The organism is Ammoniphilus sp. CFH 90114 (genome assembly GCF_004123195.1).
Classification (GTDB): domain Bacteria; phylum Bacillota; class Bacilli; order Aneurinibacillales; family RAOX-1; genus YIM-78166.
Genome location: NZ_SDLI01000011.1, coordinates 1 through 115343, shown reverse-complemented (window position 1 = coordinate 115343; position 115343 = coordinate 1). Strand labels below are relative to the sequence as shown.

General features: G+C 45.0%; 107 protein-coding genes, 2 pseudogenes and 2 riboswitches (1 of these 111 running past the window's edge). Of the genes and pseudogenes, 81 read left to right on the top strand and 28 right to left on the bottom strand.

Annotated features, from left to right (window positions below; all coding sequences use genetic code 11):
* From EIZ39_RS20935 to EIZ39_RS20925, 3 genes are all read right to left on the bottom strand, one after another.
* Window positions 1-1633 carry the 5' end (the start) of a trifunctional glycoside hydrolase family 18/polysaccharide deacetylase/glycosyltransferase family 2 protein gene (locus EIZ39_RS20935; protein WP_129202505.1) on the bottom strand. Its footprint begins 1850 nt before the window's first position, so 1633 of the gene's 3483 nt are visible here — the first part of the coding sequence; the start codon lies at window positions 1631-1633; its stop codon lies off the left edge, out of view.
* A 128-nt stretch (window positions 1634-1761) separates the two neighbouring features.
* The gene (locus EIZ39_RS20930) at window positions 1762-3597 is read right to left on the bottom strand and encodes a helix-turn-helix domain-containing protein (protein WP_129202503.1); all 1836 of its coding nucleotides are present in this window, start codon (window positions 3595-3597) and stop codon (window positions 1762-1764) included.
* A 46-nt stretch (window positions 3598-3643) separates the two neighbouring features.
* Window positions 3644-4852 carry a M20 family metallopeptidase gene (locus EIZ39_RS20925; RefSeq protein ID WP_129202501.1) on the bottom strand — a complete coding sequence of 403 codons (1209 nt, stop codon included), beginning with the start codon at window positions 4850-4852 and terminating at the stop codon, window positions 3644-3646.
* A gap of 269 nt (window positions 4853-5121) precedes the next feature.
* Here EIZ39_RS20925 and EIZ39_RS20920 point away from each other — a divergent pair, with 269 nt between their 5' ends.
* Window positions 5122-6681: an AbgT family transporter gene (locus EIZ39_RS20920; protein WP_129202499.1), complete on the top strand. Its 1560-nt coding sequence runs from the start codon at window positions 5122-5124 to the stop codon at window positions 6679-6681.
* Window positions 6682-6751: 70 nt separating this feature from the next.
* On the top strand, window positions 6752-8044 hold the full coding sequence (locus EIZ39_RS20915) for a Zn-dependent hydrolase (RefSeq protein WP_129202497.1): 1293 nt from the start codon (window positions 6752-6754) through the stop codon (window positions 8042-8044).
* Window positions 8045-8157: 113 nt separating this feature from the next.
* Here the strand turns inward: EIZ39_RS20915 and EIZ39_RS20910 are convergent, their stop codons facing one another.
* Window positions 8158-9105 (bottom strand): nuclease-related domain-containing protein, encoded by a 948-nt coding sequence (locus EIZ39_RS20910; RefSeq protein WP_129202495.1) that lies wholly within the window; start codon window positions 9103-9105, stop codon window positions 8158-8160.
* A 181-nt stretch (window positions 9106-9286) separates the two neighbouring features.
* Here EIZ39_RS20910 and EIZ39_RS20905 point away from each other — a divergent pair, with 181 nt between their 5' ends.
* The 7 genes from EIZ39_RS20905 to EIZ39_RS20875 all read left to right on the top strand — a co-directional run bounded on the left by EIZ39_RS20905 (window position 9287) and on the right by EIZ39_RS20875 (window position 17743).
* Window positions 9287-10522 (top strand): DUF6612 family protein, encoded by a 1236-nt coding sequence (locus EIZ39_RS20905; RefSeq protein ID WP_129202489.1) that lies wholly within the window; start codon window positions 9287-9289, stop codon window positions 10520-10522.
* A gap of 142 nt (window positions 10523-10664) precedes the next feature.
* Window positions 10665-12260 carry a glutathione ABC transporter substrate-binding protein gene (locus tag EIZ39_RS20900; protein WP_129202488.1) on the top strand — a complete coding sequence of 532 codons (1596 nt, stop codon included), beginning with the start codon at window positions 10665-10667 and terminating at the stop codon, window positions 12258-12260.
* Between the two features lie 60 nt (window positions 12261-12320).
* A complete protein-coding gene (gene nikB, locus EIZ39_RS20895; protein ID WP_129202485.1) occupies window positions 12321-13244 on the top strand; it encodes a nickel ABC transporter permease in 924 nt (307 codons plus the stop codon).
* Window positions 13245-13272: 28 nt separating this feature from the next.
* Window positions 13273-14163, top strand: a complete 891-nt coding sequence (locus EIZ39_RS20890; protein WP_205668608.1) for an ABC transporter permease subunit — start codon at window positions 13273-13275, stop codon at window positions 14161-14163.
* Between the two features lie 11 nt (window positions 14164-14174).
* Complete coding sequence (locus EIZ39_RS20885; RefSeq protein WP_129202481.1) at window positions 14175-15182, top strand: ABC transporter ATP-binding protein; 1008 nt, start codon at window positions 14175-14177, stop codon at window positions 15180-15182.
* Window positions 15154-16125, top strand: coding sequence for an ABC transporter ATP-binding protein (locus EIZ39_RS20880; protein ID WP_129202479.1), 972 nt, complete (start codon window positions 15154-15156; stop codon window positions 16123-16125). Before EIZ39_RS20885 ends, EIZ39_RS20880 begins: the two co-directional genes overlap by 29 nt.
* A gap of 19 nt (window positions 16126-16144) precedes the next feature.
* Window positions 16145-17743 (top strand): amidohydrolase, encoded by a 1599-nt coding sequence (locus EIZ39_RS20875; RefSeq protein WP_129202477.1) that lies wholly within the window; start codon window positions 16145-16147, stop codon window positions 17741-17743.
* Window positions 17744-17776: 33 nt separating this feature from the next.
* On the opposite strand, the gene EIZ39_RS20870 is transcribed toward EIZ39_RS20875, so the two are convergent.
* Together EIZ39_RS20870 and EIZ39_RS20865 are read right to left on the bottom strand one after the other, a co-directional pair.
* The gene (locus EIZ39_RS20870; protein WP_129202475.1) at window positions 17777-18409 is read right to left on the bottom strand and encodes a response regulator; all 633 of its coding nucleotides are present in this window, start codon (window positions 18407-18409) and stop codon (window positions 17777-17779) included.
* The gene (locus tag EIZ39_RS20865) at window positions 18384-19754 is read right to left on the bottom strand and encodes a sensor histidine kinase (protein ID WP_164985223.1); all 1371 of its coding nucleotides are present in this window, start codon (window positions 19752-19754) and stop codon (window positions 18384-18386) included. The genes EIZ39_RS20870 and EIZ39_RS20865 overlap by 26 nt, the downstream gene beginning before the upstream one ends.
* A gap of 169 nt (window positions 19755-19923) precedes the next feature.
* Between EIZ39_RS20865 and EIZ39_RS20860 the strand changes: the two genes are divergently transcribed.
* Window positions 19924-20121 (top strand): YqaE/Pmp3 family membrane protein, encoded by a 198-nt coding sequence (locus EIZ39_RS20860; protein ID WP_129202471.1) that lies wholly within the window; start codon window positions 19924-19926, stop codon window positions 20119-20121.
* 206 nt (window positions 20122-20327) lie between these two features.
* Window positions 20328-20486 carry a YwzD family small protein gene (locus EIZ39_RS26840; protein ID WP_164985222.1) on the top strand — a complete coding sequence of 53 codons (159 nt, stop codon included), beginning with the start codon at window positions 20328-20330 and terminating at the stop codon, window positions 20484-20486.
* Between the two features lie 8 nt (window positions 20487-20494).
* On the opposite strand, the gene EIZ39_RS26835 is transcribed toward EIZ39_RS26840, so the two are convergent.
* The 4 genes from EIZ39_RS26835 to EIZ39_RS20850 form a co-directional block, all read right to left on the bottom strand.
* A complete protein-coding gene (locus tag EIZ39_RS26835; protein ID WP_164985221.1) occupies window positions 20495-20647 on the bottom strand; it encodes a hypothetical protein in 153 nt (50 codons plus the stop codon).
* Window positions 20648-20728: 81 nt separating this feature from the next.
* A complete protein-coding gene (locus EIZ39_RS26830; RefSeq protein ID WP_164985220.1) occupies window positions 20729-20875 on the bottom strand; it encodes a hypothetical protein in 147 nt (48 codons plus the stop codon).
* Window positions 20876-21124: 249 nt separating this feature from the next.
* On the bottom strand, window positions 21125-23545 hold the full coding sequence (locus EIZ39_RS20855) for a M14 family metallopeptidase (protein WP_164985219.1): 2421 nt from the start codon (window positions 23543-23545) through the stop codon (window positions 21125-21127).
* Window positions 23520-23804: a hypothetical protein gene (locus tag EIZ39_RS20850; RefSeq protein ID WP_129202467.1), complete on the bottom strand. Its 285-nt coding sequence runs from the start codon at window positions 23802-23804 to the stop codon at window positions 23520-23522. Before EIZ39_RS20850 ends, EIZ39_RS20855 begins: the two co-directional genes overlap by 26 nt.
* Before the next feature lie 271 nt (window positions 23805-24075).
* Here EIZ39_RS20850 and EIZ39_RS20845 point away from each other — a divergent pair, with 271 nt between their 5' ends.
* Entirely contained in the window at window positions 24076-24975 is a 900-nt protein-coding gene (locus EIZ39_RS20845) for an amidase (protein WP_129202465.1), read from the top strand.
* Between the two features lie 136 nt (window positions 24976-25111).
* Entirely contained in the window at window positions 25112-27160 is a 2049-nt protein-coding gene (locus EIZ39_RS20840; protein WP_129202463.1) for a methyl-accepting chemotaxis protein, read from the top strand.
* Between the two features lie 232 nt (window positions 27161-27392).
* Here EIZ39_RS20840 and EIZ39_RS20835 read toward each other — a convergent pair whose 3' ends face one another.
* A complete protein-coding gene (locus tag EIZ39_RS20835; protein WP_129202461.1) occupies window positions 27393-28400 on the bottom strand; it encodes an NAD(P)H-dependent amine dehydrogenase family protein in 1008 nt (335 codons plus the stop codon).
* 87 nt (window positions 28401-28487) lie between these two features.
* Window positions 28488-29414 carry a LysR family transcriptional regulator gene (locus tag EIZ39_RS20830; protein ID WP_129202459.1) on the bottom strand — a complete coding sequence of 309 codons (927 nt, stop codon included), beginning with the start codon at window positions 29412-29414 and terminating at the stop codon, window positions 28488-28490.
* A gap of 253 nt (window positions 29415-29667) precedes the next feature.
* Between EIZ39_RS20830 and EIZ39_RS20825 the strand changes: the two genes are divergently transcribed.
* From EIZ39_RS20825 to EIZ39_RS27390, 6 genes and pseudogenes are all read left to right on the top strand, one after another.
* Window positions 29668-30711, top strand: coding sequence for a TAXI family TRAP transporter solute-binding subunit (locus tag EIZ39_RS20825; protein ID WP_129202457.1), 1044 nt, complete (start codon window positions 29668-29670; stop codon window positions 30709-30711).
* A 33-nt stretch (window positions 30712-30744) separates the two neighbouring features.
* Window positions 30745-32676 carry a TRAP transporter permease gene (locus EIZ39_RS20820; RefSeq protein ID WP_129202455.1) on the top strand — a complete coding sequence of 644 codons (1932 nt, stop codon included), beginning with the start codon at window positions 30745-30747 and terminating at the stop codon, window positions 32674-32676.
* Window positions 32677-32792: 116 nt separating this feature from the next.
* The gene (locus EIZ39_RS20815; protein ID WP_129202453.1) at window positions 32793-36905 is read left to right on the top strand and encodes a gamma-glutamyltransferase; all 4113 of its coding nucleotides are present in this window, start codon (window positions 32793-32795) and stop codon (window positions 36903-36905) included.
* 79 nt (window positions 36906-36984) lie between these two features.
* Window positions 36985-38814 (top strand): S-layer homology domain-containing protein, encoded by a 1830-nt coding sequence (locus tag EIZ39_RS20810; protein WP_164985218.1) that lies wholly within the window; start codon window positions 36985-36987, stop codon window positions 38812-38814.
* 28 nt (window positions 38815-38842) lie between these two features.
* Window positions 38843-40603 (top strand): annotated as a pseudogene (gene ggt / locus EIZ39_RS27395) (gamma-glutamyltransferase); the annotation flags it as partial.
* A 12-nt stretch (window positions 40604-40615) separates the two neighbouring features.
* Window positions 40616-41497 carry a cohesin domain-containing protein gene (locus EIZ39_RS27390; RefSeq protein ID WP_255434026.1) on the top strand — a complete coding sequence of 294 codons (882 nt, stop codon included), beginning with the start codon at window positions 40616-40618 and terminating at the stop codon, window positions 41495-41497.
* A 70-nt stretch (window positions 41498-41567) separates the two neighbouring features.
* On the opposite strand, the gene pepF is transcribed toward EIZ39_RS27390, so the two are convergent.
* The 3 genes from pepF to EIZ39_RS20790 all read right to left on the bottom strand — a co-directional run bounded on the left by pepF (window position 41568) and on the right by EIZ39_RS20790 (window position 45389).
* Complete coding sequence (gene pepF, locus EIZ39_RS20800) at window positions 41568-43829, bottom strand: oligoendopeptidase F (RefSeq protein WP_164985217.1); 2262 nt, start codon at window positions 43827-43829, stop codon at window positions 41568-41570.
* Window positions 43830-43931: 102 nt separating this feature from the next.
* A complete protein-coding gene (locus EIZ39_RS20795) occupies window positions 43932-44297 on the bottom strand; it encodes a YmaF family protein (protein ID WP_129202447.1) in 366 nt (121 codons plus the stop codon).
* Between the two features lie 69 nt (window positions 44298-44366).
* Window positions 44367-45389: a C40 family peptidase gene (locus EIZ39_RS20790; RefSeq protein WP_129202445.1), complete on the bottom strand. Its 1023-nt coding sequence runs from the start codon at window positions 45387-45389 to the stop codon at window positions 44367-44369.
* Window positions 45390-45568: 179 nt separating this feature from the next.
* Here EIZ39_RS20790 and EIZ39_RS20785 point away from each other — a divergent pair, with 179 nt between their 5' ends.
* The 14 genes and pseudogenes from EIZ39_RS20785 (at window position 45569) to EIZ39_RS26825 (ending at window position 59077) form a co-directional block, all read left to right on the top strand.
* Window positions 45569-46324 carry an SGNH/GDSL hydrolase family protein gene (locus EIZ39_RS20785; protein ID WP_129202443.1) on the top strand — a complete coding sequence of 252 codons (756 nt, stop codon included), beginning with the start codon at window positions 45569-45571 and terminating at the stop codon, window positions 46322-46324.
* Window positions 46325-46479: 155 nt separating this feature from the next.
* Window positions 46480-47112, top strand: coding sequence for a copper amine oxidase N-terminal domain-containing protein (locus tag EIZ39_RS20780; RefSeq protein ID WP_129202441.1), 633 nt, complete (start codon window positions 46480-46482; stop codon window positions 47110-47112).
* 120 nt (window positions 47113-47232) lie between these two features.
* Window positions 47233-48705 (top strand): acyl-CoA synthetase, encoded by a 1473-nt coding sequence (locus tag EIZ39_RS20775; RefSeq protein ID WP_368666342.1) that lies wholly within the window; start codon window positions 47233-47235, stop codon window positions 48703-48705.
* A 62-nt stretch (window positions 48706-48767) separates the two neighbouring features.
* Window positions 48768-49967, top strand: coding sequence for a substrate-binding domain-containing protein (locus tag EIZ39_RS20770; protein ID WP_129202437.1), 1200 nt, complete (start codon window positions 48768-48770; stop codon window positions 49965-49967).
* A gap of 149 nt (window positions 49968-50116) precedes the next feature.
* On the top strand, window positions 50117-53353 hold the full coding sequence (locus EIZ39_RS20765) for an AfsR/SARP family transcriptional regulator (RefSeq protein WP_129202435.1): 3237 nt from the start codon (window positions 50117-50119) through the stop codon (window positions 53351-53353).
* 254 nt (window positions 53354-53607) lie between these two features.
* Window positions 53608-53740 (top strand): annotated as a pseudogene (locus EIZ39_RS27890) (transposase); the annotation flags it as partial.
* A 784-nt stretch (window positions 53741-54524) separates the two neighbouring features.
* The gene (locus EIZ39_RS20755; protein WP_129202431.1) at window positions 54525-55298 is read left to right on the top strand and encodes an ABC transporter ATP-binding protein; all 774 of its coding nucleotides are present in this window, start codon (window positions 54525-54527) and stop codon (window positions 55296-55298) included.
* Window positions 55282-55989 (top strand): ABC transporter ATP-binding protein, encoded by a 708-nt coding sequence (locus EIZ39_RS20750; protein WP_129202429.1) that lies wholly within the window; start codon window positions 55282-55284, stop codon window positions 55987-55989. Before EIZ39_RS20755 ends, EIZ39_RS20750 begins: the two co-directional genes overlap by 17 nt.
* A 16-nt stretch (window positions 55990-56005) precedes the next feature.
* Window positions 56006-56866 carry a branched-chain amino acid ABC transporter permease gene (locus tag EIZ39_RS20745; RefSeq protein WP_129202427.1) on the top strand — a complete coding sequence of 287 codons (861 nt, stop codon included), beginning with the start codon at window positions 56006-56008 and terminating at the stop codon, window positions 56864-56866.
* A gap of 7 nt (window positions 56867-56873) precedes the next feature.
* Window positions 56874-57602 (top strand): branched-chain amino acid ABC transporter permease, encoded by a 729-nt coding sequence (locus tag EIZ39_RS27595; RefSeq protein WP_255434020.1) that lies wholly within the window; start codon window positions 56874-56876, stop codon window positions 57600-57602.
* A complete protein-coding gene (locus tag EIZ39_RS27590; RefSeq protein WP_255434019.1) occupies window positions 57583-57876 on the top strand; it encodes an ABC transporter permease subunit in 294 nt (97 codons plus the stop codon). Before EIZ39_RS27595 ends, EIZ39_RS27590 begins: the two co-directional genes overlap by 20 nt.
* The gene (locus EIZ39_RS20735; protein WP_129202425.1) at window positions 57877-58059 is read left to right on the top strand and encodes a hypothetical protein; all 183 of its coding nucleotides are present in this window, start codon (window positions 57877-57879) and stop codon (window positions 58057-58059) included.
* Window positions 58056-58829, top strand: coding sequence for an alpha/beta fold hydrolase (locus tag EIZ39_RS20730; protein WP_129202423.1), 774 nt, complete (start codon window positions 58056-58058; stop codon window positions 58827-58829). The genes EIZ39_RS20735 and EIZ39_RS20730 overlap by 4 nt, the downstream gene beginning before the upstream one ends.
* Before the next feature lie 74 nt (window positions 58830-58903).
* On the top strand, window positions 58904-59077 hold the full coding sequence (locus tag EIZ39_RS26825; RefSeq protein ID WP_164985215.1) for a hypothetical protein: 174 nt from the start codon (window positions 58904-58906) through the stop codon (window positions 59075-59077).
* A 32-nt stretch (window positions 59078-59109) separates the two neighbouring features.
* Here the strand turns inward: EIZ39_RS26825 and EIZ39_RS20725 are convergent, their stop codons facing one another.
* Entirely contained in the window at window positions 59110-59907 is a 798-nt protein-coding gene (locus tag EIZ39_RS20725; protein ID WP_129202421.1) for a sulfite exporter TauE/SafE family protein, read from the bottom strand.
* Between the two features lie 339 nt (window positions 59908-60246).
* On the opposite strand from EIZ39_RS20725, the gene EIZ39_RS20720 reads away from it, so the two are divergent.
* The 6 genes from EIZ39_RS20720 (at window position 60247) to EIZ39_RS20695 (ending at window position 65094) form a co-directional block, all read left to right on the top strand.
* Window positions 60247-60561 (top strand): IDEAL domain-containing protein, encoded by a 315-nt coding sequence (locus EIZ39_RS20720; protein ID WP_164985214.1) that lies wholly within the window; start codon window positions 60247-60249, stop codon window positions 60559-60561.
* Between the two features lie 154 nt (window positions 60562-60715).
* Entirely contained in the window at window positions 60716-61843 is a 1128-nt protein-coding gene (locus EIZ39_RS20715) for an ABC transporter ATP-binding protein (RefSeq protein WP_129202417.1), read from the top strand.
* Window positions 61836-63173: an ABC transporter substrate-binding protein gene (locus EIZ39_RS20710; RefSeq protein ID WP_129202415.1), complete on the top strand. Its 1338-nt coding sequence runs from the start codon at window positions 61836-61838 to the stop codon at window positions 63171-63173. Before EIZ39_RS20715 ends, EIZ39_RS20710 begins: the two co-directional genes overlap by 8 nt.
* Window positions 63174-63186: 13 nt before the next feature.
* Window positions 63187-64056, top strand: coding sequence for a carbohydrate ABC transporter permease (locus tag EIZ39_RS20705; RefSeq protein WP_129202413.1), 870 nt, complete (start codon window positions 63187-63189; stop codon window positions 64054-64056).
* 17 nt (window positions 64057-64073) lie between these two features.
* Window positions 64074-64877: a carbohydrate ABC transporter permease gene (locus tag EIZ39_RS20700; RefSeq protein WP_129202603.1), complete on the top strand. Its 804-nt coding sequence runs from the start codon at window positions 64074-64076 to the stop codon at window positions 64875-64877.
* Window positions 64878-64887: 10 nt separating this feature from the next.
* Window positions 64888-65094 (top strand): hypothetical protein, encoded by a 207-nt coding sequence (locus tag EIZ39_RS20695; RefSeq protein ID WP_129202411.1) that lies wholly within the window; start codon window positions 64888-64890, stop codon window positions 65092-65094.
* 43 nt (window positions 65095-65137) lie between these two features.
* Here EIZ39_RS20695 and EIZ39_RS26820 read toward each other — a convergent pair whose 3' ends face one another.
* Window positions 65138-65296, bottom strand: a complete 159-nt coding sequence (locus EIZ39_RS26820; RefSeq protein ID WP_164985213.1) for a hypothetical protein — start codon at window positions 65294-65296, stop codon at window positions 65138-65140.
* A 16-nt stretch (window positions 65297-65312) separates the two neighbouring features.
* The gene (locus EIZ39_RS26815) at window positions 65313-65468 is read right to left on the bottom strand and encodes a hypothetical protein (protein ID WP_164985212.1); all 156 of its coding nucleotides are present in this window, start codon (window positions 65466-65468) and stop codon (window positions 65313-65315) included.
* Window positions 65469-65492: 24 nt separating this feature from the next.
* Window positions 65493-65586: riboswitch (cyclic di-GMP riboswitch) on the bottom strand.
* Window positions 65587-65772: 186 nt separating this feature from the next.
* Between EIZ39_RS26815 and EIZ39_RS20690 the strand changes: the two genes are divergently transcribed.
* From EIZ39_RS20690 to murQ, 9 genes are read left to right on the top strand one after another with little or no spacing between them, the layout of a single operon-like run.
* The gene (locus EIZ39_RS20690; protein ID WP_129202409.1) at window positions 65773-66948 is read left to right on the top strand and encodes an MFS transporter; all 1176 of its coding nucleotides are present in this window, start codon (window positions 65773-65775) and stop codon (window positions 66946-66948) included.
* Window positions 66932-68158 carry an anhydro-N-acetylmuramic acid kinase gene (locus EIZ39_RS20685; protein ID WP_129202407.1) on the top strand — a complete coding sequence of 409 codons (1227 nt, stop codon included), beginning with the start codon at window positions 66932-66934 and terminating at the stop codon, window positions 68156-68158. Before EIZ39_RS20690 ends, EIZ39_RS20685 begins: the two co-directional genes overlap by 17 nt.
* Before the next feature lie 47 nt (window positions 68159-68205).
* On the top strand, window positions 68206-69777 hold the full coding sequence (locus tag EIZ39_RS20680) for an ABC transporter substrate-binding protein (RefSeq protein ID WP_129202405.1): 1572 nt from the start codon (window positions 68206-68208) through the stop codon (window positions 69775-69777).
* 57 nt (window positions 69778-69834) lie between these two features.
* Window positions 69835-70776 carry an ABC transporter permease gene (locus EIZ39_RS20675; RefSeq protein ID WP_129202403.1) on the top strand — a complete coding sequence of 314 codons (942 nt, stop codon included), beginning with the start codon at window positions 69835-69837 and terminating at the stop codon, window positions 70774-70776.
* 15 nt (window positions 70777-70791) lie between these two features.
* On the top strand, window positions 70792-71625 hold the full coding sequence (locus tag EIZ39_RS20670; protein WP_129202401.1) for an ABC transporter permease: 834 nt from the start codon (window positions 70792-70794) through the stop codon (window positions 71623-71625).
* A 12-nt stretch (window positions 71626-71637) separates the two neighbouring features.
* Complete coding sequence (locus EIZ39_RS20665) at window positions 71638-72801, top strand: serine hydrolase domain-containing protein (protein WP_129202399.1); 1164 nt, start codon at window positions 71638-71640, stop codon at window positions 72799-72801.
* Between the two features lie 4 nt (window positions 72802-72805).
* A complete protein-coding gene (locus EIZ39_RS20660; RefSeq protein ID WP_129202397.1) occupies window positions 72806-73777 on the top strand; it encodes an ABC transporter ATP-binding protein in 972 nt (323 codons plus the stop codon).
* Complete coding sequence (locus EIZ39_RS20655) at window positions 73774-74736, top strand: ABC transporter ATP-binding protein (RefSeq protein ID WP_129202395.1); 963 nt, start codon at window positions 73774-73776, stop codon at window positions 74734-74736. The genes EIZ39_RS20660 and EIZ39_RS20655 overlap by 4 nt, the downstream gene beginning before the upstream one ends.
* A gap of 27 nt (window positions 74737-74763) precedes the next feature.
* Window positions 74764-75666, top strand: a complete 903-nt coding sequence (gene murQ / locus EIZ39_RS20650; protein WP_129202393.1) for an N-acetylmuramic acid 6-phosphate etherase — start codon at window positions 74764-74766, stop codon at window positions 75664-75666.
* A 278-nt stretch (window positions 75667-75944) separates the two neighbouring features.
* On the opposite strand, the gene EIZ39_RS20645 is transcribed toward murQ, so the two are convergent.
* Entirely contained in the window at window positions 75945-76637 is a 693-nt protein-coding gene (locus tag EIZ39_RS20645; RefSeq protein ID WP_164985211.1) for a hypothetical protein, read from the bottom strand.
* 522 nt (window positions 76638-77159) lie between these two features.
* Window positions 77160-77248, top strand: a riboswitch (cyclic di-GMP riboswitch).
* An 84-nt stretch (window positions 77249-77332) separates the two neighbouring features.
* Here EIZ39_RS20645 and EIZ39_RS20640 point away from each other — a divergent pair.
* Entirely contained in the window at window positions 77333-79024 is a 1692-nt protein-coding gene (locus EIZ39_RS20640; RefSeq protein WP_129202389.1) for a methyl-accepting chemotaxis protein, read from the top strand.
* A 23-nt stretch (window positions 79025-79047) separates the two neighbouring features.
* Here EIZ39_RS20640 and EIZ39_RS20635 read toward each other — a convergent pair whose 3' ends face one another.
* Window positions 79048-80592 carry a PucR family transcriptional regulator gene (locus EIZ39_RS20635; protein ID WP_129202387.1) on the bottom strand — a complete coding sequence of 515 codons (1545 nt, stop codon included), beginning with the start codon at window positions 80590-80592 and terminating at the stop codon, window positions 79048-79050.
* Window positions 80593-80780: 188 nt separating this feature from the next.
* Here EIZ39_RS20635 and EIZ39_RS20630 point away from each other — a divergent pair, with 188 nt between their 5' ends.
* The 12 genes from EIZ39_RS20630 (at window position 80781) to EIZ39_RS20575 (ending at window position 93096) form a co-directional block, all read left to right on the top strand.
* A complete protein-coding gene (locus EIZ39_RS20630) occupies window positions 80781-82046 on the top strand; it encodes a Glu/Leu/Phe/Val family dehydrogenase (protein ID WP_129202385.1) in 1266 nt (421 codons plus the stop codon).
* Between the two features lie 23 nt (window positions 82047-82069).
* The gene (locus EIZ39_RS20625) at window positions 82070-83443 is read left to right on the top strand and encodes an aspartate aminotransferase family protein (protein ID WP_129202383.1); all 1374 of its coding nucleotides are present in this window, start codon (window positions 82070-82072) and stop codon (window positions 83441-83443) included.
* A 75-nt stretch (window positions 83444-83518) separates the two neighbouring features.
* Window positions 83519-84136, top strand: a complete 618-nt coding sequence (locus EIZ39_RS20620) for a 3-oxoacid CoA-transferase subunit A (protein ID WP_240675895.1) — start codon at window positions 83519-83521, stop codon at window positions 84134-84136.
* The gene (locus EIZ39_RS20615) at window positions 84121-84783 is read left to right on the top strand and encodes a CoA transferase subunit B (protein ID WP_129202379.1); all 663 of its coding nucleotides are present in this window, start codon (window positions 84121-84123) and stop codon (window positions 84781-84783) included. Before EIZ39_RS20620 ends, EIZ39_RS20615 begins: the two co-directional genes overlap by 16 nt.
* A 16-nt stretch (window positions 84784-84799) precedes the next feature.
* On the top strand, window positions 84800-85990 hold the full coding sequence (locus EIZ39_RS20610; protein WP_129202377.1) for a thiolase family protein: 1191 nt from the start codon (window positions 84800-84802) through the stop codon (window positions 85988-85990).
* A gap of 1 nt (window position 85991) precedes the next feature.
* Window positions 85992-87254 carry a peptidase gene (locus EIZ39_RS20605; RefSeq protein ID WP_129202375.1) on the top strand — a complete coding sequence of 421 codons (1263 nt, stop codon included), beginning with the start codon at window positions 85992-85994 and terminating at the stop codon, window positions 87252-87254.
* An 18-nt stretch (window positions 87255-87272) separates the two neighbouring features.
* Entirely contained in the window at window positions 87273-88622 is a 1350-nt protein-coding gene (gene gabT / locus EIZ39_RS20600; RefSeq protein ID WP_129202373.1) for a 4-aminobutyrate--2-oxoglutarate transaminase, read from the top strand.
* 37 nt (window positions 88623-88659) lie between these two features.
* Window positions 88660-89544, top strand: coding sequence for a pyridoxal 5'-phosphate synthase lyase subunit PdxS (pdxS, locus tag EIZ39_RS20595; protein ID WP_205668606.1), 885 nt, complete (start codon window positions 88660-88662; stop codon window positions 89542-89544).
* A 227-nt stretch (window positions 89545-89771) separates the two neighbouring features.
* Window positions 89772-90452 carry an IS1 family transposase gene (locus EIZ39_RS27885; protein ID WP_129202371.1) on the top strand — a complete coding sequence of 227 codons (681 nt, stop codon included), beginning with the start codon at window positions 89772-89774 and terminating at the stop codon, window positions 90450-90452.
* 402 nt (window positions 90453-90854) lie between these two features.
* Window positions 90855-91646: an ABC transporter substrate-binding protein gene (locus EIZ39_RS20585; protein ID WP_129202364.1), complete on the top strand. Its 792-nt coding sequence runs from the start codon at window positions 90855-90857 to the stop codon at window positions 91644-91646.
* A gap of 11 nt (window positions 91647-91657) precedes the next feature.
* Window positions 91658-92314, top strand: coding sequence for an amino acid ABC transporter permease (locus EIZ39_RS20580; protein WP_129202362.1), 657 nt, complete (start codon window positions 91658-91660; stop codon window positions 92312-92314).
* 20 nt (window positions 92315-92334) lie between these two features.
* Entirely contained in the window at window positions 92335-93096 is a 762-nt protein-coding gene (locus EIZ39_RS20575; protein WP_305014615.1) for an amino acid ABC transporter ATP-binding protein, read from the top strand.
* A gap of 48 nt (window positions 93097-93144) precedes the next feature.
* On the opposite strand, the gene EIZ39_RS20570 is transcribed toward EIZ39_RS20575, so the two are convergent.
* From EIZ39_RS20570 to EIZ39_RS20560, 3 genes are read right to left on the bottom strand one after another with little or no spacing between them, the layout of a single operon-like run.
* Complete coding sequence (locus EIZ39_RS20570) at window positions 93145-94104, bottom strand: PDR/VanB family oxidoreductase (protein WP_129202359.1); 960 nt, start codon at window positions 94102-94104, stop codon at window positions 93145-93147.
* Window positions 94089-94562, bottom strand: coding sequence for a dimethylamine monooxygenase subunit DmmA family protein (locus EIZ39_RS20565; RefSeq protein ID WP_129202357.1), 474 nt, complete (start codon window positions 94560-94562; stop codon window positions 94089-94091). Before EIZ39_RS20565 ends, EIZ39_RS20570 begins: the two co-directional genes overlap by 16 nt.
* A 7-nt stretch (window positions 94563-94569) precedes the next feature.
* Window positions 94570-95520, bottom strand: a complete 951-nt coding sequence (locus EIZ39_RS20560) for a heme-dependent oxidative N-demethylase family protein (RefSeq protein WP_129202355.1) — start codon at window positions 95518-95520, stop codon at window positions 94570-94572.
* A gap of 155 nt (window positions 95521-95675) precedes the next feature.
* Here EIZ39_RS20560 and EIZ39_RS20555 point away from each other — a divergent pair, with 155 nt between their 5' ends.
* On the top strand, window positions 95676-97106 hold the full coding sequence (locus EIZ39_RS20555; RefSeq protein WP_129202353.1) for a sigma-54 interaction domain-containing protein: 1431 nt from the start codon (window positions 95676-95678) through the stop codon (window positions 97104-97106).
* A 61-nt stretch (window positions 97107-97167) separates the two neighbouring features.
* Here the strand turns inward: EIZ39_RS20555 and EIZ39_RS20550 are convergent, their stop codons facing one another.
* Window positions 97168-98841, bottom strand: coding sequence for a PhoX family protein (locus EIZ39_RS20550; protein WP_129202351.1), 1674 nt, complete (start codon window positions 98839-98841; stop codon window positions 97168-97170).
* A 200-nt stretch (window positions 98842-99041) separates the two neighbouring features.
* Here EIZ39_RS20550 and EIZ39_RS20545 point away from each other — a divergent pair, with 200 nt between their 5' ends.
* The 13 genes from EIZ39_RS20545 to EIZ39_RS20485 all read left to right on the top strand — a co-directional run bounded on the left by EIZ39_RS20545 (window position 99042) and on the right by EIZ39_RS20485 (window position 109318).
* Window positions 99042-99344 (top strand): DUF6916 family protein, encoded by a 303-nt coding sequence (locus EIZ39_RS20545; protein ID WP_129202349.1) that lies wholly within the window; start codon window positions 99042-99044, stop codon window positions 99342-99344.
* Window positions 99345-99386: 42 nt separating this feature from the next.
* A complete protein-coding gene (locus EIZ39_RS20540) occupies window positions 99387-99905 on the top strand; it encodes a phage tail protein (RefSeq protein ID WP_129202347.1) in 519 nt (172 codons plus the stop codon).
* A gap of 20 nt (window positions 99906-99925) precedes the next feature.
* Window positions 99926-100420, top strand: coding sequence for a phage tail protein (locus EIZ39_RS20535; protein ID WP_205668605.1), 495 nt, complete (start codon window positions 99926-99928; stop codon window positions 100418-100420).
* Window positions 100421-100439: 19 nt separating this feature from the next.
* Complete coding sequence (locus EIZ39_RS20530) at window positions 100440-100964, top strand: phage tail protein (protein ID WP_129202597.1); 525 nt, start codon at window positions 100440-100442, stop codon at window positions 100962-100964.
* Between the two features lie 191 nt (window positions 100965-101155).
* The gene (kamA, locus tag EIZ39_RS20525) at window positions 101156-102556 is read left to right on the top strand and encodes a lysine 2,3-aminomutase (protein WP_129202343.1); all 1401 of its coding nucleotides are present in this window, start codon (window positions 101156-101158) and stop codon (window positions 102554-102556) included.
* 18 nt (window positions 102557-102574) lie between these two features.
* Window positions 102575-102838 (top strand): YokU family protein, encoded by a 264-nt coding sequence (locus EIZ39_RS20520; RefSeq protein ID WP_129202341.1) that lies wholly within the window; start codon window positions 102575-102577, stop codon window positions 102836-102838.
* A 316-nt stretch (window positions 102839-103154) separates the two neighbouring features.
* Complete coding sequence (ablB, locus tag EIZ39_RS20515) at window positions 103155-104009, top strand: putative beta-lysine N-acetyltransferase (RefSeq protein ID WP_129202339.1); 855 nt, start codon at window positions 103155-103157, stop codon at window positions 104007-104009.
* Window positions 104010-104011: 2 nt separating this feature from the next.
* A complete protein-coding gene (locus EIZ39_RS20510) occupies window positions 104012-104707 on the top strand; it encodes an AzlC family ABC transporter permease (RefSeq protein WP_164985210.1) in 696 nt (231 codons plus the stop codon).
* A complete protein-coding gene (locus EIZ39_RS20505; RefSeq protein ID WP_129202335.1) occupies window positions 104700-105011 on the top strand; it encodes an AzlD domain-containing protein in 312 nt (103 codons plus the stop codon). The genes EIZ39_RS20510 and EIZ39_RS20505 overlap by 8 nt, the downstream gene beginning before the upstream one ends.
* Window positions 105012-105539: 528 nt before the next feature.
* Window positions 105540-106973: a Na+/H+ antiporter NhaC gene (nhaC, locus tag EIZ39_RS20500; RefSeq protein ID WP_255434015.1), complete on the top strand. Its 1434-nt coding sequence runs from the start codon at window positions 105540-105542 to the stop codon at window positions 106971-106973.
* Between the two features lie 181 nt (window positions 106974-107154).
* Window positions 107155-107877, top strand: coding sequence for an amino acid ABC transporter ATP-binding protein (locus EIZ39_RS20495; protein WP_129202333.1), 723 nt, complete (start codon window positions 107155-107157; stop codon window positions 107875-107877).
* Window positions 107878-107894: 17 nt separating this feature from the next.
* Window positions 107895-108674, top strand: a complete 780-nt coding sequence (locus EIZ39_RS20490; RefSeq protein WP_129202331.1) for an ABC transporter substrate-binding protein — start codon at window positions 107895-107897, stop codon at window positions 108672-108674.
* Window positions 108671-109318: an amino acid ABC transporter permease gene (locus EIZ39_RS20485; RefSeq protein ID WP_129202329.1), complete on the top strand. Its 648-nt coding sequence runs from the start codon at window positions 108671-108673 to the stop codon at window positions 109316-109318. Before EIZ39_RS20490 ends, EIZ39_RS20485 begins: the two co-directional genes overlap by 4 nt.
* A 51-nt stretch (window positions 109319-109369) precedes the next feature.
* Here the strand turns inward: EIZ39_RS20485 and EIZ39_RS20480 are convergent, their stop codons facing one another.
* Entirely contained in the window at window positions 109370-109819 is a 450-nt protein-coding gene (locus EIZ39_RS20480) for a pyridoxamine 5'-phosphate oxidase family protein (protein WP_129202327.1), read from the bottom strand.
* Window positions 109820-109954: 135 nt separating this feature from the next.
* Between EIZ39_RS20480 and EIZ39_RS20475 the strand changes: the two genes are divergently transcribed.
* From EIZ39_RS20475 to EIZ39_RS26810, 3 genes are all read left to right on the top strand, one after another.
* Window positions 109955-110260, top strand: coding sequence for a hypothetical protein (locus EIZ39_RS20475; RefSeq protein ID WP_129202325.1), 306 nt, complete (start codon window positions 109955-109957; stop codon window positions 110258-110260).
* A 325-nt stretch (window positions 110261-110585) separates the two neighbouring features.
* Entirely contained in the window at window positions 110586-111035 is a 450-nt protein-coding gene (locus EIZ39_RS20470; protein ID WP_129202323.1) for a MarR family winged helix-turn-helix transcriptional regulator, read from the top strand.
* 87 nt (window positions 111036-111122) lie between these two features.
* A complete protein-coding gene (locus EIZ39_RS26810) occupies window positions 111123-111269 on the top strand; it encodes a hypothetical protein (protein ID WP_164985209.1) in 147 nt (48 codons plus the stop codon).
* Between the two features lie 219 nt (window positions 111270-111488).
* On the opposite strand, the gene EIZ39_RS20465 is transcribed toward EIZ39_RS26810, so the two are convergent.
* Entirely contained in the window at window positions 111489-113108 is a 1620-nt protein-coding gene (locus EIZ39_RS20465; protein ID WP_129202321.1) for an ATP-binding protein, read from the bottom strand.
* 140 nt (window positions 113109-113248) lie between these two features.
* Here EIZ39_RS20465 and EIZ39_RS20460 point away from each other — a divergent pair, with 140 nt between their 5' ends.
* Window positions 113249-113428 carry a hypothetical protein gene (locus EIZ39_RS20460; protein WP_129202319.1) on the top strand — a complete coding sequence of 60 codons (180 nt, stop codon included), beginning with the start codon at window positions 113249-113251 and terminating at the stop codon, window positions 113426-113428.
* A 44-nt stretch (window positions 113429-113472) separates the two neighbouring features.
* Here the strand turns inward: EIZ39_RS20460 and EIZ39_RS26805 are convergent, their stop codons facing one another.
* Window positions 113473-113610 (bottom strand): hypothetical protein, encoded by a 138-nt coding sequence (locus EIZ39_RS26805; protein ID WP_164985208.1) that lies wholly within the window; start codon window positions 113608-113610, stop codon window positions 113473-113475.
* 196 nt (window positions 113611-113806) lie between these two features.
* Between EIZ39_RS26805 and EIZ39_RS20455 the strand changes: the two genes are divergently transcribed.
* Window positions 113807-114382: an SCO family protein gene (locus tag EIZ39_RS20455; protein ID WP_129202317.1), complete on the top strand. Its 576-nt coding sequence runs from the start codon at window positions 113807-113809 to the stop codon at window positions 114380-114382.
* A gap of 329 nt (window positions 114383-114711) precedes the next feature.
* Here EIZ39_RS20455 and EIZ39_RS20450 read toward each other — a convergent pair whose 3' ends face one another.
* Window positions 114712-114978 (bottom strand): hypothetical protein, encoded by a 267-nt coding sequence (locus tag EIZ39_RS20450; RefSeq protein WP_129202315.1) that lies wholly within the window; start codon window positions 114976-114978, stop codon window positions 114712-114714.
* A 165-nt stretch (window positions 114979-115143) separates the two neighbouring features.
* Between EIZ39_RS20450 and EIZ39_RS26795 the strand changes: the two genes are divergently transcribed.
* Window positions 115144-115284: a hypothetical protein gene (locus tag EIZ39_RS26795; RefSeq protein ID WP_164985206.1), complete on the top strand. Its 141-nt coding sequence runs from the start codon at window positions 115144-115146 to the stop codon at window positions 115282-115284.
* Window positions 115285-115343 lie beyond the last annotated feature (59 nt).

Here is a 115343-nt window from a genome sequence, read left to right as displayed (position 1 = left end):
GACCATCACTGAATGTGAGGGCTACAACCTTTTCAGTGGGATTACCTAGACGTTGGATCTGAAAGGGATAAGGCAATTGAAGATAGCGTTCATCAATAATCCTCCCCCTAGAGTCAATTTGCAGATCTCGCTTACCCTCTTGGGCCTGTGTAAAAAGCCTGAGAATTTCTCCCTCCCCCTCCATGTGAACGTGTTGCGGAGGAGAGATTCTTGTCATGTTGAGTTCGTCTTGTTGAAATAAATGCTGTAGTACATTCCATATCCCAGGGTCTTCCGTACCTAGACGGTACAAGGCATAGCCTTTAGGGATAAGGGGAAGAGTATCATGAATTTGATTATAGGCAGTGGCAGCGTCATATAAGGCTATGCGAGTAGTAATATCCCCTTCGGTATAGTGTAAAGTGGGGTGCCCCTTTTCTCCCCATAGAATGGGAGATTGATGTTTGGCAGCTAGATTCATGACGTCCGTAAAAGATATCGTATTGCCTTTCTCTATTCCATAGTTTTCGAGTCGAATGATTAACTTTTCGGAGGGGATCTTTAATTGGTCTAGTGTATAGGGACTCGTGCCATCTGTTACGGTAATAAATCGATGTACATAAGGTTCTAACTTTTTAATTTCTTCGGGTTTTCTATCTGGGTATACGGTCAACGCTATTTTGAGGTGGAAGGGCTGAAATAAGAGGTGCAATTCTTTTATAAGTTGAGTAAAAGATTGTTGAATCTTAGGTTCTTCTGGAAGGTTCTTGAAGTCAATGGTTATGCCATTAACTTGTTTGCGCGATACTTGAACTAGGATGTTCAGGGCCAGCTGGGCTCTAGCATGGGGAATCTCTAGTTGGGCTATAAGGTGTGGATCCTTCCATGCATCCGGAAAATCAGAAAGGACAGGCAATACCTGCACATGGTGTTTCTTTGACAATTCAAGAAGGGCTTCATCTACATGCTCCTCCAATCGGCCACCTTCCGAAAAGCTAAACCATTCCGGCAATACAGCATGTATGGAATGGAGTTGATCCTTAAACGATTGAAGACCTTCCGGATCATCAGGATCAATGAAGGCAAAGAGTTCTTTAGTCGCATCTGTTGTATAGAGTCCAGCTTCTCTTTGACCTGCATTAAAAACAAAGGGGACTGCCAAGGTTTGTTGGATCCTCTGCTCTGGGACGGGGAATCTTAGTAAATTCACAACTAATACTGAGCTAATCAGGAGCATGAAGGCAAGCAAAGCAAGAATCGATCGTTTCCATAGAGCCCAACGAACCCCGGTAGGATCAAAGAAAACTGCGCTTTGTTCTCGTGTTTGCTGTTGTTTTTCCCGTTTATAATAGAACAGCCACGAGAGGATAAATAATGCAAGATGAACGGAGGCGAGTAATAGATAGAACTGTTTTCCTTCTACTTCATTATGCAATTGCTGCAGTTTTGGGAAGACAAAGGGAGTGATGGCCCCAATGAGAATGGCGAGTAAATTCAGTCTTAGAAGGAGAACACCGAGTAAAAGAAATATCCAAGAATAAGCAAGGGGTGAAAGGATGATGCAGGAAAATCCATATACCGTAGCAAAGGCAAAGCCTATGCTGCTAGAAGAAGGATAAAAATACTTTCGAATCAAGGATGTTTTTTTGTCCAAATCTCCTCATCATTCCTTTCTTCTCATGGTGTGTTTTTTATACATATGTATAAAGTCCTATCTCTAACAATAAAATTTTTGTAAAGTTTTTTAGAAAAAAAAGAAGATCCAGAGTATGGACCTTCTTGTTACAACTTTCCTTCCAAGTACTGATACAATCGAACAGCCAAATGGAGATTTAGAAACTGCTCTGTATCCATAAGCTCAATTCCTAAAATTTCTTCCATTCGTTTGAGTCGATAATTTAAGGTATTGGTATGGATGTGCAAGGCTTCTGCGGTTTCCTTGGAATTTTGGTTGTGCTCTAAATAAATAATAAGGGTAGGGAGGAGCTCTCCCTTTCGTTGAGTTTCGTATTCTAGCAAGGGTCCCAGGGTTTCGTTGATAAAATCTAATAGCTCTTCTTCTGAATTTTGCAGAAGGAGACGTTGAACGCCTAGCTCGGAATAACTGATGATATTTTTCTTTAAGGCGTAGGACTTGAGGAATTGCAGTCCTTTTTTCGCTTCTTGTGCTGATTTCCCGACCTGAATAAGCCCGCTTTTTGCCCGACCGATTCCTATGGTTACGGTTGTATTCCAGTTTTTCTGCGATATCTCCTGAAGAAACTGGTGAGCCAGATCGGTTATTTGACGGGTATGATAAGGCATGGATCCCTTCATAGAGAAGGAAAGGAGCATGACAATTTGATCTTGCTTTGTTACTGCTAGGCTATGGGGATAGTTTTCTATAAATAAACGGTTGGCAAGCTCTATCAGATGACGCTTCAGGCTGGTTCTCTGTTCTGGTTCGATGGAATCCAGGTCATCCATATGAATAATGGAGACAAGGTAATTGCGATTCGGATCCAAGTTGAGGTATTTGGCTTGCTGAATGAGTCCCTCATTTACTCTTCCCGCGAATAGATCCTCGATAAACTCTCCCTTCAAACGTTGTTGCGTGTCAAAGATGGCTTGCGTTTTCACCAATTCTAGGGAAATGACGGTACACGCATGTTCTAATGCGGCAATGTCCACTTCTCCAATCGTTTGGGTTGCGAGGACTGCTAAGAAACCAAGTAAGTTCGGTTTGGAACCGATAGGTAATCTAACAAAATGATGGGATACCCCATGGATTTCGATATGGGCTAAGGTATAGGTAGGGTGCAAGGACTCTACGGGTGTGAAAACCTGTTGTTTGACTTGGGGAAGAATCTCTTCTGAGATGCGGCTCGCTGACTCCACGAGTTCGCCTAGTTCATCAAAGAGAAACGTCTGATAACCAAAAACTTCATTAATATAATGAAGAATGGCGTGTAGTCCTTCGCCGCGAAGTACCAGATCAGCTAAATGACCATGGATTTCTACAGAACGGGAAAGCATCTTATTCTGTTGGGTAATGGTATAGTTCAACTTTTCCAATTCACGAACGGTTTGTTGCTTTTCTCGATATAGTCTGGCTTTCTCAATGGCCACAGCTGCTTGGTGGGAGATCGCTTTCACTAATTTAATATCTTCTTGAGTGAAGTGTAGATCCTTTTGGAAAGAATCCAATGTAATCACGCCGATACATTCGCCCTTACTCATGATAGGCGCACAAATAGCGGACTGTGGTCGATTCGGAATGGATGTAACCATGAAGTCCAAGTTTCTGGGAGTGAGAGTAGAGGTGGTTCGCGCTACTTCTTCTGGGTTTTCAAAAATCAAACATTGTCTAGCGGAAAAGGCAAGTCCTGTCATCGATTCCCCTGGCTTCAATCGCACCTGGTCGAGTATTTGTGGGTTAAATCCATAAGTGGATGTCGCAATTAAGCATTCCTGCTGTCGATCGTATAAGAATAAAACGCCTCCATCAGCGGCATCGATAACAGAAACCGTGACCTGCATGATCGAATCGATAATGGTATCAATGTCGAGAGAGCTATTTAGTACATTGGAAACTTCTATTAAGGATTGTAGTTGGCGATGGCTTAATGTGTCGTTCAAAAAAATCAACCCTAATCTCTATAGATTAGGGTTATTGTATCGTAAGTTATTTTGAAGTTGCAACTGCTTGCTTAGCAGCTTCTTCTTGCAAGTAGGTCACGGCAGCTGTTAGAAGAACTTTAGCCGCGGTTAACATGGATTGCTCATCAATATCAAATTTAGGGTGATGGTGAGGGTATTCGGCCCCTGTTTCAGGATTCCCGGCTCCTGTGAAAAAGAAAGTGCCTGGCACCTTTTGTAAATAATAGGAAAAATCTTCTCCGCCCATGATCGGAGCCATTTCCTTCACTTGTTCTGCAGGAACCACGAGTTTCGCGCATTGGGTTAGGAGATTGGTTTCCGCTGGATGATTGACAACGGCAGGATAGCCTTTGTCAAAGGTGAATGTGTAGCTAGCTCCAGCTCCGTCACAGGTAGACTTAGTCAATCTCTCCATCTCCGCGATGATCTGATCTTGAACCTCGGGATCAAACGTACGGACTGTACCAATAATGGTTGCGGAATCCGCGATGACATTAAAAGCATCGCCAGCGTGGAAAGCAGCCACGGTAACAACGGCTGGTTTTAACGGATTGACCCGACGACTAACGATTTGTTGCAGGCTTTGAACCAAGGAGGTTCCTACCATAATAGAGTCAACAGTTTCATGAGGAGCTGCTCCGTGTCCACCGCGCCCTTTAATCTCGATGGTAAACTTGTCAGCTGCTGCCATAACAGGACCTGAACGGTAACCGATCTCTCCTACAGGCATCGTAGACCATAAATGGGTTCCAAAGATCGCATCTACTCCATCTAAGCAACCATCCTCAATCATCGGTAAGGCGCCACCAGGAGCAATTTCTTCCGCAAATTGGTGAATGAGGACAACATTCCCCTCCAATTCATCCTTGTTTTCAACGAGGACTTTGGCTACAGTGAGAAGGGTGGCTGTATGCGCGTCATGCCCACAAGCATGCATAACACCAGGTATTTGGGATTTATATTCCACATCCTTTTGATCTTGGATGGCAAGTGCGTCAAAATCCGCACGGATAGCCACAGTCTTTCCAGGTTTTCCGCCACGGATCAGGCCGACGACACCTCTTCCACCTACACCTGTACGAACCTCCACTCCTAGTTCAGTGAGGTAATCCGCGATGGTAGCAGGTGTTTTTACCTCCATAAAGGATAATTCAGGATTCATATGAAAATGACGGCGAAGCTTAACCATTTCCGGAAATAATTCGGATAAACGGTTGTACATGGATTCAAACATCAACCTTCTCCTCCTTCCGTATATTTACAGAATAATTATACTCTTATAACAAGGGAGTTCTATGTGAAAGTAAACAAAGATATTAAATAATATTTGTTTAATGATACAAAAAGTTGCTAGATTTGTAGAAGCTTTGACAAAATCTTGTTTAAATGTACAAATTGTTTGTTCTCTTTTTTGGATTTATTCACATAGTATATGATTCTCATTTCACTATAATTAGTAACAAGTTAGAAAATTTATAAAACATGAAAAAAGGGGGATCGCATATGTCTTTGGAGACCAACAAGACAAAACCACCAAAGAACTTGCAGCCAAATGCTCCGGAAAAGAAGTCTTTATTTAACCGGATGCTAGATGTTGTTGAAAAGGTAGGAAACAAGCTTCCTGATCCTGTTACGTTATTTATTATCTTTGCTATTATTGTTCTTATTGCTTCTTATTTTGCAGCCAAGGCCGGGGTCCAAGTTGTGCATCCTTCCACTGGAGAACCGGTAAAAGCGGTTAGCTTGTTATCCGAACAGGGATTACGAGATATTATGACCAAGATGGTCAAAAACTTTGCAGAGTTCCCTCCTTTAGGATTAGTTCTTGTAACGATGATTGGGGTTGGGGTAGCCGAAGGTGTCGGATTAATCTCTGCTTTACTGAAGAAAGTGGTATTAGGTGCACCGAAGTCAATGATTACGATTTCCATCGTGTTTGCGGGGATCCTGGCTAACGCAGCTGGAGATGCTGGATTTATCGTATTGCCTCCGATTGCAGCGTTGGTGTTCATGAGTGTAGGTAGACATCCGATTGCGGGGATGGTAGCCGCGTATGCCGCTGTTGCGGGTGGATTTAGTGCTAACTTAATTGTAAACATGCTTGATGCGTTATTAGCTGGATTTACACAAGGGGCAGCCCAAATCGTAGATCCGAACTTCATTGCCAATCCAGCGATGAACTGGTACTTCTTGGCGGCTTCTTCATTTATTATTATTCCATTAGCCGTCTGGATTACGGATAAGATCGTCGAGCCTCGTCTTCCTGAGTATACAGGACCAAAGATGAAGTTAGATAAGCTAACTGCGGATGAAAATCGTGGGTTAAAGTGGGCTGGAATTGCAGCTCTTGCGTTTATTGCTTTGATTGCTTTAACGATTGTTCCTTCCGATGGTCCTCTACGTGGAGAAGGTGGCGCGGTGATTATCTCTCCATTTATGAGTTCTCTAGTACCAATTATCATGGGATTATTCTTATTCCCTGCGATTGCTTACGGTATTTGCACGAAGGGAATTCGTTCCGATAAAGATGTCGCAGACGCGATGGCCAAGGCCATGAGCGGTATGGGAATGTATATCATTCTAGCGTTTTTTGCAGCTCAATTTATTGCTTACTTTAACTGGAGTAACCTCGGGGTGATCATGGCGATCTCGGGTGCTGATTTCTTAAAGAGTATCGGGCTTACTGGCTTGCCTTTGTTAATTGGATTTATCATTATCAGTGCGATCTTGAACTTGTTTATCGGAAGTGCTTCAGCGAAATGGGCAATCTTAGGTCCAGTGTTTGTTCCGATGTTTATGTTGCTAGGATATGATCCAGCGTTTACCCAGTTGGCTTACCGTATCGGGGACTCCATTACGAATCCGATTACGCCAATGTTCGCGTACTTTGCTATCCTATTGGCTCTTGCGAAGACGTACGATAAGAAGATGGGGCTTGGATCTTTGATTGCGGTTATGCTTCCTTACACCTTGATTTTCGGAGTAGCTTGGATTCTATTCTTTGTGGTTTGGTTCTTCTTAGGATTGCCGCTAGGACCAGGCTCCGGTATTTTCTTGCCATAGCTTGCTAGTTTGCGGTAGGTAAATAATGTTTAGATAGATAAATAGATTGAAAAATAGTGAGGTGGAGAGTATGAAAGTCTTTTCTAAAGATAGATTGCTGGAAGAATTGTCGCAATGTCCGAAGGTAGATGGAATAGATCCACTAGATGTAGCAGAGAGACTGGCTAAGATGGCGGAGATTGGTGTTACGCCGGAGGGTGGATTTACGAGATATCCGTATACACGGGAAGAGCAGCAAGTAAAGGAAGTATTCAGAGGTTGGATGGAGTCTATCGGTCTCGAGGTTCATGAGGATACGGTAGGAAACTTGTTTGGTCGTTTTGAAGGGGAGGATCCCTCTCTTCCGGTTGTGATGACTGGGTCTCACCTTGATACTGTCCCGAATGGAGGGGCGTTCGATGGAGCGCTTGGTTGTCTTTCTAGTTTAATGGCGATTGAAGCGATGATTAAGCAAGGCAAGAAGCCCAAGCGGACGATTGAACTTGCGGTGTTTGTCGACGAGGAAGGGGCGCGCTTCAAGAACGGTATCTTTGGAAGTCGCGTGATGATGGGAGAAGTAACGCCTGAGGATCTTGAAAAGTTTGCCGATGCGAACGGTGTTAGTCTTGTAGATGCGATGAGGGAACAAGGGTACCAGCCGGAGCAAGTAGCGTTAAGCAAACGTCGGGCTGAAGATATTTTTGCTTTCCTAGAGCTTCATATTGAACAAGGGAAGATCTTGGAGAATGAAGAGAAGCAGATCGGAATTGTCAACGGGATTGCAGGTCCTTCTTGGAGAACCTTTACGTTCTTAGGAAGTACGGATCATGCAGGGAATACGCCTATGCATATGAGAAAAGACACCGTTGTTGCCGCATCCGAGTTCATCTTAGGCGTAGAAAAGCTTCCTCGTCAGTTTAGCGAAACAGCGGTTGCTACTGTAGGAAAGGTGAATGTTTTCCCGAACGGTACGAATGTAATCGCAGGGAAGACAGAAGTAGTGGTTGACGCAAGGGATATTGTGGCGGAGTCGCGAGATCAAATGCTAGAGGCCATTACGGCCTTAGCACAGGAAATTGCTGAGAAGCGCGAGCTTGAGTTAAAGGTCGAGGTGGGTATTTCCATCCCTCCTGTCATTGTCCCAGATTGCATCCAGAATGCGATCGCGAAGGCTGCCGAGACCAATGGATTAGGTGTTCGTACCTTGCCAAGTGGAGCAGGACATGATGCGATGATTCTTGGAAAGTACGTTCCATCCGGTATGGTCTTCGTGCCATCTTTGAATGGGAAGAGTCACTCACCAGAAGAATGGACTTCGCTGCCAGATTGCATGAACGGGATGCTAGTGATGAAGGAAGTATTGTTTGAGTTAGCTAGTCAATAGTAGGTTGAGTGGACCGCCCCAGATTTGGGGTGGTTTTTTTGTTTGGAGGATGGGTTGCAAATATCCGGGCTGAAGCTGCAAATATCCAAGTTAAACTTGCAAATATATCAACTTCAGTAAGGATAATAGTAAACTCTACCTTTGTTATCTCCGGTAAAGGGAAGTTTCATCGCGGAAAGTAATCGGCTTACCGTGTAGGTTGTGGAAAAGTGGAGTAACCTTTGTGCATCTTGATTCGTTAGTTGATTAACTAAGAGGAGATGATCGAGGATGGGTCCGACATGAGCCTTGCGGGAAGTAGCTTGACAACCGGGACATTTCCATTTTCCATAGATGCGTTTCATTGGATTGTGGTAGCAGGTACGACAGCTAATACCTTGGGTAAAGTCTGTGGGTTTGATTTGGTAGAAGGCGAGAGCATCAAATTTTTCAGCTTGGTCCTCGGTGAGTAGGGTGTCGTTCCATTTCTTGAGGTGATAAGGAGATAGGGAAACTTCAGGGTAAAAGCTGAATAGTGCTGCAATTTTATCGGGAATTCTCTCAGCGTGGGTGACCGTCTCGAAGAGATGGTAGTTGCTGTTGTCCGTTTCGATGATGGTGGTGGGAAAAGCAATGGAGATAAGGGTTTGAATAGGAAGGGGTTTCAGCTTATGAGTAGTGAGCCACTTTTGCAGCTTGATCTTATGCCGTTTTGCTTGGAGGATAGGGTCGGGGAAGCCTTCTTTTTGGTTATCCTTTGTACGGTAAAATTGATGGGATGATGAGTCGAATGTGAGTGTGCCGCTAAAATTCTTACTCTCAATAATAACAGCGAAGCGGGAGCATAGGACTAGACAATCGATTTGGAATCCTGGAAGCTGCAGACCTTGATAGATGAAGTAGTCATCTTGAGGTAGAAAGCCTAGATGATAATCTAATTCTTTTTCTCCTCGGAAGCCCGCGTGGTTTTTTTTCAAATCCTCTTCGATCTCTAGTCTAGTCGGGTGCAAAGGATGGAGTCGTCGAAGCAGAGCATGTGCTTTTTTAAGTTTTAATGGGTATTTTCTTCGTTTTTTAATCATCTATAAACCTCCTTTTAGGGTGATATTTATCAATTCGAGGTAGAGAGGGGAACTCCTTTACTATATTTGCAAAATGGGAGGGGATATTTGCATTCCGGGGGTGGATATTTGCAGTTAAAAAGGAAACTTTTCCTAAAATCTTCCGTATAACATAAAGACTAAACGACGGGAGGCTTTTTTTATGAAAAGAAGATTACTTGCTTTATCCCTATCAACGACTCTACTAGCAGGGACATTCATAGGATCAGGAAGTGTATCGGCAAACTCTACAGAACAAGACATCGTTACTAGAGGAGCTTTCATACATACTATTGTTGATCAACTTCAATTACCTTTACAGGATCAAAATGCCGTTCTTCCTCAAGATGTGTCCACAGATTCTCCTTATGCTCATGCCATTCGTGTCATGAAGGAGCGTAAAGTCATTTATGGATACGGAGATGGAACAGTTCGATTAGAAAATTCACTAAAAGCCAATGAAGCCTATATTATTATTGCGAAAATCCTCGGAACAAACCCAGAAGTCCTAAAAAATGATTATGGCATTTCGTTTGCGCACGACATGGTTACATTAGATGAAGCGAAGGCAGCGATTCAGAAGGCTTTAGTGAGTGATCCAACAGCCCACGAATGGGTCATCAAGTCATCCGAAGTGATGGATAAACAAGACTCTTTTAAAGCGAATATGACTCAAGATATGAATATGGTTCTCAGCCAAGGACTTCCTGAAGCACCTCCGATGAACACACTCAACATGACAATGAAGATGGAGATGGAATTCAAGAAGGACCAGGGTTTCCGAATCGTCTCCAACTCCAAGCTGCCGCAGCCTCTTACTACAGGGGAAACGGAAATGAAGATGGAGCAATACTTCGTCAAGGACGGCATGTATATGAAGATGCTGAATCCTGAAACCAACCAAGAAGAATGGATGAAGATGGGCAGCGAACTCCCGTTTACTTTTGATCAAATGATGGAGATGCAAAAAAATAGCGTAGCTTACAACCAACAAATGAATAACAAATATGTCTTCTATCGTGACTTAGGAACCGAGGTTATCGATGGAAAAGAGATGCAAAAGGTATCCTTGCAAGGAAGGTTTACTTCGATGCAGGAAATGTTGAGTCTTGCTGGCAACTTGTTCTCGGGTCAAGAGATGCCAGCTGCCATGATGGAAGAAACCGGATTAGAAGAATTGAGAATGTCGGGATTCATGTGGTTTGATCTGGAGACGAAGCTTCCGACTAAGCTTTCCATGCAGATGGACCTAGAGCTTGCTGAGATGCCAAATCAACCGATAGAAAGAATGGAAATGAAAATGAGCGGCACGTATACTGACTTTAACCAGGTAGATAGTATCGTTCTGCCTGAGGAAGCTAAGCAAGCGAAGGTCATTGGAGCTGCTGGGCAAGAGTAGTTCATTTACTAGAGGTTAGGGGACAAAACCGATGAGTTTTGTCTTCTAATCTCTTTTTATCTTTTTTTATCTTTTTTATCTGTTTATGATATCGCTAACAATTTATATAATTATTACAAAATTAAGAGAAGGGGGAAAATGAATGATAAAGAACAAGTGGGTCAAACGAACTCTGGCCTGTTTCGTTGCAACAAGTGTATTTCTAGTGGGATGTTCCAAAACGGAACCGGTTGCAAACACCTCAACAGGGGGGACAGAAACAGCTAGTCCAGCTAAACCAAGTGAGTTTATTGTTGCACAAGATGCCAATCCGACCACGATGGATCCACAGGACTCTCAGGAAAACGTCTCTTATTCTATTACTAAAACGATGTATGAAGGTCTATTAGATTTTGATAGAGATATGAAGATGCATCCAGTACTAGCAGAATCCATGCCAGAGATGGGGGAAGATGCGAAGTCACTTACATTTAAATTAAAGAAGGGCATTAAGTTCCATGATGGCACGGATTTTAATGCTGAAGCTGTGAAGGCTAATATTGATAGATTAAAAAATCCAGAAAATCGCTTGAAGCGGGCCTCTTTATTTGCTGCTGTTGAATCGGTTGAAGTGGTAGATGAATATACTGCAAAGGTCATTTTGAACAAGCCCTTCGCTGCTATTGTTCAAACCTTTGCCCATCCATCTGCTGCGATGATTTCACCAAAGGCCATCGCAGAAAATAACAAGGGACTTAATCGTGCACCCGTAGGTACAGGTCGATACAAATTTGTAGAGTGGAAAGATGCTCAACATACAATCGTTGAGAAGTTTGACGGATACTGGGACGCAGCCAACGCAGCTAAGGTAGATCGCATTGTATTCAAGCCGGTTCCAGAAGCGGCTTCAAGAGTAGCCATGCTAAAAACGGGAGAAGCTCATTTTGTTTATCCGTTGCCACCAGAGCAAACAGAAGCGGTTAAAGGGGACAACAATATCATCGTCGAGAAGTCACCGTCTTTATTTAGTAGATATGTAGCTTTTAACGTCACGAAGGAACCGTTTGATGATAAATTAGTACGCCAAGCGCTTAACTATGCTGTGGATAAAGAGGCTTTAGTAAAGGTGGTTATGAGAGGGTTTGCTTCCCCAGCTCAATCCGTTGTATCTCCTATGATATGGGGCTTCCAAAAGCAACAAATGTATGATTTCAACTTAGAAAAGGCAAAGCAATTGCTTGCCGAAGCGGGACATCCGAATGGATTTGAAACAACGATTTGGGTAGACAATTCTACCGAAAAAATTAAAATAGCAGAATTTATTCAGCAGCAATGGAAGCAAATCGGAGTCAATGCTAATGTTCAGCCGATGGAAGAAGGTACGCTATCTAACCAAATGTATGTAGAGGCGAAGGACAGTAAAATGCTTTCTTATGCAACAGGATGGTCACCTTCTACGGGTGAAATTGATTGGGGAGTGCGACCGTTGTTGACAAAGGACAATTTCCCTCCTGCTGGTTATAACGTCGGGTACTACACGAACGAAGAAGTAGAAAAGAACATTGCGCTGGGTCTATCCTCTAACAACGAACAAGAGCGTTTAGCCGCTTATGCGGAAGCTCAGAAAACGATTGTAGAAGATGCACCTTGGTTGTTCATGTTTGCGGTGGATAACGTCCTCGGAAAGAGAGCCAATATTGACGGAGCCTTCGTTATGCCAGGAACTCAGTTAGATGTTAAGGGTGTTGAATTCAAATAGTACAAGCAGGGGTTCAAGCGAGATCTTGAACCTCTTCTTTTCTAATAAAGGAGGAGGAATATGTTTATTTACATATGCAGGCGGCTCTTTGGGATGATTCCTATTTTGCTGATTGTATCCTTTATCACTTTTATGTTTTTGCATATGCTTCCTGGAGATCCTGCAAGAATGGTTGCTGGAACAGAGGCCACGTACCAAGATGTGGAGAATACGAGAATCAAGCTTGGGCTGGATAAGCCGCTTTATGAACAATACTGGAACTTTCTTACGGGTGCCTTGAAAGGGGATTTCGGTGATTCCTATCGAACACAGGAACCTATTGTAGATATGATTGCCGAACGATTCTGGCCGACGATGAAACTGACCTTTTATAGTATGGTATGGGCCGTTTTTGCCGGTGTTTTAATTGGAGTGATTGGAGCTACCAAAAGAGGGAAGTGGCAGGATCAAGTGACGATGTTTGCAGCCGTGACTGGGATTTCGATTCCCTCCTTTTGGCTAGGTCTCATGTTAATTGAAGTATTTAGCGTGAGGTTAGGATGGTTCCCTACAGGAGGAACAGGCTCCTTTTGGCATGTGGTTCTTCCTGCTATCACCTTAGGGTCTGGGGTCGCGGCGGTCATTGCCCGGTTCACCCGATCTAGTTTGGTTGAAGCGCTTCGCGAGGATTACGTTCGAACAGCAAGAGCGAAAGGGGCAAGAGAAAGGCTTGTGGTTTGGTCGCATGCTCTTCGGAATGCCTTGATCCCTGTGGTTACGATGACAGGACTACAGTTTGGGTTTCTATTAGGAGGAGCTGTAGTAACGGAAGCGGTCTTCTCTTGGCCGGGGTTGGGGAGACTGCTGATCGAAGCGGTTCAGTTCCGAGATTACCCGGTCATACAAGCCGAAATGTTGCTCTTCGCCTTACAGTTCTTACTTATTAATCTCTTGGTTGATGTGGTTTATGCCGTCTTAAACCCACAAATTCGCCTGCAAAGTTAAAGGAGTGAGGGGTATGTCTCAAGTAGAGATGACGACCGATGCACCGATAAACTCTCCTTCCATAGGAGGGACATCGAAGGAATCTCCTATGCGTCGCTTCATGAGGAGGTTTTCTAAGCAACGTATTGGCATGATCTCGTTGTTCATTGTTCTATCATTGATGATCCTTGCTGTCGTTGGGCCATTCATTGCCCCTTATGATCCGACAGAGCCTGATTACGATAAAATTTTATTATCCCCTACGGTAGAGCATTGGGCAGGGACGGATGAGTTTGGCCGAGACGTATTTAGCCGTCTGCTCCATGGGATTCGAATCTCGATGGCGGTTGGGCTTTTGTCTGTATTAGGCGGAGCTGTCATTGGAACGTTCTTTGGTCTAAGTGCGGGCTATTATGGAGGATGGTATGATTCCATGGTAATGCGGGCATGCGACGTGTTGTTTGCTTTTCCAGGAATCCTGTTAGCAATTGCAATCATTGCTCTTCTTGGACCTGGGATGACGAACGTTATTATCGCGGTAGGAATCTTTACCATTCCTATTTTCACAAGGATTGTCAGAGGAAATACGTTATCTTTGAAAAATATGACATACATCGAAGCGGCACGCGCAATGGGAATTCGTGATCGCTCGATTATTTGGAAACATATCTTTCCTGGTACCTTATCTATCGTGATGGTTTACTTCACCATGCGGATTGGTACAGCAATCTTAATTGCTGCTTCTCTATCCTTTCTTGGAATGGGAGCTCAACCACCGACGCCAGAATGGGGCACCATGCTCAGCGCTGGACGACAGTATATGACGACCTCGCCTCATATTGCCATCTTCCCGGGTTTAGCCATATTAATTACATGCTTGGCCTTTAACTTGCTGGGAGATGCGGTAAGGGATGCGCTGGATACAAGAATTAAGGATTAGAGGTGGAAAGAATGAAGAAGCTGCTTGAAGTCAATGACTTGAAAATTTCCTTTCGTACAGAAGAAAGTTCAGTTACAGCGGTGTCCGGCATTTCTTTTCATCTGCGTGAAGGAGAAACTCTAGGACTAGTGGGAGAATCAGGATGTGGAAAATCGATTACCTCCCTTTCTATCATGCGTCTTCTGCCAGGCGAGCCAACATGTACTGTAGAAGGCGATATTGCCTTTGATCAGAAGAATGTACTGAAAATGTCCGATAAAGAAATTCGTAATCTGCGCGGAAATGAAATATCGATGATATTTCAGGAGCCTATGACCTCTTTGAATCCCGTTTTTACGATTGGCAGACAGCTGGCGGAAGCGGTTTTATTACATCGAAAGATGAGCAAGAAAGAAGCTGAGGCTCTTGCTATAGAGATGTTAGTGAAAGTGGGCATTCCAAGGCCGAAGGAGATCATGAAAGATTATCCGCATCAACTCTCCGGTGGGATGAGACAGCGGATTATGATTGCAATGGCCTTATTATGCCAGCCGAAGCTTGTGATTGCGGATGAACCTACAACCGCGCTCGACGTGACCATACAAGCTCAAATTCTGGATCTGATTCGCAGAATGAAGGAAGAAACGGGGACATCGATTCTCTTGATCACGCACGACCTAGGCGTAGTGGCCGAAATGTGTGATCGAGTTCTTGTGATGTATGCCGGGCAGGTGGTGGAAGAAACGGATGTGGTCAGCTTATTTACTCGTCCTAAACATCCTTATACACGAGGATTGATGCAGTCGATCCCTCAACTAGATCAAAAGAAGGAGAGATTGACTCCGATCCCTGGTCAAGTTCCAGCCCTTACGCAGATGCCTCAAGGCTGTCGTTTCTATCCACGCTGCTCGGAGGCCGTCGACAAGTGCAAGACGGCTCCACCAAGCCTCGTGTATGTAGAAGAAGGCCATCAGTGCCGTTGTTGGTTGTATGAGAAGGAGGGAAAATCCGATGCAGAGCTCCACGCTACTGGAAGTTAATCATTTAAAAAAGTATTTTGAACTTCGCGGGGGCCTATTGAATAAGGTGACGGGTTATGTCAAGGCCGTCGATGATGTCTCCTTTCATGTGAAGCGCGGGGAAACGCTGGGAATCGTAGGGGAATCAGGATGCGGGAAGTCAACGGCAGGGCGCACCATTCTTCGCCTCTTGGAGCCAACAGAAGGACAAATCCTGTTTGAAGGCAAGGACCTCAGGTTGCTTTCTAGGGAAGAAATGAGGCGGATGCGCAAGGAAATACAAATGGTTTTTCAAGACCCATTTGCTTCCTTGAATCCTCGTTTGAAAATAAAGGATATTATCGCAGAACCGCTACTGGCGCATCATCTTGCAACGAAGGAGAATGTGGAAGAAAAGGTCTACCAAATCTTGCAGGTTTGCGGATTGCGCCCAGAGCAAGCGGAGCGATATCCTCATGAATTCTCCGGAGGTCAGCGTCAACGGATTGGGATTGCCCGTTCACTCGTCTTGCGGCCTAAGCTGATTATCGCTGATGAGCCGGTATCCGCGCTTGATGTTTCCATTCAGTCGCAAATTTTGAATTTACTCCAGGATCTGCAAGAGCAATTTGAATTGACCTATATCTTTATTTCTCATGATCTCTCCGTCGTCCGACATATTAGCAACCGCGTAGGCGTCATGTATTTGGGTCGTATGGTGGAAATGGGACCGACTGAAAACATGTATTCAGAACCGCTTCATCCTTATACGCAAGCTTTATTATCGGCTGTGCCGGTAGCCAATCCGTTGGAAAAGAAGGAGCGAATCATCTTGAGTGGGGATGTGCCATCACCAGCCAACCCTCCCGCTGGATGTGCCTTTGCTCCTCGCTGTCCAAAAGTGCTGGAAGTATGCAAGAGTGTAAGACCTGAATTAGAGTATGTGAGTGAGGACTATCAAGTAGCCTGTCATCTTTATAAATAATGGAAGCGAGGGATAGAAGGTGGCTGTAACCATTTTTATAAACGGAAAAATTTATACGCAAGATCCGAATCTTCCTTTAGTCGAAGCTGTAGTTGTGAGGGATGAGCGCATTATTGACCTTGGCAGTACAAAGGACATGCTGCTTCAGTGGGGAAGTCCTAATGCCGTAACCATCGACTTGCTTAATCACCCGGTTACGCCCGGTTTGATTGATAGTCACTTGCATATTTCTAGTATTGGCTTGAAGCTGCTTCACTTGGACCTGTCCGGGTTTGGGTCAAAAGCTGAACTGTTGGCTTCCGTTAGACAAAAGGCTGAACAAACTCCTCTTGATGAGTGGGTGATAGGCAGGGGCTGGGATGAGAATCTTTTTAAGGATGGAAGTGGTTTGCCAACCATAGAAGAATTAGATGCCGCTTCCTTGGGACGTCCTCTTTTCTTGACACGCGTTTGTGGTCATGCTTTTCTAGTAAACCATAGGGCTTTAGAGATCAGTCATTATCATCCAGGCATAGAGGTGCCTTCCGGTGGAGAGATTGTGGTGGACTCGCAAACAGGTAAACCGACGGGCTTGTTTTTAGAGACGGCGTCACAATTAATTAGAAAATACATCCCAGAAACAAGTTATGACCAATTAAAGCAGGCTGTTAAACAAGCCATGGAGCTGTCCTTAGAGCTAGGATTAACTAGTGTGCATACAGAGGATCTACGTTACTTAGGTGGTTTTGAGCAGACTTACCGAATATATGATGAGCTTATTCATCAAGAGGGAGTCGGATTAAGGACGAATCTCCTTATCTATTATCCTTACTTGAAAGCATTGAAGGAAGCAGGAATGTACACAGGGTATGGAAGCCCCTATTTACAGATAGGTGCGCTAAAGATTTTTGCGGATGGTGCACTAGGGCGAAGAACCGCTTATATGTCTGTTCCATATCAAGATGACCCCAACATGGTAGGTTATCCTGTCCATGATCCTGAGGCTTTAACCGAAATTATTCGTGGGGCGAGGGAGCACCAAATGCCGATTGCTGTCCATGTCATTGGTGATAAGGCATTAGAAATAACACTTGATGGACTCGATCAGTTCGCGCCTGTTGCGTATCGTGATCGACTGATTCATACTTCCGTAATACGACCCGATTTGTTGGAGCGATTAAAGCACCCAAGCCGAATGGCTGACCTTCAACCTCGTTTTGTACCAGGGGATTTCCCATGGCTATATGATCGTTTGGGAGAAGAAAGGGCTCATTATTCTTATGTGTGGAAGACGATGATGGAAGCTGGGATCATCTGTGCAGGAGGATCGGATGCTCCTGTCGAGCCGCTAGACCCTCTACTAGGCCTTCACGCAGCGGTGACCCGTAAGGCCCCAGGTGAAGACCATCCAGGCTGGAACCCGAGCGAGAAGTTAACGATTGAGGAGGCTGTGACACTGTTTACGGTGGGTGGTGCTTACGCTACCAATGAGGAGACGGTGAAAGGAACGATCACAAGAGGGAAGTGGGCGGATATGACGGTGTATTCGAAGGACATCTTTACGTCCCACCCTGATGAGCTGCTTTCTACGAAAGTCGTGATGACGATTGTAGGTGGTAAGGTTAGGTATGAGAGGTAGCTCCTTGCATGAATGAAAGCTAAGCCGATGGGCTTAGCTTTTTGCTGTTTTCCACAAATATTGATTTTTAGGTCGCCCCACCTTACGATAATGAGGAATTACTTCCACGGCTTCTTCGTCCATTAATTGGGCGATGTAGCGATGGACGGTCGGATAGGCTAAACCAACCCCTTCTGTAATTTCCTCAATCGTTACGGGCTGAGTTTGTTCCTTGAGAAACTGGACGATCAGGTTCATCGTATTTTCGCTAATTCCCTTGGTAACCCATACCTCGCGACGCTTATTCTGTTGGTGGCGCTTCATGGAGGAAAGCTCAAGATGCAGGTTCAAACGTGAAATCAAATCAGGGGCTCGAACCGGTTTTAGCGAAAAGTCGGTGGCGCCTGCTTCAAAGAAACCTTGAACGGTTTCTTCGCGTTCATCGACGGTCAAGACAAGAATCGGTACCTGCTCGCTCATCTCTCTCAAGGCTCTTACAGTCTCAAGACCATCCATCTCCGGCATATAGTAGTCTACTAAAACCACTTCGAATTCGTCTTCATTAAACCGTTCACAAGCCTCTTTTCCATTTTCTAAAGCTAGGGAGTCGAAGCCCGCAAACTCACATATTTCTTGTAAGGTATAGCGAATCATTGGATCATCATCCACAATGAGTATTTTCGTCATGAGCTTCCCCCTTAGGTAGGATGACGGTAACCACCGTTTCCCCTTCTGTACTTCGAACCGTAAGTTTTCCTTGGTGGCCTTCAATGACCTGTCTTACGAAAGCGAGGCCCGCACCGGCTGAATCCTTGGTAGAGAAGCCTAGATCCCAGATTTTTTTGATATGTTCTTGAGAGATTCCTTTTCCATTATCAAAAATGGAAAAATGAACTTCATTCCTTGAGCGCTCCACAAGCAGCCCGACTTTCCTATTAGGAACATCTACTGTCGATTCAAAAGAGTTATTTAGTAAATTAATAAGGGTGCGAACGATTCGAGTTTTGTTGACGTAGAGGAGAGGCATCTCCCCTTTTACATCGACATCAAAAGAGCCTAGTGATCCTCCGGATCGGGTAGAACGAACCGTATCAATGATTTCGTGTACACTGACGAGTGTTCTCTTCTCTTCAAATAGAATCTCTGAAATCATACTGTTCATATGAGCGATTGACTGTTCGATCTTCTCGGAATAGGTTTCGACCTTTTTGTCCGGGGCCCTCAACTGAACAAGAGAGTTAAGCCCTCTAATAGAGGTGAGAGGGGTTTTAAGATCATGAACAAGGAAAAGAACCTCTTGACCTGAACGAGCTTGAGCCATCTTTAACTTAACCTGTTGGACCCTTAGTTTCTCTTGTTCTGTATGCTTCATCATGCGAATGAGAAGACAGGTAATCCCTGCAGACAAGAGGAGAACAAAAAACAGCAAGAGTGAGAAGAGGCTTAGTCCCGAGTCTACTCCATAAGCTTCAGCTAACTGTTTAATTCTAAGGGAGATCCGACGGGTACCAAACCCAAAGCTTGTCAGCCATTTCACCATATCTAACCATTCAATAGCTAGTAGATATTGAAATAAAATAAGAATCTTCCACCCAATACCAGGCAACTCTCTACCTATTTGATTAACAGCTATAATTCCCAGAATGAGCAGCACAGCTGAACCGCTATAATAAAAGTCATTAGGGAAGTATAGAAATAACAGACTATGAGTAATCAATAGGAAGAGTAAGGGGACAACAACAGCCAGCCAACGACGCTTGATCGAGGTTGAGATGACTTCACAGAACAAAAACAAACCCAAATAATGGGGTAATGACTGAGCGGTATTGAAAACCACAGCAAAGATAGAGGAGATGAGCAGAGGGTTGGCCATTCGCGTAACCTCTACCATCCAGACAGCATCTAGTAAACGGATATGTTCAGGTCCAAGTAGAGTGGAGAGTATAACACCAATGACAAACAGCGTTAAGGCAGCAAGAAGTAAAAAGATCTTGCGGCGTAGATAATGAAATGTTGCATGTTGATCTAGCACTAGCCTCATCCTTAAAGTAAAAAGTAATTATTGTGATGATAAAGTAATGAATGTTTTATGTCAATTGTTAACTTTCTAATTAATGATAAATTGGGCCCATCTGGTTGAAACATGGAACAACCCTCATCCGTAATACATACTAATATGAAAGGAAGGGGAGTGATCATGGATGATGTATCTCATTGCTCTTGTTCTTCCTCCGGTAGCTGTATTACTATGTGGAAAACCATTTCAGGCCATATTAAATTTGGTCTTGACGCTGTTTTTTTGGTTTCCAGGAGCCATACATGCAGTCTTCGTTGTACACGAAAAGAAAGCAGATAAACGAGCGAAAATGATTGTGGATAGTCATAAGCGATACCGATGAGGGAGGGAACATAACTGCTCAGAGATGGGCAGTTTTTTTCGTTTTAAATAAGAAAAGCATTTTGGGTTAATGGCCCAGAATGCTTTGTTCGTCTGTACTCATGTCGAATTATGGAGAATACTAATGATTGCTAGAGTGAAGTAATGAGGAATATAATATTTATTGTAGGAAAAGGAAAAAAATTGAAGGTAAACGGAGTATGACAAATGAAAACCCAAATACCGGTGCTAGATCAAAAGACCGTACAGGATATACTTATTGAAATTTATCAGAAGAGCCAAGCGGAAAACAACTTAAATACAGAGCAAATTGTACAAGACATCGTGAATCAATTGAGAGTCGCTATGATTTCGAACGCCAAGTAACAGATGGATTATCTTAGTTTCTGCATTTGATACTGATGATAGGCCACTTTTTGTTGGAGTTTTTTCTGCTCGTCCTTATCGATACAATCATGAATAAGGGTATGGTGAAAATACGCCCAGAAACGATGCCATTTATGGTGTAGGTTTGTTAACATTTCCATTAATCACGCCCCCTTTTAATATGATTATACATTGTAAGCGCTTTTAATTCCATGAGCCTTTTTTCTTAAAAACGAACTCTTCTAATCTAGTACATTGGTATTGACTCTCTCCTGATGATACATAATCTTCTTGCGAATAGTAGATCTCTCCTTTTTATCAATGCAACTATCCAGGAGCAGCTGATGAAACCCCATCCAAAATAAGTGCCACCGATCACGTAATTTCATGTATACTCCTCCTTATCGATCCCTACTTTCTATTATTTAGGTATTATTCATATCGTATAATGAAATGTCGTTCTTTGTAAAGAACGACATTTGGTGTTTTAAGTCTTTTTTTGTCATGGGAAGGAAAGTTAATACTGCAAACTTGGATGGTGTTCTTGTATAAAATTGGGTAAGGCCTGATCGATTGTCGATCAGGCCTATATTTGCAAGTTTGGGATTATATTTGCAAGTTTGCAGCCAGTACTTTACCTATTGAAATATCGCTCCCGCTAGCATTCTGTATGCGAACTGGTTATGCGCTTTGTGAGTCACGTCATTGGCAAACAAGGTGATTTGGCCATTCGTTATAGCGAGTGTTTGGCCTTTTAATCCTTCATTGCCAGGCCACCAGCCTGCAAGATAGAAGTCTTTATCTGTACTTACTTTTGCTAGTGCGCGTGCACCCTCTGGAACTTGGGTAATCCAAGATCCGGTTGCAACATAAAGAAGTTCATTGTTGTTATAAGGTCCAGTGATGACACTGTTTTGAATGATATTGGCTTTTACCAATCCTTCGTGATTTGCACGACTTCCGGCTGTTTGAGAGTATTTAAATCCAGGAAGTAGGTTTTGCTTGGTCACGTTTTCTAGTGCACTCTTACCGATACCAATATAGGCTTTGCCAGATGCTAAATCGTCCTTTTTTACCTTCCCGGCATCATCGACGATAACATCGGCATCTTTGCTAGATTTGACGAGAGTGAAGCCTAATTGTTCCAATACAAACTTCGTTTGCCCAGATCCAACATTGGCTACTTTAACTTGCTTTAGCTCTCTTGTTTTACCCAAGTTGTCGAACGGCACAACCTGGAGATAGAAAGCGTCCTTAACTGCATGAAGATCTACTGCAGAAACGACAAAGTCTCCATATTCATATCCCGTACCATTGTCTTCTGTAATGCTGACAGACTTGGCGGCATTCAGTAGTTGATTTACAGCTTTAATAGCATCGTTGTTGGTGTTCTTAATCACATAAGAAGTAGCTTGACCAGGTACAGTAGTTTGTGGCAAAACTACTTTTTCAACCTTAGAGGTTTTTCCTGCAAAAGCACCTTCCGTACGAATTTCAGCGCGGTCAAAACCACGTAAGTGGTGGAAGTTCAATACGATTTCGGCATACATTTCAGCCCAATCGGATACATCCGTTCCATTAAATAAGGCCGTATTGACAAATCCACGCAAAGCTTGATTCATCGCAACCACGTAGCTTCCAGCAGGATAAGTTACGTTTCCAACTGTTACGGCTTCAGTAGATTGCTCTACTTTTACTCCGTTGCGAAGAAGGTATTCTACCATTTTATGTGCTTCTAGTGGATTCTTTTGAAGCTTTTGATCCACTGGAAGTACATAATACTCAGGGAAAAAGTTTTGGCCTTCAACACGATCTCTTCCGATTACTTCTCTTTTCGCATTAATAAGCCATTGATCTACCTTGGTGTTATCTTCACTTGATACACCACGCTTATAGATTTCTAATTGGTTGTTAAATAGTTTTTCTTTATGATCCATGTTGTATTTGACCGCAGCAAGGCCGGTATAAACTAAAGCATGGTAAGATTCTTGATTTAGGTCCGGAATTTCTACCGTATGTCCGAGGGCCCCTAGGAACATGGAGTAGGTAGAAGTGTAAGAAGGAGTTGCATCATCAAACTTGTCTTCCCAACCTTCAAGTGGAATTAAATAGCTATCGTATTTGGTATTAGAAACACCAGCTTTACCCATGGCATGGGCTTGTTCAATCATCCCGTCCATAAGAAGATCATACTCATAGTTAGGGTTATGGGGCGGTGTACAAGGTTCAATAACAAACTCTTTGTAATAACCATGGAAATCAATCATAGAAATCGGCAGCCATTTTGACATGGTTTGGGCCATAATTTGTGTTTCGATTTGGGTTTGGTAAGCATTATCACGGTTTAAGTCGAAGTCATTAACATTACGTCGAAGGTTATGTACTCGACCATCCGGGTTCTGTGTGAAATTAAATAGGAAAATAAGATTGTCTAGTGCTTCCTCTACAGGGATCGTAATGGTTTGTTCTACCCCTTTAGCATCGGTTGTTTTATACGCTACTTCATTTTCAGTAGCAAAGAGGCGGAATAGCTCGACAATAGCATCCACACCTTGTGCTTCGTCAGGGTGGATATTATTAAACCAAACAGGAATCTTATAATCTTCTAAACTACCATCTTTTAATTTCTTTTGAAGCTCAGCAGGGTTGTCTACCTTTAAAGGAGCTATTTCGTTTAAATATTGGTCAACAGAAGCCTTATCCTTAGCTAAAACCACAAAATGCACGTCACGGTTTTCTACACTTTTTCCAATGGATTGATAACCGATATAGCGGCCATCTTTGGCCTCCGTTGTAATCTTATCAATCTCAGGCTTTAATTCATCATAGGTGAGATAGCTGTCATAGACGTTCAGTTTCATTGTGGTTGAAGCCGTCTCTTTACCGCTCCAAGCCTTCAATTCATAGTTTCCAAGTAGGGCCGGGTAGAGGACACGGACGCTTCTTGGAGATAGATCTGTTGTTCCATAAAGTAAGTCAAACTTGATCTTAGCTTGAATTTTTGTTGTTCCATTAACATACTTTGGCGCTTGGCTAAAGGTGATGACCTTTGTAATCATTGGCTTTGGCATCCCACTTTTTCCATTGCTGTAGTGGCTTTCCTCCAAAAGTCCATCTTAATTCGCTTAGCTCGATCTCCTTACCAAAGTCGAGTTCGACTTCAATCTCTCTGGTTTCCGTCATAGAGATTAAGTGGTTGCTTACTTTGAGTTCAGTGCCGGTAACGGCTTCTACCGCTTGATCCTGTGCATACCCAGCAGGTGTGAGCAATGAGAACATCAGGAGCAAGGACAGGAAGAATGTCATTCCTTTTTTCATGGTTTTTCCCCTTTTCTTTATTTTATCTATACCAAAAATAATGCAACATGGTTGAAAATATAATATTTTTTAAAATTTGTCAACGGTTTGCAAATTTCCGTGATATTTTATACATCATAAAACTGGAGTTCCCTGGTATAATTGGATAAGTAACTCAAAAACTGATAAAGGCAAACTTGTCGAGCCTAAGTGGTTTCTTGCCGTAGGGTTGCTATGCTGCCGGGATCTCCTTAATGGAAGTCCTTTGGCTCTATTTAAGGAGGCTCGATTTATGAGATGGATAAAGTATTTGTTGTTGGGTGTGCTGTTCCTTTCCATCGTATTTACAAGTACTGTCTCCAGTGTGCAGGCTACGAAGCCACAGAAAAAGCAAGGAAACGAGGAAGTTATGACATTAGCGACATGGTTGTGGCATACAGATTTAATTGAATCAGACCAGGAGCGGATCTTAACTTTTTTAGAACAAAAACAAGTAACACATCTTTACCTGCAAATCCATCCATCAGTGGCTCGAAAATCATACCAAACCTTCATACAAAAGCTATCAGCCAAGAATGTGGAAGTTCACGCTTTAAGCGGTGGGCCAGATTGGGTGCTTGCAGGGACGGAGACGGATGCTTTCTTCCAATGGGTAATGGAGTACCAGAAGGCCTCAAAGTCCAATCAAAAGTTTAAAGGGATACACTTAGATGTTGAACCCTACCTCTTACCTGGCTGGGAGAACGAGGAAGAGAGAAACGGGATAATAAAGAGCTATCAACAGTGGTTGGAGCGGAGTTATAGACAGGCCAAACAGTTGGGTTTGCCGATGGAAGTGGACATTCCGTTTTGGTTTGATGAGATTGCCTATCAGAACGAGGATGGTCAAGGGTACTTGGCTGAATGGATTATACGAAAGGTAGACGGAGTTACGATCATGGCCTACCGAGACACTGCTGAAATGATTCAGGTGATTGTCAAACAAGAAATGGAGTGGGCACGAATAGCTGGAAAAAAGGTGTTCATTGCCGTAGAAACGAATCCTTCAGTTGAAGCAGCTTCGGTTACCTTTTATGAAGAAGGGCGGCTTCATATGGACCAGCAATTAAGGATAGTAAGGGATGCTTACAAGGGAAGCTCTAGCTTTGGGGGGATGGCAGTCCATGACCTAAAGAGCTGGCTCAGCTTTTAGTATAAGAACGAAAAAGGATAGCAGATTTGCTATCTTTTTTTTGTTTAATCAAGATAAAAAAAGTAGGAATTTTTTCCTAATTGTTGTAAAATTATTAAAAACCCAATATTCAAAAAGAAAGGGGGATTAACCAGAAATGAACCGAATTATGACGAAGCTTGTCGCGTCTTTTGTGCTGTTGATCTCTGCACCGTTGATTCTAGTCGGTCTACTAAGCTATCAAAAGTCGGCTAGTATAGTAGAGAGCAACAAAGTAGAAATGGTTCAACAGCAGTTGGAACTCAAAGGGACGAATTTGGATGATATTGTACTTGGGGTTAAGAACTTATCCATGCAATTATTTATGAATGATCAGGTGCGATCAGTCCTATCTACTAACACGGTTGGCATGAGCTCTTATGATAAAATGAAGCTCGTGGGAGACGTGGAGAAGAATCTGATGGGTTTAGCTTTAAACAGTGATAGAACCGTAATGCAGGGGATCTTTCTTTTTGGGGCTAATGGAGAAGTGATTGGCAGTCAAACCGTTCCCCATGCTGTAAAGAATCAGCAGACCTATCTTCAAGAGGATTGGTACAAGCTTGGAATGCAACATGATGGAAAGGATCAATGGTTAGGGGCCCATACGACCAATTATCTTGGAAAAACAGAAGTTGTTAGTTTAATTCGCGCGGTAAAGGATGTCGGAACCCTTAAGTCTATCGGTGTAATCAAGATTGATCTCAATGTAAAAGGGTTAAAGAAAAAAATGGGTGCAGATCAAGAGGGATCTGAAACCGAGTTCATGATCCTTAACGAAGGAAAACAGAACGTTTTAAATTCGCAAATGTCTATTGATGAGGAGCTAGCTCAGTTGGCCCTTCAAGCACTTGAAAATAAAGTAGAAGAAGCAGAACCACAAGTTGTGAAACAATCTATCCAGGGTGAGGAATCCTTACTCGTTTTACAACCCATAAACCAAGTTGGATGGGTTCTTGTTACCCATCTATCGATTAGTACGCTTCTTAATCAGCTTGAAGCTATTAAGGATAACACAATGATTTATACTCTGGTTTCTATCCTTGTCGCTATCGTGATTGCCTTCTTAATTACAAGGGGAATTACAAGACCTATCCATCGACTCATGGGCGTAATGAAGCAAGTGGAAACAGGGAATTTAAATGTGCGTGTGCAAGTGACCTCTCGTGATGAAGTAGGTCAGCTATCCCTTAGCTTTAATACGATGATCGATCAGATTGGAAGTATTGTTGAAGGGGTAAAAGGGTCCAGCCGTACGCTTCAGCAATCCATGCTTTCCATTAAGAATGATGCTTCCGTCGTTCAAGAGGCTTCCGCTGAGATTACGAAGGCCATTAATGAAGTCGCAAGTGGATCTTCACATCAAGCTCAAGACATTCAAAGTGGAGCAGAGGTGGCTTCGGTTTTAGCGGATAAGATTAAAACAGTGATCGATACGGTCCAGGTGACCCATGGAGCTACGGAGGAATCTGTAAAGCATGGGAAACAAGGCCAGCAAATTGTTGAGGAGCTAACGGATAACTCTAAGCAGAGCACGGATTACCTCCACCAGGTTGTTCGAAATATAGCCGACTTAGACCAAGAATCGGAAAAGATTACCCAAATCGTTCAATTGATCACGAATATTGCAGATCAAACGAATCTATTAGCATTGAATGCTTCAATAGAAGCTGCTCGTGCGGGCGATGCTGGCCGTGGTTTTGCGGTCGTTGCCTCTGAAATTCGTAAATTAGCTGAGCAAGTTCAAACGGCATCGAAGGAAATCGGAGTTATCATTGGTTTAACAAGAGATAAGATGAAAACGGTAACGAATCAAACGGGTGAAGTTCAGGGACTTTACGAAAAACAAGAAACCATGATTGATCGTACGCAAAAGGCCTTTGAAGCGATTCAGCATAGTTTGCTAGAAAATCAGAAGAAATTGTATCAACTCAACCAAGAAGCACAGGAAATGGAAGGTCAAAAAAATGCGATTCTAGCACTCATGAAGAATATTTCCTCAATCTCTCAACAATCAGCTGCAAGCTGTGAGGAAGTGGCCTCTACGACTCTAAGTCAAAGTGAGCTTATGGGTGCCTTTATAGGACAAATTCGCTCCATGGAGATCGAGGTAATAGCTTTAATGGAGAATGTGAAGAGGTTTGAGGTGGAGGAAGAAGAGGAATAAGGAGAAGAACCGGAGGGGTAGCCTCCGGTTCTTTTGCTTTTGAGTTAGCCGGAGAAATTCCGGTTATTTTAGGTTTTGGGCGATTTTAGGTAAAATTAACGGAACAAATTTCGGCTATTCATCTAAAATGTACTCGGAATGCTGGTTTGAGCCCAAATAACGGAAAAAAATCCGCTTATTTCGGCTCTTTTTTAACGAAAAGCTGAAATAGCGGAAAAATCTCCTGTTATATTTAACCTAAATAAACGTTCCGTGGTACCCCAGCATCTACCATGGTTAATAAACCAGCTTTCTTAGTCAAACTAACAAGTTTAGCGCTGTTTAAAGCGATAGCGGCTGTAGCGGTATCACCGAAGATTCCTCCTGGGATGACTAAGTGCTTGGGTTCGCTTCCTTCAATGATGATTTCGTCCTCTTGCTTGACGCCTACTGACATGACCAGATCTAGAACGATCTCTTTCCCATCTCTAGTACGTCCACGAGATTCTTGATGAAGGCCATTTACTTGACCGGCCAGAATATCACATAAATCTACCTTATCGTTAGCTTTGGATATTGTAGGCTCAATGAAGTTAGAAACCTCCTCTAGTTCCCAATTCAAACCATAGGCAACCATACGCAGGGATTCCTCTAAACCTACATGACCAATACGATTCTCATTAGCTAATTGCTCGAACTCCTCTTTTGCCATACCAATCCCCACTTTTTTCTGTAAAGGAATTCTGCGTTTAGAAACATCAACTCGACGATTGACTTTAATACCAGACATGCTATTGGTTACTCCTGTCAGAGCCACGACCATGGTATCCATGATAAATCCTGGATTAACACCTGTACCAAGAACAGTTAGCCCTTTTTCCTTCGCATAGGCATCAATCTCAGCCGATAGCTCTGGGTAGCGATGCCATGGGTAGGAGAGCTCTTCACAAGTAGATACAACAGAATACCCTTGATCAAGGAGATCTCTCATTTGTGGCCATACTCTTTCAAGATTAGAGCCTGTAGCGTGAATAGCAACTTTAAAATCGTTACAAGCTGGGATATCTACAATGGATGATACCACGTGGCGGTCCATCTTATTATCGCTTACAAGTGTTCCAATATCTTGACCGATTTTATTTGGATCGATATCTACAGCACCGAGCACTTGGATATCTGTGGCCTGTGTGGCTCTCTTCAGGATTTCTAGACCAATAGGACCTAATCCGTAGGATACTAAGTTAAGTTTTTGATTCGACATTTTCCTTCACCATCCAGTAGATTTTTTATTGCTTTGGCAATGGTAACATCGGTAAGAATATTTTAAAAATACAACTTATTTATATATTTATAAGTTAGAGTTATAAGGACTTCCAATCTCTTTATTTTCAAGCATAGATAATATGCTTCGAACCTTAGCTGGGAGAAATTGTGAATCCTGCCAAATGACTGAGATGGAACTGGTGAATGTTTGGTCGGTTAAGGGAATGGCCTTTACATGTTGTGACTTAAGAAGTCTAACCATATCCTCGGGCATTAAAGTGATACCCAACTCGTTTTCAATCATATTTTCAATGGTCAGGATTTCTGTTCCAGCACAGATGGTTCTCGGAAGAAATCCTGCAGTTAGACATGCCCTCTCCAATAGAAAGTAAAGAGCTGGAGCTTGAATGCGGTCGTAGTGGAGAAATGGCTCATCTTTCAATAGTGTAATATCTACAGAATCACATTCCGCAAGGTAATGATTTGAATAGACGACGAGCTTAAGGGGGTGTTTGGATAGCTCAAGCCACTTTAGCCCTTGGTCTGTGATTAGACTGATATCAATGGGAGTTCGAATGAAAGCCATGTGGGATTTCTGCTGTTTTACATCCTCAATAGCTTGAGAAGAAGTGGTTTCCTGAACGTGAATTTTGACATTAGGATACTTCTTGTGTAGTGACTTAATTAAAAAAGGTAGCCAATTGCTGGCAGCAGAAGGGACGGTGGATAACCGAATGAGGGTCTGGGGAATCGATTGATGATCCATGAGTTCTTTAATTGTCTTTTCAATATTCTCAAACGAAGGAAGTAACTTTTGATAGAGGTATTCTCCTTCCTTGGTGAGCGAAACCTTTTTTGTGTTTCGGTCAAAGAGCTTCATCCCTAATTCGTTCTCTAATGTATTCATCTGTTGACTCAAACCTGGCTGAGAGATGTGCAACTCCTTTGCGGCTTTACTAAAATTAAGTGTCTCTGCGGCTTTTATAAAGTATCGAAGTCCTAATAAATTCATGGTGTCCTCCTAGGTTTTGAGTTGCAGTTATAAGCTGAGTTTATAGGTTTATAAAAAATATATATATGAAAATTAAAAAAATTTCAACCCTTATTGCCGGAATTTGTGATAATTTATTAACTAACAAAAGCTTCTGACAGCAAGAGACAAAAAACTTTGAAAGGGGTGAATGAGGTAGAGGCGGGTATCAATACCGTATAAATCTATTTTTGTGCAAATGTTTGCTTAAATAAAAATAAGGGGGAAGAAAAGGATGAAAAAGTTAAAATGGCTTTCTACAATGGTATTACCTTTGGCCTTATCTATGGTTGTAACCGCTTGCGGAGGTGGGGGGAATCAAACTGCCCCGGCGCCAGCACCTGAACCAAAACCTGCAGAAGAAGTGAAGCAAGAGCAGCCCAAAGGAGATGTGCCAAGTTCAGTAATCATTGCTACTGGAGGTACGTCAGGAACCTATTACCCGCTAGGAGGTGGAATGGCTCAGATCTTTACGGATAAAGCAGGCATTCCATCATCTGCACAGAGTACAGGTGCTTCAGTAGAAAATATGAGATTGATTAAGGATAGTCAGGTAGACTTAGCCTTCACTCAAGGAGATATTGCTGATTATGCTTCAAACGGAACAGTCATGTTTAAAGAGGGTGGCGCCATTAATAATATTAATGCCATCGCGTCTCTTTACAATGAAACGGTGCAGATTATTGTGGCTAAAGATAGTGCCATTCAAACGGTTGATGATTTGAAAGGCAAAAGAGTATCTGTAGGAGCTCCTGGTAGCGGAACCGAAGCGAATGCCATGCAAATACTAGAGCTTCATGGTTTAACCTTTGACGATTTAGGCAAGACAGATCGATTGGCTTTTGGTGAATCGGCAAGCTTCATTCAAGATGGTACGCTGGATGCGGCATTCGTTACGGCAGGAACTCCTACTGCGGCAGTTAATGAGTTGGCAGCTACCAAGGGTGTGCGCGTGATCGGCATTAGCGATGAAAAAATGAGTGAGATTATAGCGAAGTATCCTTACTATGCAAAACAAGGCATTGATGCAGGAACTTACCCTGGCTTTGACCAAGCGGTTAATACGGTAGCGGTAAAGGCTCAGTTGGTTGCGAGAGCGGAATTAGACGAAGAATTCGTTTATAAAATGACAAAGGCGTTCTATGAAAACCTTGATCAGATGAAGACGGTTCATGCGAAAGCTGGAGAAATTAAGCTAGAGGCAGCCATGGAAGGGGTAAGCTTGAAGGTTCACCCAGGAGCGGCTAAATATTTCGAAGAAAAAGGGATTAAGAAGTAGGGAGGGTTCCTTTACTAGAGAGGAATACACGAAATGAAAGAACAAAATACGCAAGAACTGCTATCAAAATATGATAAAGAATCGACCTTTAGAAATTTAAAAGGGAAAATGGGATGGCTGGTCACCATGCTAGCTGTTGGATTTTCAGTGTATCAGCTTTATGCCTCCATTTTCCCTCCACCACCTGCCCAGATTCATCGGTCTATTCACTTGGCTTTTGCCTTGGGCCTTATCTTCTTGTTGTTTCCCGCGACGAAGAATGGCGATCGGTCAAAGGTAGCGGTAACGGACGGGATTCTCTCTCTCGTCTCCGTTGGTGCAAGTCTTTATTGGCTGTTCAATTTTGAACAGATCATTCTACGGATAGGGAACTTCAATCAGGTCGATTTCATTGTCGGTGGCATCGTGATCGTTCTCGTACTTGAAGCTACGCGAAGAGTGGTAGGTGTACCTATCGTAGTGATCGCGGTTGTGTTTATGCTCTATGCTTTATACGGCAATCATCTTCCTGGGTTTTTCACTCATCGTGGAGTGTCCTTAGAACGCCTTATTGGTCACATGTATTTCACTCTAGAGGGAATCTTTGGCACACCGCTTAGTGTTTCGGCTACTTTCATCTTCTTATTTCTTTTGTTTGGTGCATTCTTGCAAAAGACAGGAGTGGGCGCCTACTTCAATGATTTAGCAATGGCTGTTTCAGGAAGAAGAATAGGCGGGCCGGCTAAAGTGGCAGTTTTCTCTAGTGCTTTACAAGGGACGATTAGCGGAAGCTCTGTAGCGAATGTAGTCACCTCGGGCTCCTTTACCATTCCGATGATGAAGCGCTTAGGGTATAAGAAGGAGTTTGCAGGCGGAGTAGAAGCTGCGGCTTCCACAGGGGGACAGCTGATGCCACCCATCATGGGTGCCGCAGCCTTCTTAATGGCTGAATTTACAGGCATTCCTTATTGGGATATCGCCAAAGCTGCAGCTATTCCCGCTGTCCTCTATTTTGCAGGGATATGGCTGATGGTTCATTTAGAAGCGAAGCGCCTTGGTTTAAGGGGACTTAGTAAAGAAGAGCTTCCCGACAAGAAGGAAGTGGCCAAAAAAGCCTACTTGCTGCTCCCGATTCTCGCGATCATTACATTTCTTATGATTGGCGTTTCTCCCGTCCGGGCAGCTTTATATGGAATCCTTACTACGATCCTAGTAGGCGCCATCCGTAAAGAGACCCGAATGAGCTTAAGGGATATAATCCAGGCCCTTGAGGATGGGGCTCGTTCGGCACTCGGTGTGGCAGCAGCTACAGCAACGGCTGGAATCATTGTTGGGGTAGTTACCCTTACAGGTGTTGGACTGAAGTTTGCCAATGGATTATTGGCACTGTCGGGTGGTGTGATCCTGCTAACCTTGTTCTTTACGATGATTGCGTCACTCGTGCTTGGAATGGGGACTCCAACGACGGCCAATTACATTATCACGGCCACCATCGCTGCTCCAGCTATTATTGCATTAGGAAAACCCGCTTTGGCTGCGCATATGTTTACCTTTTATTTTGGAATTTTGGCAGACATAACACCACCGGTGGCTCTGGCAGCTTTTGCAGCATCGGGCATCGCGAAGAGTGGTCCGATCAAGACTGGATTTAATTCGGCGAAGCTAGCTGTCGGGGCGTTCATCATTCCTTATATCTTTGTGATGTCGCCAGAATTGCTGCTTATTGATTCGACCTTTGGCCAGTCTCTATTTTTAATTGTGACGGCTTTTGCCGGGATGATTGGAGTAAGTGTAGCGCTAATCGGTTATTGGCTGACTCCATTAATGTGGTGGGAGCGAGTGATCTGTGCTGTGGCAGGTCTAACGCTTATTGTGCCGGGTATCATTACGGACACCATAGGTTTCGGTGGACTTATCCTGATGTATGGCATGCAGTGGATGCGTTCCAAAAAAGTAACAGAAGCTCCAGCGATAAATTCAAACTAAACAGGGTGGTAAAGATTGACATATAACAAATACTTATATGTTTATAACAGCTACCTATGATTGCCACTATATAAACTGTGTTAATCTTGTGATTATAACAAAAAAGGAGGAGCACTGTGATTAAGAGAAAATGGCGAAAGATCATAAGCGTAAACCTTGCTCTGTCAATGCTATTTGCGTCTCCTGTGGCGGGGCTGGCAAGTACAAACCCATGGTATGAACAGTATGCTACGGCAACTGGTACAGGTGGTGCAGCATCTACTGAACATCCGGACGCATCGAGAGCTGCCATGGAGATCCTTGCTAAAGGAGGGAATGCAGTAGACGCAGCGATTGCGGCTGCAGCAGCACAAGGCGTCACTCGTCCATTCTCCGGTGGAATCGGCGGCGGTGGTATGATGATGATTTATCTAGCTGACGAGAACCGATTTGTAACCTTGGATCATCGTGAGATTTCACCTTCGACATTCGGCCCTCATTCTTTCCTAGATGAGAACGGGAATGAATATTCATCTACCGTGCGTAAATCCAGCGGTCCAGCCTTTGCTGTTCCAGGAGCGGTCAAGGCGTGGGAGAAAGCCTTGAGCGAGCATGGGACGATGACATTGGCAGAGGTATTGGAACCAGCCATTCGCGTGGCGGAGGAAGGTTTCATCATTGACGATAACTTTGTACGGGAAGTTACGGAGAACCGAGAGCGCTTTAATAATTTTGAATCGACTCGAGATATTTATCTGAATGAGAATGGTGAAGTTCCTCCAGCAGGGAGTATATTGAAGAATCCAGATTTAGCCCAAGCTTATAGGCTAATCGGAGAGCGTGGCAGTCAGGTGTTTTACGAAGGGGAAATCGCGGACGCGATAGTAGATACCATTAACAATCCACCTAAGGTAGCCTCACCTTCTTTTCATATTCTAGCTGGTAATCTACCAAAAGAAGATTTGAAAAATTATGAATTAGTTGAATATGACCCGGTTAAAGTGAACTATCGCGGGTATGACGTTTACGGAATGCCTCCATCCTCGAGTGGTGGAACAACGATTGGTGAAGCCTTAAATATCCTTGAGGCGTACGACCTTTCGGGAATGCCTCGTGAAGAAGCACTTCATTACTATATTGAAGCTTCCCGTTATGCGTTTGCTGACAGGGATAAGTATCTAGAGGACCCTGCTTTCGCCACGATTCCTGTAACGGGCATGTTGACAAAGGGATATGCGGAGGAGCGTCGTCAAGAAATTGGACCAACAGCCTCTGTAGGAAAAGTAGCACCGGGGAATCCATGGCCTTATGATGCCGATCCTGATCTATGGCCTGAACCAAAGGTTAAGCCGCAAAAAGGCGGGTTCGCATTTAGCTTTACAGGTGGTGAATGGGATCCTAAACAGCTGGTTGTAGAAAACAGTGCGGATGCCACCTTCGATACCATAGATGGAAAAGGCCGTATCACACTTGCGGATCGACGCAATTCTTATGGACGGGCTACTCCGAATATGGAGCCGATAGCGGATGGTGAGCTTCTTATCCCGTTCAAAATGGATGATCTGGGCGCTGATCGTCGTTTAAGACTCTGGTTGAGAGCGGATGGATGGAATAATATCACGACTCCGTTAAATGGATATGGTGTAGAGCTTCGTACTACAGATGATAAGGTACGATTGATACGCTATATTAACGGCAGCTTGACGGAGATTGGGGTCATTGACCGAGCTCGTTCAACGGACTGGCAATGGCTGCGCTATAGTGTGAAGGGCGATGAACTGTCTGTAAAGCTATGGACGGACAGTGAATCTGAACCGGAGAATTGGGACCTTCAAACAAATGACAGCAATATCAGCGGTAAAGGCTTATTCCTTCTTAGTTCATTAGAGTTTAGAGATGGCGGCGGAGGAAGCTTCCAAATTGGGGACATCAATGTTAAGGAATTGAAGGATCCGGTAGATCCTGCTGAGAGCTTCTCTTACCGATTTGATGGGGCAGACGGAACAGCATGGGATCCGTCAAGCTTTATCGTGGAAGGCAAAAACGATGCGGTTACTGTTGATGTTTATGGTGGACATGGGCGAATTCAGATACCGGGAACACGTCTAGATTGGGCTCGTGCAACAGCTCAAATGGAACCTTCAGTAAACAGCGAACTGCTTATTCCATTTAAGATTGAAGATTTGGGTGTGGATCGCCGACTACGGTTCTGGTTGCGTTCAGATAACTGGGGAAGCTCCACCACACCAGCGAATGGATATGGTCTCGAGATCCGTACAGGGGATGACTTAATTAAAGTCATGCAGACGAAAACGGGACAGGAGAAGATTGCATATCCTATCGAAATCTCTCGTGAGAGTACAACAGAGTGGCAATGGTTGCGCTTTAGAGTCGTTGATGATCAGATTAAGGCAAAGTTCTGGAAGCATGGTGAAGAAGAGCCTGCGGCTTGGGACATTGATATTACAGATACGAATGTAACTACTCCTGGACGCTTTATGATTAGCGCCATGGAATGGCAAAATGATCAAGGCGGTACCTTCTTATTGGGCAATCTATCCGTCACGAACTTAGATCAGGAACCTGAATTAGAGGGAGATGCTTTTGCACTAGGCTTCGATCCCGGGGTTGAACCGGTTGTGCTAGAACCTACCGAGGTAGTTGAAGAGAGCACAGAACCTGCAAGTGCGGATGTTGAGCCATCCGTCCAAGAGGAACCAGCTCCAGCAGAAGAGGTTAGCGCGGTTGAACCCGAAGAGCCTCCACTGCCAGTAGAAAAGAAAGATGCTGATACCGAAACGATCCATTTATCCGTATCCGATAAAGAAGGAAACATCGTAGCCTACACGAACACGATTGTATCCATTGGTGGTAACGGAATGGTTGTACCTGGTTACGGATTTATATTAAATGATGGCTTATCTGGACGCATTCCATCCGTTTCAGGACCTGGAGACCCGAATGCTCCTAAGCCAGGAATGAGAAACCTTAGCAGTATGTCCCCAACCATCGTGATGAAGGATGGAAAACCAGTCATGACGGCAGGGGCTCCAGGAAGTGCAACGATTATCACGACAATATTGCAAGTTTTAGTCAACCATTTAGATTTTGGTATGACATTGCCTGAAGCTGTGGCTTCTCCACGTTTGTCCCAGAGAAATTTAAGATCAGGAAACACAGTAGTGGAGTCAGCTTTTGTAGGGACACCAGAATACCTAGCTCTTCAACAACGTGGCCAGAGATTTGAAACTTCTGGACTCGTTCAAGGGATTGGTTCTGTAACGGGAATTGCTTTCTTGCCAGATGGACGTGTACAAGCGGTAGCTGAGCCCGTTCGTCGCGGTGGTGGAAGCGCGATGGTGGAAAGTGAGTTCAACATCCCAACTCCAACGAGCAGTCTGAAGATGAACGGACCTGCAAGAGTTCTGCCTGGAAAAGCCTTTGATGTTCAAGTGAACTTGGATAACGCTGTAGATCTGTATGGAGCTTCCTTTAAATTGCAGTATGATCCTGCAAAATTGGAAGTTGTGGATATGAATCCGAACGAGGACGGAGTTCAGATTCAGCCTGGAAGCTGGGTTAAGGGCGCCAATATCAGCAACGCAGTAGATGCGGAAAACGGAGTCATTAGTTTTGCAGTAACGAAGCTAGGTGACGTAGTTGGCGAGAATGGAAATGGTACATTGGCTAGCCTTCGCTTGCAAGTGAAGCCGAATGTGACAGGGGAAGTCAGTCTACTCCCAATGAGTGAAGGTACGTACTTGCGCAACAGCAACAATGAAATCATTCCAACGGAGCTTAATAGCTACGTGGTTGTTGCTGATACGTTCCCTGCTGTATCTGGAACGATTTCCTTATCTAAAGGAAACCGTTTGACTGACTTAAGTGGATTCACTGTGCAGTTGAAGGCAGGAGATCAAGTTGTTGGGGAAGCCATTACGGATGCAACAGGAGCTTACTCTATTCCGACGGAGCATACAGGGGATGCGGTTGTAGTGATTACGGCTCCTGGCTATAAGCGCGTGCATGCGTCAGTGGTTGCGGGTCAAGATGTAACCGTGCCAAACTTAGTTCTTCGTGTGGGTGACTTCAATGCAGATGAAATCATCAACATCGTCGATGTTCAATTGATTGCTCAAGCATTCGAGAAGACGCCTAACGGGGAGAATGATAAGTTTGATGTGAACAAAGACGGTCATATCTTATTAGATGACATCGTATCGGCAGTTCTTAATTTTGAATTGAACTAAATAAGTAGAAGGAATTTCGGGCTTCTCCCGGGATTCCTTCTCCCTTAAATAACATGAGTTAATGATGAAGGAGGTACAAATGAAGACTAAACAAATGAGACTTAAATCCATCGCCTTGATCGGACTTGCAATTTGTACCGTTTTTTCCACGGCGGCAGCGAGCTCCGCTAAGCCAAGTGATATTTCTGGCCATTGGGCGGAAAAGAAGATCCATGGCTGGCTTGACCAGGGACTAATCCAAGGGTATCCGGATGGAGCCTTTAAACCTAACTCTCCTGTGTCAAGAGCAGAGTTTATGGCAATGACAAATCGGGCATTTGACCTTACTGATTCAGGCTCGATTTCATTCTCTGATGTAAAAGAATCAGACTGGCATTATTCTGTAGTGGCTAAGGCTATTGCAGCAGGCTACATTAAAGGCTACGGTGATGGGACCATGAAGCCAAACCATCCTGTGAGCCGACAAGAAGCGGCAGCGATGGTATCCTCTTTGCTACAACTTGGTAGCGAAGAGACAGGAGAAGTCTTGGAGAAATTCACGGACAAGGGATCTATGGCAGCCTGGAGCAAGCCTGCTATTGGAGCTGTACTAAAGCAGGGAATCATGAGCGGTTATCCCGATCAAACGTTCCGGCCTAGCCAGATGATTACTCGTGCGGAAGCCGTAGTTACCTTAGATCGCGTTTTGGAAACTCGTACTCATAAGGTTACATATCAAGAAGCTGGGATCTATGGCGGAAGTAAAGAAGCTCCTATAACAGTTAAAGGAGACGTTGAAGTGAAATCTCCAGGGATTACCCTTCAACATATGGTCATAGAAGGAAACTTGATATTGGCTGAAGGTATTGGAGAAGGGGAAGCCATCCTTACTAATGTTACGGTAAAAGGAAAAACCATGGTTCGCGGCGGCGGGATGAATAGTATTCTCGTAAAGGATTCAACGCTAGCTGTACTGGTTGTTGACAAGGTGAATGGTCAAGTTCGAGTAGAGGTTTCTGGAAGTACTTCTGTAGATGAAGTGCAATTAGAATCGGGTGCAAAACTTGAAGAAAAGGACTTGCAAGGATCAGGGTTCACAACGGTCATCATAACCGATCAAAAGGGTCAACAGTCCGTTGTGACGATTGCAGGAAACGTAGATAAGCTTCAACTAAATGTTCCCAACAGTAAGGTGGATGTTGTATCCGGAAAGATCGGGACAATGGAAGTAGGAAAGGACGCTAAAAATACCGAAATCAAGCTAGGCTCCCAGGTAACGGTAGAGAACATGACAGTGGATGCTCCTTCCAAAGTGACAGGACCAGGAACGGTGAAGTCTGCAAAGGTAAATGTGAATGGGGTTAGCTTCGAAAGAAGACCGGATAAAGTGGATACGCCAGATGGAGTAACTATTAAGTTACCAAGCCCTAGTCCAGGTCCAGGTCCAGATTCAGATTCAGATCCAGATCCAGATCCAGATCCAGATCCAGATCCGAGTCAGTCAGGCATCTTTATCAGTGCGGATAAAGCAACACTAAAGCCGGGTGAGAGTACCATCGTAAAAGTATCCGTTTCAGCAAAGGATTTATATTCCGGGCAGCTCAAGATCAAATTCGACCCGGTTAAGTTGCAGGTTGAAAACGATGCAAAACTTCAACTCTCCAATAGTCAGTTGAATACATCTCTGGTTGCTGCAGAGAATGTGGATAATTCCAAAGGAACGATTGTTTACGCGGCTTCTTTATTGAGAGATCGCAAAGGGATAAACGCGAATAAGGAAGAATTGTTTAGCTTCGTGGTGAAGGTAAAGGAAGGACAGTCAGCATCGGCTTCGGCCATTCAAATTGAGTCTGAAAAATTTCTGAATTCTGATGTGAAAGAAATGAGCATGGATTCACTAGAATCTTTAAACCTGACAATCCAACCATAAAACAACTATTTAAGAGGAGGAAAGCATGATAAAAGTAAAATGGCGCAAGATGTTTGCTGTCGTTACTAGTTTAACGCTCGTCTTCACAATTAGCCCAATCAATGTGATGTCTACTCAAGCAGCTGGCTCTGTCTATGATCAATTTAGTGAAGTAGATACAGGAACAGAAGGAATGGTGGTCACATCCCAACCGCTAGCTACCCGTGTAGGTGCTGAGATATTAAAGGCTGGCGGGAATGCCATGGATGCGGCCGTAGCCGTACAATTTGCCCTTAATGTTGTAGAGCCTATGATGTCGGGAATTGGCGGCGGCGGCTTCATGATGGTGTACGATAAGGATTCACAAGATATCACCATCCTTAACAGTCGTGAACGAGCTCCTGCAGGGGCAAAGCCAGATATGTTTCTTACACCATCTGGAGGAATTATTCCTTTTTCAACCAGATCCCAACATGGTAATGCAGTAGGTGTACCAGGAACATTGAAGGGGTTGGAAACAGCAGTAGATAAGTGGGGTACCAAGCCTCTAGCAGAATTAATTGCTCCAGCTATCAAATTGGCTGAAGAAGGTTTTGAGGTGGACAATCAATTAGCGGAAGCGGCTCGTGACCATAAAACGAAATTGGAGAAGTCAGCAGCGAAGGATGTTTTTGTACCAGGAGGAGTTCCTGTACAAGCCGGTCAATGGCTCATCCAGCCTGACCTTGCAAAGACCTTTAAACTGATCCAACAGCATGGTGCGGATGTATATTACAATGGTGAAATCGGAGAAGCCATTGCTCAGGTTGTTCAGCAATACGGTGGAAGTATGACAGCAGAAGATTTAAGAAACTACGTAATTACAGAAGATCGTCCGCTATGGGATGAGTACAGAGGCTATCAAGTAGCCAGCATGCCGCCTCCTAGTTCTGGTGGATTGACGGTATTACAGCTTCTTAAATTATTGGATGGCTTTGACGTCAGTCAATACGGTCCTCGTTCTGCGGAGAAGTACCACTTGCTCATCAATGCGATGCGTTTAGCTTATGCCGACCGTGCAGCATATATTGGTGATCCGCAGTATGTGGATGTACCAATGAAAGGGATGTTGCATCCAGACTATATCGCGGAGCGCCAAGCTTTAATCAATATGGATGATGTGATTAAGACTGGTGTAGAGGGCGATCCGTGGAAGTATGAAGATACAGATCAACCAATGGACGTTGTAGCGCAGGAAGAGAACCCTATTGGGCAGACGACTCACTTTACCGTTGCAGATAAGTGGGGAAATGTAGTCGCCTACACGACCACCATTGAACAAGTATTTGGTACGGGAATCATGGTTCCAGGATACGGGATTATGTTGAATAACGAGTTAACGGATTTCGATGCAAGACCAGGCGGAGCCAATGAAGTGCAGCCTAATAAGAGACCATTGAGCAGTATGTCTCCTACAATGATGCTAAAGGACGGGAAGCCGGTATTAACAGTAGGTTCTCCAGGGGGAGCTACGATCATGGCTTCCGTTACACAAGTAATCTTGAATGTTTTAGATCATGGTATGGAATTAAAAGAAGCGATTGAAGAACCACGAATCCAAAATACTCATACAAGTAGTATTCGTTGGGAATTAGGTATTCCGCAAGACGTCAAAGATGCCTTGACTACTAAAGGTCACACGTTTAATTCGAGTGCTGCTGAGACCGGGAATGTACAAAGTATTTTAATCGACCATGAAAATGGAATCTTCTACGGAGCAGCTGATTCTCGACGTGAGGGAGCGGCTATTGGGATTAAAGATGAGACCAACGTTTCTCCTGCTTTGGAATTGAATGCTCCAAATTCAACAACAGAATTAGGCGAATTTGATGCTGCAATCTCATTGAAGAATATGTCTGATTTGTATGGTGCTTCTGTACGAATCGAGTTTGATCCAAGCAAGCTTGAAGTGATTGATGCTAACGAGACAGAAGAGGGGATTCAGCTAAATCCAGGAAGCATGCTGAATGGAATCCTTGTGAAAAATGAGGCGGACAATGTGAATGGAGTGATTTCATTCGCTGTAGCTCAGCTTGGAGATGTTCAAGGGGTAGAAGGTAATGGTGTTCTGGCTACCGTGCGTTTCAAGGCAAAAGAGGGATCAGAGGGTACGACCGAATTGAGACCTTTAGCCTCAAATATCCAGTTACTAAATAGCGAAAATGCAGACCTCGAGTTCCAAACTCAACCGGCTTCTATTTCTATTGCAAAAGGTCAAACGGTTAGTGGTCAGGTCGGAGTACCAAGCTACCAAGGGTTAGCAAGCGACAAGCTAGATGGATTTACCGTGCGCTTATTATCCGGTCAACAAGTAGTAGGAAGTGCAGCTACTGGAAGCAACGGTAACTATACGATGTCAGTACCAGCTTCTGGTGACTATTTGCTAACTGTTAATAAGGACGGATACCTGCGTGCAGGAAAGCAAATCGCCATAAACGGAGATCAAGCTCAGCTGCCTAACATGACATTATTAGTCGGTGACTTTACCCAAGATGGCGCGATTGACATTGTAGATATTACCCATATCGCGAAGCAATTTGAGAAATCGGTTGCTGCTGCAAACGGAGTATATGATGTAAATAAAGACCAGAAGATCGATATGGCAGATATCGTTCCGGTAGCTAAGCATTTTGGCAAAGTTGCATGGGATCGTATTGATCAATAATAATGAAAAGAAAGGGCGATTTCATTCAATTGAAATCGCCCTTTGTATATTAAATTAGTTCATTCCAAGTCTACTTACCCTCAACCACTACGGTCCTATTCTGCTCGTCCCACTCCACGCTGGCTCCTAATGCCTCGCTTACCAATCGTGTGGGCACGTATGTCCGGCCGGCTGCGAGTCGGGCAGGTATATCTAGCTTTATCGTTTTTCCATTAACAATGGCCTCAGTCGAGTCTGGTTTAATCGTGACTGTCAGGTTTTCCTTTTTTATCAAGATGGTTTGGTCGTTCTCCCAAGACACCGTAGCACCAAGCGCTTCGGCTATCGAACGAACAGGGACGAGAGTTCTGCCTTCCTGTTGAAGGGGAGCCTGATCTAGGGATAATTTCTCGCCATTGACCTTAATCTTGATTTCTGTTTCTTCTATTAATCTTTCCAATTCGTCGAGTGTCTCCTCGAATATCTTCATCGCGTCAACAATCGGTTGTGAAGTGGACATGTCCACTCCAGCTGCTTGTAAGACCTGTAGCGGGCCGTCTGAGCTTCCGGCGGATAGGAAGTTATCGCGAATGCGATCTACGGCAGGTTTCCCTTCCTCAAGTACTTGGTTAGCTAAAGCGGCGGAAGCAGCAAAGCTCGTAGCATATTGGTAGACGTAAAAGTCCCAATACAAGTGAGGAATGCGGGCCCATTCCATGGCAACTTCTTCATCCGAGATCATGGACGGTCCATAGTATTTTTGGTTTATATCGAGGTACCACTGTTTCATAGCTTCCGCGGTTAAAGCGGCACCTGCTTGTTCCTGCTCGTGGATGAGCTTCTCAAATTCTGCTAGCATGGTTTGGCGGAACAAGGCGGAACGGAAGCTGTCAAGATATTGATTGAGTAGATACATTTTCTCTTGATTAGTTTGAGCTAATGCATACATGCTCTTGAACATAAGAGTTTCATTCATGGTGGAAGCAACTTCCGCTGTAAAAATAGGATAGTTGGAATAGAGGTAAGGCTGCTTCCGGTTCGTATAATAGGTTTGCATGGCATGACCCAGTTCATGTGCAAGGGTTAAGACATCCTCATACGTTCCTTGATAGTTAAGAAGCACGTAGGGATGTGTATCATAGGCCCCCCACTGGTAGGCCCCCGAACGCTTATCTTCCGTAGAATAAACGTCAACCCAACCGTTCTGCATTCCCGCTTTAAGCACTTGCAGATACTCATCCCCTAGAGGCTTCAATCCCTTTAGCACCATCTCTCGAGCTTGTTCATAGGGAATATAATCATAGTTTGAATCCACTATAGGGAGGATAAGATCGTACATGTGCAATTCTTCTAAACCCAGCATTCTCTTACGCAGTTCAACGTAACGATGCAGGAGAGGAAGATGCTGGTTTACCGTATCAATCAGCTCCTCATAAACTTCAGGGGGAACCCCGTTGGATAAGAGGCTGGATTCTAAGGCACTGTTAAATTTTCGAGCCTTCGCATAGAAGTTATTTGCCTTAACCTGCCCAGCTAGGATCTGTGCCCAAGTATCTTGGAAATCTTCTAAGGTGTGGTAGTAGGCTTGAAAGGCAGCCTTACGCACCTCAGGATCTGGGCTCTCTAAAAAGGAGACATAATTAGCTGGTGTAAGCTGGACCATTTGTCCGTTTTCATCTTTAATGGCTGGCAGCTTGAGATCCTTAGAGAACATCGAAAAGACGCCCTCAGGCACCCCCATTAAAGGAGAAGTCTGAGCAAGTAAAGCCTCAGCATCTCTTGCTAAAGTATGCTCCTTAAATTCAAGACTGCTCTCAATAAATAATCGATAAGTTGCTAGTTCATTGGACGTTAAGTACTTTTCTACCGTTTCTTCAGGCAGCTCTGCGAGTTCAGAGTTAAACCAGGAGGTTTTCTCCGTTACTAGATCATAGAGTCGGTCGGCCCGATCCGCAAGTTCCTGCAGTTCAGGGTTATCCTGATGGACATCAAAAGATAGATTAGCAAAAACATAGAGCTTATCGCAAAGTTGGAGGAGCTCGGAATAATCATTAAGGATCTCCTTAAAGTAAGAAGGGGATTGACCGATCTTTCCTTGATGTTGGAGGAATTCTTCGGCAAGTGTCTCAAGCTTAGAAGCGTCTTCTTCCCAAGTTTGTTGATTTGCATAGATATGCTCTGTCTTCCATTTATATCGATTCGGAATCTCGGCACGGGATGAGAAATCGGGAGGTTGCAAAGCTTCAGTTGCCGCTTGTACGACCGTTGGGTGAAAAGGAACCCAGGGAGTTGTTAGGGTGGTTAGGGCAATGGTTGCTGCAGTTAGAGTGGTGATAAGCCTCTTCTTTGTCATGGTTGGAGCCTCCTAGGATCTATGAAACTTTTCTGTTTTTAGTATACAGGATTTGGTAGAGTTGGAATAGAGGGCAAGCTGTCAGTCCGTTATGGCTTGACCTTACCAACCGGGTGGTTCCTGACCAAGTGGTCTGCCGGTAAGAGCTTTAAATTCATGGGTATGGGTAGGCCTGCCTTGTACGTCCCTTGAGACGCTGCCAACCACTTCATGAATGTGAGAGCCATCGGGGAGAGGGATAGCAGGACCTGTAATGCCGGTAAAAAATAATTGATGGCCGTGTTCATTGGGTGTGACTCCTTTAAAGGTGTGGAAATGGTCATCCGTAGAAGTTCCGTTGACGGGAAAAGTAAAGGCTTGAATGAAGTGGGTATGTCCCTCGTGACTTGAGCTTATGGTGTGGAAATAGTGGGTGTGAGGTTGAGGAAGGGGGGCAGGCTTTACTTTCGATACTTTAAATAGCAACATTAAACTCACTCCTTTTGTTTTCAAGTTATGCAAAAGGAAAATAGGCTGCCATTCAGCAGCCTATAAAACCTATTGTTCCCAGTAACGACGAGCACCAGAGAATTCGTTGATATAACCTGGTGTGTCTAACGGGATAATTTCTACATTTTTAGAAGCGTTCGGAGCATGAATCATTAAGCCGTCACCAATATACATCGATACGTGGTGAACAGATCCCGTTCCATTGTTTCGAGCGAAGAACAGTAAGTCCCCGGGCTCGATAGCATCCTTCTCAATTTCCTTTCCATGCTTAGCTTGTACTGAAGAGTCGCGCGGAATGGTAATGCCGTAAGCCTTATGAATGGTATGAGTGAAACCAGAGCAGTCAAAGCCGAATCCGGAAACACCAGCCCATAGGTAACGAAGCCCTAAGAATTGCTTGGCGGTTTCAATCAATTTTTCTGGAGTAGCCTCAGGGAAATCGGCTTCGGTTTGATACACAGCGACATCCTCTTTGCTAATAAACTTATTGCCATCATCCGGAGTTGCCACCATCACCACATCACCAAAATCCTTCATGACCGGGAGTCTGGTATTGAAGCTAATTTCCATGAAAGGATCGTTGAGAGCTCGTCCATCATATAACCAAGCGGTATTGCTAGTGACCATGATGAAAGGTTTGTCTGCCATTCCATCCAAGCGATCGTCGTCTGTTAATTGAGCTTTCGGCATCCACCCAGGATAACCTAAGTTATGACGTGGAGTAGGTTGACCTTCCACGGCTACTTGGACCCAATCCCCTGCCTCTTGCAACACGACTACTTTTGATCCATATACCGCTTGCGTTTCTAGCTTCCCTGTCAGCCATCGTCTGACCTCGGAGTCTTCCATGTTTGCATTCCATTGTCGTAGATCGACTGGATTACTTAGAGATGGAGCGTCAATATCACGCGCTAGATGCCTTCCATTCGTCGTCCATTGAGTAGATACGGCTACGTCTACATAATAAGTATCCCCTACGCTCGCATCGGTTGTCGAACCGAAGGCTGGTAAAACCGCACAGGAAAGAGACAAGGCAAGACTGGCTAACAATGATTTTTTTAGCTTTTTCATAAATTACCCCCTAGAATGACAACGTTTTCAACTCTTTTTTTAAAATTATGTTATATTTTGCAAATAAAGTATATGGGTATTATTCAGTATTTTAAAATAATTGGAATTGCAGTTCTTTAAGACTAGTTTTTTAACTTTAGATGTTAAGGTATAATGATAGAGTAGGGAGGAGGTAGGATATGCCAAAACCGATTTTAAGTGGAATCGTATTGTTTTTTCTTTTGTTTTCAAATCTACTGGTAGTTAGCGCGAATGAGAATACTCCTAAGAAAAAGCTAGTCGTTCTAGGAGATTCTATTGTCACGGGATATCACCTTGAAAATACCACACTTCAACCCTCGGATCATGCCTTTCCGTACTTGATAGGAGCTGAGTTAGACTACCAAGTTGATAATCTAGGCGTTCCGGGGTGGACTACAGCAGACCTGTTAAAAGCCTTAAAGACCCCATCTTACAAAGAGGCTTTAAAAAAGGCAGATTCGGTCGTCCTCTATATTGGCAGCAATGACTTATTAAAGGCCATGTCCGGGATCATCCTTAAGCTGAAACAAAATACTTCCTACCAACCGACGGAAGAGGAGATCAAGGGGATGTTCCCATCTGTCATGGGTATTATGACTCATCTGCCAGCCATCATGAAGGAAATTAGGCAGGAGACCGATGCTCCCATTGTTTTATATACCTTGTATAATCCATTTCCTTCTGATATGAGAGTATTTCAGGCGAGCGAATCCATTCTACAGCCTTTAAACTTTTTCTACCGATGGGCAGCCGCACAGACCCATGATGTACATATTGCTGATGCTTATCGTGCCTTCTCTGGACAACAGAAACAGTATGTGAGAATTCAAGCGGCGGATATTCATCCATCCGAAGAGGGTCAGCAAGCCTTAGCTAAAGTAGGAAAAGAAGTATTGACGAGGGATACGAACTAAATAGGGACTGACCCTATGAAGCCCAGCAAACGTTCATGAAACTTCTTCTTATCGAGGAAGTTTTTTTACTTGTCCTTGCTCTAGCCGTTCCGGTTCTAGGTTTCTCTTGTCTATCATAGATATATAGTAATAGAACATGAGAACGGGGGCTTGTAATGATGAATCGAAAAGTGGTCTCTCTCCTAGTTGGACTTGTGGTATGGTTATTGGTCTCTCTCGTCGGACAAGCTGAATCAAAGGTAGTAGAACTCAAGTGGAACGGAAAATCGCTAGAGTTTGGACAGGCTGCTTTTATGGAGAAGGGTACAGTGTTTGCCCCGGCTAGGGAAACACTAGAAGCACTCGGAGCAACCGTTTCATGGGATAGAAGGATGAAGAACGTCACAGCCGTGAAGGGTTCGAAGCAAGTAGTCCTTCAAGTAGGGTCCAACCGAGCGATCGTGAACGGAAAATCATTGAGATTGCCAGGGCCCGTGCAGGTGGTGAATGGAAGAGCGATAGCTCCTGTTCGCGCCATGGCGGAGGCATTCGAGGCTACAGTGGAATGGAACGGGATGGAACAGACCGTTAATATAGCCGAATCAGGGCAAGTATCAATTCAACAAGCGGAAGACCTAGTGAGGAAGCATGCCAATATAGCAAAAAGCTCAAAGACGATTGTGGAATTGGATCATGTGGATGGAGATTTCTATGTCATTCATGTCTACGATCTGGTAGGACAGCATACGGCCACTCGTGGATGGTATGAGGTTGAAATAAAGACAGGAAAAGTAGAATCGGTGTTTTGAGCTCGCCATGGTTGGCGGGCTTTTTTTATCCCGGAAAAAGTCTGTAACTCAATTGAAACTCCGCTCAAGTACACTAGCAGTACAGATTATCTATTCGAAAAGTGGGGCGAGAAAAACGTGATGTGGGAGACAGATTGGTTATCAAGCCGAGCGCGCTTGACCCCTGATCGGGAGGCGGTTGTGGAGTTAGGTACAGGCAGTCGCTGGACTTTTCTTCAACTCGATGAGCGAGTGTGGCGGGCTGTAGGCTTTTTGCAAAAACAAGGGGTAAAAAAAGGGGATCGAGTTGCCTTAATTTCACCGAATGCTGTAGGCTGCTTAGAGTTGCTGTTTGCTTGCGGGAGGATGGGAGCAATTTTTGTTCCTCTTAACTTTCGCCTAGGGGTAGCGGAGTGGGATTACATATTGGAAGATTGCCAACCGAAGCTATTGTTTTATCATCCATCCATGCAGAGTACGCTTCCGGGGAATATCTCGGCCTACAGTACAGATGAGTATGTGGATGAAGCTGGGGGACCTATTGATCTAAGTGAGTCAGTTGGACTCGAGGACCCGTATTTGATTATTTATACGGGAGGGACAACGGGGAGGCCGAAGGGAGTTGTTCTCTCTCATAAAAATGTGTTTTGGAATTCGATTAACACGATTGTCAGTTGGGGTATTAAAGAGGAAGATATTACCCTGACGTATCTGCCAATGTTTCATACCGGAGGGCTAAATGCACTCTCTCTACCAATTCTACATATGGGTGGGAAGGTCATTTTAGGACAAAAGTTTGATCCTCTTGAGGCGATTCAGACGTTAGAGGAGGAGCGTTGCTCGATCGTTCTCATGGTGCCGACGATGTATCATATGGTGATTACTCACCCGGCTTTCGCGGAGGCTTCGTTTCAAACTGTTCATACCTTCTTGTCCGGTGGTGCGCCTTGTCCGCATTCCATCTATGAAGTCTTCGAGAAGCGAGGGTTGCGATTTAAAGAAGGGTATGGGTTAACGGAAGCTGGGCCGAATAACTATTATATTCATCCGTTGGATGCGTTAAGGAAGCGTGGCTCGGTGGGAAAGCCGATGTTTCACTCACAGGTGAAGATTGTGGGTGAGACGGGAGAAGAAGTCAAGCCCAACGAGGTGGGGGAGCTCTATATTCAGGGGCATCATGTTTTCGATTACTACTATAATAAGCCCGAGGAAACAAGACTAGCTAAGCAAGATGGTTGGCTTCAAACGGGCGATTTAGCGAAGCGCGATGTGGAGGGCTACTATTATATCGTGGGGCGAAAGAAGGATATGATCATTACGGGCGGGGAAAATGTCTATCCACAAGAAATCGAGCATTTACTAGACCAGCATCCATCTATAGATGAGGTGGCTGTGGTAGGATTACCTGATCCGAAGTGGGGAGAAGTCGTGTCTGCGGCTATCGTGTTAAAGACGGGCGAGAGGATCTTGGAGCAAGAGGTGGCGGAGTATGTCGCTTCCCACTTAGGAAGGTACAAGGTTCCGAAGAAAATCTTTTTCGTTGAAGAGCTTGCCAAGACCCCCATCGGGAAAATCGATCGAAAACAGATCGTTCACCAGCTTCAGGTGTTGTAACTTTGGTGTAACTTCCATTTTATATAAAATAAGTAAACATTTAACAGAGGGGGGAAAGGTATATGAAACGCCTTTTTGCTAGCATTCTCACAGCATCCATGATGCTCGTGACAGCCTGTGGCGGCGGAGGAAATGAAGCGGCAACGGGATCGACGGAACAAGCTCCGATTAAGATTGGAATTGTTACATCGAAGACGGGAGTCCTTGAGGCTTACGGGAATCAGATGTTGAACGGCTTTGAATTAGGGATTGATTATGCAACGGACGGCAAGCGGGAGATTGACGGCCGCAAGATTGAGATTGTAGTGGAGGACACGCAAACGAAACCGGATATCGCGGTGCAAAAGGCAACGAAGCTGCTAGAACAGGACAATGTCGATCTTCTTGTCGGAAGTGCCAGCTCGGCGGATACGCTAGCCATTCTTCCCTTAGTAGAAGAGTTTAATAAAGTAATGGTCGTAGAACCGGCTGTTGCCGATAGTATTACGGGATCGGAGTGGAACCGTCATATTTTCCGTACCGCGCGCAACTCTTCTCAGGATGCAGCCGCTGGAGCGGCAGCGATTGCGGGGCCAGGGGTGAAAATTGCTACCCTAGCGCCGGATTATGCTTTCGGACGGGATGGTACGGCTGCTTTTGTGAGTGTGGCGAAGAAGCTTGGCGCAGATATTGTTCTAGAAGAATTTGCAGATCCTAAGGCAACTGATTTTACAGCGAATGTACAGAAAATTATTGATGCTAAACCGGATTATGTGTTTGTGATTTGGGCGGGGGCCAATGCTCCTTGGAAGAATCTAATCGATATGAAGCTTCCTGAGAAGGGAATTAAGATTTCTACAGGGGCACCGGATATTGCCGCATTGAAGACGATGAGCAACTTAGAAGGAATGGAAGGATTCAGCGTTTATTACAATGAGCTTCCAGATAACAAGATTAATTCGTGGTTGGTGGAGGAGCACAAGAAGCGTTTTAACTCGGTACCCGACTTGTTCACAGCGGGTGGTATGTCAGCTGCAATCTCGATTGTAGAGGGAATTAAGAAGGCAGGTTCGACGGATGCCGATGCTTTAATCGCAGCGATGGAGGGAATGGAGTTTGATACACCAAAAGGTAAAATGAAATTCCGTGCTGAAGACCACCAAGCGATGCAAACACTTTATGCTATCAAGCTGGAGAAGAAGGACGGATATGACCATTTAGTGCCTACGTTGCTTCGTGAGTTATCTCCGGAAGAAACGGAGCCACCAATCTTGAATAAGTAGTAAGGGGGAAAAGGTGTCTCGCCGGGTAGAGACACCTTTTTTTGTTACGGAAATGTAACTTGATACTAGTAAAATGATCGGAGAGGTTTTATGATGGAAGCAATATCCTTTTTTTACATTTATGTTCACTTTTGGCCTGGAGGTTAGTTATGAATTGGAGAAGCCCGGTATTGATGTCGAAGTTGACGCCGCCTCTAGTAAAGTCGAATATTTTACGAAGAGTAGATTTAGAGAGAAAACTGAGGTCTACCCTTGGTTATTCTCTCACTCTTCTTTATTCTGGACCGGGTTATGGAAAGAGTACGGCTCTTAGCCTTTTGGCTAGGGATGCGAAGTTGCCTGTGTGCTGGTATAGTGTTTCGGAACATGATGATGATATGTTTCCGTTTCTAATTCATTTGATTCATTCGGTGCGTACTCAGTTCCCTGCATTTGGGGAGGAACTTCTGCGGAATCTGAATCAGGGGGATTGGTATTTCAATCATGAAGAATTGAATTATTTTTCCCGTTTAATTCTTAACGAGTTTTATTTAATTTCACAAGAACCTTTTATTATGATCATAGATGATTTTCATTATACGGCTCATTCTCATCTTATTACCGAGTGGATGAAGCTGTTTGTACAGAATTTGCCGCAGCACGTTCATCTTGTCTTGTCGAGCCGGATCAAGCCAGATTGGGACTTTTTATACTCCATGAAGCTGAAGAATCTTATTTTAGAAATTGGTCAAAAGGATCTTTCTTTTCAAATGGATGAGATTGAAGTGTTGTTCCAGGATCAATTCGAGCTAGATATTCCCGCTTCAGAGCTAAAATTACTGTTTCAGAAGACGGAAGGGTGGGCGATTTCTTTAAATATGATTTGGCAGCAGCTTCGCGAAGGGGCAGATTTGGCTTCTTTATTGGAGAGTCAAGGGGAGATGGACGATTTATTTCACTTTATGGCTCTTGAGGTGCTGTCTAAACAATCTTTGGAGACGCAGAGTTTTTTAATTCGTTCGTCCATTCTCACGGAGCTTAATGAGGAAGCAGCGCAGTTTCTCTTGGGCATTCCCGATGCCGGAGATTTTTTGCAAAAGCTGGTTCAGCGCCATACCTTTATTACGTATCTTGGTTCAGGTGAATATCGATATCATGCTTTGTTCCGGGAATTTCTGCAACAGCAGCTTCTAAAGAAGAATGATCAATATGAGTGGCTTCATCGAAAGGCCGCCCATTTTTACAAGCTGAAAGGACTGTATAATCAAGCGATCTATCACTATCGGATCATCCGAGCTTATCCCGAAATGGGGGAGTTGCTGAGTCAATTCGGAGAGACCAAGGTGTTGAACGGCGAGTTTGAAAGCTTTACCGAGTTGCTCAAGGTGATTCCAGAGCGTGTGATGGATGACTATTATGCTTTGTGGTTTTATAAAGGAGAAATCCATCGCTATCGCTGCAACTATCAAGATGCCATTGAAGATTATGTGAGGTCTTATGAATGTGCACAGAAGTTAGGGGATGTTACGGGGCAGGTTCGAGGTTTGGAAGGGCAGGCCAAGGTTTACTTAGATACGATCCAACCAGGGAAAGCAGACCATTTGCTGCGTGAGGCCATCACGCTTTTGGGGGATTCCTCGTCAGGCCAGAAGGCCAGGGTGATTCATCTTATTGCGGAAAATCTCATTAATAAGGGGAAGCCGGAGGAAGCCGAGTTTTGGTTTAAAGAGATTGAGAAGTTGCCGAGAGGTACGGAGGAAAGTGAACTTCAAGCGAGGTTCTATTTAAGGACGGGTCGATTGCAAAATTGTAAAAGCCTTCTTGAACGTAAGCTGCAGCAGGAGGATGCGGGACATTATCGGTTGTCCAATTCTCACCGGGAAACTTCTTTGCTTTTATCCATCGTATCTTCTTTTTTAGGTCAATCCGAGGATGCAAAGCGTTATGCGGAAAAAGGGCTTTTACAAGGGACGGAGGCAAAATCTCCTTTTGTCGAGGCAGTAGGGTGGATGAGGTTAGGCCACGCTTCTCTTATCCATACGAATTCCTATTCTTTAGAGACGATTCAGCAATGTTATAATAACGCTTTGAATTTAATGGAGGATGTACAAATTCCTCGTGGAAAAGCCGAGCCGCTCATGGGGCTGTGTGTTCTTCATGGCCTTGAGGGAAATCTAGAGCTCGCGATTCAATATGGGGAGGCTGCTTTTCAGGAGAGTGAAGCGGCACAGGATCATTGGTTTTCTACTCTCGTTTCGCTTTGTCTGGGGGTTTCGTATGCAGCTTCGTCAGAATGGGAAAAGGGTAAAGAGCTCTTACTTCAGACGTTCCAACGTTTTGTTGAAGTGGGAGATTCCTTTGGCTGTACCGTCACTCTTTTATGGCTAAGCTATGTGGATTACTCTATGGGCGAGTGGGACGGATTTACGCATCATATTCAACAATTTTTGGAGCGGATGCAGGTCGGGGATTATCTGTTTTTGCTACATAGACGTACCTTGTTTAGTCCAAAGGATATTCAAAAAATGGCGCCCATGTTACTTGAAGCTCAAAAACGTAAGGTCAAGTCGGGTTATGTCAATCATCTTCTTCAAGAGATGGGTTTGGAAAAGGTCTCTTCTCATCCAGGCTACACGTTGCGCGTTGAAACGCTTGGGCAGTTCCGTGTCTGGCTCGGCGATGTGGAGATTGATGAAAAAGGTTGGCAACGCGATAAGGCGAAGCAGTTGTTTCAACTACTCATTACCCGTCGGAAACACCTGCTTCCTAAAGAAGAGATCTATCACTTGCTTTGGGGAGAGACTGATGAAGAAGTGGCAGGGCGAGATTTCAAAGTTGCTTTAAATGCTTTGAATAAAGCTCTGGAGCCTGGCAGGAAGGCCAGATCCAATCCTTTCTACATTCAACGCCACGGTTCTTCTTATGGATTAAATTTAGCGTCGGGTTACCGGTTGGATTCGGAAGAGTTTGAGATTCTTGTCCAGAAAGGGCTGGACCACAAGCATGCTGTTTCTGCGAAGGACTGTCTTAGAAAAGCTATGGAGCTTTACAAAGGGGACTACCTCCCGGAATGCCGCTATGAAGATTGGTCTATTGAAGAGAAGGAAAGGCTGCGTGTGCTTTATTTGCGTGCGGCGGAACGCTTAGCCAATCTGTATGTTCAATTCGAGGATTATGATGAAGTGATTGCTTGCTGTGAAAAGATTATCCAAACAGATCCATGCGCGGAAGAAGCCTATCGTCTTATCATGTATAGCTATGCGATGATGAACAACCGGACACTTGCTATCAAGTATTATCACAAGTGTGAAGAAAAGCTGAAGGAGGAGCTAGGGATACGCCCCTCTTCCTTAACCCAGCAGCTTCACCGGAATATTCTTTATTCTGAGCCTTTGAAACTAGCTTAAGCCTGATTCGTTATCAGGCTTATTTATTTTTGGCGGAGGGAGGGACCCATAGTAGTTATGCGGGATTTTTTATAGAAAATTGTGGATGTTAGTGGGGAAGAAAATAAGTTATAATAAGAACAAATGTTCTTAAATGTGGAGGTGTCATTTTGAAGAAAAATCGCCTGCTTGAATTCGCACACCGCTTTACCGATGAACCATCTTGCCGCCAGTTACTTGGTCAAGTGAAAGAAAAAAAGCAAGCAGCCCCTTGTTGCCCCCACTGTGAGAGCTCCTCTGTTGTCCGCTATGGAAAATATCGTGACCGTCAACGATATAAATGCAAAGCCTGCTTAAGAACTTTCAATGATTTTACGAACACCCCTCTTCATGGTACCCATTTTCCTCATAAATGGATTAAGTTCCTAGAATGTTTGATGGACGGATCCTCCTTGCAGTTCTCCGCTATGAAGGTTGGAGTCTCTTATGTTACGCTTTTTTATTGGCGACATAAGATTATTCATGCACTTGATAAAATTGATCAGCTAAAATCACCCCGTCATCAAAAGGTTACGTATCCTGAAGATAACCAAGGGTATATTTGGGTTTACTTTTATCCCCCAACATATAAAGTCTATGAGTATGAGCAGAGACCTTTTACAATATGGATCGGATGGTTTATTGGGATTGGCCGTAAATATCTAGATAGATACGTTTCTTGGTTTAGATTTGTTCATAAGAATAAGTCGGACTTTAGGGTAGAACCTCTTGAGGTAATGAGCAAACTCCTTCTTCAAGCATGTTCTATTTCCCTTGGACAAACTTATGATAGTGTGAAAAATATAGCAGCAGCTTAAGGTGTTTGAAACTATTGTTAACACTTCTGTCCAACCGGACCTTTCACTTTATTTCTCATCCACAATGTTGTTTAAAAAATCTAGTATATACTACTTGAGCCACTCGACAAGAGAACCGACACATGAAATCGATGACCCAAGACACTTCTCCTTTTTCAACATCCACAATTTTATTTAAAAAATCTGAGTAAATACTATAGTACCCTTTCGACAAAGCCTCTCAGAGGCAACTCAACTCACCTATTACAACCCTACTCCTATGCTGTAACTTATATGTAACCATCACTCGTTAAGATAACATTAACTAAATCGAAAAATGAAAAGCAGGTGAGTCGATGAGTTCGAATTCGATAATTCTTGAAACCAAGGATCTGACCATCTCGTTTGGTGGGCATACAGCCGTCAATCAAGTTTCACTTCAGGTTCCAGCTTATCAGTTCAAGTCTATTATTGGTCCGAATGGTGCTGGGAAGACGACGTTTTTTAATCTATTAAGCGGGCAGCTGAAGCCAACGATGGGGCAAGTGCTTTTTAAGGGGCAAGATGTTACGAAGCTTTCTCCAGCAGAAAGGGCGAGGAAGGGGATTGGGAGATCCTTTCAGATTAGCAACGTGTTCCCTCAACTAACCGTGATGGAAAATGTAAGGCTAGCCGTGCAAGCTCAGGCAGGTATCTTGTATAATTTCTTTTCTCATTTTAAGCGGTTTAAGTCGTTTGAAGAGAAGTCCTATCATCTCTTGGAAACGGTTTTACTAGAGAAGAAGGCAGATCATTTAGCTAAAAATCTAGCTCATGGGGAGAAGAGAAAGCTAGAAATTGCCATGCTGCTTGCTTTAGAATCTGAAATTTTGTTATTTGATGAGCCTACTGCGGGAATGTCTTTGGAAGAAGTTCCGGCTATCCTTGAGGTAATCCAAAAGATTAAGGAAAAGAAGGATCGAACGATTATTCTTATTGAACATAAGATGGACATGGTGCTCGACCTGTCAGATTCCTTAACAGTCCTTTTTAATGGGAAATTACTTGCAGATGGAACACCGGAAGAGATCATGAACAATCATCTGGTGCAAACGGCGTATTTGGGAGGATTGTATGACGACGCTTCTTAAAGTAAATCAAATCGAAACGTATATCGGACAGTATCATATTTTGCAAGGGGTTTCGTTTGAAGTTCAGCAAGGCGGTGTGACCGTACTGCTTGGGCGAAACGGGGCAGGAAAAACAACGACTCTTCGCTCAATTATGGGGTTGAACTCCATTAGCAAAGGAAACATCCTATTTAAAGGTGAGGAAATTGGTGCTCTTCCGACCTACACGATCGCCAAGAAGGGAATCGGATACGTTCCGGAGGATCAGTCCATCTTTGGTGATCTGACCGTGGAAGAAAATATGAAAGTGGCCATGCAAAAAGAAGATGAGAGAACACTAGCCAGTCTTGAGTACATATTAGAGCTTTTTCCGGACTTGAAGACGTACTGGAAGAAGAAAGGCGGTCATTTAAGTGGTGGCCAGAAGCAGATGTTGGCTATTGCGAGAGCGTATGTGAACAATAATGAGCTGCTGCTTATTGATGAACCGAGCAAAGGGCTTGCACCGATTGTGGTTGAGAAGGTGATGGACTCGATCAATCAAATCAAAGAAAAGACGACCGTGGTATTGGTAGAACAAAACTTTATCATGGCCAGTGGAGTTGGCGATACCTACTATATTATTGATGACGGGCACACGGTCCATTCGGGAACGATGAGAGATCTTAAGCAGAACGAACAATTGAAGAAACAATACCTAGGCATCGCCTAGAGAGAGGAGAGAAGACATGGACTTAATTCTGACCCTTGGTGTCAATGGATTGGCAACCGGGATGTTGATCTTTTTGTTGGCAGCGGGACTTACCCTGATTTTTGGCTTGATGGATGTCTTGAACTTTGCTCATGGTGGATTATTTGCCTGGGGCGCGTATGCGGGAGCGTGGTTTTATCTGATATCAGGCAATTTTATCGTGGGAATCCTCTGCGGCGTTTTGATTGGAATCTTACTTGGCTTTATGATGGAGCGGTTTATTATTAGACCCGTTTACGGCAATCATATTCAACAAATTTTAATCACGATGGGGGCGATGTTAGTTCTCAGCGAGTTGCTCAAAGTATTCTGGGGACCTAACCAGCATACGATGCCTGTACCCTCTTACTTGGATGGGAGCTGGCAAGTTGGCGAGTTGATCATCATTAAGTACCGTGTATTTATCATCCTGGTAGGATTACTCGTTCTTATTGGATTAGAATACGTCATGAATCGTACGAAGATTGGACTAATCGTTCGAGCGGGGGTGATGAATAAGGAAATGGTGCAAGCGCTTGGCATTAATATCAAGAAAGTGTTTGCTCTCGTCTTTATGTTTGGAGCGGGCTTGGCAGCCTTGGGTGGTGTCTTGATGGGGCCTTACTCGGGTTCGATCAACCCATCTATTGGTATGGAAAATATGCTACTGGCCTTTATTGTGGTGGTGATCGGAGGAATGGGGAGCATTAAAGGTTCGGCTTTAGCTGGCGTATTAGTTGGATTATCCGGTGCGTTTATGGCCTACTACTTCCCTGAGGGAACACTGGCTGTGAATGTGCTCTTAATGGCAATCGTGCTATTAATCAAACCATCGGGTTTATTTGGGGTAAAGGGGTGAGAAGAGAATGAAAACAGAGGCAAAGGTTTTTCGGTCCACATTAGACAAAAAGATGCTATGGAATCGTTCATTAGCCACCCAACTTGTCATCCTAGCTGGAATGCTGGCTTTTCCCCTTATCTTTGACTCTCGCAGTACGATGATCATGGTCTCTCAGATGTTTATCCTTGGCGTATTTGCCATGTCCTATGACATCCTGCTTGGATATACGGGAATCATCTCGTTTGGGCATGCTATGTTCTTTGGTTTGGGCTCCTATGCTACAGCCATCATGATGAAGCAATGGGATAATACCTTCGGCGTTCTCTTGGTGGCGGTACTAGTTACGGTTGGTTTGGCCTTTATCATCAGTTTGTTTATCGGGTTCCTCTCGCTGCGTTTGAAGGCAACCTTTTACGCGATGATAACCCTTGCGTTTGCTGAGTTGTTCTTCATTGTAGCAGAAAAATGGAGAACGCTGACCCAAGGAAATGATGGATTTACCTTTGCGATTCCGAAGCTGCTCAGCGACAGACTGACGTTTTACTATGTCGCTTGTATCTTTATGGTTGTGATGTATCTTCTTCTTAAAAGATTCATAGAATCTCCGGTAGGGAAAGTGTTGGTAGCCGTACGAGAAAATGAGCAGCGGACAGAATCGCTGGGCTATCAAGTCGTCCATTACAAAATCATTGCCAAACATTGTAGCTGGTGTATCGGCTTCTTTAGCAGGGATCATGTACGCTTTGTCGATTAAATTCGTGAATACATCGGTTTTTGCCGTCGATAAAACCGTAGATGCATTGCTTATGACCATTGTGGGAGGCGTGGGAACGCTCTTTGGACCGTTACTGGGATCGGTCATTATCCAATATGCTCATGATTCGTTAACGGAGCTAGCCAAAGTTCATTGGATTTTTGAAAGATGGCTCATTCTCTTTGGAATCATTTACATTTTAATTGTAATGTTCTTCCCAAAAGGGATTGTCGGTACGATCCAAGAGAAATGGGCAGCAAGAGGAGGAAAATAAATGGGGATACAGCAAATGGTATCGTTTGTGCTTCGGTTCTATAAACCAGAGGACGAACGGGCGGGGCACTGGAGGATTAAGGTTACCCATGTTCAAGGCGATGAAGACATTCAAGCCAATACCTTACAGGAAGCTATAGCGTACATTCATCATGTCTTACATACGGAGGAGGCTAAAGTATGAACCGATTGCAGGTAAATGGATTTTCCATGTCCTATGAAAAGTGGGGGGAAGGAGAAAATACTCTTCTTCTCATCCACGGCAACCTGGGAAGCAAGCAATGGTGGAATCTTGTGAAAGAGGAGCTGGCTAGCCACTTCACGGTTTATATGGTGGATTTAAGAGGTTGTGGGCAGTCAGAAAAACCAACGGATGGCTACTCGGTACCGCAATATGGGGAGGATGTAGTCTCCTTTATCAAACAAATGGGAATCTCCCACTTTTCACTTGTCGGTCATTCCATGGGTGGAGTCATCGCCATGGATGTCGCTTCAAAAATCCCAGATCAAGTGGATAAGTTAATCTTGCTTAACCCAGCTCCCGCGGATGGCTTTGTTACTTCCGAGGATAAATATCAGATCATTGAGCAGTATTCCACGAATCGTGAATTGCTCAAGTCCGCTTTAACCGCTGTGGTGCCCAAGGGAGCCCATACTCCGTTATTCTTGGATCTGGTTGAAGATGCTTGGAACAGTACGCATACAGCCATACCGAATGCCCAGTCGCTCGGAACTATTGATTATTCGGAATGGGCAGCTACATTCGCGAAGCCTACATTACTTCTCTTTGGAGAGCAGGATGTACTGATTTCACTAGAGGATATGAAGCGGACCATCGAATGCTTTAAAGACGGGAAGCTGATCACTCATCCTGGCGTAGGACATTCTCCGCAGGTGGAAGATCCGGAGTGGTTTGTCAGAGAGACTTTAGAGTTTTTGTTAACGAAAAAATGAACAAATTGTTCTTTTAAAAGAACGAATAATACCTTATAATGGAATAGTAAGATATTCCTATGAGGTGGTTCGTGATGACTAGAGGATCTACTAGAAATGATAGAGAGTTTGATATTAAAGAGCATTTGAAACAATGGGATTGCTTGGATTTAAAGTCTACGGCCATGATTCTAGACCTGATGGAGAAGCTAGGGCATGAAGTAAACAACTGGAAGGTTGTGATGCACAAGCACGGGCAAAAAAAATAGCCGGCGCTTGTTCCTTCTGCCCTAATAAGGTATTACAGATGCAACATCATTCTTAATGCAATGAGAATCATGGTCCCCCCAAGTATGTACATTAAGATCTTAGAAGGAAGCTTCGAAGCTAGCTTAGCCCCCAACTGCCCACCCAAGAAAGCTCCCGGACTTAAGAATAGGACGTATTCCCACTTAATGTGACCTAGCACTCCATGAGAAAGAGTACCGCTGAAAGAAGAGATAAGAATCGTATACATGGAGGTAGCCGTGGCGACATGCGGAGGAAAGTTGAGCATCAGCGCCATGGTAGGAACCATAATGGAGCCGCCGCCAATTCCTAAGAAGGAGGAAAGAAACCCTGTAACAAAACTCACCATAAGGGCAAATCCTCTAGAATAAGAGTAGTGGAACTCACTTCCAGTCGAATCTATAAAGTGTCGATTCACGCTATGGCGAAAAGGCAGTTGAACAGGTCGATTGGGGTTAACAAAGATAAAAATAGATACAGCTAACACAAACAGACCGAAGACCTGGTGAAATATTTCCCCTGTAAGAATGAGTTTTGTTAAGATGGCTCCCATAATAGATCCTGGGATCATGGCGATGGCGAACCAAGTGCCGCTTTGTACATCGACTCGCTTTTGTTTTACATAAGCAAGGGTACTAGACAAGGAGTTAATAAACAGGACGGCCATTGAAGTCCCAACAATAAGCTGAGGACTTAAGGGGAAGAAATACACCAAAAAGGGAATGATGATGAATCCTCCGCCTAGACCTACTAAGGAGCCGGATAAACCAGCTAACGTTCCGATCAGGATCAAAAATAAGGAGTCTAACATGCTTTATTTACCCTCATAAGTAACATTGTCATGATCCTCGTCCAGGGTATCGAAGCGGTCCTGATTTCGTTTATCCTGGATACAACATGAACAAATATAGTTTCCGTATTGCGAAATAAACATATGTACGGTATGCGCCCCGCAAAAATCACATCGATAGGTTAAATGAATCATTCTTCTAGTTTCCCCGCTATTCCATAATATAGATCTATTCTAATAGAAAATGGACTTTTCTACCATCCTCAATTCCGTGAATAAGGGCTGTATAACAGGAGAACCAGCCACCCTCTTGCTGAATATATTGATAGAAACAAGAAGGCACAGAGGGGAGATGACAACTTGAGGGAGCACCACCTGAACGATTTCAAGAAAATCAAATACATTTGTGAAATCTATAAAGAGAGACGATTTTATTACAGGCAGGAGTACTTAGTGGGCTCAGACCGCTGGGGAGAGCCTAAGCAGATCTCGGAGGAAACCTTTCTAAAAAGGAAGAGGGACGGGTTCCCGGTTGAATATCGGCATATTGATAAACTGCCGCCGTACATCCTAAGTCAGTTGCAGGGTTTAGACTCGCTTATTGACTTGGCTCTAGATACAAAGGATGAGGAATGGTTTCGTGAACTTGTAGATAGGCGAAATATGATTTTTTAAGTTTTGTATGGCAGACGTTAAAGTCGCCTTTCTTTTTGTGTGTTGGAATACATAAACATTAACCAAATCTTTACATTTATTCCATAGTGGCTTTACCCTCCGTTGATAAGATGAGAAAGTATTGCGGTGTGCCAACTTAAAGGAGGGAAGGGAAGTGGCCCAACTTGAATTACGGAATGTCGGCAAGAGCTACGGCCAACAGCAGGTGGTAAGTCACGTCGGGGTCACCATTGAACGAGGAGAATTCTTCGTCATGGTCGGGCCTTCGGGCTGTGGAAAGTCGACAACTCTTCGTATGATCGCAGGGCTTGAAGAAATCACTTCAGGTGACCTGATCATCGATGGGAAAAGAATGAATGGTATCCCCCCGAGTGGACGGAATATATCCATGGTTTTTCAAAATTATGCCCTGTACCCGCATCTAACAGTAAAAGACAATATTTTGTTTGGATTGCAGGTCCGCAGAGTGGTTAAAAAGGAACAGAAGAAAAGATTAGATCATGCTGCGGAGATGTTGGGAATTGGACAGCTGCTGAATCGAAAACCCAAAGAGCTCTCAGGTGGTCAGAGACAAAGGGTGGCGTTAGGACGAGCGATTGTGAGTCAACATCCCATCTGTCTAATGGACGAGCCTTTATCTAATTTAGATGCTAAGCTTCGAGGGCAGATGCGGACGGAAATACGCCGACTTCAGCAAGAACTTGGGATTACGATGATTTATGTTACTCATGACCAGGTCGAAGCCATGACGATGGGCGATCGAATGATGGTGATGCGTGACGGTGAAGTCCAGCAGATCGGACATCCTTTAGAAGTGTACAATGATCCGGCCAATTTGTTTGTAGCCCAATTTATGGGCGCTCCACCGATGAATACCGTGAAGGGTCTGGTTCATGATCGGGGAGTCGAAGTCATACTGGATGGTCAACGAAAAATGATCCCCATTCGTTTGGCTCCCTGCGTGGATCGAGGAAAATCGGTGATCTTAGGGATTCGCCCTGAAGCTCTGAAACCAGCTCCCACGAGTGCAACAGGGGACGAGAAATGGCTAGTTACGGTTCAGAGTGTGGAATTACTTGGTTCTGAGACGATCGTAGAGTTTCAAGTGGACGATCAACGGTGGAAAGCGAAATGGAACGGTCAGTGGAACTTAAGGCGTGGGGATGAAATCCATGTCCAGTTGAAAGCGGAGCAGATGCTTCTCTTTGATCAAGAATCAGGGAAGCGTCTGCCCTTTGAAAATACATACACCTACATAGGGGAGAGGGAACAATATGCGTAAAATGTGGAGGAATATGCTTTTAAGTGTAAGTAGTTTAGCCCTGGCTGCAGGCTGCTCCTCGGCGCCGACGTCCAGCCCGCAGGATCAAGCTAAGCCAGTTCAGGCAGAGGCGACAGCACCGAAACAAGAGGAAAAAGTAGATTTAACCTTCTTTTATCCAGTTGCAGTGGGTGGACCTTTAACGAAAATCGTGGATGACATGGCTGAACAATTCAATCAGGAGCATCCCAACATCCAGGTGAAGCCTGTCTATACAGGAAGCTATCAGGACACGACTACGAAAATTCAAGCTGCCGTACAAGGGAAAAACCCTCCTGATGTAGCAGTTATGCTGTCTACCGAACTCTTTACCATGCTCGATATGGATGCGGTTCTTCCACTAGATGATTTTATTGCAAAAGATGGCGGAAGCGAGTATATCAATGACTTTTATCCAGGCTTTATGGCCAACTCGCAAACAGAAGGAAAGACCTATAGCATTCCGTTCCAACGAAGCACGATCGTTCTTTACTACAATAAAGACGCTTTCCGTGAAGTAGGACTTGACCCCGAGAAGCCCCCGCAAAATTGGGACGAGCTCGTAGAGTACTCCAAGAAATTGAAAAAGGATGGACGCTGGGGAGTAGAGATTCCGACGTCTGGGTTCCCTTACTGGATGTTCCAGGCTTTTGCTCTGCAAAACGGAAAAAACCTCATGTCGGAAGACGGAAAGAAAGTCTACTTTGAAACCCCTGAAAATGTAGAAGCTCTTCAGCTTTGGGTCGATTTAGCGAAGAAGCATCAAGTGATGCCGGAAGGGGTCATTGAGTGGGCGACCGTTCCTTCTGACTTCTTAGAAGGAAAAACGGCGATGATGTATCATACAACAGGTAACTTAACGAATGTCAAGAGCAATGCCAAGTTTGATTTCGGAGTGGCGTATTTGCCAGCGAAGCAGAATTTTGGAAGTCCAACAGGCGGCGGGAATTTCTATATGTTTAAAGGGATCGATGAAAGCAAGCAAGAAGCAAGCTGGAAATTTATTCGGTGGATGACCGAGCCTGAGCGTGCTGCACAATGGAGTATTGATACGGGCTACGTGGCTACGCGTAAATCTGCTTACGAAACGGACAAGATGAAGCAATATGTCACGGAATTCCCAGCTGCAGCGGTTGCTCGTGATCAATTGGAATTTGCCCATGCAGAGTTATCCACACACAATAACGGAAAAGTGAGCAAGGCCTTCAACGATGCCCTGCAATCTGCTGTAACGGGTCAGTCGGAACCTGCGGCAGCCCTTAAGAAGGCTCAAGAGGAAGCGGACAAAGTATTAGCTCCATTTAATAAGTAAAGGAGGAGAGAAGATGGGGAAAACCAACATCTATGCTTGGTTATTGCTTCTTCCTTCCCTGATCTTCCTTATCCTGTTTACCTTTTATCCCGTGCTGAAGACACTGGTCCTCAGCTTTTACCAAGCGGATCTGGGTTCCCCAGAGCCGTTTTTTATCGGGATGGAAAACTACCAACGGATGATGGAAGATGATGTGTTTTGGAAGGTGCTTAAAAATAACTTGTGGTTTGCCCTAGGCACCGTGCCTACGAGTATGGCTTTAGCTTTGGGGATGGCTTTGTTTGCTAATAAAGTGTTACGGGGAAAAGGGTTTGTTCGGACGGCTTTCTTTTATCCTACGGTCGTGCCGATGATTGCCGTGGCTAACATTTGGTTGTTTATTTACACCCCTGAGTATGGAGCAATCAGCCAACTTTTACAGTGGCTTGGACAGGGACAAATTAATTGGTTAGGCGATCAGACGTTTGTAATGTGGGCGATGGTCATCATGGTGATCTGGAAGGAAGCAGGCTATTTTATGATCTTTTATTTAGCTGGTCTGCAGAATATCTCGGAAGAGATGTATGAGTCGGCCTCCATGGACGGAGCGAAACCTTGGACGGTGTTTCGCCGGGTGACCTTTCCCCTGCTCATGCCGACGACGTTATTCGTCATGGTGATTGCCGTCACCAATTCCTTTAAGCTGGTCGATCACTTAGTCATCATGACCAAGGGTGGACCTGATAACGCTAGCAATTTGCTGTTGTACTATATTTTTGAAACAGCTTTTTCGTTTTGGGACCAGGGCATGGCATCGGCTTTAACGATCGTGATGGTGGTATTACTGTTGCTGCTGGCCGCTTTTCAATTTTTCGGATTGGATAAGAAGATCCATTACAACTAGGGAAGGAGGAGTCTATGATGTTGAAAAGATTAAGCGATGCCTCCATGTATATCCTGGCGATGCTGTGGATCTTTCCTTTGCTATGGGGGTTTTGGACGGCTTTTCGGCCGCGCCATATGGCGACATCCTGGACGTTTTCGTTTGAATTTACCTTGGATAATTTTGCGAAGGTCTGGGCTGGAGCTCCATTTGCTCAGTATTATTGGAATACGTTTTTGATCGTTACGGGCATTTTGATCGTGCAATTGGTGACAGCCACGCTAGCCGCGTATGCCTTTGCCAAGATGAAGTTCTGGGGAAAAGATGTGTTATTTCTACTATTTCTCGTGCAGCTGATGGTGCCGGCGGATATACTTCTTTTTCCAAACTATAACGTTTTGCGAGATTTATCGTTGCTAGATACGAAGCTTGGAATTATGATGCCGTATTTCGCTTCGGCCTTTGGAATCTTTTTGCTGCGTCAAACGTTCAAGACCATCCCTCATGAACTAGAAGAAGCGGCCCGCATGGAAGGATGTTCATGGTGGCAAATCGTGTGGAAAGTCTACGTTCCGCTTGCTCGTCCAACCTATGTGGCCTTTGGCTTGGTGTCGGTCAGCTATCATTGGAATAACTTCATGTGGCCTTTGATCATAACCAACTCGATAGAAAATCGGCCATTGACGGTGGGTCTGGCGATCTTCGCGCAATCGTTTGAAACAGGCGCCCAATGGGCAGAAGTCACAGCCGCGACGACCATGGTCATTATGCCTTTGTTATTAGCTTTTCTATTATTTCAACGTCAGTTTTTAAATAGCTTTATGCACTCTGGGATTAAATAGGAGATGAGTAATGCCTTACTTGGCTGCACTCCATCTGAGTGACAATTGCGGGCAAACAGATGATCATCTTGCTGTTGGAGAGGGAACGGTTCCTTTTCACGAACTGATGGATCGATTAGCTGGATTCAGCGGGACATGGGTGCTAGAAAAGAAAAATCTAGGAGATGCCCATCTCAGCCGGGATCGACTATTGAAGGGATTAGGAGTGGGGATTTAAGTTTAGATGGATCAAAACTTAAATCCCCGACGAACTATAATTTTTAACTCATTAAAAACGAAATAGCCGTTACGATAACCATGGTGAGGAGCGAGCCCAGCACGATGGCAATCGAATTTTTCTCCCCAGGGGTAAGGCGAATAACCTCGTGGGGATATTTTTTTTTCTTCATAAGTTTATTTATGGCTGAAAAGAATGTCATGCGGTTTCCTCCTATACTAGGTTGCTGTCATGCTCGATTGATGTGAGGAGCATAATTCTCTCAGTCTTCTTTGTTCATACCATTCAAGGGCCTTGCGCTCCGCTCTTGTAAGATAGCGCTCGCTTACACTTGCTGACTTTTTACGTTTATTCTGTTTTTTCACGGCAAACATGATCTAACAAAATCTCCTCTCGTATTCGGTAGCTGGCTGGCTTACCAAGGTCTATTCCCTCGGTGAAACCCCTGTAGCTTTGCGTCCCCACTTTTCAATGGGTTTGCCTTTTTCGTACGACAATACACACTTGTCGAATATAGTCGAATTATACCAGTTATTTACTAAATCTAACAATAGAACTAATGACCTATGGTTAGAATTTAAGTTGTAGTAATATTTATTAAAAAATAATTGACGTAAGAAATAATATTACATAAAATGAAGATATCAGAAATATTAGTTCAGTGAGTGGAGGCGAATCATGAGAGGGGCTTTCCTAGTAGCCTTAGCGCTGATCTTCGCCATTGGATCGCTCGATGCGGTCCGCGGTCTGCTTGCTCCTCATATCCAAGGTTCCTTGAACTTTAACCTTTCACAGATGGGTTTGTTACTGGCAGGCGCTCCTCTTGGATTCCTCTTATCGGGTCTCGTGGCGGGCAAGTTGTTGGAACGCCTAGGGCTGAAGAAGGTGGTCTTTCTTTCTGGTCTGTTTGTAACCGTTGCCATCGTAGGTTTAGTGATTCTCCGTCAGATTGGTTTTCTTACACTAGCTTTTGTCTTCATCGGATTCAGTAAGGGGTTAATGGAGATAGGTCTAAACACCTATACGGCAGGAGCGTATCCTCAAGCGAGGGCTCGTTACCTAGGTATTCTTCATGGTTTCTACGGAGGTGGTTCCATTGTATTTCCTGTTGTCGCAGGATGGATGTTGATGACAGGAGTAGATTGGAGAGGGATTTATGTTCTTTTAGCTGCTGTCTTTTTATTGGCCATTCCGGCAGGATTCGTGTTTCGCATTCCAGCCGACCAAGCACAGGGGGAAGAGAAATCTTCACCAGCCTTAGGCTCCTTTCTCATTGACAAGCGTTTCTACTGGTTAGCAAGTTTAGTGGTTTTCTACGTTGCCTCCGAAGTAGGGATTCTGTCCTGGTTGCCTTACTATTTAGAAACCTATAAACAAGTAGATCCCCTGCACACCCCCTATTTTATTGGCGCTTTCTTTTTACTATTTACAGTAGGAAGCATAACCGGCGGACAACTGGCGGAACGGTGGGGCTACGAATGGGTATTAGGGCTTACGGCGGCCGCCGGAGGGTTATGTTTGGTTGCGGGGCTATGGGGAACAGGGAGTTGGAAATATTTATTTCCGTTTGTCGGACTCTTCTATTCTATTATTTTTCCCATTCTCGTGGCGCTCGCTTCAAGAGATTACCCTGGACAGTCTGGTACGGTAATTGGATATCTGTCAACGGCTGCAGGAGGAGGAGCGATGGTATCCGCTTGGTTAATAGGAATCCTAGGAGAGTGGATCGGATTTCAGACCGCATTTTGGCTGCCTGTATGGTTTATGGGAATCGTGGTAGGGTTGGCCTACTTTGGCAAGAGGGTTTACAAGCAATCCTTGATGGGAGGAAAAACAAATGAATTACCTAGATGACGACCGATGGCTAAGATACCGGGAACGTCATGAACACTGGCTGATCGGGATGATGTCAGGGACTTCGCTGGATGGAATTGATGCGGCCTTAGTGAAGATCACATCGAATGAGGAAAAACAAATAGAGGAAGTAGCTCTAGTAGAGTTCCTTTATCTTCCCTACTCCGATGAATTAAGAAGGCGTTTGAATGACCTTTGCTCTCCTGAAACGGCTAGATTGGATCAATTAGTAGAGGCTCATTATGGGGTAGCTGAATGGTATGCCTACTCCGTTCATCAATTGCTAGAAAAGGCAAACTTCAAGCCCGAACAAATCGATGCGATCTGCTGTCACGGTCAGACGATCTGGCACGCTCCGGTTGATCAAGCCTTTCCGGGACCAGAGGGTCCTCTACCTGTAAAATCCACTCTTCAGATTGGGGAGATGGCGGTGCTGGCAGAGCGGACAGGAATTCCGGTCATCGGGAACTTCCGTGCTAGAGATATGGCCGCTGGTGGTGAAGGGGCGCCGATGGTTCCTTTTGCCGATCGAATCTTGTTCGGAGAAGCGGGCAAAGGCCGGATCATGCAGAACATCGGGGGAATCGGCAACTGTACCTTTATTCCTGCCGGTTCTTCGGCGGATGGAATCTTTGCCTTTGATACCGGTCCAGGAAACATGATCATGGATGACTTAGTGATGATGCATACACTTGGAGCTCAGCGCTATGACCGCGGAGGAGAAATCGCCTCCCAAGGGAAGGTAGATGAAGCCATGCTTCAGCAGTATTTATCCGACCCTTATTATGGGAGAAAACCACCTAAGAGCACGGGACGTGAAGTGTACGGAACCTTTTTCACTGAGAAGTTTTTGGAGAAAGGAAAGAAGCGGGGCTTAAACTTCGAAGATATTCTAGCGACCGCCACGGCTTTAACCGCTCACACGATCACGAAGGCTTACAAAGATTTTATCTTGCCTCATCACGAGGTGGGAGAGGTCATCGTTTCGGGTGGTGGAGCTCATAATTTGACCTTAATGAAGATGATTCAGGAGCAGTTACCGGAGTCCGTTTCATTAAAGACGGCAGCAGATTACGGGGTGCCGGATGATGCGAAGGAAGCGATGGCGTTTGCTATTCTCGGTCATGAGACGATGATGGGCAGACCGAGCAATGTCCCTTCTGTGACGGGAGCAGGCCGTGCGGTTCGGTTAGGGCAAGTGTGCTGGTAATAACGAAGAGAAAGTTAATCGACTAATTAAAAAATAGGGGGATACACATGAAAAAGAATTGGGTTTCAGCCTTTCTACTTACCTTGAGTGTTGCTTTAACAGCCTGTGGCGGTGGCGGACAGTCTACAACACAACCGACAGATAAGCCAGCCGAACCAGCGAAGGAAGCCGCAGCTCCTGCTGCACCCGCTAGAGAGAATGTATTAATTGTAGCGGCAGACCAAGACCCAGTAGGTTTAGATCCTCATAAGATTCCTGCTGCTTCAAGTGCTAGAATCTACGGATTGATCTATGATGGACTAACCAAGATGGACCCGGAATTTAACGTCATTCCGAATCTAGCTACAAAATGGGAGTTTTCCGAGGATGGAAAAACGCTAACTTTCCACCTTCAACCGGGAGTGAAATTCCATAATGGAAGAGAAATGACCTCAGAGGACGTAAAATACAGCTTTGAGAGAATCTTGAACCCGGATACCGGTTCTACGGTCAAGTCGTTCTTTGCTAGTATCGAAGCGATTGAAACTCCTGACGCCAATACCGTAGTTTTTAAATTGACGAATCCAGATTCTGCGATTGTAGCGAATACCTCCAGTGCTCAAGTAGCGATCGTTCCAAAGGAAGTGGCGGACTTAAACACGGAAGCCGTGGGAACAGGTCCATTCATGATGGAGAAAATGGAGTCTGGCCAATACGTTCAATTAAAGAAGAATCCGAACTACTTTAAGGATGGGCTGCCAAAGGCGGATGGAATCAAGTTTACCATAATGAAGGATGAAGCTCAGCGTACCGCTGCGATTCGTTCTGGTAAGATCGACATCGCATCCGTCAATGCGGATACAGCCATGCTGTTAGAGAAGACTCCAGCGCTGAAGATTGAAAGCTATCAATCGGCTGAATACGGTTATCTTGGAATCAACACAGCGAAGAAGCCTTTTGACAATCCTAAAGTAAGACAAGCGATCAGCTATGCCGTAAACCGTGATGAAATCGTGCAAACCGTATGGAAAGGGCAAGCGGAATTAACGGGCCCGATCTCTCCGGCACAGAAGAGCTGGGCAGTAGATACGTCTTCTTTTGCCTCTTATAAGCATGATGTAGCCAAAGCAAAAGAATTATTGAAAGAAGCTGGCTTGGCAGATGGATTTAAGACGACGCTTTATACCGCTTCCACTTATCCGGATATGATTGAATCCGCTCAGGTGATTCAACAGCAATTAAAAGCCATCGGCATTGACGCACAGATCAATCAATTAGAGTGGGCAGCGTATATCGAAATGTGGAAATCCAAAGACACGGATCTTCTTGTAGGACGCAATACTTCCGGAACAGACCCTGACCGTTCCATGCGTTTCTTCTTCTCGACGACAGGATCTGCGAACGTGTGGAATTATTCCAACCCTGCTTACGATGAAATTGTGCAAAAAGCTCTAGAAACAACAGATCCAGCTGGACGTAAGGAACTCTATAACCAAGCCCAGCAGATGTTAGTGGAGGACGCTCCAAATCTATTCTTAGCATCACCTAAAAACTTCTACGCGGTGAGTGAACAAGTCGATGGCTTCGTGCCGACAGCTGCGGGAGAAGCGTTTGCGATCGTACGTGCATCTATAAAGTAAGAGTGGTGGCGGGTAGGGTTCCTACCCGCCGCATCTTTTCCATAGGGAGGGGAAAGAATGGGCCGTTATATCCTTAAGCGCCTCATGACGCTGATCCCCATTATTATCGGGATCTCCATTCTGGTGTTTATGATTTTACATCTTGTCCCGGGTGATCCGGCTTCGATCATGCTCGGAACGAATGCCACACCCGAAGCCATAGAAGCTTTAAATCGCAGCATGGGGCTTGATCGCCCCCTCATCGTCCAATATTTGACATGGGCCAGTGGCCTTGTGCAAGGGGATTTTGGCGTATCAATCCACTCGGGGGAACCGATTTTGCCTGCGATTTGGAATCGATTTTTAGTCACTTTTCAATTGACTATCCTTGCTGCCCTGATTGGCTGGAGCATTGCTATTCCGGTTGGTATTCTTTCCGCTGTGAAGGCTCACTCCGCTGTCGATGTGGCGGGTAGAGTGGTGGCGATGCTTGGCATTTCTGTTCCAAACTTCGCGATTGGAACATTGATGTTGCTTGGACTCTCGTTGTATTTTGGCTGGTATCCTCCGATTGATTATGTCCACTTTTGGCAAGATCCAGTGGAGGCCTTTAAAATTTTCATCTTGCCTTCCATTACGATGGGAATCGTCTTAGCGGCAGGGATTATGAGAATGACGAGATCAGCTTTCTTGGAAACGTTGGATAAAGAGTTTATTCGCACCGCTAGAGCGAAGGGGAACGGCGAGTGGACGGTCATCATCGGTCACGCGCTTAGAAACTCTACGATTCCTGTAGTCACCATTGCGGGAATGCAGATCGGGTATTTGCTCGGGGGAGCGGTCATTGTCGAGCAATTGTTTTCCGTACCTGGATTAGGGCAGTACATCCTAGATGGGATACATCAACGCGATTATCCTATTGTACAAGGCGGCGTGTTGTTTATCGCTTTGATATTTGTGCTTGTCAATCTTTTCGTCGATGTCATTTATACGTGGATCGATCCTCGGATCAAGTATTAGGAAGGAGAAGCAAAAGTGAACTCATTTCGTACTCGTTTTTTCCGTAACAAAACTGCTGTTGTTTGCTTGATCTTGCTGTTCCTTCTCGTGGCTGCCGCGGTACTTGCTCCGTTTATTGCTCCGCATGATCCTACTGAAATGTTTAAAGATCATCGCCTAGAAGGCAGCTCCGCGGAGTTCCTGCTTGGAACGGACCAATTCGGTCGAGACCTGTTCAGTCGTATTTTGTATGGAGCAAGGATTTCCTTACTCGTGGGGATCAGTTCCGTGGCCATTAGTGTGATTTTTGGATCCTTATTTGGATTGGTTGCTGGTTATTTCGGTGGCCGGATGGACGGTATCATCATGAGAATCATGGATATTCTTTTCGCTTTTCCAGAAATCTTGCTGGCCTTAGCGATTGTGGCGGCTCTAGGGCCTGGTATGTTTAACACGATTTTAGCGATCGGGATCGTGAATATTCCCGTCTTTACCCGTTTGGTCCGCAGTACGGTGTTAAGTATTAAAAACTTGGAGTATGTGGAAAGTGCCCGTTCGATAGGAGCTAGTACGAGCCGTATTATGTTTCTTGAAATTTTCCCGAACGTTAATGCTCCGTTGCTTGTCCAATCTACACTAGCTATTTCTGGTGCGATTTTGACCGAGTCGGCGTTAAGCTTCCTAGGACTAGGAATTCAACCGCCGGATCCGTCTTGGGGTGGGATGATTTCGGAATCTCGCCGATATATGGAGCTCGCTCCGGGCATGATTGTCTGGCCAAGTGTGGCGATGACGATTACGATTCTTTCATTTAATTTATTCGGAGATGCGCTGCGCGACTTGCTCGATCCTCGCCACCGCAGCAAATAAGGAGGGAGACTCATGAACGAACGATCAGTACTTGAAGAAAGCTTGGCAAATGGGATAGAGCAAGGCTTCTTTCCGACGGCGATTGCAGGTCTGAAGAGAGAGGACGATGCTCCGATCTTGGCCATGAAAGGGGTACAGGAACATACGGTGTTTGATGTGGCTTCCTTAACGAAGGTCGTGGTCACGCTGCCTGCCATTCTTCTGAGTGTTCAGGCCGGGAAGCTCTCCTTATTTGATCGGGTAGCCAGACACATTCCGGAGTTTACGATTGGCTTCGATCGGGTGAAAAAAGAGCAAATCAACATTCATCATCTGTTGACCCATACATCGGGGCTTCCTGCGTGGCGTCCATTTTTTATCACGTGTCAGGGGCGGCAAGCTTATATCGAAGCGATTGGGAAGGAACCCTTAATTGGGGAGCCAGGCAAGCAAGTCGTTTACAGCGACCTTGGCTTCATGCTGTTAGGTTTTATTTTAGAGCGAATTTGGGATCTTCCGTTGGAGGAGATTGCGAAGAGATTAATTTTCCATCCTTTCTCCATGAATCACACAGGCTACGGTGTGCAGAAAGAGTGGGATGTGGCTCCTACAGAAGAAGGAAATGAATACGAGAAGCAGATGGCTTGGAATTACCTGCAGGATCGTCCGGACGGTTCCCTGATTTTTACGGAGGAGGAATGGAGGAGCGTGCCTTGGAGAAAAAGGGTCATTCAAGGGACGGTTCATGATGGAAATGCTTATTACGGCTTAGGCGGTGTAAGCGGTCATGCGGGACTGTTTTCTACTGTAGGGGATCTGCTTTCCTATATGAAGTTATGGTCCGATCCCGTTGGTGTATTACTGGATCCATTGTTGCGGAATTTCGCCATTCAATGCCAATCGGGTGAATTGGCCCCTCGAAGAGCCTTGGGCTGGGAGCATTCCGTGATGGGGGGTAATGAGGAGCAAAAAGCGAGAGGGTGCAGCGGAGGCGATCTGGTATCGGCTTCGGGCTTTGGTCATACCGGGTTTACGGGAACCTCCATCTGGCATGATCCGGAACGTCAAACGACGATTGTCACCCTGACGAACCGTGTTCATCCCAAGGTCAAGGACGGCATGATTCGTTGGCGCCATATGCATCATAATCGGGTTTTTGCTTGTGTAGGACTGGGAAAGCAGAAAGGAGGGGAATAGATTCATGGCACCGATACTGGAAGTTCGAAATCTAAAAACGACGTTCAAGCAATCCAGAAGCTCCATTACGGTTGTTGATGGGGTAGATTTTACGCTTGAACCTGGGGAAACCTTGGGGATTGTTGGAGAGTCTGGATGTGGAAAAAGTGTCACGAGCTTATCGATTATGCGATTACTCGGTAAGAATGCCGTGACCGATGGGACAATTGCTTTTGAAGGAAAGAACTTGCTTGCACTTAGTGAAAAGGAAATGAAAAAGGTTCGGGGAAATCGTGTGGCCATGATCTTTCAGGAACCCATGACCTCTCTTAATCCGCTTCATTCGGTCGGAAAACAGATTTCCGAGCCCCTGCGCAATCACTTAGGTCTGTCGAAGGCGCAAGCCAAGGAACGAACCATCCAGCTGTTAAATGCCGTGGGAATCCCGCGTGCGGACGAAATTTTCTCCTCGTATCCTCATCAGCTATCTGGGGGGATGAGGCAACGCGTCATGATCGCGATGGCGATGGCCTGTCAGCCGAAGCTCATCATTGCCGATGAACCGACAACCGCCTTGGATGTTACGATCCAGGCTCAGATTTTAGAGCTCATGAAAAAGCTGAAAAAAGACAATGGGACCTCTATCGTGATGATCACCCATGATTTGGGCGTCGTGGCCGAGATGTGCGAACGCGTCATCGTGATGTATGCCGGTCAGGTGGTGGAAGAAGCAGATATTCGAACCTTGTTCCGAAGCCCTAAGCATCCTTATACGATCGGATTGATGAAATCGATGCCGGACTTTACCGAGGACCAGGATCGTCTACAAGCGATACCAGGGACGGTTCCTTTACTAAGCGATCTGCCTAAAGGATGCCGATTCGCCCCGCGATGTGAGTGGGCAACCGATCGCTGTCATCAGGCAGCGCCGGAGTTAATTTCTGTAACCGAGCAGCATCGCGTACGCTGCGTGTTGGTGGAGGAGGAGAAAGCATGAGTCGTCAGCCTCTATTAGAAGTGAAAGCTTTAACGAAGCATTTTGCCACGACAAGCGGATTCTGGGGGAAAACGAAAACGGTGCGAGCCGTGGATGGCGTGGATTTAACCATTTATGAAGGGGAAACGGTGAGTCTTGTTGGAGAGTCCGGCTGCGGAAAATCTACCACGGGCCGATGCCTGACCCGTCTGATCGAGCCTACGGAAGGGGAAGTGTGGTTTCAAGGAAAGAACATCCTGACTCTTTCCCCAGAAGAAATGAGACAGATGCGTCGGGATGTCCAGTTCGTCTTCCAGGATCCATTCGCTTCGCTGAACCCTCGCAAGACCATTGCCCAGATTCTAATGGATCCGTTAATCGTTCACGGTATAGGAACTCCGACGGAGAGACGCAAGAAGGTAGAGGAAATGATCGAGATCGTGGGACTGACCACCAAGCATCTTGATCGCTACCCCCATGAGTTCTCTGGGGGACAAAGACAGCGAATTGGGATCGCCCGTGCCCTTATTTTAAGGCCGAAGCTGATTGTGGCGGATGAACCGGTTTCGGCATTGGATGTTTCCATTCAAGCCCAGGTATTGAACCTCATGCAGGATTTGCAGCGGGATTTTAAACTCACTTATCTTTTTATCTCGCATGATTTAAGTGTCGTCAAACATATTTCGGATCGTGTAGCTGTGATGTATCTTGGCAAAGTGGTGGAGGTAGCAGAGAAAGGGGCCTTATACCGAGCTCCAAAACATCCCTATACCAAGGCGCTGTTGTCTGCTGTACCCGTGGCTAACCCTGATGCGGTGAGGGAGCGGATTTTACTCGAAGGGGATCTGCCAAGTCCATCTAATCCTCCTTCAGGATGTACGTTTCACCCGCGCTGTCCCTCCTGCATGGACATTTGTCGAACCACATCACCTACATTGAAGATTACCGACGAAGGACATTTCGTTTCTTGTCATTTGTAAGGACTGGAAGGAGAGGATGAGGGAAACATGATTGATCAACTAAATCGTTTAACGACAGAAATGAGAAATGAAGCCACGCAAAATCTAGATTCCTTATCGACGCGTGAAGTCGTTGAATTAATGAACCGTGAGGATCAAACGGTGGCATATGCGGTAGAGAAAGAGCTGGAGCGAATTGGCAAAGCGGTAGATCTGATTGTTGAATCCATGGAAAAAGGCGGTCGTTTGTTTTACTTTGGTGCAGGGACCAGCGGCCGGTTGGGTGTCTTGGATGCCTCGGAGTGCCCGCCGACGTTCGGTACGGAGCCTTCTCTTGTGCAGGGCGTCATTGCAGGAGGGCGTAAGGCTTTAGTCGAAGCGATTGAGGGTGCTGAAGATCTGCCGGAATTAGGGCAAGAAGATGTCGTGAAATACGGCGTGAAGTCGGGCGATGTGGTGGTAGGGATTGCGGCAAGCGGACGTACTCCTTATGTTCTAGGTGCGTTGCAGGCGGCCAATGAGATCGGGGCGGTTACCGTTTCTCTATCCTGCAACTCCACTTCGGTGTTGACGGGGGAAGCTGATGTTGCGATCAATGTGGTGGTCGGACCCGAGGTCGTCACTGGCTCTACTCGTCTCAAGGCCGGAACGGCCCAGAAGATGGTCTTGAATATGCTGACGACAGGAGCGATGATTCGGTTAGGGAAAGTCTATGGCAACTGGATGGTGAATGTTCAGGCGACGAATCATAAACTGCGGGAGCGCGTGAAACGGATTATCATGGAAGTGACGGGAGTGTCTTATGAGGAAGCTTCGGTGCTTTCGGAGCAGTCTGGTGGAGATGCTAGAATCGCCATCGTTATGCAGCAAACGGGATTGAGCTATGATGCGGCGGTTGAGTTGTTGGAGCAGACCAGAGGACGTGTGCGTGAGGCGATTGCGCAAGGATAGCAGGGTGCGGCGCTGGCTGGAGCTAGAGCTCGGCTGGTGCTGGTGCTGGAGGATAACCGGAGTATTTTCCGCTATTAGTAGATTCGAGTGAAAAAGTGCGGAAATAGGGGGAGAAAGTTCCCTTATTGGCTCCGAATACTTGACTTTGGGCGGGTTTTGGGTGAATAAGCGGAATCGGTTCCGTTATATCCACTCGAAAATCGGACTTTTGAAAAATAGGCGGAATTTCTCCGCCTACTTCTCATACAAAAAGGGGGCTGGCTCAGGCCCCTTTTTTCCTACATACTCTCTGTTACCTTCTGCATCAAAGCAGCTCGCTGGTTTTTCTTTCGAGCCTTGTATTCGGTTTCTGCTTGCTTTATAAGCGATGTCGAGTGTCCAGCTGCTATGAGGTCTTGTTCCATTTGTCCGAGTAGTTGATAAAATTGGCTGTCCGCTGTAGATTCTAACTGTTTGGCCTTTGATAAGTATTTAGAAGCTAGTGAGATTTTGGATTCATTGGACTGTCCGTTTTTGACGGCTATATATTCTTGCTTCGCTTGTTCAATGAGCCCCTTTAATTTTCCTTGATAAGATCGTTCTAGTGCCTTAAACTTCCCCTTGTACTTCTCTAGAATGTCGGTTTGAGTGGCAACCGGAGAAGAAGATGGAGGGGTGGGTGAGGCATCGGTTGGCTTAGGCTCAGATGGATCCGAATGGGCGGGCTGCTCGGTTGGAACGGCCGACTCCGCTTCAGGCGTTGGTGAGGCTTGCTCCGTTGACTCCTCCGCTAGCTCCTCCACAGGCTCGGCTTTAATTTCTGGGTCATTGAGCCAGTCGAGACTGCTGCTATCTCCTGCGAAAAGGGAATTCGGATCAGATTCTTGTACTTCGGGCACAGGGCTTGGACTAAAATAATAGGAGTATGAAAAAAGTACAATGGCGATTAGGGCAATAGGGATAGAAATCCAAATCAATTTCTTCAAAGGCATGTACCGGTCCTTTCCGACGGAATAATGCCCTTATTTTAACATAATTGGGTCGTTTACGGTTCAACTAATTCCATTAATTGCTCTTCATATCCCTTAGGAATGAAATTATTTAGGAAAACAATTCTGCTCTTTCCATGACGCACCTCGCTTGCACTAGAGGATGATGATCGGCCGACTTAAGGTTATGATCAGCGGGTCTCCTGCTCTACCATACCTAGTTTTGGATAATGCTCTTCGTCAATCTTCTACAAAATTTTTATACATATTTCGAGCCCGAATTCTAGCAAGGAGTCGATGTGATGGTGAGTAGGTGGTCTATTTTTATTATAGGCGGCCTAAGTATTTTGATGGGCGTCGAAGCAACTCGCTATGTGATTATATCGTGTACGTGGTTCGTATGATTGACCACGCCGCTGTTGGCCAGACGGAGCAGTTCAGGAATTTCGTAGTACGGAAGAACTAGTGAAGTAAATTTAAATTGTAAAGAATCCCGAGAAATGGTAGAAATAGAATATAACTTCAACTCGATCAAGGCAAATCTATCGAAAGGTAGAGACGCAAAGCTATGGGTCTAAGGTCCTTTTTGTGACTATGATCGCCAGGCTGCCGAGTAGCTAGGATGATGAAGCTGCTCTTTAAGTATTTACGAGCAGTTTTTTTTGTCTGTATTTTCTATATAGAGAGGAAGGACAGGTATGACCATTTCTAGGATGATGAAGCTTCAAATTATGGTGATTGTCGTATTATCGGTTGTCACACTTGGAAGTTTGTATCTGTTGCATAGTGGGGTTCAGCAACAGAGGCAAGCGGATCAGAACGCGATGGAATTTAAGCAATTAGGTTTTGACTTGTTCGTGGCATCAGAGTTTCTTACAAATGAAATCAGAAGTTATGTACAGTACGCAGAGGTAGTTTACTTAGATAACTATTACACAGAGACGAACGAGACAAGAACGAGAGAGCGTGTGGCAGGAAGGCTTTTGGAGTTGAAGGCCCCGGAGGAGCTGGTAGCTCTGGTTAAAGAGGCAGGGGAACATGCAGACGCCTTATCCCGTCTTGAAGCGGAAGCGATCCAAGCGGTGAGGGGGCAGTCCTTTGTTAAGGCTAGAGAGTTGGTTTATGGAAGCGACTATAAAAATACGAAGCTATTGATGGCTCAATCTATAACCAACTTCCAGCAGCAACTTGAAGACTGGGCCAATAAGGAGGCGAAAAAAGCAGAACAGAAGATGAATCTTCTCCTATTGACGACGGTATTGATGTTTATTGTCATCATTGCTAGTGTAACGAGTTCGCTCTTTATTTTGAATCGTAAGCTCAGACCTTTACAACAGGTTACCATGGCTGCTCATCAAGTTGCCCAAGGAAACCTTCAGGTTGAAACCCTGCCAGTACATAGTAAGGATGAAGTAGCGCAGGTTTCTTTAGCCATTAATCAAATGGTTGACAATCTTCGAGACTTAATTCAACAGATAGCGTCCTCATCTGAACAGGTGAATGCTTATTCCGGGGAGCTCATTGCAAGTGCCGAGCAAACGAACCGTGCCACGGAGCATATTGCTTCTACGACAGAGCAAGTCGCTGCGGGAGCAGAGGACCAGGTGAAAGGAATGGAGGAAACCTCTTCTGTTATTAATCAGATGTCAGCTAGTCTGAGTCAAATCTCCGTGAATACGCAAGGAGTTACAGAGTCGGTTGCCTCCACGAAAAATAAGGCTAACGTAGGGATTGAATCTATTCAGGTGGCAGAAAGTCAAATGAGTTCGATTCAACAAAACGTGAATGGATTAGCGGGTCTTGTACAGGGATTGGGTCAGCGTTCTCAAGAGATCGGACAGATCTTAGAGGTGATCACTGGCATTGCTGCCCAGACGAATCTCTTGGCATTGAATGCTGCCATTGAAGCGGCTCGTGCCGGTGAACATGGACGAGGGTTCGCAGTAGTAGCAGATGAAGTGCGAAAGCTCGCGGAACAATCAGGTACCTCTGCCCAACAGATTTCGAATTTGATTCAGCAGATTCAAGAGGAAACAAGTCGGGCCGTGGAATCCATGTCGAAGGTTACCGCTGAGGTTACTCAGGGAATTCAAGTGGTAAATCATGCGGGAGACTCCTTTAGCGAAATTCAACAGGCTGTTGTTCACGTGACAGAGCAGATTGAGCAAGTATCGAGTGCAATTCAGGACATGACGACGGGGGCACAGCATGTGGTGGAAAATATCGAGACCATCTCGAGAGTGATCGAAGAAACGGCATCTGGAACGCAAACGGTATCAGCAGCTACGGAAGAACAACTAGCGTCCTTGGAGGAAATTACGTCTTCGGCATCGTCCCTTTCGAATATGGCCGATGGTCTAAATCAGTTGGTAGGAAGATTCAAGCTATAAAATGACGGGAGAGTGAATCGAATTCACTCTCCCGTATTTAATAATTTATAAGCCATGATGGCGAGCTGCAATTTCATACGATCATCTGCAGAGGCAAGATCGAGTCCGGTTTTCTTTTCGATCTGGTTCAGGCGATATTTCAAAGTGTGTCGATGGATATACAGCTCGGATGCTGTCGTATGAATACTTTGATTATTTAAAAGGTACGTTTCTAACGTCATAATGAGATCGACGCCTTGGCGTTTCATAGAGATTAAGTTCCCCAGGTTGGCCTCGTAAAACTCCTTCAAATCAACGCCTAATTCCTTCATCTGAATTAATAAATGATAAAGTCCTAGATCGTCATAATGTACGATAGTTTTAGGTTTCAGCAGCAAGCGGGAAAAGGTCACGGCATACTGCGCTTCTCTTGCACTCTTAGCCAAGTACTGAATGTCACGGTAATTGCGCCCGATTCCAATGCGAAGTGGGCTTCGAGGAAAGTACTCCTTCCACAGCGATTCCACTTCACGAGCCAAGTCCAATAAGTAGACTCTTGCCGTCTGGCCTAAGCTTTCTACAATATCCGTGAGAACCACTAGTCCATCTAATTTATTACGCAAAATGAACTGTCTGTTTCTTTCTCGCATAACCTGTTGAACAAGGAGATATAACCGCTCGTGGTTCGTATCTGCCTTAAAATGCATAACGGCTTGGTTTAGAGTCAAATCATACCCCAGTCGTTTGCCTCGCTCCATAGCAAGGGCCGCATTCTTGAAGTTCTTATTCAAGATCTCGTCCAGAAAATCGCCTTGCAGACGAATTTCCGTATCCTCTACCGCTTTTTGCTTCAAAAATTCAACCGCATACACCGTTGCCGCATGCTCCATGGCGATATGATCGAGATCGTTCCAATCAACTGATTCTTTTACCGCTAGGATGGTGCCGTAGCGAACCTCGTTGGCTACAATGGGATAGCTCTCTAAACGTAACCGGTCGTCGGATAGCTCTAAGTTGTCTAACTCAATTCCCTCGTGAATCAAAAGGTGGTCCATGAGGTTTCCATCTTCACCCAGCAATAGCACACTCCCTCGGATGAGTTCGGAGAGGGTGCGGGTGATCGGTTCTAATCCCTGATTGACTAAGACGAGACGATTAAATTCCTTATGGATATTTAGGGAGTACTCATAGAGCTTCATCTGTTTGTTTACGATTTGCTCGAGAATGGCCCGTGTCAGCATGGAAAAGTTGATGTTGGTTGGGATCTCGATAATGGGCAGTCCTGCCTCATTGGCCGCTGCAATGAAGGGTTCTGGAATCTCATGCAAGTAAAACCCTGTATAAATCGCTACGCCGGATAACATCCGACTTGATAATAAGGTCTGAAACTGCATTCTTTTGTGTTCATTGTCTAATAAGCCAAATCCGGTGGTAATCAGGAATTCTCCTTCTTGAAACCGGCTAATATCATCAATCACTTCGACGATGGTGACCCACTTGATGATGTTCGTTAGGCCATCCCAGCCCGCGACGAGCTTGGTGTCAGACATCACGGGGAGACGGAGTGCTTCCTGAATGGTAATGCCCATGAGTGAAAAGTTCTCCTTTCGTCCTGTCTGTTGATAGTTGTAACACGAAAGGGGTTCAATGGACAATAGCTTTTATACACGATGTATAAAAACAACCCTCACATTTTCCACTGATCAGGCCAATATCGGGCACTGTAGGAACTGTAATAAGATACGAGTAAGAGAGATGATAAGTCGGGGGGTTCCACATGGTCATGAAAGAAGCCGTAAAAGAAAACTTTAACGTATTTGAGAGAACCCAAGAGGTCATAAAACAAGCGCTAGATACAATGGGATATGATGAACCCGTTTATGAATTGTTAAAGGAACCGCTTCGATTGCTCACCGTTCGCATTCCGGTTCGTATGGATGATGGAACCGTTCAGATATTTACCGGGTATCGTGCCCAACATAATGATGCGGTAGGTCCAACCAAAGGGGGTATTCGTTTTCACCCCGATGTGACAGAGGAAGAAGTGAAGGCGCTTTCAATGTGGATGAGTATCAAGTGCGGCATTACCGATCTTCCTTATGGCGGAGGCAAAGGCGGGATTGCTTGCGATCCGCGTTCGATGTCGTTTCGAGAATTGGAGCGCTTGAGCCGAGGGTATGTGCGGGCCATCAGCCAGCTTGTGGGGCCGACGAAGGATATTCCAGCTCCTGATGTTTTCACCAATTCCCAAATCATGGCTTGGATGATGGATGAATATAGCCGCATTCGTGAGTTTGATTCTCCAGGATTCATTACAGGGAAGCCCATTGTCCTCGGAGGTTCAGCTGGACGTGAGACGTCCACGGCTAAAGGGGTCACCATCGTGATGAGAGAAGCAGCGAAGGTCATGGGGTTGCAGATCGAAGGGGCTCGCGTGATTATCCAGGGCTTCGGGAATGCTGGAAGCTTTCTGGCGAAGTTCCTTTATGATGCTGGGGCAAAGGTAATTGGAATCTCGGATGCGTATGGTGCGCTTTATCAGCCTGAGGGCTTAGATATAGATTATTTGTTAGAGAAGCGAGACTCGTTTGGAACGGTAACGAAGCTGTTTACCACGAATGTCATCAGCAATGAAGAATTGCTCGTCAAGGAATGCGATATCTTGGTTCCGGCCGCTATTGAGAATCAGATTACGGAGGGGAACGCAGCGGATATTAAAGCGAAGATTTTAGTGGAAGCGGCGAACGGACCAACGACCTTGAAAGCAACAGAAATCCTCACGGAAAGAGGAGTCCTCATCGTCCCAGATGTGCTGGCGAGTGCAGGCGGCGTGGTGGTTTCTTACTTTGAGTGGGTTCAGAATAATCAAGGCTACTATTGGACGGAAGAAGAAGTTAGTGAAAAATTGGAGAAGATCCTAAACAAGTCGTTCCGCAATGTGTATCAGCTTTCGTTGGATCGTAAGGTAGACATGAGGCTAGCCGCCTACATTGTTGGGTTAAGACGAATGGCAGAAGCGTCGCGTTGGCGCGGTTGGGTCTAAATTTATAAAGGAGGAATGCAGCGATGGAAAAGAAAAGAGACCACTTAATCAAACCTATTTTAGACTATCCATATCCTACCGTTTCATACGGATTGGGGATCTATCTTTACGATATCGACGGCAATCAATACATTGACGGTTCCTCAGGTGCGGTGACCGCCGCAATTGGACACGGTGTACCCGAGATTGCAGAAGCCATGATGGAGCAAGCGGCGAAGGTTTCCTTTGCTTATCGCTCTCAGTTTACCTCCGAGCCGGCAGAGAAGCTGGCTGAGAAGCTAAGCGAGCTTGCGCCTGGGGACTTGAACTGGTCTTTCTTTGTCAATAGTGGATCGGAAGCGACCGAGACGGCTATGAAGATCGCGATTCAACACTGGCAGGAAAAGGGGTATGAGCGTAAAAACCGGATTCTTTCCCGCTGGATGAGTTACCATGGCATTACGATGGGAGCGCTGTCCATGTCCGGACATGTGCTTCGACGCAAAAGGTTCGTTCCTTTGCTAGAAGATTACCCTTCGGTTTCCGCGCCTTACTGCTATCGCTGTCCGTTTAACAACAGTTATCCAGGATGTCAGCTTGCCTGTGCAAGTGAACTGGAGACGGCGATTCGTCGTACGGGGCCAGAGAATATCGCAGCCTTCATCGCAGAGCCGATTATTGGCGCTTCAGGCGGAGCCGTGACACCACCGGAAGGCTACTATCAGATGGTTCGTGAGATCTGTAACAAGTACGATATTTTGTTCATCGCCGATGAGGTCATGACGGGGATCGGGCGTACAGGGAAGATGTTCGGAGTAGAGCATTGGGGAGTTGTCCCGGACATTATTGCATTAGGAAAAGGAATGAGCGCCGGCTATACACCGATGGCAGCGACGATCGTGAGTGACCGGGTGATGGAGCCGATTCTGAATGGCTCGAAGTCGGTGATGGCAGGGCATACCTACAGCGCCAATCCTCAATCTGCATCGGTATCGCTAGCGGTTCTAGAATATATTGAGCGGCATAATCTCGTACAAAGAGCTGAAGAGAGCGGAGTTTACTTAAAAGAAAGGCTCTCTGATATGGCAGTAAGTTACTCCATGATCGGCGATGTTCGTGGAAAAGGGTTGCTGGTGGGAGTCGAGTTGGTGAAGAACAGCTTTACCAAGGAACCGTTTATGCTATCCCATGGAGTGACGGCACGTGTGATTGAGAGAGCTTTTTCAAAGGGCTTGCTCGTATACCCGGCAACGGGGGGCATCGACGGTATCGCCGGAGATTCTATCATTCTTTCCCCGCCTCTTATTATCAAGAAGGAAGAGATTGATCGAATGGTCGATATTCTAGAAGAGACCATTCATGAGATTCAGCATGAGCTTGAAGCAGAAGGCTTGCTCGACCACAGCCAAGCGGTATAGGAGGGAATAGGTGACGTGAACAAGATTGCGACAATAGAAGCAGCATTAGAACATATCCAGGATGGCTGTACGTTGATGTTTGGAGGGTTTGGTGGAGTTGGAAATCCGCCAACCCTCATTCAAGGGATTTTAGATAAAGGGGTTAAGGATCTCATCTTGATTGGGAATGATACGGGATTTCCTCACATCGGGATCGGTCAGTTGATTACGGCGGGTAGGGCCAAGAAGGTAATTGCCTCTCATATCGGTTCGAACCCTAATGCCGGACGATTGATGACGGAAGGCAAGCTGGAAGTGGAATTCTCTCCACAGGGAACCTTGGCGGAGCGCGTTCGAGCGGGCGGTGTAGGTTTAGGCGGAATTTTTGTCGATGTAGGAATGGGCACCATTGCAGAAGAAGGAAAAGAAAAGATTACGATCGGTGGGAAGGAATATCTGGTAGAGCCTGCGTTAACGGCGGAAGTGGCGATTGTGCACGCAAGGAAAGCCGATCCGTTTGGGAACTTGGTCTATGATAAGAGCGCACGTAACTTTAATCCCTTAGTCGCGATGGCGGGGACGTTTACGATTGCAGAGGTGGATGAGATCGTACCGCTAGGAGAATTAGATCCGGAGTGCATCGTCACGCCGGGTGCTTTTGTAGATATGATTATACCAAGCCAGGGGGTGAATTGGAAATGGGCATGGGAGTAGATATTCGAAATCGCATTGCGAAAAGAGCGGCACAAGAAATTAAAGACGGCATGATCGTGAATTTAGGAATCGGTATTCCGACCTTGGTGGCCAATCATATTCCAGAGGAAATGAACGTGATGTTCCATGCGGAAAACGGAATTCTTGGTACCGGCCCAAGTCCTGCGCCGGGTCAAGAGGATGAGAATCTGTGCAATGCCGGAGGATTTCCGGTCACCCTTGTTCCTGGAGCTTCTTATTTTGACAGTGCAATCGCCTTTGGACTGATTCGGAGAGGGTATTTAGATATTACGATTCTTGGAGCGCTTGAGGTAAGTGAAAAGGGGGATTTGGCCAACTGGATCGTGCCGGGTAAGCGGGTTCCTGGGATGGGTGGAGCGATGGAGTTAGCTCAAAAGGCAAAGAAGGTCATCGTGCTGATGAACCATGTGAATAAGCAGGGAGAATCCAAAATTTTAAAGGAATGCACACTCCCTTTAACCGCAAAGAACTCTGTAGATTTGATTATTACCGAAATGGCCGTCATGGAGGTCACGGAAGAAGGCCTCGTGCTCAAAGAGGTCATGGCTCCCTATACCGTAGAAGAAGTCGTTGCCCATACAGAGGCGCCATTACGTATACCAGCTGTAGTCAATAGCATAGAGTAGAGGGAGGACACAAGTCATGCGCGAAGTCGTAATTGTTGCAGGAGTGCGGACCCCGGTGGGTTCCTTTGGTAAGTCGCTCAAAGGTGTAGCAGCCACGGAGATGGGTCGGCAGGTTCTAGAAGGGCTTATGAAGCGGACGATGTTAACAAAAGAGGAAGTAGGAGAAGTGATTTTCGGGCATGGCTACGTTCACGGCGGTGGATTGAATTCGGCACGAATTAGCTCTCAATTAGCCGGGTTTCCTCAGACGGTGCCCGGTCATATCATTATTAAAGCTTGCGGTTCGGGTTTAAAGGCGATTACGAGTGGAGCTTTGGCGATTGCAGCGGGGGAAGAGGATGTTGTGGTTGCCGGCGGTGTCGAGAATATGAGCAACACTCCTTATATTGTGAAGAATCGCTGGGGAGGCAAGTTTGGCAACATCCAGATGGAAGACGCTCTGTTGGCTGATGGTTTAATCTGTTCTCTAGGAAATGAGCACATGGGTGTCACAGCGGAACGCTTGGCGGATCAATATGGCATTTCTCGCGAGGAGCAGGATCGTTTCGCTTATGAGAGTCATCGCAAGGCTTACGCGGCCCAGTCTGCTGGGAAATTCGAGGAAGAGATCGTGCCTCTTGAGCTGAAGGATCGCAAAGGGACTCGAGTATTCAGTCAAGATGAAGGGGTACGTGAAGATATCAATGTAGAGGATTTAAGTCGTTTATCTGCCGTGTTCCAGGCAGGAGGTACGGTTACGGCGGGGAATGCTTGTCCGATGAATGATGGGGCTGCGGCCGTGTTGTTAATGTCGAGGGAAAAGGCCGAGGAAAAAGGGTTGAAGCCCTTGCTGAAGGTGAAAGCGTTCGCCAGCGCAGGGGTTGAACCAGGTGTGATGGGAATTGGTCCGGTTCCAGCGACGCGCAAGGCGCTGCAAAAAGCCGGTTTAACATTAGATGATATTGACTTGGTTGAATTAAATGAAGCCTTCGCTGCTCAAGCTTTGGCCGTGATAAAAGAGTTAGAGATGGACCCTGCTAGAGTGAATGTCAATGGCGGTGCGATTGCCTTAGGTCATCCGGTTGGAGCAACGGGAGCAAAGCTCACAGTGACTCTTATGCATGAGATGCTGCGGACAGGTGCGAAATATGGCATGGTGACGCTCTGTATGGCGGGTGGAATGGGTCTATCGGTCATCTATGAAAATCTCACAAGGGAGGTTCAATAGAATGAAAGAGAAGATTCATCAATGGCTGGAAGCCAATCGCGAAGAGGCCACTCTTTTTTTGCAGAAGCTGGTGCAAGCCCCGAGCACGCAAGGTAACGAAGCAGGCGTTCAAGAGATTGTCGTCGAGAAGTTGAATGCGATGGGCCTAGAGGTGGATGTGTGGGAGCCCGATGGCGAAGAGCTGGCGAAGCATGCTTATTTTTACTCCCCAAAGTCCGAATTCTCCGGCAGTCCTAATGTTGTGGGTGTGATGCGCGGGACGGGAGACGGTCGTTCCATTGTGTTGAATGGCCATATCGATGTTGTTCCGGCAGGGGACACGGCTCAGTGGAAGGATGATCCTTTCAGCGGTAAGATCGAAGACGGAAAGATGTATGGTCGCGGTGTGACGGATATGAAGGGTGGCAATGTTTCCTTGTTGCTCGCGATGCAAGCTCTTCAGGCGCTTGATGTTCGGTTAAAGGGCGATGTCATTTTCCATAGCGTTATTGAAGAAGAGAGCGGCGGGGCGGGTACGTTGGCTGCGATTCTTCGAGGATATAGAGCGGATGCCGCGATTATTCCCGAGCCTACGAATATGAGGATTTTTCCGAAGCAGCAAGGTTCTATGTGGTTCCGCTTGATGGTGAAGGGTCGCGCAGCCCACGGAGGCACTCGCTATGAAGGCGTGAGTGCGATTGAGAAGACGATGACGGTGGTCCAACATGTACTGAACTTAGAAAAGGAGCGAAATGCACGCATAACGGATCCTTTATATAAGAATACGCCGATCCCAGTACCTATTAATTTAGGGGTGGTTGAAGGGGGAAGCTGGCCTTCGTCTGTACCTGATTTGGTAAAGCTAGAAGGTCGCATGGGGGTATCACCTGAGGAAACGATGGAGCAAGCGAAGGCCGAGATGAAGGACTGGATCGCAAAGTTAGGGGATATCGATCCATGGTTTAAGGATCATCCCGTTGAGCTTGAATGGTTCGGAGCACGCTGGGTTCCCGGAACGATCGATACCGATCATGAGTTGATGAACGCACTTGTCGGTAAATTTCGACAAGTGACAGGCACCGAGCCGGTAATCGAAGCTTCTCCATGGGGGACGGATGGCGGGTTGCTTACGCATGTAGCGGAGACGCCGTCGATTGTCTTTGGTCCAGGGGTAACCGAGATGGCCCATTTCCCGAATGAATATATTGTGTTGGATAAAGTTTTTGAAGCAGCAGAAATTATTGCCTTGACTCTACTGGATTGGTGCGGGGTGGAGGATAAATAAAGGAGGACGATTCAAGCGATGAAATCGATGACAACAGAGTACATTCAATTAAAAACGGCGATACCTGGTCCGAAGTCCCAGGAGTTGTTGAAGCAACGTGATGAGAATGTGCCTAGAGGGCCCTTCAATACGATGATGGTGTTCGCGGAAAAAGCAGAAGGAGCACTGCTTACCGATGTCGATGGCAATACGTTCCTTGATTTTGCAGGGGCGATCGGGACGCTGAATGCCGGTCACTGTCCTCCAGCTGTGGTTGAAGCTTTGAAGGAGCAACTAGATAAATACATTCACCCTTGCTTCCATGTCGCTATGTATGAGCCTTATGTGGCTTTGGCGAAGAAGTTGAACGAAATCACACCGGGTGATCATGAGAAAAAAACCTTCTTCCTCAACAGTGGGGCAGAAGCGGTGGAAAATACGATTAAGATCGCTCGCAAATACACGGGTAGAAAAGGAATCATTTCCTTCGAACGCGGATTCCATGGTCGTACGTATATGGCGATGTCCTTGACTAGTAAGGTAAAGCCGTACAAATATGGATTCGGTCCTTTTGCGCCGGATACATATAAGCTGCCTTATCCTTACTACTATCGGGCTCCTTATGGTATGACGCCGGAGCAAGTGGATGAGCAAATTTTAAATAAGCTAGAAGATTTCTTTTTGTCCGAGGTTCCAGCGGACGAAATTGCCGCGATTATTATGGAGCCTGTACAAGGAGAGGGAGGATTCGTCGCTCCGTCTAAGCGTTTTGTGCAAGGAATCAAGGCGGTTTGTGAGAAGTATGACATTCTCTTTATCGCGGATGAAGTGCAAACGGGCTTTGGCCGGACGGGTAAAATGTTTGCGATGGAGCACTTCGATGTGGTGCCTGATTTGATGACCATGTCTAAATCCATTGCCGCTGGTTTACCGATCAGTGCGGTCACGGGTAGAGCTGAAATTATGGACGCGGCCAACCCGGGTGAAATCGGAGGAACGTATGGTGGAAGCCCGCTAGGTTGTGTGGCTGCTCTGAAGGTCATTGAAATGATGGAGGAGCAAGGTCTGCCTGAGCGTGCGATGAAGATCGGAGAAGCCGTCGTTAGTCGTTTCCGTCGTTTGCAAGAGGAGTTCCCTGTGATTGGTGACGTTCGTACGTTAGGTGCGATGACAGCCGTTGAATTTGTTAAGGATCCTTTAACCAAAGAGCCGAACAAAGAGCTAACAGCGAGTATTATCCAAGAGGTTCATCAGCGTGGCGTGATTTTAATGGGAGCCGGCTTGTACAGTAATGCCATTCGCTTCTTGTGTCCATTGGTGATTACCGATGGTCAATTAGAGGAAGGTTTGAATGTAATAGAGCAAGTGGTTCGCGAGAAATGCCAATAAAAATACAGAAGAGTCTTTTCAGGGGGTCAATGAGGTTATGATAGATACAGGAACTTCTCGTGTAAAACGAGGGATGGCAGAAATGCAAAAAGGCGGCGTCATCATGGACGTCGTGAATGCGGAGCAAGCTCGAGTGGCGGAGGCTGCAGGAGCCGTGGCGGTTATGGCTTTAGAAAGGGTTCCTGCAGATATTCGTGCTGCAGGCGGCGTCGCTCGTATGGCCGATCCCCGAATCGTAGAAGAAGTAATGGCTGCTGTATCCATTCCGGTTATGGCAAAGGCGCGTATTGGTCACTTTGTCGAGGCCAAGGTGTTAGAAGCCCTTGGAGTCGATTATATCGATGAAAGTGAAGTGCTTACACCTGCTGATGAAGTGTTCCATATTAATAAGAAGGATTTTACCGTTCCTTTTGTATGTGGAGCGCGCGATCTTGGGGAAGCGCTTCGTCGAATCGGCGAAGGGGCTTCTATGATTCGGACAAAAGGCGAGCCTGGAACAGGAAATATTGTAGAAGCCGTTCGTCACCAACGTATGATGCAAAGTCAAATCCGCAAAGTCCAAAGCTTGTCCTACGATGAGCTCATGGCCGAAGCGAAGAATATCGGGGCTCCTTTTGAACTGTTGGAATATGTCCACCAGAACGGAAAGATGCCAGTTGTTAATTTCGCAGCAGGTGGAGTTGCAACTCCGGCTGATGCGGCTTTAATGATGCATTTGGGATCAGATGGCGTGTTTGTCGGATCCGGTATTTTCAAGTCCGATAGCCCAGAGCGTTTTGCCCGTGCGATTGTAGAGGCGACCACACACTATCAAGATTATGCCTTGATCGGTGAATTATCCAAGAATCTAGGAACAGCGATGAAAGGCATCGATGTTGCCGGGTTGTTGGAAAACGAGAGAATGGCTGTCCGAGGCTGGTAAAGCTTTGGTCGTGTTGGAGAAGGAGGTTGGTCTTTAGTTGAGATCTGCCTCCTTTTTTGTGTTGGGAGCTCACTTGGTTGGAACGATCTGGGGAGGGGCTTGTCGAATGGGTAGTACTTGCTAAAGGTGCATTTTTTAAACAAAATTGTGGATGGACAAGGGGGAGGGATATACGCTAAAATAAACAAGAACAGACGTTCCTATATTTAGAGAGGTGATATTCAAATATGAGTAAAAAACTCCGTGAAACCTACCGTCGTTTTATGGATGCAGATACCTGTCAAGTGGTATTGGGCCAAGTCAAAGAACAAAGACAAACCTCAATCTCCTGTCCTCATTGCGAAAGCCCCATCATCGTCCGCTATGGCAAATACCGTGATCGTCAGCGGTATAAGTGTAAAGAATGCGATAGAACCTTTAATGACTTCACCAATACTCCCCTCCATGGTACACATTTCCCTGATAAATGGATCAAGTTCCTAGAATGTATGATTGAAGGACATAGTCTGCAGCTCTCTGCTTTAATTTTGGGAGTGTCTTACGTGACGTTATTTTATTGGCGTCATAAGATCATTCATGCACTGCAAAAATTAGAAAGTATAGAACAACGCGATTATAAACCGTTAGATTATGGCTTATCCAAAAAATATATTTGGGTATACCATTACCCACCATATAGTGTAGTTCCTTATGCGGATAGAAGGGCCTTTGTAAATTGGATTGAAAGGTTTATTGGTCTTGCCCAGAAGTACCTTGGACGTTATGTGGCTTGGTTTAACTCTCTTAAGAAGGTAAAACAAGAGAAGAAAATGCAGTTGGATGCCATGTCTTCTATGCTTCTTAAGGCTTGTTCACTATCACTGAAACAAACCTATATTAATTTGCGAAAGGTCGAAGGTTGCGCTTGATTAGAAACTTTGGTTTCTGTTCATCCTTAATGATATCAAATTTATTTTACCTACCCACAATTCTATTTAAAAAATGAACATAGTTAGAGATCCCCTTACACATCGTGTGGCAACAATAGTTTGGCGTTACGATTGAGCTTCCAATTCTTTTTCCCTTATCCACAATTTTGTTTAAAAAATCTAGTAAAAAGCCATCTACACCCCATGGCCGCCTAACGGCAATATTGTATGTTAAACCAATCAAATTGATTAATCGATTTAATAAAATCTGGTAAATTTATTGTTTATAATTTACTAAATCTTGTGTTATTATTGAATAATAAAATAATAAAAATATGGAAGGAGGTTAACCTCTTCATTTTCTACTGTTTTTATTACATATAAAAGAGGGGGAAATGCATTATGAAAAAAAATCGACTTCAATGGTTTTTGGGAATGACTTTATCGGTGGTTCTTCTTGCAGGCTGTGGAGCTAAGGATACGACAGGGTCCTCAGGGAATGGCGTTTTGGACAAGATTCAGTCAGAGAAAGTAATGAATGTAGGGATTGAAGGAGCTTTTCCACCTTTTAATTATTTTAATGATAAGAATCAGTTAGAGGGATTTGACGTAGATATCACGAATGAGATTGCCTCTCGGATGGGTGTTGAGGCAAATTTCATAGCGACTCCTTGGGATAGTATTTTAGCAGGGCTTCTTTCGAAGAAGTATGACATTATTATTTCGAGTATGACGATCACCGATGAACGAAAGGAAAAGGTAGACTTCACGGATCCTTATTACCGAACAGGAGCCCAATTGTTTGTGCCAGAGAGCTCCGCGATTACGGACCCTACTAATTTAAAGGGGGTAAAGATAGGGGTCTCAATTGGAACTACATTTGAACAAAAAGCGGCCGAACTAGGTGCGGAGATGGTGACGTATAAGAGCGATCTTCTGACCTTTGAGGATATGAAAAACGGAAGAGTAGAAGGAGTCATTACGGACAAGGTTGTGGGTGCCGCGCTGATGAAGGAGAAGGGTTATCCTTTCAAAACGGTCGGAGATATGCTCTATAGTGAAGATGTTGGAATCGCGCTTAATAAAGAAGAAGCGGCTTTCCGAGATGAGATTAATAAGCATTTGAAGGACATGATGGAAGACGGAACCTATGAAAAAATAAGTCAAAAATGGTTTGACCGAGATATTCGCTAGGGGAGGAAAAAATGCTGGATTTTTCGTTAGTTACTAAGTTTGTTCCTTTCCTGATTGAAGCAGCATGGGTCACGCTTGAGATCTCTGTTTTATCTATTATTCTGGGCCTGATTCTCGGATTAATTGCAGCCTTAATGAAGATTTCTAAGATTCGGCCCCTTGTTTGGTTGGTAGACTTTTATCTTTGGGTTATTCGAGGAACTCCAGTCCTTGTACAGTTGTTTCTTGTTTACTTCGGTTTACCTCAATTAGGGATTGATATCGGGCCGTTCCTGTCCTCCATCCTTGCTTTGGGAGTCAACGCGGGAGCTTATATTGCGGAGATTTATAGAGGGGGGATCTTATCGGTACCTAAAGGCCAAATTGAAGCAGCGGAGTCTCTGGGCATGAGTTATTGGAAGACCATGAGGCGGATCGTGTTGCCTCAGGCTTTTCGAGTGAGTATCCCTGCTTTAGGGAATCAGGCGATTTCGATGTTAAAGGATTCTTCGCTGGCTTCGCTCGTAACGGTATCGGAGCTGATGATGGTATCTCAGCGCTTTGCCTCTACGAACTTTGCATTCATTGAATTTTACATTGCGGCAGCTGTCCTTTATCTTGTACTGACAACTTTATTTTCTTATATTATCAACAAAGTCGAATTCCGCCTGTCAGCTAGTGAGCAGTAGGGGGTGAAGAAGGGGTGAAAATGGCTTTGGCGGCACAACAAACTTCCGTAGCAGAGACGATCGTAACCATTGAGGATGTTCATAAAAGCTACGGTTCACTAGAAGTACTGAAAGGGATTAGCCTTACCGTTGGGAAAGGAGAGGTCGTTGCCCTTATCGGGGCCAGCGGTTCAGGGAAGAGTACTCTGCTTCGCTGCCTGAACCGTTTAGAAACGATCTCGAGTGGAAGGATCAACATCGACGGAATCAATCTTGACGAATCCTTAAAAAACATTGGACTCATCCGGCGAGAAGTGGGGATGGTGTTTCAGCAGTTTAATCTTTTTCCTCATTTGACTGTTTTGGAAAACGTTATTGAAGCCCCGATTCAAGTCCTTGGAAAAAAGAAAGAAGACGCCATCAAAGAAGCTATGCTGCTCCTAAACAAAGTTGGACTTCAGGATAAGAAGGACGTGTATCCACGTAAGTTATCCGGTGGACAGCAGCAACGGGTAGCGATTGCGCGAGCGTTAGCGATGAATCCGAAGATCATGCTGTTTGATGAGCCCACGTCGGCCCTGGATCCGGAGTTGGTGGGCGAGGTTCTAAACGTGATGAGGGATCTGGCCAAAGAAGGAATGACCATGATCGTGGTGACCCATGAGATGAGCTTTGCCCGAGAAGTCGCCGATCGTGTGGTTTACATGCATAATGGCTTAATCGAGGAGCAAGGAGATCCTAAGGTCGTCTTGACCGATCCGAAGAGTGAACGTCTAAAGGCGTTTCTGCGAATTATTAAATAACAGGAAAGAGGGTGCCCTTGGTGATCACGGGGCGCCCTCAATTCTTTTCTACAGATCTATGACTAATTTTTTTCCCTTAGCTCGAGATACGCAAGGCAACATGACTTGTCCTTCCCGTTTGAACTCGTCACTTAAGAAAGAGTCCTGATGATCCACTTCCCCCTCGATGACCTTCACCTCACAAGTACCGCATCCCCCGACCTTACAGGAATAGGACGCCTTCACGCCATGTTTCAACAGCACTTCCAGGATGGACTGATCTTCTGGTATATCGACCATAAATCCTGTCTTTGCTAGATCGACCTGGAAGGAGTGAGTCGTTTTGGGCCTTGGAGGAGTGAACCGTTCGAAATGAATGCTTGATTTAGGATATCCATAGCTCGTCGCGGCGTCGATAAACTCCTCGATCATGGTTTCTGGGCCACAGATATAGATATGGGTTCCGATTCGGTGATCCAGCAGGGTCATGGGACTCATTCTGCGTCCATCTCTAGAGAAATAGAAGGTGGTCAGATCTCGATATTGAGAAGAGAGTTGACCGTAGAATGGACATTCACTCTTTTCTTTTGCTCCATAATGAAGTTCGAAGGACTGACCGGTGGCCTTTAGCTCTGCCATCATGGACAGGAATGGCGTAATCCCGATCCCTGCCGCGTAAAAGACGTGGTGCTTGGCTCGAAAGCTTAAAGGAAAGTGATTCTTTGGCCAGCTGACCTCAAGGAGATCGCCCTTTTGAACCTGTTCGTGCATGTATTTCGATCCACCCGATGACGGGTCTGTCAATCGAACGGCAATCTGGTACTCTTCCTGCTGCAAAGGAGAAGAAACAAGCGAGTAGTGGCGCTCTAGCTCTAGTGTATCGGATTTCCCCGGGAGAACGACCGTGAGATGAGATCCACCGCTAAATCCAGGAAGAGGTTGTCCATCAAGGGAAACGAGGGTAAAACGTTTTACCCCAGGACATTCCAAGATGACCTCTTTTACCTTAACCTTTATTCGATTCGCCATTGTGATCCTCCTCCTGTCTTCAACCGAGCAACATCAACATAACCTAGGTACACTTCCCAACGGCGGGAATAATGATCGGAAATCTTCAGCTCTAACCCACAATGAGGACATAGCGTCTCCTCTGCAGCGGCGGTGAAATGCAAACCATGACAGCGACAGCAAAAAATTTGACGTTGAGGATCCCCTACGATCTCCCATTGCATTTCTTCCTCAGAAAAACCGGCTTCTTCCGCCCATTTCTTTACCTGCAGAACAAACTCGCGCGAGCCAGCGAGATAAAGATAACTCCCCATTCTTTGTTGGTTTAACCAGGCTTGGATGGCGGCTAGTTCCGATCGATAATACCACTCAAAGGGACGCTCTCTCTCTTTTACATGTTGAATCAAAGACTCCAAAACCCCACTGCCTGATTCATCGGAACAAAACAAGTACTTGCGTTTCAGGTCTGTAAACTTCACCTTTGGATCACCTGCTTTCATCCAGCAATCGCTTGAGGTATTCCACTGCCGTGTTTCGATAGAGCCCGATTCCTTTATAATCAGCAATGGAGTGGGGGAGCTCGCTCAAAACGAGGTAAAAGCGTTGCAACCATTCCGGCTTATGCTTCAACAGATGAAGCGGGAGCATGTGAGAATGGATAGTAAAGAAAATCCCGTGGCTGCGCGGCAAGCGAAACAACTTCTGAACCTCTACGCGGAGATGGACCAACTCGCCGACGTTTTCCATTGTGACTTGATGTCTGGCCTTTCCCCACTCGTCAAACGTCTCTAGCGATGTATCCAGCCGGCTTCCAGCCATCATCGACCAGTTCCTTCGACCCCAAGGTTGTCCGGCCTCCAGCCTCATCAAGAAATTAAGGATGCGATCATCGAGCCCATGGTCTTGAAACCCAGGAATCGGCTTATGGATCTCTTTGAAGGTCATCCCAAGATCAAAGGCAAGGGACCAGTTGGCGGGAAAGCAGAGCTGCCCGGCGTCTAAGAACAAGTTTCCATCCCGCTGCATCATCAAGATCAAGTCCTCTTGTACATGTCGACCTATGAAGTCGAGGGGCTCCTGAGGAAGTGTGCTGGAATCCCCAAAAGTAAAGGATACTCTCTCACCCAACGGCTCATTGCCGATTGTCCAACGATTCCCATGCTTTTCTAAATGAAACTGATCCGGAAAATATGTAGCCAAATGATGAGCAACCAAATCTACAATCTCCCATTGCGCGGTCATCGTATGAGGAGTAGATTGATAGCAACGATTCGGATGAGACGAAAGAAGATCGCGTTTTGATTTCACCTCTTCGACATAAGTGGAGGTGACATCAATGGAACATGGTGGAACTAGAGGTATAGAATTATTGGAAAAGCGGTAGATGTCATCTCTTAATGGAAAAGGAAAAGAATCTAATAATGCTTGGTTTGTCATGAGTACCCCCTATCAGAAAATTCCATATAGTCATTATATAGCAGGAAGGAAAAGGCAACAATCGATGGACTAAAGATTTTCCCGCAAAATATTTGGCACGCAATGATGCCTGTTATTTCGGTATAATAGAAATATTACGGGATCAAGGTGATAGAATGGAAAAGACATGGAAGCAATGGACATCCCAGTTTGAGTGGATCCTGAACATTATTAATGTCGGCGTCCACATGGTAGACAAGCAAGGCGAAACCGTCTTTTACAACGAAACTATGGCGGGAATCGACGGCTTGAAGAGAGAAGAAGTTTTGGGTCGAAATATTTTTCAGCTTTATCCCTCTCTAACGGATGAGACCAGCACGCTCTACTTGGCCTTGACGAAGGGAACGGAAACAGCTGAGACGATACAAACCTATGTAAACCTGCAAGGCAAGACGGTGACTTCGATTAACAGTACCTACCCTCTCTATGAAGAGGGAGAGATTATTGGCGCCGTGGAATTGGCTAAAGATATAACGAACGTTATGACCATGTATGATCAAATATTAGACCTTCGCCAGCAATTGGTGGAGTCGCGAAAGAAAAACAAACCGGCTTCCGGATCGGCCGATTATCATTTTAGTGACATGATCGGAGAGAGTGCGGCTTTCGGGCAAGCCATCTCTATTGCGAAGAAGGCGGCTCGGACTCACTCGCCAGTGATGATCTGTGGTCCTACGGGAACGGGCAAGGAATTAGTTGCCCAAAGTATCCACAATGCAAGCATCCGACGAGATGAAGCGTTTATCGCACAAAACTGTGCGGCCGTGCCGAAGGAGCTGATGGAAGGGCTTCTATTTGGAACGACGAAAGGAGCCTTTACAGGCGCCATTGATCGTCCAGGGATCTTTGAGCAGGCTAATGGAGGGACTCTTTTTCTAGATGAGTTGAACAGCCTAGAGCTTTCCTTGCAAGCGAAGCTTCTTCGGGTTCTACAAGAAGGGAAGGTACGCCGAATTGGCGCGGCTTCCGAGCAAGAAGTGGATGTACGCATCATTGCGGCGATGAATGCACCCGTACAGGAAGTCCTGGATCAAGGAGTTCTGCGTTCGGATCTTTTCTTCCGACTCAATGTCGTGTACGTACAGTTGCCATCCCTTCAAGAACGAAAAGAAGATATTCCGTTGCTGGTGAACCACTTTATCCAGAAGTTTAATCGCCTATTTGGTTCCCATGTTCGTCTGATTAGCGACAAGGCTCTTGATCGATTGCTGCACTACAGCTGGCCCGGAAATATTCGAGAATTAGGGCATGCCATTGAATCGGCCTTTAATATTATGGATATCGGGTATGACGTCATCGAAGAGCACCATCTTCCACATCAGTTGTTCGATGCGTCCATTCGACAGGTGCCTGTCACCAACCGTTTGCAGCGGCCGAAGGGCAACATCGATCTCCCGAATATGATAGAAGAATTCGAAAGAGATACGATCGTCGGGGTTCTGGAAGAGTGCAAAGGAAACATCAGTAAGACAGCGGAAGCTCTGGGTTTAAAGAGACAGGCTTTGCAGTACAAGCTCAATAAGTACGGGATATCAAAAGGAAATTAAGATTTTTGTGATAGTAAAAGCCATTTCTCAACAAGAGAGAAATGGCTTTTATCATGCTTGCTTAAAATCCTCGTAACGCGACCAATGCGGGACGAGGCATGTTGTCGCCCATCCGATGCGGCCACATACTTGTAGGTTGAGAGGTGCTTTTGGAGAGCTCACCAGGATGCTGAATCGTCAAAAATAAAGTCTGTTCATTCGGAGAAAAGGTTAAGCCATTTAACTCAGCTTCGACAGGCGCTGAAGCGAATTGAGTGCCGGTATAAAGATTTTCCTTTTTGTTGGTGATGACAAATAATCCATTATTTTTAAAGCTGGCATGCATCCCTTTATTTAATCTGTCAGAAGGGATCGTTGTCGTAATCCAAAGGTTTCCTTTGCTATCAAAAACGAGATTGCTAGGAGAGCTAAAACCAGCTTGTTTTCCACCTGTAACGATTTGCTCGAACTCAAACTCGCGGGCTCCTAAGTCGGCATTTTTCTCAACCAGCATCGCAATCTGACCATGGAGATTACCATGATCAAAGTTGTGAGCATGTGCAATAAAAATCGATCGATCCTTAGGATGGATCGTTACATCGATAAGACGATCTGTGGCTGTGGCTCCAAGAAGGAGTGCAGCCTCATGGGCGTAGATAAGGATGTCGGCTTGTTCATTAAATTGTTGAATGAGCTCTGTTCTCGTTTTACCAATGGAGGCTGGAGGAGTATACTGATGATCGTTTAGAACCTTTTTAACATCTTCAATCGTTAACTCGATCCATTTGCCTTCTTCTAGATTAGCTGCTAGTAACGTTCCGTCCGTCAAAAGCTCTTTATTATCCTTGCCTCTTGACTTATCGTATTTTCCTTTACTAATAAACTTAAATAGACAAGAATGAGCGGTATCGTCACCCATGTACACCACGATTCGTTGGTCTTTGGTTAAATCCATGGCGGCGAAGCTATGGTGAATTCGACCCAGAGCGGTATGCTTAACAGGTTCGGCTTGAAGATTAAAAGGATCGATCTCGACGATCCAGCCGTAATGCGTTGCATCGAATCCATTAGCCTGGCAGGTAGCCTCTATATTTTTTTCACAGGACAATACCGTATTCCACAAGGTTTTGCCACCAGCCCCACCGGCAAACGTCCCTTGAACACGACTGCCCCCATGAACCCCTCTTGCTCCTCTAGCGGGTCCTGTGAGTTGAAAAGCGTCCAAACCCGTAATACGCCTAGCATAAGGAGAGGTTTTATCCATTTTCCAAGCTCCCTCTTGATTGCGGTATACTTCAATGATGGAACCACCTTGGTTATAAAGTAACTTATTTTTTTGTTCAAGTGAATAATGGCCAAATTCTTTTTGGCCCTCTACCCAAAGGGAGTTTGTTGATTCATGACTTACCCAGAGAAGGCCATGGTTCGAGGAACCTTCGATAGGAAAAAAACATGTATAACCATTGTTAAACCCGTATGTATCTCCATTGCTATTGATCACGTCACCATAGGCAGCCACAACATCGAATTGTATGGATTGGGGTACGACCAATTGATCTTGATTCGTTGCTAGAATAGAATGGAAAGAACTGGATAATTTACTAGTCTGATGTTTAAAGAGGTTTTCGGGAAGAGTATAAGCGTTTGCCCTTTCTATTGAAAGCCCAAAACTCCCGGGTGATAGGGCTAAGCTTGCAGCTCCGGCGCCAAGATAAGTTAAGAATTTCCTTCTTGAGACCTGTTTGTTCTCCTTCATTATGAACTCACTCCTTAAAAGATTTCAGAAGCCGTATTCTAGCAAAAAGAGTTACGAAATAATCCAATTTGGTTTATTATAGGATTATTATGAAAATATTTAATATGCAAAAACCTCGTTTTTAGTTAGTACCATTCTACCATAATATGAAAATAGTGGGACTAGGAAATAGATAAATAACAATTGAAGGGGGAAGATGTATGTTAAATTTTATCCCACTCGAAAAGTTCCAAAAGTCGGTTGGATCGACCTATTATTTAGAATTAGATGATACTGCTGTTGAGATGATACTTCATGACGTGAGAATCGCATCCATAGATTCAATCTATGAGAGCTTTTCTTTGCTTTTTTCAGGACCTCTAGAAGTGTTTTTGCCACAACAGCTTTACTCTTTTCAACATCCGGAACTCGGTGTTGTTGAACTATTTATTGTCCCGGTTGAAAAAAAAGAAGATCAATATGAATATGAAGCCGTGTTTAATCGACTGATCGAGCAGAACTAGGCTTTGGGCTCATAAAACAATTCATGATAGTGGAGGTTCCTTATGGTTGAACCGTATGTTGGAGAAATACGTATGTTTGCTGGGAATTTTGCACCTGCAGGGTGGATGTTTTGTCATGGTCAGTTACTGTCTATTTGGGAAAATGACATGTTATTTTCGCTCATAGGAACAATCTACGGGGGGGATGGAGTAAATACGTTTGCTTTACCAGATCTTCGAGGACGAGCACCGGTTCATATGGGGCAGCTATCAGCTGGGAATAAGTATATTCTTGGAGAAATGGGCGGCGTGGAGAAAGTAACCTTGACTGTGAACCAGATCCCCGCTCATCACCATATTCCCCAAGCTTCCACACTTGAAGCTACGACAAGTAGCCCTCAACATGCAGTCTGGGCAAAATCGAACCTACAACCTTACGGTAATCATGTTAACCCGAATGCTAGGATGGCTAATGAATGTTTAGGAAGAACAGGTGGAAACCAACCTCATAACAATTTGATGCCGTACTTAGCGATAAATTACATCATTTCATTATTCGGAATCTTTCCGAGTCAGACTTAAAAATTGAAAAGGAGGACATTATGGAACCTTTCATAGGGGAAATTCGGATCTTTTCATTTCATTTTGCACCAAAGGGCTGGGCGCAATGTAATGGTCAGCTGATGCCGATTAACCAAAATCAAGCCTTGTTTGCTTTATTAGGGGTCACTTATGGCGGGGATGGTAGAACGACTTTTGGCTTACCTGACCTTCGCGGTCGTGTACCCGTACATACAAGCACCAATCTTTATCTTGGTGAACGTGGCGGTTCTGAATATCACACGCTAAACATGAGTGAAATGCCCAGTCATACCCATAGTGTGGCCGCTAGTTCTATGTTGGCTACTTCGAGGAATCCTGAAGGGCTTATTTGGGCCAATACAGATGTGGAAGCCTATGGAACAAATAGTCTCATAGGTTTGCACCCAAGTGCGATTACTTCAGTTGGCGGTGGTCATCCTCATGAGAATCGTCAGCCTTATAGGGTCGTTAACTATTGTATAGCGATACAAGGGATTTTTCCAAGTTACAATTAGAAGCTAGGGGGTAATGATGATGTCGGATGCATTTCTTGCTGAAATACGCATATTTGCCGGGAATTTTCCACCGAAGGGTTGGGCGTTCTGTAATGGACAAATCCTTCCACTGGCTCAGAACACGGCTCTTTTTTCATTATTAGGGACCATGTACGGAGGAGATGGAAAAACAACCTTTGCCTTGCCAAATTTGCAGGGACGTGTTCCTATTGGAGCTGGCCAAGGGCAGGGATTATCAGCATATGATTTGGGTAAACAGGGAGGAGAAGCAACGGTCGCCCTTACGATTTCGGAAATGCCAGAGCATTCTCATCAAGTGCGAGTGGGGGATAAAACGGATACAAACTCGGATCCAACAGGCAGGGTCTGGACAGAAGTAAAGGGGCGAAATGGCAGGGATGCCTACGGTTCTGGTGCCCATGTTCCTATGAATGGAAGTGCTATCCGTTCTACGGGGAATAGTATTCCGCATAACAATCGTCAACCCTACTTGGGGTTGAATTTTATTATTGCCTTGCAAGGGACTTTTTCACCGCGTAGTTAAGTTTAATTGAATAATGTAAGCTAGTGCCGAAAATATGGCTGCAAAAGATTCTAAACATTGCCGTATATTTTGCGCCAAAGGCGAAAAAAGAGGGGGAAACCCCTCTTTTTTACTGTTTTAAAGGGAAAATACCGTTGGCACGATCCTTGCGTTAATAATAGGCAACAAGATAACGTAAGGGGGAAATATACATGAGTCTATTGGAAAAAGATTTAAAAGCGGGTAAGCAAGCACCTGGTACACGTCGTCATTTCCGTGAGGTTGAGCTTTGGAAGGATGTTACGGATGAGCAATGGAATGACTGGCTGTGGCAGTTAACGAATACGATCCGTACACTAGACGACTTGAAGAAGGTTGTGAACCTGACACCTGAGGAAGAAGAAGGGGTGCGCATCTCGACCCAGACAATTCCATTAAATATTACACCTTACTATGCTTCTCTTATGAATCCAGATGATCCACGCTGTCCGATCCGTTTGCAGTCCGTACCTTTGTCTGCAGAAATCCTTAAAACGAAATACGACTTAGAAGATCCTCTTCACGAAGATGAAGATTCTCCGGTTCCAGGGTTGACTCACCGTTATCCTGACCGTGTCTTGTTCCTTGTCACCAACCAATGCTCGATGTACTGCCGTTACTGTACTCGCCGTCGCTTCTCTGGCCAGGTGGGAATGGGTGTACCGAAGAAGCAATTGGATGCAGCGATCGAATATATCCGCAATACGCCAGAAATTCGCGACGTTTTGATCTCTGGTGGAGACGGGCTACTCATTAACGATACCATTTTAGAATATATATTAAAGAACCTTCGTGCGATCCCGCATGTGGAAATCATCCGCATCGGAACTCGTGCACCGGTGGTATTCCCGCAACGTATTACAGAAGATCTGTGCAACATTTTGAAGAAGTATCATCCGATTTGGTTGAATACTCACTTTAATCACTCTTTAGAGCTAACCGAAGAAGCGAAGAAGGCCTGCGATATGCTTTCCTTTGCCGGAGTACCGATTGGTAACCAAGCGGTTATCCTAGCTGGAATTAATGACAGCGTTCATATCATGAAGAAATTAATGCATGACCTGGTAAAAGCTCGCGTAAGACCTTACTACATCTACCAATGTGACTTGTCTGAAGGAATCGGACACTTCCGTGCGCCAGTAGCGAAGGGATTAGAAATCATTGAAGGATTGCGCGGTCATACATCCGGCTATGCCGTACCAACGTTTGTTGTCGATGCACCAGGCGGTGGTGGAAAGATTGCTTTATCACCAAACTACTTAATCTCTCAAAGTGCGGAAAAAGTCGTATTGCGTAACTTTGAAGGAGTGATCACTTCCTATCCAGAGCCAAAGAACTACGTAGCTGGACGTGCAGATGAGTACTTTAATGAGGCTTTCGGTATTACAGAGAGACCGGAATCGGTGGGAATCTCCGCGTTGCTCAATGATGAGAAGTTCAACTTGGTGCCAGAAGGACTGCGCCGTATGAATAAGCGTGAAGCTTATAAAGAGGCAGAAGATCACGCTTCCTTGAAGGACCGTCGCGATAAGCGTGATGAAATGAAGGCGAAATTAATTAAAGCAAAATCTTAATTCAAGGAGGTGGCAACAATGGAATGTCTTTGGTGTGAAAAACCAACCGCTCAAGAATCCCTGAAGGATTGCTACTGGGTGATGCCAGACGGAAGGAGATCGGTGCAGATCCTGCAGGTGCCGGCTCTCTCCTGCCCCTCCTGTGGATCTTACTTGGCCGATGCGGTGAATCAAAAAGTGGAAGATGCTTTGTATATGAGTGACCTATCAGAGTATCCAGACCAATTTACGTATGATGAATTGTTGAAGGCTCCATTGAAGAATATATTTTCTTTGAAATAGGTGGCGGAGGGGTGTTGGGGAGTAGTTAACAGGAGGAATTCCGGTTATTTTTAAGAATAGGGGAATTTGGGCGAAAATAGCAGGGGAAATTTCCTTTATTTGCTCAAAATGAGGCTAGAAGTAGGCTGCTACCTCTAATAGCCGGAAAAACTCCCCTTATCTTCCTCCTTTTTGGGGTGAAAGGTGAAATAACAGGAAAAACTCCGGTTATTTCTGTTAGACCAACTGCCCCCCTTAAATCGTGAACGTAAAAATAACCGGAGACTCTCCGGTTATTTTTTCCTGTTAGAATAGAGAAGAGGAGGGATTTTGGGTCATGCTAGAGATACCGTATGTAAGCCGAACAGAGACAGGACCGGATTTTACCATGGAGGTTTATTTGGATTTTGCCAATGAGAGATTACGGGTGGATGATTTTCGTGGGAGCGCTCTCTCGGCGGCGGATCGGGTTCGTGAATTGGCGAAAGAGCATAGCTGCTCGAAGGTGTTTATTAAGACACGCTGGGAGGATGTCGGGGCTCTGCTCTCTCGCGGGTATATGATCGAAGGGGTATTTAAAGGCTACTTTAATGGCAGTGATGCTTACAGTTTGGCCTTGTATTTTACGGATGAACGTCGGACGAGTGAGTACTGGATGGAAGAAGATGAGATTTTGCACCAAGTAGGGCAGATGGATTCAGCCTCGAAGATTCCTGTGCTTCCAGACGGTTATTCTATTCGATTAGCAGAAAAAATGGATGCCAAAAAACTGGCGGATTTGTATCGAATCGTTTTTCCGATCTATCCAACACCAATGGATCAGCCGGATTATGTTCAGAAGATGATGGAAGAAGGTACGGTTTTTCAAGTGATTGAGTGCGGGGGACAAATTGTAGCGGCTGCCTCCGCGGAGATCAACTCGGCGTATAACAATGCGGAAATGACGGACTGCGCGACGTTGCCGGAACACCGAAAGCATGGGTTGATGAAGATCCTCATCCACGCGTTGGAGGAAGAGTTGATCAGCAGGCATATTTACTGTCATTATTCTTTGGCACGGGCTCTGTCGTTTGGGATGAATGCGGTGTTTCATCAACTGGGGTATGAGTATACGGGAAGATTAACGAAGAACTGCAACATCTTTGACAAACTGGAGGATATGAATCTGTGGGTTAAGCCTATCGGAAGATGAAGATGGAAGCTACGACTCTTGCGGAGAAAAGAGAACGACCCTTTATACAAGGGATGTGGGATACGTTCCCGATTGTAGCCAGTGGATTTTTCGATGGGATCGTCTATGCGGTGATTGCCCGGCAAATGGGGTTGTCTTGGACCGAAACGGTAGCTTTATCGATGATGGTGAACGGGGCGTCCTCTCAATTTGCAGCGCTTGGTCTGATTAAACAAGGGATTTTCGGCTGGCCGGTCATCCTGTCCACGTTGCTGATTAATGCGAGACATATTATTTATGGTTTGTCTCTTGGGCCCTATCTGAAAGGGCAAAGCAAAGGGAAATTGTGGGTTGGATCGGTCAGTCTTTCTGATGAAACGTATGGGGTGAACATTCACCGGTTCAGTCGGCATGGCGGGGATGCCAATTATTTTCTAGGCTCGGCCACGATGGACTACTCGTTATGGCAATTCAGTGTCATGACGGGAGCTACGATCGGGCACTTTACTTTTGATACTCAGGCCATTGGGCTTGATTTTGCCTTCTTGGCCACCTTCATCGGTCTTCTAATGCTGCAACTTACGACTCGAACGAAATGGGGCTGCCTGGTCTTGGTTGGAATCGTTAGTACCGTGGCTCAATACCAATGGGGGCCGATAGCAGCGGTGTTCTTCGGGACGTTTACGGCGATTGTGTATGGGGGATGGTTAGATGAGTAGCGAATTTTTCTGGATGATACTAGGAATGGGGTTAGTCACTTACCTCACTCGCGCCCCTTTTTTACTCTTCGGAGCTCGCTCTGGCCTTTCGCCCCGCATCCATCGCGCTCTATCCTATGCTCCATTGGGAGTGTTTGCTTCGCTTGCCATTCCCCCTTTGTTAATCCCTGAGTCAGGTCAAACGTGGGATCCGGCTTATCTTTTTGGAGCAGCAGGTGCTGCCTTCATGGGTTGGAAGACCCGTCAGCCTTTCTGGGCGATGGTTGGGGGAGTGGTTGTAGTAGCGGGTTGGAGGTTGTTATAAGTACAGCTAGTTGGGTAGGATATTACGAATCCAAGCCAGCCTAAGGAAATGGCAAGATATACGGGAAGTGGGCTGCAGGGTTTATACCCCTTACAGGGTATTCTAGAAGACATTTACTAGCTAAAGTCTACTTATGGTGTACAGGGAATTCTAACTGGAATGATTAACGGTAAAAACTTCGTCTATTTCGAGAAAACATAGTTTTTTCGATGAAATAGGAGGAGAATTTACCGTTATTTTCTTTTGAAACAAATTGGAAACGTTTTCATTAAGAGATGGCGGAAACTTATTCCCTTATTTGAACCAGTTTGACCTCAAAACTGAAAATAACGGTAAAAAGTCCCGTTAACGCGGCGCATTGGGGCAGTAAGTTTTTTGGCAGCCAAAAAGATTGGCATGCAAAAGTTTTTGCTTAAAATGGAAGATTCTATGCCACTAAATGGGTGTTAAGGTGATTTTTGGGGTTGGCATCATTTTTGCAAATAGTTTAATTGAAAATACTGAATCTTATCATAAGGGGGAATTTGATTGGACAACTCGAAAAAGAAAGAAATCTCGTTTGGCTTAGCCATAGTTCCACTATTGGCCATGATTATGGGGATGGCCATCACGATTGTCGTGTTTGAGGGAAGCCCACATGTGCCGTTGATCTTCGGCAGTATCGTCGCTGCGTTTATTGCCTGGCGGGTGGGGTATGTTTGGAAGGATATTGAAGAGGGGATGTACCAGGGAATCCGCTTAGTCCTGCCGGCTATTGTTATTCTTATCACAGTTGGAATGATTATCGGATCTTGGATTGGCGGAGGCATAATCGCTACGATGACGTTTTATGGATTAAAGATCTTATCTCCTACCTATTTCTTGGTAGCGATTACATTGATTTGTGCCGTCGTTTCTCTAGCGATAGGAAGTTCCTGGTCGACGATGGGAACCATAGGTGTAGCGGGAATGGGGATCGGAATCAGTATGGGAATTCCGGCTCCGATGGTGGCGGGAGCGGTCATTTCTGGTGCGTACTTCGGAGATAAGATGTCGCCTCTTTCAGATACGACTCTCTTAGCAGCTGGACTCTCTGGTTCGGACTTATTTGATCATATCAAGCACATGCTGTATACTACGATTCCTGGTTTGCTCATTGCTTTAGGCGCATTCTGGTACATGGGAAGACAATTCTCCTCCGATTCGGTCACCGCAGGTGACGTAGAGAGTGTTCTTCAAACGCTACAGGAAAACTTCACGATTTCGCCTTGGCTGCTTCTTGTTCCGGTCATCGTAATTGTGATGGTAGGGAGAAAGGTGCCGGCATTGCCTGCCCTGATCGCGGGTGTAATCATGGGAGTACTGGCTCATATCTTTGTGCAGGGTGGAGTCACGGCTGATGCCATCACCACATTGCAAGGCGGCTACAGTATTGAATCCGGAAATGAGATGGTAGATAGTCTGCTTAATCGCGGCGGCATCGATAATATTATGTATACCATTTCTCTCGTTCTCGTTTCAGCTGTATTTGCTGGAATTCTTGAGAATACGGGAATGCTAGAGTCTATCGTGCGTAAGATTCTAAGTCTTGTTAGATCAGAAAAGGGACTTGTCTCTTCTACTGTGGGAACCTCCTTCTTTACCAATATTGTTTCAGCAGATCAATATCTCTCTATCATTGTGCCTTCTCGTATGTATGCCAAGGCCTATCAAGACCGCAACCTTCATCCGAAGAACTTATCACGTGCCCTTGAGGACGGTGGAACCATCACCTCGGTATTCGTACCCTGGAACACCTGTGGTGTATTTATAGCGGGAACGCTCTCTGTTTCAACCCTAGAATATGCTCCTTACGCGATTCTTAACTTTGCTGTTCCTATTATCTCTATTATTTTTGCTTGGATTGGTTTTAGCATTGTCAAGCTAACGCCGAATCAACAGCAGAAGAATAAAGGGAATGTCCAAATGGAAGATGCGGTGTAGCTGTAAATAATGTAGAAAGACTCATCCAATGGATGGGTCTTTTTTTATACACGGTGTATAAAGTTTCTTGACCATTTTACTTAATTTTGTAGAATAGTAACCAATTGTTAAACATATTATGATTTGAAATATGCAAAACAGTTCCAAAAAAATAAAAAAAGCTAGAAGGGGGGAGATTCGTATGATTAAGGTGAGGAGCCTTGTCAAGTCTTTTGGAGACCTTACGGTTCTCCACGGGGTTGATCTGGAAGTGAAGGAAAAGGAGGTCGTCGTCCTTCTCGGAGCGAGTGGTTCTGGAAAAAGTACTTTACTACGTTGCCTCAATTTTTTAGAGATGCCTAATGCGGGCGAGATTTGGCTTAGAGGGGAATCGATCGATCCGGCCAAAACGAACTTAAACAAAGTGCGGGAAGAGGTAGGGATGGTGTTTCAACATTTCAATCTGTTTCCACACCGGACCGTCTTGGAGAATGTGATTGAGGCTCCGCAATACGTCAAAAAGATGACCAAGGAGCAGGCACTAAAGGTCGCTTACCCTCTTTTAGAAAAGGTGGGTCTAAAAGATAAGGCGGATGTCTATCCGGACATGCTTTCTGGGGGGCAAAAGCAAAGAGTGGCGATTGCTCGAGCACTTGCGATGTCGCCGAAGATCATGCTCTTCGATGAACCGACGTCTGCGCTTGATCCCGAGTTGGTTGGTGAAGTTCTTCAAGTGATGAAGCAACTGGCCAAGGAAGGCATGACGATGATTGTCGTCACACACGAGATGGGATTCGCTCGTGAGGTTGCGGATCGTGTGATCTTTATGGGAGACGGACAGATTCTAGAAGAAGCGTCACCGGAGGAATTCTTCCGTCAGCCCAAGAATGATCGAGCGAAGCAGTTTTTAAGCAATATTTTATAAAAGGGGGATACATAAAGATGAAAAAGAAATGGTTTGCAGGGATTTTATCTACCGTGCTTTTAGGATCGTTGGTGTTATCAGGTTGTGGTTCTTCTGAAAAAACGAATTCATCCGATCCATCCCAACAAGAGTTTCAGTATGCGATGAGCGGGTTGTATAAGCCCTTTAATTTTAAAGAGGGTGGAGAGTTGACGGGTTTTGATGTGGAAATTGGGCAAGCACTGGCAGAGAAGATGGGAATGAAGCCTGTTCCCGTAACGAACCCATGGGAAACGTTAATTCAAGGTCTAGTATCCAATAAGTATCATGCCATCATCGGAAGTATGACGGTAACGGAAGAGCGTTTGAAAACCGTGAACTTCACGAATCCATATTACCGCTCTGGAGCTCAAATTTTTGTAAGCGAGACCAATCAAGATCTGAAGAGTGCAGATGATCTAAAAGGCAAGACAATCGGGGTTGTAAAGGCCAGTACCTACAAGGATCTTGCTGTGACATATACGGATAAAATTGTAGAGTACGATAGTGATTTAACAGCTTTAATGGATCTTCCTACCGGTCGCCTTGACGCCGTCATCACAGATCAGATGGTAGGGTTCCGTGTGATTAAGGAAGGGGCAGTTAAAATTAAGGACGTTGGCGAGCCACTTACTCACGATGATCAAGCAATCGCAGTTCGTAAAGAAGATGAAGAGCTCTTGAAAAAACTCAACCAGGCTTTAGATGAAATCGTCAAGGATGGCACCTACGACCAAATTAGTGAAAAGTGGTTTGGTCGCAGCATCTTGGGTCAATGATCGATATCCTTCTCTCGACCTACCCTGTTTTCTTTAAAGCGGCATGGCTCACGATACAACTTACTCTTACGTCTCTTGTGATCGGAAGCGTCATCGGCCTGGTGTTTGCGTTTTTCCGAATTTCAGAGAATAAGATCTTAAACGGGATCGCTCATGCCTATATTGCGGTGATTCGGGGAACACCGCTGATTGTCCAAATTGCTATCCTTTATTTTGGGATTGCGTCCGTGGTGACGCTCTCCCAATTCTGGGCAGGGGCTTTAGCCCTGGCCATTCATAATGGAGCTTATATCGCTGAAATCTTCCGAGGCACCATTCAGTCCATTGATCGCGGGCAAATGGAAGCGGCACGCTCACTGGGGATGTCGTATCCCCTGGCGATGAGAAGAGTCGTCTTGCCGCAAGCGTTCCGACGCTCCATTCCACCACTGGGAAATCAGTTTATCATTGGATTGAAGGATTCCTCCTTGGTCGCCTATGTGGGGATGGCCGAATTATGGGGAACCGGCTTAAGTGAAGCCGCCTCCAACTTCCAGCAGTTGAACACGTACTTGGTTGTTGGGTTATATTATCTCGTATTGGTCTTAATCTTCACGTACCTCGTCAATCGCTTGGAATTGCGGTTAAGCGGGAAAAAGCGCTAAATGGAAAAAGGGTCAGATCTGCTCCTGTCAGATCTGACCCTTTTCTTTATATTACTTCATTAGAAGCGCGTACACTTCTTCGTCTAGCTTTTTCGCTTTTTCCAAGTCATAAGTTTTTTCATAAAGAGGCTCTTGTACGATTTTGGCACCCCAGAACATGCTGTTGAAGATGTTTTCTACTTTAAGCTCAATCTTCGCGAGTCGCATTGCGATTCCTTCCATCTTCTCTTCGATGATGTTGCACTCCCCAATGACGGAGTAAACACTCTCCAGTCCGATAAGAGCAAGTGTCACGCGCGGATTCGATTTTAGGTTATCCACGATTCTAGAATTGCTAGAAATAGAGAAACGGATAGAATTCTCATCATACATTTTCACCCAAGAGATGGCGGAAACGCTAGGGGTGTTCGTCTCGGCATCTACGGTAGAGAGGAATACCAATTTTTCTCCCTGTAAGTATGCTTGTAGGTCGTTTAAAGTAATCTGTTGTTCTTGTGCCATAAGTGTTGCCTCCTTTAAGAGATTGGAAATAAAAAGAATGGTACTTGCACCTCGTTCTATTATATAATCATTTAATTCAAGATGCAGTTAAACAGTATACATTTTTTTGAAAAAAATGAAGGAGAGTACATAGACATGAAAAAAGAGTTGGAAGAAAAGATCGTCAGTCAGTACCAACGAGATGAAGGTATGATGATTCTCGTCTTTGCTCAATGGTGTGTCAATCAGGGTCTTGACCCACAGGAAGTCTATAAAAAAGCTTACCCACACCAAGTGGCCAACCCGATGCTAAGCCAGATGGTCGAGTTAACCGTACCGAAGGAAGAGGCAGGGGAGATCCCTGATCAAACGGTGTTGAATGTGCTGTCGATGTTTGGGAATGAAGAGCTGGCATTTGTGGTTTCGCAGGAGATGGAGAGGTTGAAGAAGGAGCAAGGGTGAAGTGAAGGGGCCTTAGTGGGAGAATATTTCACTGCGGCCCCGTTTCTTGTAGTAGTGGGAAAATGTCCACTTATTTATTAAAATGAGCTTGAGGAGAACACCGTAGATGGAAAAACTCCCACTAATGGTTCGAAACAGCTCTTAGATATTCCTTTTTCCTATTATAGTTGGAGAAATTCCATTTACTTTACCTTTTTTCAGCCTAGGTCTCATGACCTACCAATGTCTAGGGACTCATTTGCAGCTCCAAAGTTGACAAACAACTAGATGTTCTATACAATAAATGCATAATGCAACAGTTGGTAAATAGTAGGTGGTGAATGAAATGGAACGTGATGAGATTGAAGAGCTTCGTCTAACCGTACAGAAGTTTATTCGCCTATTTGGACTGCTTAACCAAAATGTAACCCCATGTGGATATCAGTTATCGCCATCCCAAGTATTTTGCCTACAGGAACTAGAACACAGGACTTTGACCGTTGGGGATCTAGCTGAGCTGCTTTTACTAGAGAAAAGCACCGTAAGCCGGTTAGTGGATGGAATGGTTAAGGGTGGATTTGTTTCAAGAGAGTTGAATGAGGGCAATCGCCGGGAAGTCCTTGTTTCCCTGACGGAGAAAGGTCACAAGACATTGAACCGAGTGAGGGAACAATCGATTGAATTTTATGAAGCCTTGCTAGAACCCTTAAGCCAAGGGGAGCAACAGCAAGTGTATCAAGGTTTTAAGCTCATGACGGAGTCTTTATCTGAAGTAAGAAATATACAGAAGAAATAGTTGATAGGGGCCTATCAACTTTTCTTAACACAAATACATGTGTTATACATATGTTGATTAATACACCTTACGAAAGGAGGTGATACGATGTTGAAAAAAGTTGCTGCTACTACGTTTATTCTTGCCTTAGCAGTGGGTACGATGGTATTTGCGGAGTCGAATGCCAATCCATCCTGCCCTGTTGTAAAAGAAGAATGCCAGCAAATGATGGCGTCTTGTCCTATGATGAAGTAAGACAATGACGTTCACCTGAAGGAAAAGGTAGAGAGACGAATGGGTTTCTCTACCTTTTCCATTGCGGACATGAGGTTCGTTAAATAGGTAAAAACAGCTTGGATGGAGAGGAAGTGGACATGAGTTCCTTTATTGTTAATAAATAGGGCTCTTTTCCTCTGTTTTTTAGCCATTAGCGGATTCAGTGTCCGACTAAACCCCATTTTAAGGCTTTTGGGGTTAAATAACGGATTCTATGTCCTCTAAATCAAATGAGGAGTTCATCGGCAACACAATTTCTATTCTTGTCCCCTTGCCTACTTCACTATCAATAAAGAGTTGCCCATGGTGGCTTTCAATAATCTTTTTACTAACCATCAAGCCAAGTCCTGTTCCATTCTCCTTCGTTGTATAGAAGGGTTCACTAATCCTAGAGATGGTGGATGGAGACATGCCCTGGCCTTCATCTATGAGGACAATAGACACTTTCTCTGACTCTATTCTTTCTACTATCACCTGAATATTCCCACCCGAAGGCATGGCTTCTAGACTATTCTTCAAGATATTAATGAAGACTTGTTTCAGTTGATTTTCATCACATTCAATCCATAAAGGCGAATCATCTTGTATAAACTGAATCGTCGTGTTATGCATGATGGCCTGGGTCTGAAATAAATTGCAGGTTTCACTAAGTATTTTTTCCAAATTGCTTCGGCGAAACAGGACAGACTGAGGCTTGGCCAATAAAAGAAACTCGCTTACGATAAAATTAATCCTGTCCAATTCGGAAATCATAAGTTCAGCATAAGGAGCCTTGATGTCAGAATGAAAGAACTGTACAAAGCCCCGAAGGGTCGTCAAGGGATTGCGGATCTCATGGGCCACACCGGCAGCTAACTGACCCACGACGGAGAGCTTCTCTGAGTTTCGCATCATTTCTTCTGCTCGCTTAAATTCTGTAATATCACGAAAGTGACAAAAGGTACCCGTTAGGTTGTCATGTTTGTCGTATACCGGCATGATGTCAAAAAGACAAATATGCTTCTCATCAGCTGTATTGGTGAAGGTTAATTCGATGTCTTCGTATTTCGTTCTATTGTTGATACAATCGAGAAAATAAGGGCCAATAGGTTCAATGTTAAACACCGGAAGACCATAGGCTTGCTCAAAGGAGATACCTGTTAATTTTTCTGCAAAAATATTGAAATCCGTGATCTGTCCCTGTGAATCTGTCAGGATAATGCCACTACGGGATGTATCCATCATAAATTGGTTGATGGTGTACAGCTTTTTGTTCTGCTTCAGAAGTAAGAGTTCCCGTTCAATAGAGTCAACAACGGTAGTTAGCAAGGTTAAAATAAAAGGGTTAGCAAAATCAGTCGATGTCATGATCCCTACGCAACCGAGAATTTTTTGATCGTCCATCGAATGAAAAGGAGAACAATAACAAGCCGATTGGGACATAGAATGATAATAGTGATCAGGCCCTACTAAACCTATGGGGATATCGTGGTCAAGGGCTAGATTTACTGCATTTGTTCCATTCACTGGCTCCTGGAATTGAACGCCAATGTGAAAGTTTAGTTGATCCAATGCTTGTTGAATGGTTTCGTCTCCCAAGATGTCTAAGACATATCCCTGATCATCATTAACTAAAAAAACGAGGGGAGTACCCTTCATAGAATCAATGAATTTCTCCGCAAAAGGTCGGATAACCGCTAGAATTTCGGCATATGTTGATCTCCGCTCTCTCAATTCTTCGGCCGACAGCTTGCTTGTAAACTGTGGTATAGGAGTGGGATCGATCCCCATTAACTTACATCTATCTTTTGATTGTTGAACATACAAGGCTTGGTTCATCTGGTCACCTTACAATAGTTAAATATTTATCATTATCATAACACAATCCTAGTTGAACTAAGGTATAAGTTTTCTTAAAGAAAGGTCTAGAGACAATCAACGACATCATAAGTAATAGGGAGGAAAGAAGGGAGGAATTCATGTCAAATACCATTAGAATCAAGCTGAATGGAAAAGAGTTAACGCCCATGGGATCGAAAAGGGAACAGGTCGTTCCTTATGAAATCGAACTTGTATCGAGGAGAGAGGTGAGGGCTCCCGCGCAGGCCTTGTCCTTCGCAGCGGTATGGGTGTTAGCGGAGTGGCTCATGATTGAGTAAGGTGTTGACTGTAGGGGCTGTCGAAGAGACAGCCTCTTCCTTGATTAAACGACACTTCTAAGACTCCATTTAATCGTCTTTTTCCGGATGGTGATACCGAATACCTTATAATAAGTCACAATCGAGCAATAGCCACGCTCAAAATCATAAAGTTTCATCTGTTCCGCGGTAATGAATCTCACTCGTACACCACCTTCGTAAGAATGGAATGGTATAGCTTGTCCTACCAATATTTTACCATAATTATTTCAATGTAAAACAAAGAATATTTAGACAAATGTAGACATGCTCTCTTATCTTATAAATTCGTATTCTAGGAGATCATCGCTTATAATTAAGATATCTGTCATTTTATCTTTAATAGAAGAAGGAGTCGATATGTTCAAGCCAAGATGGTTATTATTCGTTTTGACGTTGTTAGTCATGATCACGGCATGTGGAAAGCCTCAAGTCGGTGACCTGCAGTGGGAAATGCAAGACTTTACCTTTATCAATCAAGATGAGCAGCCTGTCGGACTGTCTGATTTAAAGGGGCAGGTATGGCTGGCAAGCTTTATTTTTACGAATTGCACGACGGTGTGTCCGCCGATGACAGCGAATATGTCGTTAATTCAGCGAGATTTGAAAGAACAAGGGCTGAATGCCCAGCTTGTTTCCTTTAGTGTGGATCCCGAAGTGGACCGTCCAGAAGTGCTGAAGGAGTATGGCGGGAAATTTCAGGCTGATTTCTCTAACTGGCACTTCTTAACGGGATATACCCAAGCGGAAATTGAAAAGTTTGCTCTGGAGAACTTCAAAACCACCGTACAAAAAACGTCAGCATCCGACCAGGTAACCCATGGAACGTCCTTTTACCTCGTGAATCAAGATGGCGTAATCCTTAAGCGATACAGCGGCTCACACGATACCCCTTATGAGGAAATTATCAAGGATATAGCAACTTTGACCAAGTAAGGTTAAATTTGTCGGATCTTCAATAATTGACTGAATTTGACGAACGGAAGTTGTGGAAATCTCTGTCCATTTGTCCTAAAATGATGAATGTGGGAAAAAAAGGCAGGGGTGGGATGGCGAGATGTATTATTGTCTTCACTGCAAAAAGATACATAGTGAAGGAAACACTGGTGTTATCTTCCATTCTGGCTATACTCTAGTGGGAGATAAGAAGGTTCCGTTAGGCATGTGCCAGAAAGAAAAAGAGACGACTAAGTTTATGTCTAGAAAGCTAGCGTTTTCTTATTAGACCAACATATTAAAGAGTAAGGGAATGCTCCCTTACTCTTCTAGACCTTTGCTTTCGCTTTATTCCAAAGCCAAGTAAATAATACTCCCCCAGCAAGCCCCCCGATTACGTTGAACCCTCCTAGAACGAAAAATAGACTTCCTAGTAAGGTGTCACCTAACCAAGCTCCGACCAATGACATGATTAATGAGGCCCACCAACTTCCAAAACCTGTATTACTATCGATCCACTGATCAATTCCCCACCAAGCTAATAAACTTACGATGATCCAGACGAGCCAAAACATCGCAGCATACTTCCCTTCCATATGGATTAGGAGACTCTCATTCTCCTATATCATCATATGAAAAAGGGGGACCCAAGGGTTGGACGAATACCTGATAGCTGGAGATTATTTCATTTGCCCGACGATTCGAACTTTAAGTATAATAGGGACACGAACACAGAACTACTATAAAAGGGAGGGTTTGCAATGAATTACACACCTGTTTATGCTCCACTAACCATGACCTACATCGTCGATCAGGACGAGAGGTACTACCCTTACCTGGACTATGGGATTGAATCACTTCTCATGGTAGCAGACGAAGTTTTATACACTTTCACATATTAAGGATGTTGAGCAGCTCCATTGGGGGCTGCTTTTAGTGCGCTTGGCAGCGCACTATACTT

What these genes read in the sequence shown, in the direction of transcription:
- EIZ39_RS20925 (WP_129202501.1), bottom strand. Translation starts at nt 4,852, where the DNA reads ATGTTTGAATCCATGTACAACCGTTTATCCGAATTATTTCCGGAAATG.
- EIZ39_RS20920 (WP_129202499.1), top strand. Translation starts at nt 5,122, where the DNA reads ATGTCTTTGGAGACCAACAAGACAAAACCACCAAAGAACTTGCAGCCA.
- EIZ39_RS20915 (WP_129202497.1), top strand. Translation starts at nt 6,752, where the DNA reads ATGAAAGTCTTTTCTAAAGATAGATTGCTGGAAGAATTGTCGCAATGT.
- EIZ39_RS20910 (WP_129202495.1), bottom strand. Translation starts at nt 9,105, where the DNA reads ATGATTAAAAAACGAAGAAAATACCCATTAAAACTTAAAAAAGCACAT.
- EIZ39_RS20905 (WP_129202489.1), top strand. Translation starts at nt 9,287, where the DNA reads ATGAAAAGAAGATTACTTGCTTTATCCCTATCAACGACTCTACTAGCA.
- EIZ39_RS20900 (WP_129202488.1), top strand. Translation starts at nt 10,665, where the DNA reads ATGATAAAGAACAAGTGGGTCAAACGAACTCTGGCCTGTTTCGTTGCA.
- nikB (WP_129202485.1), top strand. Translation starts at nt 12,321, where the DNA reads ATGTTTATTTACATATGCAGGCGGCTCTTTGGGATGATTCCTATTTTG.
- EIZ39_RS20890 (WP_205668608.1), top strand. Translation starts at nt 13,273, where the DNA reads ATGACGACCGATGCACCGATAAACTCTCCTTCCATAGGAGGGACATCG.
- EIZ39_RS20885 (WP_129202481.1), top strand. Translation starts at nt 14,175, where the DNA reads ATGAAGAAGCTGCTTGAAGTCAATGACTTGAAAATTTCCTTTCGTACA.
- EIZ39_RS20880 (WP_129202479.1), top strand. Translation starts at nt 15,154, where the DNA reads ATGCAGAGCTCCACGCTACTGGAAGTTAATCATTTAAAAAAGTATTTT.
- EIZ39_RS20870 (WP_129202475.1), bottom strand. Translation starts at nt 18,409, where the DNA reads ATGACGAAAATACTCATTGTGGATGATGATCCAATGATTCGCTATACC.
- EIZ39_RS20860 (WP_129202471.1), top strand. Translation starts at nt 19,924, where the DNA reads ATGATGTATCTCATTGCTCTTGTTCTTCCTCCGGTAGCTGTATTACTA.
- EIZ39_RS26840 (WP_164985222.1), top strand. Translation starts at nt 20,328, where the DNA reads ATGAAAACCCAAATACCGGTGCTAGATCAAAAGACCGTACAGGATATA.
- EIZ39_RS26835 (WP_164985221.1), bottom strand. Translation starts at nt 20,647, where the DNA reads ATGGAAATGTTAACAAACCTACACCATAAATGGCATCGTTTCTGGGCG.
- EIZ39_RS26830 (WP_164985220.1), bottom strand. Translation starts at nt 20,875, where the DNA reads ATGAAATTACGTGATCGGTGGCACTTATTTTGGATGGGGTTTCATCAG.
- EIZ39_RS20855 (WP_164985219.1), bottom strand. Translation starts at nt 23,545, where the DNA reads ATGATTACAAAGGTCATCACCTTTAGCCAAGCGCCAAAGTATGTTAAT.
- EIZ39_RS20850 (WP_129202467.1), bottom strand. Translation starts at nt 23,804, where the DNA reads ATGAAAAAAGGAATGACATTCTTCCTGTCCTTGCTCCTGATGTTCTCA.
- EIZ39_RS20845 (WP_129202465.1), top strand. Translation starts at nt 24,076, where the DNA reads ATGAGATGGATAAAGTATTTGTTGTTGGGTGTGCTGTTCCTTTCCATC.
- EIZ39_RS20840 (WP_129202463.1), top strand. Translation starts at nt 25,112, where the DNA reads ATGAACCGAATTATGACGAAGCTTGTCGCGTCTTTTGTGCTGTTGATC.
- EIZ39_RS20835 (WP_129202461.1), bottom strand. Translation starts at nt 28,400, where the DNA reads ATGTCGAATCAAAAACTTAACTTAGTATCCTACGGATTAGGTCCTATT.
- EIZ39_RS20830 (WP_129202459.1), bottom strand. Translation starts at nt 29,414, where the DNA reads ATGAATTTATTAGGACTTCGATACTTTATAAAAGCCGCAGAGACACTT.
- EIZ39_RS20825 (WP_129202457.1), top strand. Translation starts at nt 29,668, where the DNA reads ATGAAAAAGTTAAAATGGCTTTCTACAATGGTATTACCTTTGGCCTTA.
- EIZ39_RS20820 (WP_129202455.1), top strand. Translation starts at nt 30,745, where the DNA reads ATGAAAGAACAAAATACGCAAGAACTGCTATCAAAATATGATAAAGAA.
- EIZ39_RS20810 (WP_164985218.1), top strand. Translation starts at nt 36,985, where the DNA reads ATGAAGACTAAACAAATGAGACTTAAATCCATCGCCTTGATCGGACTT.
- pepF (WP_164985217.1), bottom strand. Translation starts at nt 43,829, where the DNA reads ATGACAAAGAAGAGGCTTATCACCACTCTAACTGCAGCAACCATTGCC.
- EIZ39_RS20795 (WP_129202447.1), bottom strand. Translation starts at nt 44,297, where the DNA reads ATGTTGCTATTTAAAGTATCGAAAGTAAAGCCTGCCCCCCTTCCTCAA.
- EIZ39_RS20790 (WP_129202445.1), bottom strand. Translation starts at nt 45,389, where the DNA reads ATGAAAAAGCTAAAAAAATCATTGTTAGCCAGTCTTGCCTTGTCTCTT.
- EIZ39_RS20785 (WP_129202443.1), top strand. Translation starts at nt 45,569, where the DNA reads ATGCCAAAACCGATTTTAAGTGGAATCGTATTGTTTTTTCTTTTGTTT.
- EIZ39_RS20780 (WP_129202441.1), top strand. Translation starts at nt 46,480, where the DNA reads ATGATGAATCGAAAAGTGGTCTCTCTCCTAGTTGGACTTGTGGTATGG.
- EIZ39_RS20775 (WP_368666342.1), top strand. Translation starts at nt 47,233, where the DNA reads ATGTGGGAGACAGATTGGTTATCAAGCCGAGCGCGCTTGACCCCTGAT.
- EIZ39_RS20770 (WP_129202437.1), top strand. Translation starts at nt 48,768, where the DNA reads ATGAAACGCCTTTTTGCTAGCATTCTCACAGCATCCATGATGCTCGTG.
- EIZ39_RS20765 (WP_129202435.1), top strand. Translation starts at nt 50,117, where the DNA reads ATGAATTGGAGAAGCCCGGTATTGATGTCGAAGTTGACGCCGCCTCTA.
- EIZ39_RS20755 (WP_129202431.1), top strand. Translation starts at nt 54,525, where the DNA reads ATGAGTTCGAATTCGATAATTCTTGAAACCAAGGATCTGACCATCTCG.
- EIZ39_RS20750 (WP_129202429.1), top strand. Translation starts at nt 55,282, where the DNA reads ATGACGACGCTTCTTAAAGTAAATCAAATCGAAACGTATATCGGACAG.
- EIZ39_RS20745 (WP_129202427.1), top strand. Translation starts at nt 56,006, where the DNA reads ATGGACTTAATTCTGACCCTTGGTGTCAATGGATTGGCAACCGGGATG.
- EIZ39_RS27595 (WP_255434020.1), top strand. Translation starts at nt 56,874, where the DNA reads ATGAAAACAGAGGCAAAGGTTTTTCGGTCCACATTAGACAAAAAGATG.
- EIZ39_RS27590 (WP_255434019.1), top strand. Translation starts at nt 57,583, where the DNA reads ATGTACGCTTTGTCGATTAAATTCGTGAATACATCGGTTTTTGCCGTC.
- EIZ39_RS20735 (WP_129202425.1), top strand. Translation starts at nt 57,877, where the DNA reads ATGGGGATACAGCAAATGGTATCGTTTGTGCTTCGGTTCTATAAACCA.
- EIZ39_RS20730 (WP_129202423.1), top strand. Translation starts at nt 58,056, where the DNA reads ATGAACCGATTGCAGGTAAATGGATTTTCCATGTCCTATGAAAAGTGG.
- EIZ39_RS26825 (WP_164985215.1), top strand. Translation starts at nt 58,904, where the DNA reads ATGACTAGAGGATCTACTAGAAATGATAGAGAGTTTGATATTAAAGAG.
- EIZ39_RS20725 (WP_129202421.1), bottom strand. Translation starts at nt 59,907, where the DNA reads ATGTTAGACTCCTTATTTTTGATCCTGATCGGAACGTTAGCTGGTTTA.
- EIZ39_RS20710 (WP_129202415.1), top strand. Translation starts at nt 61,836, where the DNA reads ATGCGTAAAATGTGGAGGAATATGCTTTTAAGTGTAAGTAGTTTAGCC.
- EIZ39_RS20705 (WP_129202413.1), top strand. Translation starts at nt 63,187, where the DNA reads ATGGGGAAAACCAACATCTATGCTTGGTTATTGCTTCTTCCTTCCCTG.
- EIZ39_RS20700 (WP_129202603.1), top strand. Translation starts at nt 64,074, where the DNA reads ATGTTGAAAAGATTAAGCGATGCCTCCATGTATATCCTGGCGATGCTG.
- EIZ39_RS20695 (WP_129202411.1), top strand. Translation starts at nt 64,888, where the DNA reads ATGCCTTACTTGGCTGCACTCCATCTGAGTGACAATTGCGGGCAAACA.
- EIZ39_RS26820 (WP_164985213.1), bottom strand. Translation starts at nt 65,296, where the DNA reads ATGACATTCTTTTCAGCCATAAATAAACTTATGAAGAAAAAAAAATAT.
- EIZ39_RS26815 (WP_164985212.1), bottom strand. Translation starts at nt 65,468, where the DNA reads ATGTTTGCCGTGAAAAAACAGAATAAACGTAAAAAGTCAGCAAGTGTA.
- EIZ39_RS20690 (WP_129202409.1), top strand. Translation starts at nt 65,773, where the DNA reads ATGAGAGGGGCTTTCCTAGTAGCCTTAGCGCTGATCTTCGCCATTGGA.
- EIZ39_RS20685 (WP_129202407.1), top strand. Translation starts at nt 66,932, where the DNA reads ATGAATTACCTAGATGACGACCGATGGCTAAGATACCGGGAACGTCAT.
- EIZ39_RS20680 (WP_129202405.1), top strand. Translation starts at nt 68,206, where the DNA reads ATGAAAAAGAATTGGGTTTCAGCCTTTCTACTTACCTTGAGTGTTGCT.
- EIZ39_RS20675 (WP_129202403.1), top strand. Translation starts at nt 69,835, where the DNA reads ATGGGCCGTTATATCCTTAAGCGCCTCATGACGCTGATCCCCATTATT.
- EIZ39_RS20665 (WP_129202399.1), top strand. Translation starts at nt 71,638, where the DNA reads ATGAACGAACGATCAGTACTTGAAGAAAGCTTGGCAAATGGGATAGAG.
- EIZ39_RS20660 (WP_129202397.1), top strand. Translation starts at nt 72,806, where the DNA reads ATGGCACCGATACTGGAAGTTCGAAATCTAAAAACGACGTTCAAGCAA.
- EIZ39_RS20655 (WP_129202395.1), top strand. Translation starts at nt 73,774, where the DNA reads ATGAGTCGTCAGCCTCTATTAGAAGTGAAAGCTTTAACGAAGCATTTT.
- murQ (WP_129202393.1), top strand. Translation starts at nt 74,764, where the DNA reads ATGATTGATCAACTAAATCGTTTAACGACAGAAATGAGAAATGAAGCC.
- EIZ39_RS20645 (WP_164985211.1), bottom strand. Translation starts at nt 76,637, where the DNA reads ATGCCTTTGAAGAAATTGATTTGGATTTCTATCCCTATTGCCCTAATC.
- EIZ39_RS20640 (WP_129202389.1), top strand. Translation starts at nt 77,333, where the DNA reads ATGACCATTTCTAGGATGATGAAGCTTCAAATTATGGTGATTGTCGTA.
- EIZ39_RS20635 (WP_129202387.1), bottom strand. Translation starts at nt 80,592, where the DNA reads ATGGGCATTACCATTCAGGAAGCACTCCGTCTCCCCGTGATGTCTGAC.
- EIZ39_RS20630 (WP_129202385.1), top strand. Translation starts at nt 80,781, where the DNA reads ATGGTCATGAAAGAAGCCGTAAAAGAAAACTTTAACGTATTTGAGAGA.
- EIZ39_RS20625 (WP_129202383.1), top strand. Translation starts at nt 82,070, where the DNA reads ATGGAAAAGAAAAGAGACCACTTAATCAAACCTATTTTAGACTATCCA.
- EIZ39_RS20620 (WP_240675895.1), top strand. Translation starts at nt 83,519, where the DNA reads ATGTTTGGAGGGTTTGGTGGAGTTGGAAATCCGCCAACCCTCATTCAA.
- EIZ39_RS20615 (WP_129202379.1), top strand. Translation starts at nt 84,121, where the DNA reads ATGGGCATGGGAGTAGATATTCGAAATCGCATTGCGAAAAGAGCGGCA.
- EIZ39_RS20610 (WP_129202377.1), top strand. Translation starts at nt 84,800, where the DNA reads ATGCGCGAAGTCGTAATTGTTGCAGGAGTGCGGACCCCGGTGGGTTCC.
- EIZ39_RS20605 (WP_129202375.1), top strand. Translation starts at nt 85,992, where the DNA reads ATGAAAGAGAAGATTCATCAATGGCTGGAAGCCAATCGCGAAGAGGCC.
- gabT (WP_129202373.1), top strand. Translation starts at nt 87,273, where the DNA reads ATGAAATCGATGACAACAGAGTACATTCAATTAAAAACGGCGATACCT.
- pdxS (WP_205668606.1), top strand. Translation starts at nt 88,660, where the DNA reads ATGATAGATACAGGAACTTCTCGTGTAAAACGAGGGATGGCAGAAATG.
- EIZ39_RS27885 (WP_129202371.1), top strand. Translation starts at nt 89,772, where the DNA reads ATGAGTAAAAAACTCCGTGAAACCTACCGTCGTTTTATGGATGCAGAT.
- EIZ39_RS20585 (WP_129202364.1), top strand. Translation starts at nt 90,855, where the DNA reads ATGAAAAAAAATCGACTTCAATGGTTTTTGGGAATGACTTTATCGGTG.
- EIZ39_RS20580 (WP_129202362.1), top strand. Translation starts at nt 91,658, where the DNA reads ATGCTGGATTTTTCGTTAGTTACTAAGTTTGTTCCTTTCCTGATTGAA.
- EIZ39_RS20575 (WP_305014615.1), top strand. Translation starts at nt 92,335, where the DNA reads ATGGCTTTGGCGGCACAACAAACTTCCGTAGCAGAGACGATCGTAACC.
- EIZ39_RS20570 (WP_129202359.1), bottom strand. Translation starts at nt 94,104, where the DNA reads ATGGCGAATCGAATAAAGGTTAAGGTAAAAGAGGTCATCTTGGAATGT.
- EIZ39_RS20560 (WP_129202355.1), bottom strand. Translation starts at nt 95,520, where the DNA reads ATGACAAACCAAGCATTATTAGATTCTTTTCCTTTTCCATTAAGAGAT.
- EIZ39_RS20555 (WP_129202353.1), top strand. Translation starts at nt 95,676, where the DNA reads ATGGAAAAGACATGGAAGCAATGGACATCCCAGTTTGAGTGGATCCTG.
- EIZ39_RS20550 (WP_129202351.1), bottom strand. Translation starts at nt 98,841, where the DNA reads ATGAAGGAGAACAAACAGGTCTCAAGAAGGAAATTCTTAACTTATCTT.
- EIZ39_RS20545 (WP_129202349.1), top strand. Translation starts at nt 99,042, where the DNA reads ATGTTAAATTTTATCCCACTCGAAAAGTTCCAAAAGTCGGTTGGATCG.
- EIZ39_RS20540 (WP_129202347.1), top strand. Translation starts at nt 99,387, where the DNA reads ATGGTTGAACCGTATGTTGGAGAAATACGTATGTTTGCTGGGAATTTT.
- EIZ39_RS20535 (WP_205668605.1), top strand. Translation starts at nt 99,926, where the DNA reads ATGGAACCTTTCATAGGGGAAATTCGGATCTTTTCATTTCATTTTGCA.
- EIZ39_RS20530 (WP_129202597.1), top strand. Translation starts at nt 100,440, where the DNA reads ATGTCGGATGCATTTCTTGCTGAAATACGCATATTTGCCGGGAATTTT.
- kamA (WP_129202343.1), top strand. Translation starts at nt 101,156, where the DNA reads ATGAGTCTATTGGAAAAAGATTTAAAAGCGGGTAAGCAAGCACCTGGT.
- EIZ39_RS20520 (WP_129202341.1), top strand. Translation starts at nt 102,575, where the DNA reads ATGGAATGTCTTTGGTGTGAAAAACCAACCGCTCAAGAATCCCTGAAG.
- ablB (WP_129202339.1), top strand. Translation starts at nt 103,155, where the DNA reads ATGCTAGAGATACCGTATGTAAGCCGAACAGAGACAGGACCGGATTTT.
- EIZ39_RS20510 (WP_164985210.1), top strand. Translation starts at nt 104,012, where the DNA reads ATGGAAGCTACGACTCTTGCGGAGAAAAGAGAACGACCCTTTATACAA.
- EIZ39_RS20505 (WP_129202335.1), top strand. Translation starts at nt 104,700, where the DNA reads ATGAGTAGCGAATTTTTCTGGATGATACTAGGAATGGGGTTAGTCACT.
- EIZ39_RS20495 (WP_129202333.1), top strand. Translation starts at nt 107,155, where the DNA reads ATGATTAAGGTGAGGAGCCTTGTCAAGTCTTTTGGAGACCTTACGGTT.
- EIZ39_RS20490 (WP_129202331.1), top strand. Translation starts at nt 107,895, where the DNA reads ATGAAAAAGAAATGGTTTGCAGGGATTTTATCTACCGTGCTTTTAGGA.
- EIZ39_RS20485 (WP_129202329.1), top strand. Translation starts at nt 108,671, where the DNA reads ATGATCGATATCCTTCTCTCGACCTACCCTGTTTTCTTTAAAGCGGCA.
- EIZ39_RS20480 (WP_129202327.1), bottom strand. Translation starts at nt 109,819, where the DNA reads ATGGCACAAGAACAACAGATTACTTTAAACGACCTACAAGCATACTTA.
- EIZ39_RS20475 (WP_129202325.1), top strand. Translation starts at nt 109,955, where the DNA reads ATGAAAAAAGAGTTGGAAGAAAAGATCGTCAGTCAGTACCAACGAGAT.
- EIZ39_RS20470 (WP_129202323.1), top strand. Translation starts at nt 110,586, where the DNA reads ATGGAACGTGATGAGATTGAAGAGCTTCGTCTAACCGTACAGAAGTTT.
- EIZ39_RS26810 (WP_164985209.1), top strand. Translation starts at nt 111,123, where the DNA reads ATGTTGAAAAAAGTTGCTGCTACTACGTTTATTCTTGCCTTAGCAGTG.
- EIZ39_RS20465 (WP_129202321.1), bottom strand. Translation starts at nt 113,108, where the DNA reads ATGAACCAAGCCTTGTATGTTCAACAATCAAAAGATAGATGTAAGTTA.
- EIZ39_RS20460 (WP_129202319.1), top strand. Translation starts at nt 113,249, where the DNA reads ATGTCAAATACCATTAGAATCAAGCTGAATGGAAAAGAGTTAACGCCC.
- EIZ39_RS20455 (WP_129202317.1), top strand. Translation starts at nt 113,807, where the DNA reads ATGTTCAAGCCAAGATGGTTATTATTCGTTTTGACGTTGTTAGTCATG.
- EIZ39_RS20450 (WP_129202315.1), bottom strand. Translation starts at nt 114,978, where the DNA reads ATGGAAGGGAAGTATGCTGCGATGTTTTGGCTCGTCTGGATCATCGTA.
- EIZ39_RS26795 (WP_164985206.1), top strand. Translation starts at nt 115,144, where the DNA reads ATGAATTACACACCTGTTTATGCTCCACTAACCATGACCTACATCGTC.